A 113,791-nucleotide genomic window follows, 5' to 3' on the forward strand; every position below is an offset into this window, starting at 1 on the left:
GAAGGAAAAGATGGGGGTGGACATCACGGCCAACCCGGCGATCGCCCGGGCGATGGACCTGTCGCGCGACACCGGCCACATCAGCGCTTCCGGCCAGCCTGTCAGGGTGAAGGGCCCCGTGCCGCATATCGGCCTCGGCATGCGGCTGCCCGTGTACCGGCGCGGCATGCCGATCGGTGACGTCGCGGGCCGCCGCACCGCCTACCTGGGCTCGGTGGGCATCGGCTTTTCCGTGTCGGCGCTCGTGCAGGGCGCGATCGATGAAATGGCCGACCGCAAGGTGCGTCTCATCCTGTATTCCGATGGCAACACCGCTCCGGAGCTGCGCCGCCTGGAAATCGAGCCGGACGACCGCCTGCTGTTCAACGACACAGGGTCGATCGATGCCCCGGCGACGCTGCCGGGCAATGTCGACGATTATTTCGTGGCCGTGCTGCCGATCGACTTCAACGGTGCGCTGTGGAAAGCGCGCTTCTATACGCGCAAGGTCGACATGATCAGCGGCTTCGACCGCCACCTGCCGTGGATCGCGCTCGTCATCGGGGCGGCCGGCACGATGCTGCTGTACAGCTATGTGTTCATGCTCACGTCGCAACGCCGCAACGCGCAGGAGCAACGGCGCCTGCTCGACAGTGTGCTGGACAACGTGGATGCCCATGTCTACATGAAGGATGGCGAGCGCCGTTATATTTATGTCAATGCGCGGATGGCGCAGGTGATGGGCCGGCCGGCCGAGCAGATCGTCGGGCGCATGGACAGCGAAGTGCTGCCCAAGCGCGAAGCCACCCGGGCCTGGCTGGAAGACCGGGAGGTGCTGGCCGACGGCATCAAGCGCAGCAGCGAAGGCCAGTTCACCGATGCTCAGGGCAACGTGCGGCACCTGTGGACGGTCAAGGCCGCCGTCGACCTGGAGCGGGGACCTGCCGTGATCGCGCTGTCCACCGACGTGACCGAGCTGCATGAACTGAAGGAGGCCGCCCAGGCCGCCAGCCGCGCCAAGAGCGATTTCCTGTCGAACATGAGCCACGAGATCCGCACGCCGATGAACAGCGTGATCGGCATGGCGCACCTGGCGCTGAAATCGGTGGCCGATCCGAGACAGCGCGATTACCTGCAAAAAATCTACCACTCGGGCCAGCACCTGCTCGGCATCATCAACAACATCCTCGATTTTTCAAAGATCGAGGCCGGCAAGCTCGACCTGGAAATGCTCGACTTCCCGCTCGATGCGCTGTTCAGCAACGTGTCAAACCAGCTGGGCGAGACGGCGTCCCGCCGCGGCCTGGAAGTGGTGTGCGAGGCGTGGCCGAACGTGCCGGCGCAGTTGCGCGGCGACCCGCTGCGCCTCGAACAGGTGCTGCTCAACTTCACCAGCAACGCGATCAAGTTTTCCGAGCGCGGCACCGTGTTCCTGCGCGCCCGCGTCGTCGAGGAGCGCGACAACCGGCTGACCGTGCGCTTCGAGGTGCAGGACCAGGGCATCGGCATGACGCCGGCCCAGGTGGAGGGCTTGTTCCAGTCGTTCCACCAGGCCGACACGTCGACCACGCGCAAGTACGGCGGCACCGGCCTCGGGTTGGTGATCAGCAAGCAGCTGGCCGAGCTGATGGGTGGCAGCGTGGGCGTGGAAAGCACGCCCGGCGTGGGCAGCACGTTCTGGTTCACGGCGCAGCTGGAACGGGGGCGGAGTCGCTGCCTGCGGCCAGCGACGCGGCGCTGCAAGAAGAGCTGCTGGCGCCGCTGCGAGGCGCCGCCATCCTGCTCGTCGAAGACAATGTCTTCAGCCAGCAGGTGGGCCAGGAACTGATCGAGGATGCCGGCGCCACGGTGGTGATCGCCAACAATGGCCAGGAAGCGCTCGACCTGCTGGAGAAGGGCCATTTCGACTGCGTGCTGATGGACGTGCAGATGCCGGTGATGGATGGTTTTGAAGCGACGCGCCGGATCAGGCGCCACGCCACGCTGTCCGGCATGCTGGTGCTCGCCATGACGGCCAATGCCGGCCGCGAGGACCAGGTGCGCTGCCAGGAAGCGGGCATGGATGATTTCCTGACCAAGCCGATCGTGCCGAACCTGCTGTTCTCCACGCTGTCCAAATGGTTGAGCCAGCGCGCGGCGGGCGGGCGCACGGCCCAGGTGCGCACGGTGGTCGGAAGCGCCGCCGCAAGCGGCGCGGTGGAAACCGTGGTCAATACGGCAACGAACACGGCAACGAATACCGCAACGAACACGGCTGCAAATAACGTCGGCAGCGCATCGCCTGCCCCGCCGCCGGCCCGCCGGGTCACCGACGTGTTACCCGCGCTCGTCGCGCAGGAGCCGGCGCTGTTCGACCTGACCGTGCTGGGGCAAACGTTCGGCAACAAGGCCGACAAGATGCGCAAGTATGCGGTGATGTTCCACGGGTCGGCGCGCGACGGCCTGGCCGAGATCGAGACGGCGCTGGCCGCGCAGGACCTGAAACGCCTGGCCGAGCTGGGGCACCGCATCAAGTCGTCGGCACGCGCCGTGGGCGCCCTCGGCTTCGCCGAACTGTGCGTTGCGCTCGAGCGCGTCAAACCCGGCGACGACCCGGCGCAGGCGGCCCGCATCGTCGCCCACATGGGCCCCATGCTGGACCGGCTGCAACGTTACATCGACGTCGAACTGGAGCCGCAGCTGCGCGAGCTGGGCGGGCAGCCCGGTTGAACACGGCGTTGCCGGTCTCCGCATGGCTGGCCATGTCGGTTACGCAGCGGTCACGCATCGCTCACGCATCAGTAACGCATCGGGGATAATACCGGCTTCGACTATCAAGAACGCATCATGGCAACAGGCATCGCCCCCGGCTTACTCATTCTGCACGGCAACCAGCTCGAACAGCTGCGCGGTGCCGTCTTCCAGTGGCTGCGCAACAATCCGCTGGCGCCGCTGGAGTCGGACGTGATGCTGGTGCAGTCGAACGGCGTGGCCGAATGGCTCAAGATCGCGCTGGCCGAGGAGGTGGGCGTGTGCGCCGCCACCCGCGTGGCGCTGCCGGCGCGTTTCTTGTGGGAAGCGTACCGCGCCATGCTGGGCCGTGACCGCGTGCCCCGCACGTCCGCGTTCGACAAGGGGCCCCTCACGTGGCGGCTGATGCGGCTGCTGCCGGCCCTGCTGCGCGACGATGCCTTCGAGCCGCTGCGCCATTTCCTGAAGGGCGGCTGCCAGGAGCGCCGGCTGCAGCTGGCCGAGCGGCTGTCCGACCTGTTCGACCAGTACCAGGTGTACCGCGCCGACTGGCTCGAGGACTGGGCGGCGGGGCGTGACCAGATGTGCTGCCCGCGCGGCGTGCATTACCCGCTGCCGGAGGGCCAGCGCTGGCAGGCCGCCCTGTGGCGCGCCATCATCGCCAGCGTGCCGGAAGAAGAGCGCACGCTGGGCCGCGCCGGCGTGCACACGGAATTCATCCGTGCCGTGCAGGGCGGCGCGCAGCCGGTCTCGCGGCTGCCGCGCCGTGTCGTGCTGTTCGGCGTGTCGGCGCTGCCGTACCAGACCTTGCAGGGGCTGGCCGCGCTGGCCAGCTTCACGCAGGTGATCGTGGCGGTGCCGAACCCGTGCCGCTTCTATTGGGGCGACATCATCGACGGCCGCGACCTGCTGCGCGCCGCGCGCCGCCGCCATCCGCAGCGCAACGGCGTCGACCTCGCGCAGGTGCCAATCGAGGCGCTGCATGCGCACAGCCACCCGCTGCTGGCGAGCTGGGGCGGCAAGGGCGCGACTACATCCGCATGCTCGATGAATTCGACGAAGCCACCGCCGGGGAGGGGGCCCACCTGCGGGTGGACCTGTTCAGCGAGGGCGAGGGCGACACGCTGCTCGAACAGCTGCAGGGCGCGGTGCGCGACATGCTGCCGCTGGCCGAGCACCAGTTTCCGGTACCGGACGCGGATGATCGCTCCATCGTGTTCCACATCGCCCACAGTGTGCAGCGTGAAGTGGAAGTGCTGCACGACCGCCTGCTTGCGCTGTTCGCCGACAACCCCGGCCTGCGCCCGCGCGACATCGTGGTGATGGTGCCGGACATCGGCGTGTTCACGGCCGCCATCCACGCGGTGTTCGGGCAATACCGGAAAGGTGATCCACGCCACATCCCGTTCGAGATCGGCGACGTCAACGACCGCAGCGTCAACCCGCTGCTGGTGGCGCTGGAATGGCTGCTGCGCCTGCCGCAGCAGCGCTGCCGGCAAAGCGAGGTGCGCGACCTGCTGGACGTACCGGCCGTGTCGCGCCGCTTCGGCCTGGGCGAGGATGACCTGCCCCTGCTGGGCCGCTGGATCGAGGGTGCCCGCGTGCGCTGGGGGCTGGACCGCGAACATCGCGCGGGCCTGGGCCTTGGCCCGACCGGCGAACAGAATGCCTGGATCTTCGGCATCCGCCGCATGCTGCTTGGCTACGCCAGTGGCGCAGGCGGCGCATTCGGCGACATCGAACCCTACGGCGAAGTGGGCGGCCTCGATGCCGCGCTGGCCGGCTCGCTGGCGCAAGTGGTCGAGGCCTTGCTGGACTGGCGCGAGCGGCTGGCGCAGCCGCGCACGCCGTTCGAATGGGGCGAGCAGGCGCGTGCGCTGCTGGCCGCCTTCTTCGATGCCCGCGACGAAGCAGACAGGCTGACGATGAACGAGCTCGATGCCACGCTCAACGCCTGGCTGGAAACGTGCGATGGCGCCGGCTTCGACGAGCCGGTGCCGCTGCAGGTGCTGCGCGAGGCATGGCTGGGCGCGCTGGACGAGCCGTCGCTGGAACACCAGTTCGTGTCGGGCGGCGTCACGTTCTGCACGCTGATGCCGATGCGCGCCGTGCCGTTCCGCGTGGTCTGCCTGCTGGGCATGAACGATGGCGATTTCCCGCGCCGCGCCAGCCGCGCCGATTTCGACCTGCTGGCGCTGCCCGGCATGGCGCGCCCGGGCGACCGCTCGCGCCGCGACGACGACCGCTACCTGATGCTCGAAGCGGTGCTGGCCGCGCGCGACGTGCTGTATGTGAGCTGGTGTGGCCGCAATGCCCGCGACAACAGCGAGCAGCCGCCTTCCGTGCTGGTGGCCCAGCTGATCGATTACCTGAAGGCGGGCTGGCACCTCGACCTGGCCGAACGCACGGTCGAGCATGCGCTGCAGCCGTTTTCGCGCCGCTATTTCGAACAGGGCGGCCTGCTGACCTACGCGGCGGAATGGCGCTCGGCGCACGCGCAGGGTGACGGGGACGCCTTGTCCACCACCTTGCCGGCCGGCCTGCCGCCCCACGAACTGGACGAACGCTTCCGCCTGAAGCTGGCCGGCCTGGCGGCGTTCCTGCGCCAGCCGGTGAAATACTTCTTTGGCCAGCGGCTCGGCGTGCGCTTCGCCGACTCGGCCCTCGTCGGCGAGGACGAGGAACCGTTCGTGCTCGATGCGCTGGACCGCTATTTCCTCGAAGATGAAATGCTCGAGGACGACGGCGCCGAGGAAGAGGACGACGTGCGGGCCAGTCTCGTGGAGCGGGCGGCCCGCCTGCAGCGCGAAGGCGTGCTGCCGATCGGCGTCATCGGCGAACGCGTGCGCGACGGCCTGATCGCGGCGCTGCTGCCGGTGCGGCGCGCCTGGCTGCAACTGCGCGCCGCCTACCCGGAAGCGGCGCCGAAACTGGCGGTCGGCCTGGACCTGCACGGCGTGATCCTGGAAGACTGGATCGACGGCCTGCGCGCCGATGGCAACGCCAAGGTGTGGCTGGCGCAGATGTCGTCGAAGGCGCTCGACAAGTCCGGCCAGCCCCGTGGCGACAAGCTGGTCGGCGCCTGGCTGCGCCAGCTCGCGGCCGCGGCGCAGGGCGAGACCATCACCGGCCTGCTGGTGGCGCGCGATGCCGTGCTGTCGATGCCGCCGCTCGACGGCGCGATGGCCCGCGGCGCGCTGGCCGATCTTGTGGCGCTGTGGCGGCGCGGCATGGACGGGCCGCTGCCGGTGGCCAGCAAGACGGCACTGGCCCTCGTGTCCGGCGGCGACCCGCGCGAAACCTACGAGCACGGCTTCGACCGGCGCGGCGAAAAAGACGATCCCTGCCTGTATCGCCTGTGGCCGGAATACGGCGACCTGGACGCCGAGCCGGCCTTCGCCGCGACGGCGCACGCGCTGTACGGCCCGCTGGTCGACTGGCTGGCAACCGTGGAAGTGCAGCCGATCGAGGGAGGCGAGGCATGAGCCGCCTGCTCGACCCGATGACCTTCCCGCTGCACGGCACCCGGCTGATCGAGGCCAGCGCCGGCACGGGTAAAACGTGGACCATCGCCGCGCTGTACCTGCGCCTCGTGCTGGGCCATGGCGGCGACGATGCGTACGGGCGGCCGCTGCTGCCGGCCGACATCCTCGTCATGACGTTTACCCGCGCCGCGACGCGCGAGCTGTCGAACCGCATCCGCGAACGGCTCGTCGAGGCGGCCGGCTGCTTCCGCGGGCAGGTCGAGGATTGCGATCCCTACCTGGCGGGCCTGCTGGAAGCCTATCCGGACGAGGCGGCGCGCCAGCAGGCGGCGCACCGGCTGATGCTGGCGGCCGAAACGATGGACGAGGCGGCGATCTTCACGATCGACGCATGGTGCCAGCGCATGCTGCGCGAACACGCGTTCGACAGCGGCAGCCTGTTCGACGAGGAATTGATCACCGACGAGGCGGCGCTGTTCGAGGATGCGGCGCACGACTACTGGCGCCAGCAGGTGTACCCGCTGCGCGAACCGGCACTGGGTGCGCTGCTGGAGTGCTGGCCGGACGTGGAGCGGCTCAAGCGCGCGCTGCGCGAGCTGGTGAAACGGGCGGACGACGGCTGGCGTTCGGACGAGCCGCTGGGCGCACTGGTCGGCCGTTCGCTGCGCGAGCGCGAGCAGCAACTGGCGGCGCTGAAGGAGGGCTGGACCGAACGCCTTGCGCGCATGGAGCTGTGGCTGGAGCGTCAGAAAGCGGCAAAGCAGCTGGACGGCAAGCTGATGAAGTCGAACTGGCTGGCCGGCTGGTTCGGCAGCCTGCATGCATGGGCGGCGGATCCGGCGCTGGTCGATCCCGGCCTGTCGGTCTCCGGCTGGAAGCGGCTCGTGCCATCCGGTATCGCCGAGGCCTTCAAGGGCACCGATATTCCCGATGACTTCGCGGCGCTTGAAGCGCTGAAGGAAGCGCTGGACGCCTGCGAACCATTGGCGCACCGCCTGTACCGGCACGCCGCCGGCGTCATCGCCGCGCGCATGGCGGAGCTGAAGGCGCGCGAACGCCAGTTCGGCTTCGCCGACATGCTGGTGCGGCTGCAAAAGGCGCTGGAAGGCGAGAACGGGGCGGCGCTGCGCCAGCGCATCACCGAACAGTACCCGGTGGCGATGGTCGACGAATTCCAGGACACGGCGCCCTCGCAGTACCGCATCTTCGACCTGCTGTACCGCGTGGCCGACAATGATCCGGCGTTCGGCCTGTTCCTGATCGGCGACCCGAAGCAGTCGATCTACGGCTTTCGCGGTGCCGACATCCACAGCTACCTGGCCGCGCGCCGCGCCACCGAGGGCCGGCATTACCAGCTGGGCACGAACTACCGTTCCACGCGCGACGTGGTCGAAGCGGTGAACCGCATCTTCCTGCACGCGGAAAAAGGTGCCGGCGGCGGCGGTTTCGCGCAGGGCGCCTTCCGCTTCCGGCGCGGCACCGTCAATCCGCTGCCGTTCGATGCCGTCGACGCCAAGGGGCGTGGCGAGCGCCTGGTCGGCGTCGATGGCCAGTTGCAGGCCCTCACAGTGTCGTGCAGCGATGTGCCGGACCTGAAGGCCGACGGCTACCGGGAATTCTTCGCGCACCACTGCGCCGAGCACATCGTGCGGCTGCTGAACGATCCGGGCACCGGCTTCGATGGCGCAGAAGGATTCAAGCGGCTGGAACCGGCCGATATCGCGATCCTGGTGCGCGACAGGAAGGAAGCCAGTGCCATCCGGCGCGCGTTGCAACTGCGACGCGTGCCCAGCGTCTACCTGTCCGACAAGGATTCGGTGCTGGCGTCCGACGAGGCGCGCGACGTGCTGCGCTGGCTGGCGGCGCTGGCCAATCCGCTGGACGGCGCGCTGGCCCGGGCCGCGCTGGCGACGCGCACGGCCAACATCGGGCTGGCCGAACTGGCGCGCCTGTCGTCGGACGAGCTGGCGTGGGAAGCGCGCGTCGAGCAGCTGAAGAACCTGCACACGATCTGGCAGCGGCAGGGCGTGCTGGCGATGCTGCGCCGCTTCATCCATGAACTGGGCCTGCCGGCCGCGCTGCTGGCGCCCGGCAACGTGGGTGGCGAACGCAGCCTGACGAACCTGCTGCACCTGGCCGAGCTGCTGCAGACGGCCAGCCGCCAGCTCGATGGCGAGCAGGCACTGATCCGCTGGATGGCCGAGCAGGTCGAGGGAGAGGGCGATATGGGCGACGAGCAGGTGCTGCGGCTGGAATCGGACGCGGAACTGGTCAAGGTGGTGACCGTGCACAAGTCCAAGGGCCTGGAATACCCGCTGGTCTACCTGCCGTTCGCCGTCACGGCGCGCAAGGTCGACAAGCGCAACCGCAGCTTCTTCGAGTACACCGATGCCGATGGCGTGCGGCGCATCGACATGGCGCTGTCCGAGGCGGCGCAGGCGGCCGTGGAGGCCGCGCGCATCGAGGAAGACCTGCGGCTGCTGTACGTGGCGCTGACGCGCGCCCGCCATTTCCTGTGGCTGGGCGTGGCCGCGCTGCCGGCCCGCAAGGAAGGCAGCAATGTGCTGCATGAATCGGCGCTGGGCTACCTGCTCACCGGCGGCGCACCGCTGCCGGCGGAGAGCCTGCAGGAGCGCTGGCGGGAGCTGGCCGGCGACTGCGGCGCGATCGGCATCGCCTCGCTGTGCCATCCCGAGCGGCCGACCATGCTCGACCGGGTGGAGAAGCGGGCGCCGCTGGCCGGCGCCGCGCCTTATCGGGCGCGTTTCGAGCGCGACTGGTCGGTCGGCAGTTTCACGTCGCTGGCGCGCGGCACCCAGGCCGCGCCACGCCACGCGCTGGAGGAAACGCTGCTGGAAGGCGAGGGTGCCGATGTGGTGGCGGGCCGGGTGGACGAGGCGCCATGGCACCGGTTTCCGCGCGGTTCCGTGCCGGGCAACTTCCTGCACGAACAGCTCGAATGGCTGGCGCAGGAAGGTTTCGACTGCGTCGACGATGCCGCCTGCGAAGTGCGCATGGGCCGCCGCATCGAGCGGGCCGGCTGGGGCCACCGGGTAGACGATGCCATCGCCTGGCTGCGCGCGGCCGTGACGACGGTGCTGCCGCCGCTCGGTGCCGCGCTGCGCGACATCGGCACGCTGATGCCGGAGATGGAGTTCTGGTTTCCCAGCGAGCACCTGGCCACCGGCGCGCTCGATGCGGTGTGCCGCCGCCACCTGCTGAACGGCATCGCGCGGCCGCCGTTGCCGCAGCGCGCGCTGCACGGCATGCTGAAAGGCTTCTCGGACCTCGTGTTCGAGCACGAGGGCCGCTACTGGGTGCTGGACTACAAGTCGAACGCGCTGGGCGGCAACGACGCGGCGTACCACGCGAAGGCGCTGGCGCTGGGCATGGCCGAACACCGCTACGACGTGCAGGGGGCGATCTACCTGCTGGCGCTGCACCGGCTGCTGGCAAGCCGGCTGGGCGACGCCTACGATCCGGCCGAACAGCTGGGCGGCGCCATCTTCTTCTTCCTGCGCGGGATCGGCAACGCGGCCACGCGCGGCTGCCACGTGCTGGAACCGGACCCGCAATTGCTCGATGACCTGGACGAGCTGTTGCAACGCGCCGCGGAAAGCGAAGGATCGACCGATGACTGACCCGAAGCCGCCCGCGGCGTTGGACCTTCCGGCGCTGTTCGAGACGATCGACGCGCTGACCGAAAGCGGCAAGCTGCGGCGGCTGGCCGGGGCGTTCGCGCGCTTCGTGGCCACGCTGGGTCATGCGCCGCCACCCCTGCTGCTGGCCTGCCTGCTGCTGTCCGAACTGGAAGGGCGCGGGCACAGCTGCCTCGTGCTGGCCGACATGGCCGGCGATCCATCGCCGCAACTGGGCTGGCTCGACGGTGAGTGGGCCGCGCTGCGCGCGGCCGCCACCCGGGCCGGGAGCGCGCTGCCGAGGAACGTCAACGGCTGGCGCGTGGCGCTGCAAGGCTGCGAGCAGGTATGGCCGGTGGGCGACCTCGATTTCAACCAGCCGCTCGTGCTCGATGGCGAGCGCCTGTACCTGCGCCGCTACTGGCGCGACGAGTCGACGGTGGCCGCGTCCGTGCAGTCGCGCGCGCTGGCCGAACATGCCGTCGACACGGCCGCCGTGCGGGGCTGGCTCGACAGGCTGTTCCACCATCCCGTGCGCGAGGGCGGGCCGGACTGGCAAAAGATCGCCTGCGCCGCCGCGCTGCGTGGCCAGCTGGCCGTGATCACGGGCGGTCCCGGCACGGGGAAGACGTACACGGTGGCGCGGCTGCTGGCGCTGCTGTTCGCGACCGCGGGCGAGGGCGTGCAGGGCGTGCCGGGCGTGCAAAACCTGCGCGTGGCGCTGGCCGCGCCGACCGGCAAGGCCGCCGCGCGCCTGAAACAGTCGATCGATGCGGCGCTGGACGAGCTGGCCGGCAAGCTGGGCGCCGACCTGCCGCTGCGCGAACTGGCCGGGCGGATGGGCGGGGCGCGCACCCTGCACAGCCTGTTGGGTGCGCGCCCGGACACGCGCAGCTTCGTCCACAACGCCGGCAACCCGCTGGAAGTGGACGTGCTGATCGTCGACGAGGCATCGATGGTGCACCTGGAAATGATGGCGGCGCTGCTGGCCGCGCTGCCGCCGCACGCGCGGCTGATCCTGCTGGGCGACAAGGACCAGCTGGCGTCCGTGGAGGCGGGGGCGGTGCTGGGTGACCTGTGCGCGCAGGCCGAGAGCGGCAACTACGATGCCGCCACGTGCGACTACGTGCTGGCCGCCACCGGCGAAACGATACCCGCCGCCTTCCGCGAGCGCGACGGCGGCCCGCTGGCGCAGCGCATCGTCATGCTGCGCCAGAGCCGGCGCTTCGGCGGCCCGATCGGCAGGCTGGCCCTGGCCGTCAACCGCGGCGACGCCGATGCCGCGCGCGACGTGCTGACCGGCGACAGCGAACGCAAGCTGCGCTGGATCGAAGGTGCCCGGCCGAGCGACGTGCTGGCCCTCGCCGTGCAGGGCCGGCCGGGCGCGGGCACCGGCTACCGCGATTACCTGGAACTGGTGCGTGCCGGCCCGGGCGCCGACTACGAGCGCTGGGTACGCGACGTGCTGCACCGGTTCGAGCAGTTCCGGCTGCTGTGCGCCGTGCGCGAAGGGGAGTGGGGTGTCGGGGGCCTGAACGAGGCCATCGAAGCGAAGCTGGAGGGCGCAAAGCTGATCCGCCGGCGCGGCGAGTGGTACGTGGGCCGGCCCGTGATGGTGACCCGCAACGATTACCCGACGGGCGTCTACAACGGCGACATCGGGCTCACGCTGCCCGATCCGCAGCGGCCCGATTCGCTGCGGGTCTGGTTCCCGGATGGCGAGGCGGTGCGCAGCGTGCTGGCGACGCGGCTGCGCAACGTGGAAACGGCGTTCGCGATGACGGTCCACAAGTCGCAGGGTTCCGAATTCCTGCACACGGCCATGGTGCTGCCGCCGCAGGCGAACGCCGTGCTGGCGCGCGAACTCGTCTACACCGGCATCACCCGCGCCCGCGAGTTCTTCACGCTCGTGTCGCCGAATGCCGCCGTGCTGGCCCAGGCGATCGCCGAGCGCACGCAGCGGGCCAGCGGATTGCGGCAGGCGCTGGGCACGTGATCGTCGACCGGCGATCTCCGATGGGCAAAGCCGGGCAGCTTCGGCTACCATTGCAAGGTTTTCAACCGTGTCTTGAATGCATCTCCCCTCATCCACTACATCGATCGATATGACCTCGTCCGCACAACCAGATAACAGCCTGCCACTCGACATGATCATCTTCGGGGGCATGGGCGACCTTGCCATGCGCAAGCTGCTGCCGGCCCTGTACATGGCCCACCTGCATGGCAACCTGCCCGCCGCGACCCGCATCATTTCCACCGGTCGCCAGGATTTCAACCGCGAGGCTTACCTGGCGTTCGTCGAGGAACATTCGCGTTCGTTCATCTCGGACGGCAACTTCGCCGACGACGCATGGCGCAGCTTCCTGCAGCGCCTGGAATTCGTGCGTGTCGACGTGCAGCAGGATGACCTGTCCGCCCTGGCAAAGGTATCGCGCGAAGGCGCGATCCGGGTGTTTTACCTGTCCACCGCGCCGTCGCTGTTCACGACCATCTGCGAGAAGCTGTCCGCTGCGGGCCTCGTCGATGCGAATGCACGCGTGGTGCTGGAAAAACCGCTCGGCAGCGACCTGGCGTCGGCGGTGGACATCAACGAGGCGGTCGGCAAGCATTTCGCGGAATCGCAGATCTACCGGATCGACCACTACCTGGGCAAGGAAACCGTGCAGAACCTGATGGTGCTGCGCTTCGGGAATTCGATCCTGGAACCGCTGTGGCGCGCGCCGAACATCTCCAGCGTGCAGATCACGGTGGCCGAGGAAGTGGGCGTCGGCAGCCGTGCCGGTTTCTACGACGGCACAGGCGCCATGCGCGACATGGTGCAGAACCACCTGCTGCAACTGCTGTGCATCGTTGCCATGGAACCGCCGGCGTCGCTGGCACCCGACGCGGTGCGCGATGAAAAGCTCAAGGTACTGCGCTCGCTGCGCCGCTTCAACCTGGCCGCCATCGCGCGCGACACCGTGCGCGGCCAGTACATCCGCGGCGCCAGCGGCAACCAGGCCGTGCCGGGCTACCTGGAAGAAAAGAACGTGCCGCCGGACAGCGGCACCGAAACCTTCGTGGCCCTGCGCACCTATGTCGACACGTGGCGCTGGTCGAAGGTGCCGTTCTACCTGCGCACCGGCAAGCGCATGGAGCGCCGCTCGTCCAAGATTGTCGTGGAATTCGCCAATCCGCCATTCCCCCTGTTCCCTGAAACCCCGGGCGGTGTCGCCAACCGGCTGGTGATCGAGCTGCAGCCGGAAGAGGCGATCAAGCTGCAGGTGATGGCCAAGCAGCCGGGCAGCGGCATGCACATGCAGCAGGTGGAACTGAACCTCGACCTGCATTCCGCCTTCACGCAGCGCCGCGCCGAAGCCTATGAGCGGCTGCTGATCGACGTGGTCCGCGGCCGCCTGACCCACTTCATGCGGCGCGACGAGCTGGAAGCGGCGTGGGAATGGGCGGACCCGATCATCAACGGCTGGGGCGCGCTGAACGAAAAGCCGCGTTCCTATGCGGCCGGCACCTGGGGGCCATCCGAATCGTTCGCGCTGCTCGCGCGGGACGGCTTCAGCTGGTTCGAGTAGGCGCTGTTAGCGTAAAGTGGGCATTGCCTAGCGGTACGAAACTTTCTACGAGCCCTATTGTCGCGAGAGCTTGGCGCCATTAGCCAGACGCTACCGCAACTCGCAGCCACTGCGGCGGCGTTGTCAACGCTGCCGTATCCAGCACGCATAACCAGCCCGTGTAGTGAGCCAGGTAGCGGCTGGCTACGCCATTGAAACGCCGCAGCCACGTCTTGAAGCGGCTGTGCCAGGCATTCACGCCCTGGATGTGGATGGCGCCGCGCGCTCGGATGCCCGCCTTCACGTTGACGGCCTCGCTGATCAACAGGATGTCCGGCGCCAGTACGGGCTTCAGGTGTTCGGACAGTTGGCTGGCGCTGACCGGCCCCTGGCCGGTCACGAACTCGCAGGTCTGGCGATTGCGGTCACGTGCCACCAGAATGCAGTCGAACTCCTTGCTGATCCCGCGCTTCGACGCCGTGCCGCCGCGCTTGCGGGGCCGGCGGTCCAGGTGCCGCGAACCCTTTTACGCCACGCAGCGATAGCGTTGCAGGCCGTCGGGGTGGCCGCTGCGGTGGCATCGCGTGCCGCCGCATCTAGGACAAGGCCGCTTGCCGGCAGCCTCTTCGATGAGGCGCAGGCACTGGCCCGGTTGCACGACGTTCGCAAGGAAGTCTTTCAGAAGGGCGACCTGATCGTCGGAAAGCTGGAGCTGCGCCAGCGCCTTGAACACCACGTGGAACTCCGCTGCGCCCATCGTCCCCTCCGCGTATACATGAAGTATCTCAACAGAAGATCAGACCGTGATGTCCGAGGGAAGTTCCCTGAGTTTCCGCGAACAGCGCCTTCGAGTAAGCCGACGGAACGGAGCGCGCCGCGCGAGGCAAAGCGGTAACATATATTTCTTTAGCTGATCGACAATTTAATATTGACAACTTCTTAAAGGCACCTTAAATTAGTCGTATTGCAACGCACATTAAAGAAGACCAATATATGAAACTGCATTCCATCGCTCTCGCGGCCGTTCTGGCTGGTGCCTTCGGCGGCGCCAGCGCCGAAACCTACAACTTCGACCTGAAGGGCGGCCCGACCGTCTGGTCCACGTATCTCGTTGCTTCCCACGGCGTGGGTGAGTTCACCGACACGTTCACGTTCACGAACTACTCGGTCACGTCGAACGTCGCTACCAGCAGCCTGATCAACGTATTCAACGGTGTCAACGACATCGACTTCACCAGCGTCAAGCTGAACGGTGTCGACATGTCGTTCAAGAATAATGACTGGGTGTCGACGATCGGCTTCAACGACGTTGCCGTTAACGGCACGCTGAGCCTCGTCGTCACTGGCGTCGTCACCGGCAAGGTGGGTACCACGACCTTCTACGGCGGCAATTTCGCCGTGACCGCGGTGCCGGAACCCACGACGTACGGCATGCTGCTGGGCGGCATGGCCGTGCTGGGCTTCGCCGCACGCCGCCGCAAGCAGGGCTGATCCGTATTGCAGCAATAGAAAAAAGGGCGCTTCGGCGCCCTTTTTTGCGTGCACAGCCAACCAACAAGCGCGGCAAACCTACCAGGTGATGTGCACCGACGGGGCGCTGCGCTTCGATTCGCCGTGGAACACGGCTTCGATATTGTTGCCGTCCGGGTCGGTCACGAAGGCCGCGTAATAGCCGGGGTGGTAGGGGCGCTCGCCAGGTGCGCCGTTGTCCTTGCCGCCGCCTTCCAGCGCCGCCTTGTAAAAGGCGTCGACCATGGCGCGGTCGCGTGCCTGGAACGCCAGGTGGTGGCGCCCCGTCAGGTGGCCCTGGGCGGTCTCGCTGTCCTGTGCCGAGACAAACAGTTCGTCGACCCAGAAATAATCCTCGGCCGTGCCGCCGACCGGAATGTTCAAGACCTCGAAGATCGCCGTATAGAACCGCTGCGACGCGGGCAGGTCTTTCACGACCAGCTGGATATGATCGATCAGGCGGCCGCGGTGTACCTCTTGAGCTTCCATGCTGTGCTCCCGAGCAGTTGGTGGACTGCGCAGTATTGCAGCTTTTGCCACCGGAAGTCGCCACGCTTGCCGCGTGTGCAAACGATCAATCGGCTGAGTATTGCCCCATAAACGACCCGTGCGCGTAGGAAAATCGGCGCAAGGTCTTCATCATGGCGGCAGCCGTCATGAACCATACGAGGAGACTCCCCATGCCCCAGCGCCACGCCCGCCGATCCCTTGTCGCAGCCGCCCGGACTGCATTACCCGGCCGGTTGCGGTGGACCGTGCTGGCCGCCGCGCTGGCCGCCGGCCTGGCCCATGCCGCGCCGCGCGATCCCACCGTCTACCAGCACATCGGCGACGTGGCGAACCACCTGGCCAGCCCACCGGCCGATGCCCGGCCGATGATGCGGTGGTGGTGGTTCGGCCCCGCCGTCGAGAAGGCGCAGCTGGCCCATGAAATCGACCAGATGAAGTGGGGCGGCATCGGTGGCGTGGAGATCCAGGCCGTGTATCCGATGGCGCTGGACGATCCGTCGCGTGGCGTGAAGAACCTGCCGTTCCTGTCGGCGGAACACCTCGATGCGGTGCGCTTCGCCAACGAAAAGGGGCGTTCGGCCGGCCTGCGCGTGGACCTGACCCTGGGCAGCGGCTGGCCGTTCGGCGGACCGCACATCGGCATCGGCGATGCGATCGGCAAGATGCGCGTGGCGGCCATCGACCTGCCGGCCGGCGCCTCGGGCTACGCGCTGCCGGCCGTGACGGAGGGCGAGAAGATCGAGGCGGTATTCATCGGCGGCGGCACGGCGAAGGAATACGATGCCACGCGCCTGCGGCCCCTGAAGGAGACGGTGGCCGGCAACGGCCGCGGCGCCGTGCAGCCGGAGCCCGCGCCGCGCGTGGCGGTGTACTACATCGCCAGCCGCTCCGGCATGCAGGTCAAGCGGCCCGCGGTGGGGGGCGAAGGCTACGTGCTCGACCACATGAGCCGCCGCGCCATCGACAATCACCTGGCGAACGTGGGCGAGCCGCTGTTGAAGGCGTTCGGCGACCAGCCGCCGTATGCGATCTTCTCGGACAGCCTGGAAAGCTATGGCACCGACTGGACCGACAACTTCCTCGAGGAGTTCCAGCGCCGGCGCGGCTACGACCTGCGGCCGTACCTGCCGCTGGTGTTCTCCGGCCAGGGTGCCGATGCGCCGGCCTTGCGCCATGACTGGGCGCTGACCCAGACCGAACTGGTGGAAGACCATTACCTGAAACCGGTCACGGCATGGGCGCACCGGCATGGCACGCGGTTCCGCTCGCAGACCTATGGCGAACCGCCCGCGTCGCTGTCGAGCTTTCGCCACCAGGACCTGTTCGAAGGCGAGGGCGCCCAGTACCGGCAATTCTCGTTCACCCGGCTGGCGTCGTCCGCCGCGCACCTGTACGGCAAGCCGGTGGTGTCGGCCGAAACATGGACCTGGCTGCGCTCGCCGGCGCACACGGCAAGCCCGCTGGACATGAAGGCCGAGGCGGACCGCATGTTCGTGCAGGGGGTGACGCAGATCATCGGCCACGGCTGGCCGTATTCGCCGCCGAACGCGCCGGAGCCGGGCTACCAGCTGTATGCGGCGGCCGTGTCCAACCATCACCAGCCGTGGTACATGGTGATGCCGGAAGTGTCCTCCTATCTCGCGCGGGTCAGCTACCTGTTGCGACAGGGCGCGCCGGCCAACCAGGTGGCCGTGCTGCTGCCGAACGACGACGTGTACGCGATCAACCGGCCGGGCAAGACCTCGCTGTCCGGCGAGATGCCGAAATTCATCCAGCCGGCACTGGTGCAGCAGATCATGGACAGCGGCCACAACCTCGATTACGTCGACCCGGAAGCCGTGCTGCGCGTGGGGCTGGACCGCTACCCGGTGCTGGTGATGCCGAACGTGACGCGGCTGGCGCCCGAGGTGCTGGCGAAACTGGCCGCTTACGTGAAAGGCGGCGGCAGGATCATCGCGATCGGCGCCACGCCATCGCTGGCGCCGGGCTTCAAGGATGCGCAGCGCATCACCGCCGAGGTGAAGCGCGCTGCGGCCGCGCTGTTCGCGGCGGGCCGCAACGTGACGAGGATCGGCACGGATGCGGAACTGGGCCGCGCACTGCAAGCCGTGCTGCCGGGCGACGTGCAACTGAGCGACGCGCGCCACCGCGTCAGCTTCGTGCGCCGCAAGCTGGCCGATGCCGACATCTACTTCATCGCCAATACCAGCAACGAGCCGGTGTCCGCGAACCTGGCGTTCCGGCAACCGCGCCGCCACGCGACACGGCTCGATCCGGACAGCGGCAGGCTGGCGCAGTCGGCGCTGGCGCCGCGGCTGGAGCTGGCGCCTTATGAATCGGTGGTGTATGTGATGAGCGATGCGCCGATGCGTGGTGCCGCGCCGCAGCGCAAGACCCACGATGCCGCCGTGGTGGCCGACCTGTCGGCGGGCTGGCAGGTGCGCTTCCCGGACCGGGCGCCGGTCACGATGGACAAGCTGGTGTCGTGGACCGACAGCGAAGCCACGCGCTACTTCTCGGGGCAGGCCGTCTACGAAAGGCAGGTCACGGTCACGGCGGCGCAGCTGGACGGCAGGCGCGTGTCGCTCGACTTCGGCACGGGCACGCCGCTGCCGGACAGTGGCGTGCATGCGCACCATTCGGGCATGCGGGCCATGTACGAACCCGCATTGCGCGACGCGGCCATCGTTACCGTGAACGGCCAGCGCGCCGGCACCCTGTGGCATCCGCCATACCGGCTCGACGTGACCCCTTTCCTGAAGGCCGGCGCCAACGCGATCGAAGTAAAAGTGGCCAACCTGGGCGTGAACACGCTGGCCGGGCGCGAGCTGCCGGACTTCAAGCTGCTGCGCCTGCGTTATGGCAACCGCTTCGAACTGCAGGACACGGCGAAGATCGCGCCGCAGCCGGCAGGCTTGCTGGGCCCCGTGACGCTGGTAGGGGAGGCGGTGCGGTAATCGTCGACACCGCCTCGTTCGCGTCAGATGCCGATCACGCCGCCATCGATGCGCGTGATGGCCACGGTGGCGGAGCGCACGATACCGCCCTGCGAGACAGGCACCTTGTCGGGCCACGTCATCGCATCGATCGGGGTGTCGCGCGGCTGCTCGGTGCCGGGGTGCTGGATGTTGACGAACAGCGTGCGGCCATCGGCGGTCATCTGCGTGCCGCAGACTTCGGCGCCGTCCGGGGCGATCAGGAAACGCTTGACCTGCCCGGTGCGGGTATTCATCGCGAGCAGCATGTCGTTGCCGAGGCCCGACCAGTCGGTGCCCGCACCGGTCCAGTCGGATGCCTTCAGCGCATCGCCCGCGTCCGTGCCGATCCACAGCCGTTGCCACCCGTCGAACATCACGCTGTCCGGCGAGCTGAACGCATCGCCGTTGATCGTGCCGCGGTTGGCCGGGTCCGGCGTATCGGTGGTGCCGGTACCTGCCAGCACGACCATCTCCCAGTTGAAGCGGGTGCCCGCCACGTTGCCGCCGGCATCGCGCAGGCGGATGATGTGGCCGTGCAGGTTCTTGTCGCGCGGGTTCGTCGCATTCTTCGGCTGGGCGGCGCGCGGCGTGGCAGCCGTGTTGCCCGGTGCGGTGGCGCTGCCGCGGCCGGTGTTGTTCGACAGCGTGGCATAGACCCAGCCGCTGGCCGCGTCTGAAGCGATCCACTCGGGGCGGTCCATCTGCGTGGCACCCACCTTGTCCGCGGCGAGGCGTGCCCAGATCAGCACCGATGCCTGGTCGGCAAAACCGTTTTCCGCCGTCAGGCCGTTCTGGCCATGCACCAGCGGCAGCCATTCGCCGCTGCCATCGTCGTTGAATTTCGCCACGTGCAGCACGCCATCGTCGAGCAGGCCGCGGTTGGCGGTGCGGTTGTCCGGGTCCATCGCCTTCGTGGTGACGAACTTGTAGAGGTAGTCGAAGCCCTGGTCATCGCCCATGTAGAACGCCACGCGCCGGTCGGCGTTCACCAGGTGCGCCACGTTCTCGTGCGCGAAGCGCCCCATGGCCGTGCGCTTGACCGGCTGCCACGTGGGGTCGTATGGATCGATTTCCACGACCCAGCCGAAGCGGTTCGTTTCGTTCGGTTCCACGGCGAGGTCGAAACGCTTGTCCAGGAAGTGCCACGTATAGTCGCGCGCATAGCCGGCAACGATGTTGTAGCGGGCCCATTTCGGATCCGTGAAGCGTGCATCGTCCGCCGGCAGCTCCCGCGTGGCGAAGTAGTTCTTGTGGCTGTCCTCCTCGCAGGTGAGGTAGGTGCCCCACGGCGTGGCGCCGCTGCCGCAGTTGCCCAGCGTGCCTCGCACCTGTTCGCCGGCCGGGTCGCCGCCCGTGCGCAGCGCGGCATGGCCGCGCGCCGGGCCGCCGATGCCGATCCACGTGTCCGCGTGCACCTTCCTGGCATACGTGGAATCGCGCTGCACCTGCCACTGGCCGGCGGCGTCGCGGTACACCTCGGCGACGGAGACGCCGTGGTAAGCCTTCTGCTTGCGCACCACGTCCGGATTCACCGCCGTTTCGCCGGCCGGGTCCAGCGTGGCCGGATCCGTCGCGGCGTTCACGCCGGCAAATCGGAAGCCGCTGATCACGTTGGCGCGCGCCGCCTCGTGGTTGATCGCCAGCAGGCCGCGTTCGCTGTTCTTCGAACCGTAGGGCAGCGGGAACCAGGCCATGCCATCGTGGTTGTCGCCGAATTGCAGTTCCGCGTCGGCGCCGGTGGTATCGAAGCGGCGCGCGGCGCTGGTGCGGAACGCGGGCGCGCCCAGCTTGCTGCCGATCGGATCGCCCTGCCTCGTGACGGCCGTCCAGCGGTAGCCGGGTGGCACGATGAGGTCGTCGCCGGCCATCATCGGCGTGCGTTTCACGCTGTCGAAATTGAGCGTGTTTGCCGGCAGGGCAGGCTCGACCGGCGCTGTTGGCGTTCCTGGCGTTACCGGCGCGGAATCGTCGCCGCCACCGCAGCCGAACAGTGCGAGCGCTACCGTGCTGAGGCCGCCAGTAAGGATCGCGCGGCGCGACAGCCTGGCCGCGGCGATGTCGCCGATGTAGGGGTTGCCGGATGGGTTGGTGCCGAAGTCTTCGGCTTCGGGCAGGCGGGAGATTTTGCTCATGCGATCTGATGTAGGTAAGGCAAGGGTTGATGAAAGCGAGGAAGTCTAGGGCGCTCGCGTTACCGCTTGATGACCAGTGCATGGATCGGCATAGGGGCGGTCAGCATTGCTGACCGGTCCCCTGCCACACCACCCGGCATGCGGGTCCGCACCGGGCGGTTCGAGTAGTTGAGGTTAAGTGAGGCGTGGCATGCCGAGGCGATCAAAGTAAGCGATCGTCAGCACGTTATTTAGAGCAAATCGGCTGTTGCGCCACCAGCGGCGACTGTTCTGCGCCACCCGTAACGCCACATTGGGCGTTGCCCCGAGATTGAGCAGCTCACGATATATCGTTTTCGCTCGTTTCCATTGTTTCAGGTGGATCGCCCGCATTCGATGACGCATCCATTCATCCAGTTCACGCCAGATTCCTGGAGTTTGCGACAGTCCAAAATAGGCTTTCCATCCCAGCACGTAGGGGCGGAGTTTGTCGATTATCTCGCTGATGCTGCGGCCACCGGACCGGCGAGTAAGTTGCCTGATCCGTTGCCGAAACGTGTCTTGCGCTTTGTCCGACACAGCCCGTTTGACCGCTCCTTTCTTGGTTGCATAAAGCTCGTACCCCAGAAATTTGCGGCCTAATGCGCTAGCCACTGCACTTTTCGATTCATTGATCTTCAGGTGCAGCTTGTCGTATTGACGCTTGAGCAGGGCCATCACCCGCTCGCCAGCTTTCTCACTGCGCACATACACGTTGCAGTCATCGGCATAGCGGGCAAAGCGGTGGCCCCGGCGTTCCAGTTCGCGATCCACCTCGTCGAGAAGCACGTTGGCCAGCAGTGGAGACAGCGGCCCGCCTTGCGGCGTACCTTCCATTCGCTGGCTTACCATACCGCCATCCATGATTCCCGCGTTCAGGTAGGCGCGCACCAGCCGGATCACTCCGATGTCGTTCACGCGTTTCCGTAGGCGGTCGATCAGGATATCGTGGTTGACCCGGTCAAAGAATTTCGACAGGTCCACATCGACCACGACGCGGTAGCCTTCCTGCACATATTGCTGTGCCCTGAGCACGGCATCATGCGCACGGCGGCCGGGCCGAAACCCATGGCTGTGTTCACTAAAGGTAGGGTCGATCAGCGGTTGCAGCACTTGCAGCAGTGCCTGCTGAATCAGACGGTCGATCACGGTGGGTATCCCCAGCTCACGTTCGCTTCCATCCGGCTTCGGAATGCCCACACGCCGCACCGGCATCGGCCTGTACGTGCCTTCCAGCAGTTGTTTCTTGATGGTCGGCCAAGCGTGTTTCAGATGTTCTTGAGTCTGGCTGATATCCAGCCCATCGACACCTGCGGCTCCCTTGTTCGCCTTCACGCGCTTCCACGCGCGATGCATGTTTTCCCTCGCGAGCGCTTGCGTGAGCAAGTTTCGCCCTGTGTCTTTCGTTTTCTGCCGCGTGAACCGGGTTTCATCACTGGAAGCTTGGGACGAGGCTTCACCCCGCCTTACCGCGACCCGCTCCGCTTCTGCGGACATCTGATGCCTTACCCGATTCATCGACAAGGTGTCGGACACTCCTACTCGTTTGGCCCTTTGCCTCTCAGAAAAAAAAAGAAGCTACTACGGCCTCTGCTGACTTCTCGCTCCGTGCTGCCACGTCGCCCTTTCAGGCATGAGGCGAGATCTCCCCAGGTAAGAACGCACTCCTTCACTGCACAACCGCCAGATCTACGCCACTTCGCCTTGACCACAAGAGCTTCGCGGTTACGTGCCCGCTCGCCCTGCTCGGCAGCGCCTTATATCCGATTCTTGTCCATCGGCTCGCAGTTTCGCTCCACGCTTCCTCCCCACAGTCGGTCACCCTTCCGCAGTTGCGCTTCACTTCGCTTGCTGTGGTCAGCTTGCGGCGGGACTTTCACCCACAAGAGTGCGCCCATGCTGGGCGCACACGTGAAAAAGCCGGCACGTGGCCGGCTTGTGATGAGGGGGCGCAGGTCTTACGATGCGCGGCGCCGGCTCGGTTTTTTCTTGTCGACGGCCTTCTTGCGTCCGCTGCTCTTGTCAGCGGCCTTCTTGCGGCCATTGCTCTTGGCGGCGACATTGCGCGACTTCGCCGCAGCCTTCATCACGCGCGGCGCGGTGGAGACGCGCGGCGCATCGTTGCCCGTGATCAGGCGGCGGATGTTCATCGCATCGGCGATGCGTGCCGAGGAACCGCCGGCGTTCAGCAGCACCATCGTGGCATTCCTGCCGGCCGCCTTGATGCGCATGATCAGGCAGCGGCCCGCTTCTTCCGTGTAGCCGGTCTTCGACAGGCCGATATCCCAGCCTTTCGCACCGACGAGGCGATTGGTGTTGTGGTATTCGACCTCGCGGCCTTTGATCCGCATGATGTCGCTCTTGTCGGTCGTCATGCTCGCGATCGTGGGATAGCGTGCGGCGGCGGCGGCCATCTTGACCAGGTCTTCCGCGGTCGAGATATTGCTTGGTGACAGGCCGGTGGGCTCGGCGATGCTCGTATTCTTCATGCCCAGCGAGCGGATCTTGGCATTGACGGCTGCCTTGAACCCGGCCGGGCCGCCGGGGAAGGTGCGCGCCAGCGACGCGGCGGCGCGGTTGTCGGACGACATCAGCGCCAGGTGCAGCACGTCGGCGCGCGACAGCGTGGCGCCGACCGGCACGCGCGACGTGCTGTGCTTGAACGTGTCGACGTCGTCCTGGTCGATGCTGATCTGTTCGTTCATGTCGAGCCTGGAGTCCAGCACGACCATTGCGGTCATCAGCTTGGTCAGCGAGGCGATCGGCACGACGGTGTCGGCGTTCTTTTCGAGGATGATTTTGCCGGCGTCGTCGACGACGAGCACGGACTGCGAACCGAGCGGCACGGCCAACGCGGCTGCGGAAACGGATAGCAGCACTGCTGCTGCAATTTTCTTGATCATTGGGTTGTGCGAGGAATGGGCGTGCGAATGGAGCAATGCTTTCTAGCAATGTCCAGAAGGCCGAAAGATAGCATGCACTTGACGGCACAGTCCAGTTCATGTCAGTCGTGCGGGGCGAAACATGACAAATTTGTGACCGACAGGGCTTATTCGCCGGCGCATGGCAGCGCGCCCGCCCTGGAAGGGGCGGGCGCGCTCGGGTGCCGCTGGGCCGGTGCGGGGCGCAACGGCCCCGGCACGGCTTATTTGCTGCTTGCTTGCTTATTTGCTCGCGTAGATCTTGTCGAACTCGCCGCCGTCGTCGAAGTGGCGCTTCTGCGCCGCGCGCCAGCCGCCGAACACGTCGTCCACGGTGAACAGCTTGATCGGCTTGAACTGGGCCGCGTATTTCTTGGCCACCGCGGCCGAGCGCGGACGCAGGTAATGCTTGGCGATGATTTCCTGCCCCGCTTCCGAATACAGGAAGTTGAGGTAGGCGGTGGCCTCCTTGCGGATGCCGCGCTTGTCGACCACCTTGTCCACCACGGCGACCGGCGATTCGGCCAGGATCGACACCGATGGGTAGACGATGTCGAAATTGCTGCCCATCTCGGCGCGCACCAGGTTGACCTCGTTCTCGAACGTCACCAGCACGTCGCCGATCTGGCGTTGCGTGAACGTGGTGGTGGCCGCGCGGCCACCGCCATCGAGCACGGGCACGTTGCGGAAGATCTTCGTCACCAGGTCGCGCGCCTGCGCATCGTTGCCGCCGTTCTGCAGCACCGAGCCCCAGGCCGCCAGGTAGGTGTACCGGCCGTTGCCGGCGGTCTTGGGATTCGGGATCACGACTTGCACGCCGGGCTTGGCCAGGTCGGCCCAGTCCTTGATGCCTTTCGGGTTGCCCTTGCGGACCAGGTACACCATCGTCGAATACATCGGCGCGGCATTGTTCGGGAAACGCTTCGCCCAATCCTTCACGACGAGGCCGCGGTCGGCCAGCATGTCGATATCGTTGGCCTGGTTCATCGTCACGACAGAAGCTTCCAGGCCATCGGCCACCGAGCGCGCCTGCTTCGACGAGCCGCCGTGCGACTGCTTCACTTCGATACTCTTGCCGGATTGCTGCTTGTACTGGGCTTCGAAGACAGGATTGACGTCCTTGTACAGTTCGCGTGCCACGTCATAGGACACATTCAGCAGCGTGACGTCGGCAGCGTAGGCGGGCGCCATGCCCAGCGCCGTGGCGGCGGCGGACGCCAGCAGCAGGCGGCGCAGCACGGATGTCATGCCGAGGGTTCCAAATGCGATTTTTTTATTAGTCATGGTGTGCTCAAGTGAAAAAACAGATATGTATGGTCCGCCAGATTGCATCCGGAAAGAAACGATATTTTCGTAATTTGCTTAGATTCAGCTGGCGCGAGCGGTGCCGGCGGCTTACCGCCGACTGGTGTATAGTCCGCCTAATGAGCTGCCCGTAGCGCACCATTGGTCTCGCGTTGCAGCGAGTCGTCATCAAGCCCGCTGACATGCTTTCATCCCACGAATTCCCATGAGTTTCGAGATCCGCCTTGCCGTTCCCGCCGATGCCACTACCGTATGCCAGGTCTTGCGCCGCTCGATCGCCGAGTGCTGCGTGCTCGACCACCACGACGATCCGGGCATCCTGGCGGCATGGCTGGGCAACAAGCACCCGGCCATGGTCACGTCATGGTTTGAATCACCGACCAATTATTCGCTGGTGGCGGTGCGCGATGGCGAAGTCGTCGGCGTGTCGCTGCTGACCGGGGCCGGCAAGCTGGCGCTGTGCTACCTGGTGCCGGAAGCGCAGCGCCAGGGGGCCGGTTCGGCGCTGCTGCGGCGGATGGAAGAACAGGCGCTCGCCTCGGGCATGAAGGCGCTGTACCTGCACAGCACGGCCACGGCCGAAGGCTTCTTCGACGCCAGCGGTTACCGGCGCGACGGCAATGTGCGCTCGCCGTATGGCGTGGAAACGATCCTGTTCTGGAAACCGCTGGTGCGGGACGCGCAACCCGATGCGCGCAAGCGCTTCTGCAACTGCAATTCCGCCTAGTTCCCTAGGGACACTGCCGGGTTCCCGTCACGCCCGCCACATCACGGCCGAAGCATCGTCGGCACGCTTGACCGACAGGCCGGCCGCCATTGCCGCCTCATGCGCGCGCAGCGCCAGCAGTGCGGCTTCCAGCCCCCGTTCCTCGCATGCGCGCACCAGCGATGCCGGTGTGTGGAGGGCATAGGGGTCGACCAGCCGGTAAAATCCATCGGTCATGCCTAGCAGCACCGCGCCAGCGGGTGCCGGCACGACATGCTGGCGCGCGGCAAACGGGCCCTGTGGCTGCAGGCACAGGATCGACGGCTGCGCGCTGCCGTTCTGGTCCGCGCGCCGAGCGCGCAGCATCGGCAGCAGGCGGGCATGGCGCGCGGCGGGATCGTCGATGCCGGCCGCGCGCAGCGTCGCGATTTCCGCCCGCAGCACGGCTTCCTGCGGATTCACCCAGGGATCGAGGTCGACCACGTTCCCGTCGGGCAGTCTCATCAGCGTAATACAGTCGCCGAGGCAATAAAGGTGCAGCAGGCCGTCACGCGTGGCGCGGATCCAGGTCAGCGCGGCGATCGGCAAGGCATGGGCGGGAATGGTGGCGCCGTTTACGCGGGCGAAGAACTCGGTACGCACGCTGTCGATTGCCGCGTGCACCGCGGCGTGCTGGCCGAGGCCGGCCTGGATCGCCGGCGCCAGCGCGGCGGCAAAGCGGTGGACGAACCACACGACATCGCCACCGCCATCGATGTAGTTGCGCTCGGCAACCGGGGTAGCGCCGTCGAGCACCACCAGGTCGGTGGCGGTGGCGCTGTCAAACACGGCGACGTGGTCTTCGTTGTGGCCGGGGGTGGCACCGCCGGAGATCCGGTCGATGCGGGAGGTGGTGGCGGGGCGGTCGTTCATGGCGCCCGATTATAGCGGGCGTTAGAGTAAAAAATCACGGATGCAGCGCGCCGCTGCCAAAAGCCTTCAGTTCGCCGGCCGCGAAGGCGACCCAGCCTTCACGCGTGTCGACCGGCTGGGTGGCGATCATCGCGCGGCCATCGTCCAGGCGGTAATGCAGGTGCGTGGAGCAGTGCGCGAACAGCGTTTCGCCATTCGACAGGATGAAGTTGAACGTGCCGTGCGCGGCGATCCCGGCAGCCACTTCGGCCAGCGCTTCGCGCAGCAGGTGGGTTGCCGGCTCGCCATCCGGGAAGCGGGCGGCAAGGCGCGACAGCAGCAGGCAGAACGCCGCTTCACTGTCCGTGTCGCCCTGTGGCACGAACAGGCCGGGCACCGGGTCGAACTCCTTCAGGTCGCCATTGTGCGCGAAGCACCACGTGCGGCCCCACAGCTGGCGGGCGAACGGGTGGACGTTCTCGATCGCGATGCGGCCCTTGGTAGCCTTGCGGATATGGGCCAGGATCGTGCGGGCCCGCAGCGGGCGGCGGCGGATCCGGGCGGCCAGCGGCGAATCGATCGCGGCGCGGTGATCCGTATACAGCCGGCAGCGCTTGCCGCTGTGGAAGGCAATGCCCCAGCCATCCTTGTGCTCGTCGGTACGGCCGCCGCGTTCCGCGAACACGTCGAAGAAAGGGCCAAGTCCGGCGGGTACGCTGCTGTTCAATCCGAGGAGCTGGCACATGATGGCATGGGAAATCGTTGAAGTTGAGCCCACGATACCTGTCTACGCTTCCCGGCAAAACGAATCTTTTCCAATATGCTTATATGCTGGCGGGCTGCTTTGTGGAAATACTCTACCGCGCCAGCGAGCGGCCAGCGATATGCAGCGGCCGCATAACAATCGGCAAAACGATTCGTTCTGAAAATGCCTGGGGAGCCTTAGCCTTGTCGCACCGCATCTGCTTCAGAAAGGCTGTAATGAGTTTCCCCGTCCTGCAACAGTACCTGGCCCGGCTGGCCGATCCGGCGGCCGCGACCAAATCGTCGCTCTGGCTCGATGCCGCCGGCCGTGCCCACGGCCGCTTTTTCAATTGCACGATGACGAGTGTGTTTCATCCCGTTCGCGAACTCGACAGTGGAACGGCCGTGGCCTGCGAAGGACTGGCGCGTGGCCTGTCCGCCGAGGATGAAGGCTTGTCGCTGTGGCGCCTGCTGGAGAATGCCGCCAGCGACGATGAATCCGTGGAGCTCGACCGCCTGTGCCGCATGCTCCACGCGATCAACTTCTTCCGGCAGCCCGATGGCGAGCGCCTCGACCTGTACCTGAACGTGCATGGGCGATTGCTGTCGGCTGTCAGCAGCAACCACGGCCACGCGTTCCGGCGCATCCTCGAGGCGCTCGGCTTGCCGCTGGCGCGCATCGTGCTGCAATTGCCGCCCACGACGCCGCAGCAGGGCTGGCTGCTGGGCTACGTGGCCGACAATTACCGCCGCAATGGTTTCCGCTTCGCCGTGCACGCGGCGAATGCCCGGGAAGGACTGGCGCTGCTGGAGCGCGTGCGCCCCGATGTGATTCGCCACGATGCCCGCGACACGCGCGACCGGGAAGGATTGGCACGCCTGCTGGTGGCCGCCGCCGCGCACGGGACGCGGATCCTGTTCCATCATGCCGAAGGGCCGGGCGCCCTGGCGGCCCTGCACAGCATTGCCGCGCTGGCCGGCGTGCAGCCATTGGCGCAGGGACACGCGCTGGACATGCCGCGCGCCATCCTGCCCGGCGCACCCGTGCAGGCAGCGGCTTGAGCTTAAGCAGGGCTTAAATGTTGAGCCATAATTGATACAATTTAGGCCACACAGTTAAAGAGCTTTCTCAAGTTCGCTGGCTATCGGCTATAGTGACGCTCGCTTCCGTTTCACTGTACCAATGAGGTAGCCATGGCAACGCGCAGACACTTTCTACACAAGACACTGGGGGCAGCAGCCGCCAGCTTCATCGGGGCACCGCTGGTGGGCCTGGCACCGGCCCGCGCGCAGGACCTGCAGCCGCCCCCCGACATTTTCGACGCCCAGACACTCGACCTGGAATTCTGGATCAAGCCCCGCACGCTGACCGTGACCCGGCCGCAGAGCGGCGAGAAGGCTTCGGTGCTGTACTGGAAGGATGGCGAAGTGATCGATTCCGCCTATCAGCAACTGTGCCACCTGCTGCGCGACGTGAGCGGCAAGTCCAGTGCGCCGATGGACCCGAAGCTGCTGGAAACGCTGTGGGGCGCGCAAGCGTTCGTGGCCCGCTATGGCATCCACAGCCCGATCGAGATCCTGTCCGGCTACCGCACCGAAGCGTCGAACCAGCGCCTGCGCGAGCAGGGCATTCCCGCCGCCCGCCAGTCGCTGCACATGGTGGGCAAGGCTGCCGACATTCGCATCGCCAACCTGAACGAAGAAGTCGTCGGTGGACTCATCAAGAGCTTCCAGCAAGGCGGCGTCGGCTTCTACTACCGCGGCGGCCCCCGCGGCGGCTGGATCCACGCCGACACCGGCCTGAAACGGACGTGGAAAGGGTAAGGTGGGGGTTTCGTGGAGCACTGCTCCACGCCCACCTTACGGCCTGGCCTTGCAAGGCCAGGCCTCCGAAGCACTCACTTCAGCAAGTAGTGACGCAGCCATGCAGGGCTGCGGTTTCGCGGAGCACCGCTTCACGCGCGCTGAACGGCTCAGCCTTGCAAGGCTGAGCCTCCGAGGTGGCCCATTTCGCGGAGCAATGCTCCGCGCACGCTGAATGGCTCCGGCCCGCAAGGCCGAGCCGCCCGATCACCCGTAATAATACGGTTTCGTCTGCACCGAATCCTTCTTCTGCCGGTCCACCGCGTCCAGGTCCTGCCGGTGGTCCCACCAGATCTTCCACCCCCGCCGCTGGTCGGCTTCCACATTGGGGTGCTCTTCCTTGTAGCGGTTCAGGAATTGCTCGAATTCCGATACGTAGCGCGTGTATTTCATCTTTCCTCCTGTTCTTCGGTTACACTGCCGTGCCATACGGATACCGGATTCAACACCGAACTACCCATGCAGCACGATAACGACACAAAAGCAGACGACAAGGCGGACGATGGGGCGAAACCGCGGTTCCGGCCCGTGCCGTGGACGGCACTGGAAACCCCCGCCGATGCCGAGCTGTGGATCGCCGAGCACGACCTGGCATTGCAGGAGCACATCGGCAAGAACGAAACCGGCTATGGCGTGCGCTTCACGCTTGCCGCCGGCGGCGACATCTACATGCAGACGTCGGATGACGCCATTGTTCTCGATGTTACGCCCGATGCCGAGTGGGTGGCGCCACTGATCGCCGCCGTCGCCCAGGCGGAACCGCCAAAGGGCTCGATGTGGGTCCTGCCCGACGACAAGCTGGTGCAACTGATCCTTGGCCTGTCGACACTGGTCGACAGCACCACGCTCGTGGCCGGCCACAACTTCGGCCGCCGGCGCGCCTGGTAGATCGCGCATGCCTGCGGGCATGGCGCGCTTGCGTGCGGGCGGTGCTCGACTTGAGCAATCGTGCATGCTAGGCTGGTTCGGCGTTCTCGACAGTCGATCCCAGTTTACGAGGGTTTCATCACGATATGGACGATCCCACGGACCACAGCCCCGCAACAGTACCCGGCTCGCTGCCCATCCTTCCGCCATCGACCGGCATGCAGCCCGGCTTCCCCGCCGAGCTGACACATGAAGGCTTGCTGGCGGCACTCGGCGGCAGCAGCATGGTGCCGTCCCAGGCGGGCGGGGAGGGTGAACGTTTCGACGACCTGTACCTGCTCGCGCCCATTGGCGTGTTCCTGCTTGACCCCGATTCCACGATCCTCCAGGTCAACCTGGTCGGCGCCAGCCTGCTGGGCGTGGACCGCGCCAGCGCCGTGCGGGAACGTTTCCGCGGCTTTGTCGCACCACGTTTCACCGGCGATTTCGATGCCTTCGTCACGCGCGCGCTGGCCAGCCGCGAGCCGGTGCGCTGCGGCCTGCAGTTGCAGCGCGACCATGGCGACCGCGGCGTCCCCGTCACGCTGTTCGGCTGTGCGGTGGCGGGCGCGTTGCGGCTGACGGTCGAGCCGGCGGAAGGGCGCCTTGCCGCCATCGAGGAAAGCGAAGAACGTTTCCGCCGCATCGTGCAGACGGCGCGCGAAGGCATCTGGGAATTCGACAGCGAGGCGCGCACCACCTTCGCCAATCCCCGCATGGCCGAGCTGCTGGGTTATCAGGTCGAGGCCATGGCGGGCCGGCCGCTGCTGTCCTTCCTCGATGCGGAAGGGCGCTCGCTACTCGAGCGCAACATCGCGCGCCAGCAGGAAGGCATGCCCGGGCGGCATGAACTGAAGTTCCTGCGCGGCGATGGCAGCGAAATATGGCTGCACCTGACCGCCAACCCGCTGTTCGATGCCGACGGCGGCTTCCTGGGCGCACTGGCGCTGGCATCCGATATTTCCGAGCACCGCGAATCGACCGAACTGGCATGGCACCAGGCAAACTTCGATGCGTTGACGGGTTTGCCGAACCGGAACATGTTCCAGGAGCGCCTGCGCCACGAAATGAAGAAGGCACGCCGCGAGCGCGGTTTCCTGGCGCTGCTGTTCATCGACCTCGACCAGTTCAAGCAGATCAACGACCGCTTCGGTCACCAGCAGGGCGATGCCTTGCTGGTGCAGGCCGCCGCGCGGCTGGGCGCCTGCATGCGCGCCACGGACACGCTGGCCCGCATCGGCGGCGACGAATTCGTGGCGATCCTGCCCGGCCTCGGGCACGTGCAGGATGCCGAGCGGGTCGCGCAGGACATCATCGCCGTCCTGAACCGGCCCTTTGAACTGGCCGGCGGCGAACAGGGGCACATCTCGGGCAGCATCGGCATCGCGCTGTATCCGTCGGACGCGGCCGATGCGGAGGAATTGCTGCGCCACGCCGACCAGGCGATGTATGCAGCCAAGAATGGCGGTCGCAACCGCTACACCTATTTCACGGACGACATGCAGTCGGCCGCCCAGCAACGGGCCCGTCTGGCGGTCGACCTGCGCCGCGCCGCCGGCGAGCATGAGTTCGAGCTGTTCTACCAGCCGATCGTCAACCTGAAAACAGGCCTGGTCGAGCGTGCGGAAGCGCTGCTGCGCTGGCGCCACCCGGAGCGCGGGCTGCTCAATCCGGCCGACTTCATCGCCGGCGCGGAATCGACCGGCGTGCTGCTCGACATCGGCGACTACGCGTTCCGCCAGGCGGCGGACCAGGTGCTGGCGTGGCAGCGCGAGCTGGGCCGGCCGTTCCAGGTCAGCATCAACCTGACGTCGGCGCAGCTGCGCGACGAGGCGCACGGGTGGCTGGGTTATGTGGAAAGCCTGCGGCTGCCGCCGAAGAGCCTCGTCGTCGACGTGTCGGAGGATTTGCTGAACGAACCCGCCGGCCACGTGTTCGAGCGCCTCGGCCGGCTCCATGCGATGGGGGTGCAGGTGGCGCTGGACGATTTCGGTACCGGCCATTCGGCACTGGCGCAGTTGAACCAGTTCGACATCGATTACCTGAAGATCGACCGCAGCTTCGTGGCCGGCCTGACGGGCGATTCGGGCGACCTGGCCATGTGCGAGGCCATCATCCTGCTGGCCCACAAGCTGGGCCTGGAAGTGGTGGCCGAAGGCGTGGAAACGCAGGCACAGCTGGCGCTGCTCAAGGCAGCCGGCTGCGACCTGGCACAGGGCTATGTATTTGCACGGCCGGCGCCGGCCAGCGAAGTCCTGGCGCTGGCGCGGCAAACGCATGCGTAAAAAAAACGCGCGGCCTTTCGGTCGCGCGGGTTTTCAGATTCAGGCCACTAGCGCGCGCTGTCGCGCAAGCTGAGCAGTGAAACGACGCGGTCCCGGTTGATGCCCACCAGCGCGGAGGTGAGCGCCTGCAATGACTGGTAGCCCGGTTCGGCGGCGATCTCGGAAAACCGGGTTGCCAGGTCTTCCACGCCCGCCACTTCGATATCCGGCATCGAGCTCTGCGCCCGCAGCGTGGCGGTATTGAGTTCGACGCGCACCTTGGCCAGTGCGTTTTCCACGTGCGACAGCGCCTGCATCACCTGCTGCAGCGTGTCGCGCATCGATTCGATGTCGGCGGTATCCCAGTTCTCGGGTGCCACGGCGGGCTGTTCCGGTTCCGCCCGCAAGCGGTTCAGTTGCCCGGTCGGGAAACGGATGCCGCTGCCCTGTACGGCGATCGAATCGCGCACCGCCGGCCACTCGTTTTCGCCCGTGGAAAACACCAGGTCGCCATCGTCGTTCGACGACACGCGCACGCCGGCCGGGCCCAGGGCCTGGTCGAAGCGGGCGACGATTTCCTGGTCGGACAGGCCCGGCGACAGGTGAACGGAGCGCAGGCCCTGCGTGCCGCCCCCAACCGAAACGGCCAGCGTTTCGCGGGCACCGTTGCGCAGGTTCGCCAACGACATGCCGCGCACGGTGAAGCGCTGGCTGGACGGTTCCGCGCCGCTGAAGTTGAGCCGCGCATCGAGCGAGCCCCCCGATGCCTCGCGGCGGTTGCGCCAGGTGTCGGCGAACTGCCGCACCTGCTGCTCGAGCTGGCCATCGCGCATCTGGCGCGCGGCCAGCTTGGCGGACAGGTCGCTCTTCAGCGCACGCAATTGCGCGGCGCTTTGTTCAAGGAAATCCACCGCCTGCTGGGCGCTGGAAATATCATTCTGCAGGGGCTGGTCCCAGTTGCTCAACCCGCGCCGCAGCGGCGCGGAGGAGGGCGTGGCCGACGCCCCCGGCGACGGCCCGTTGGCCGACGTCTTTCCCTGGGCAGCGCCTGCCAGGCCGGCCTGGTCCAGCGGCGTCGTCGAACCCGACGATTCCTTGCTGACACCGGCAGTGCTGGAGCGCTGTAGGATTTGCATTGCGATGTGGTCTAGCTGAAGTTAATGAGATTAAGAATCAAAGGACACTGAACAAGGAAAGATTGCTGATCTTGCTATAAGACTGGTACGTGGCCTGTAGTGCCATATTGTAGCCTGACAGTTCGCTGGCCGCGACACCGTAATCGAGCTGCCCCAGCTCGGTCATCGCGGCCTTGTTCGACAGGCTCACGTTGGCATGGTTACTGTCAAGCGTGGCCAGCACGTTCTGCGCGCCCCCCAGCTTGGCAATCCTGCCCGACAGGTCGTCCTGCGTCGACTGTACCATCGTCATCGTCGCGGAGATCACTGACTTGAGCGGTTCGGCCGAGGAATCGGTGGTCGTGTTGCGCAGCGCGTCGATCGCCTGGTTCATCTGGTTGAGCAATGCATCGACGCCGTCGGCGTTGACATTGACCGTCTGCGTGATACCGTTGCCGACCACCACCTTCTGTTCGCCCGGATTGCCGGCATAGCTGTAGCTGGTGCCGTCGAAGGCGATGGGCGGGGTGTTGGTCATCGTACCCGAGAACAGGTACTTGCCTTCCTGGTCGCGGGTATTGGCCGCGTACAGCACGCTGTCGCGGATTGCCACGAGGCTGTCGACCATCGACTTCAGGTCGTCCGGCGTGTTGCTGCCGTCGGCCGCCCAGACCAGCAGGTCGTGCGCCTGGGTCAGGTCGCCGACCATGCCGGACAGGTAGCTTTCATTCTTCGACAGGCGGATCTTGACCGCGCCGATATTCTCGCGGTACTGGTCTATGATGGCTTCCTCGCGCGTCAGGCGCGAGATCCGCACATTGGTGATCGGGTCGTCCGACGGCAGCATGACGGCCTTGCCGGACGCCATCTGCTGGGTCAGGCGCGAAGCCATCGTCTGGTTCAGCTCGAGCGAGCGGGCGAGCGTGGCTTGGTATTGGGTGGTGGCGATGCGCATGATGCTTCCTTTAGCCGAACATCGACAGCGTGGCGTCGAACAGCGAGTTCGCCACGGCGATGACCTTCATATTGGCCTGGTACATGTTCTGGAACTCGACGAGGTTCATTGCTTCCTCGTCGCGGTTGACGCCGGACGTCGAGGCCCAGTCGTCTTCGGATTGCTGGCGGATCGTTTGCGCGGTGTTGAGCAGCGACTTGTTCTGCTGGCTGTCGATGGCCAGCTTGCCCACCAGCTGCGTGTCGGCATCGCCCAGGATCACGTTACCGAGAGAACCCAGCGCGATGGTCTGATTCTTGATGTCCACCAGCAGCTGCAGGTTGGTCGAATCGCCCGGCGTGCCGTCGGCTGACAGGGCCAGGTCGTCGGCACTGTAGCCGGCCGCGAGCGACAGGATGCCGCCGGAGCCGCCCCCGTTGACGTTGAACATCGGCTTGCCGGGATTGCCGGCACTGTCCGTGCCGGCGCCGAGCTGGTCATTGATCTTGTTCGCCAGCTGCGAGGCCATCGATTCGATCGATTTCTGCAGCGGTGCCAGGATGTTTTTTTCAAACGCGCCCAGGCCGCCCAGCGTGCCCCCCACGGTGCTATCGTCCACCCCATACACGGAGCGGGCGAACGTCACCTGCATCTGCGGCGTGCCGGTCGTCGTATCGATGCCCAGCGTGGCGGCCTGGTTGCCCACAACCAGCGGCTGGCCCGACTTCAGCGACACGGCGCGGCTGCCGTCCGGCTGTTCCAGCACTTCGATCGCGGCCAGCTGCGACAGGCTGTCGATGGCCATGTCGCGTTCGTCGATCAGCGCGGACACGTTGGTGCCCGTGGCGCTCGCAGCCGTGATGCGCGTGTTCAGCGCGGCGATGTTCTGCGTTAGCGTATTGAACTTGGGCAGTACCGCATCGCGCTGCTGCTGGACCGACAACTGCTGGTTGCGCGTGACCTGGTAGATGCTGTTGAAGCTTTCCGCCAGCGCGCCGGCCTGCGCCACCACCTGGCCGCGCAGCGGCGACGACGTGGGTTCCTCGCCGACCGCGTTGAGCGCCTTGAAGAAGTTGTCCACGCTGTATGACAGGCTCGACTTGTCGTCGCCCATCACCTGTTCCAGCTGGGTCAGGTAAGGCTGCTGCGTGGTATAGCGGCCCAGCTCGGAGTTGGCGCGCCACAGCTGCTGCGTCTTGTATGAATCGGAGATGCGCAGCAGCGCGCTCACTTCGACGCCATTGCCGGCCTGTTTCGTACCGATGCCGGGCGCGACGGCGGCCAGCAGCACGCCCTGGCGCGTGTAGCCCTTCGTCTGCATGTTGGCGACGTTCTGGCTGGAGGCGTTCAGGGCGGCCTGGGCCGCCATGGCACCCGACAATGCGTTGTTAATGATAGGCATGGGACTGATCCAATTGAAGTGGTCCGCCGGGAGGCCGGCGGACTGCGACTTTCTCTTAACTAGTCAAGGCGACGGTGCGCCCGAGCAAATTAAGTTTTCGGGGAAATTTTTTGCAACGGTGCCGTCACGGCGGGCGCCGGCGCTGGCGGCATCAGCTGCCGCAAGATCGCATCGGCAATGCCGAACGCGCGCTGGTTGGCCATCTGGTCGGCCACCATGTTGTCCGCCATGTCCAGCATGTCGCTGTTGATGGTGTCCTTGTAGATGCTGTCGTCACCCGCCAGCTCCTTGGTGGAGCTGCGCATCTGTTTCAGCATGTGGCCGATGAAGAAGCTTTCGAATTTCACGGCCGCTTCGCTGGCTTTTTTCTTGTACGCGGCGGCTGCCGGATCGGACTCGGCCGGCGCCACGGCCTGGGGCAGTGTAGAGCTGCCTTCGTTCAGGCCGAGGGCGCCGCCCGCCGGGCCCATGGCGCCGCTATTCATCGATGTCAGTCGGGGGTCCATCAGATCACCACCAGTTCGCCTTCGATCGCACCGGCCTGGTCGAGCGCCTGCAGGATCGCCATGATATCGTCCGGCGTCGCACCCAGGCTGTTGACCGTGTCGACGATGGTCTGCAGCTTGGCGCCCGGCGGCCACTGGAACATGGGGCGACCGCCCTGGTCGACGGACACGTTCGACTGCGGCGTGACGGCCGTCTGGCCACCGGCGAACGCGTTCGGCTGGCTGACCTTGGAACTTTCGGAAATCACCACCTTCAGCGAACCGTGCGTCACCGCGGCGGCTTTCACGCGCAGGCCGTCGGCGATGACGACGGTGCCGGTGCGGGAGTTGAACACCACCTTCGGGTTTTCCTGGCCGGCTTCGATCGCCAGCGCTTCGAGCTTGGCCATGAAGGCCACGCGCTGGGTCGGGTTTTCCGGCGCCACGACGGACACGCTGGTGGCATCCTCGGTGCTGGCGATGCCGCCGAACTTCTTGTTGATCGATTCGACGATGTTCGTCGCCGTCTCGAAACTGGGACGCTTCAGCGACAAACGCACGCTGCCGCTGGTCGCGAAATCGGTGGCGATCTCGCGTTCGATCATGGCGCCGTTCGGGATGCGGCCGGCGGTCGGCGTGTTGACGGTGACGGACGAGCCGCTCTTGCCGGCGGCGGACAGGCCACCCACCACCACATTGCCCTGGGCCAGCGCATAGACTTCGTTGTCGGCTGCCCGAAGGGGGGTCAGCAGCAGCGCGCCGCCGCGCAGCGATTTCGCATCGCCCAGCGACGAGACGGTAATGTCGATCGGCTGGCCGCGGCGGTAGCCGGGCGGGAAGACCGCCGACACCATCACGGCGGCCACGTTCTTGCTTTTCGCATCGGCGCCATCCGGCATCTTCACGCCGAACTGCTTGAGCATGTTGACGACCGACTGGCTGGCGAACTTCACCTGGGTCGAATCGCCGCTGCCGTTCAAGCCCACCACGAGGCCATAGCCGACGAGCGGGTTTTCCCGCACGCCCTCGATCGACACGAGGTTGCGCAGCGATTGGGCGGCCTGGGCGGGCAGCGTGGCGAAGGCGAGGGCGCCGACGGTCATCAGCGAAGCAAGAATTTTTTTCATCGGGGTCCTCAGAAAGGCATCAGGGGGCCGAGGAAGAAGCGCTGCAGCCAGCCCGGCTGGTTGGTATCGGCCAGCGTGCCCTGCGCCGAGTAGGCGATGCGCGCGTTGGCGATGCGCTGCGACGACACCTGGTTGTTGGCATCGATGTCGGCCGCGCGCAGGTAGCCGCGCAGGCGCAGGAATTCCTCGCCCTGGTTCAGGGTGACGCCTTTTTCGCCGGCCACTTTCAGCAGGCCGTTCGGCATCACTTCCTGGACGATGACGGTGATCGCGCCGGTCAGCGCGTTCTGCTGCGTGGCGGTGGCATCCCCCTGGAACGAGTGACCAGCGGACAGGTCGATGCCCGCTTTCGGGAACGTCTTGCCCAGCAGGGCAGGGGGCGTGACGGAAATGCCGGAATCCTTGCCCAGTTTCGTGCCGGCGCTCTTCGATGCCTGCGTGGTTTCCTGCAGGATCACGGTGACCACGTCGCCGACGCGGAAGGCGCGGCTGTCCGACGTCAGCGACAGGCCGGCATCGGCGGAAAACACGCCGCCAGCCGTGCCGCGCGGCGCGGCGGACCGGACCACCTGGGGCGGCTCGTCGAACGGACCGGGACGCACGGCGGGAGGGGCGAGGGAGGAAGCGCAACCGGCCAGCAGCATCGCGGCCATTGCGCACAGTTGCGCTTTGATCATCGGACTCGTTACCTTCGTGTGGGTGAAAGAAATCAGCGGGCGGCCTGGGCCAGGTACTGCAGCATGTTGTCCGCGGCGGACAGCACCTTCGTGTTCATCTCGTAGGTACGCTGGGCAGCGATCATGTCGACCATCTCTTCGACGACCTGCACGTTCGACGCTTCCAGCGCGCCCTGCTTGATCTTGCCGAACTGGGCATCGCCCGGGCGGCCTTCGGTCGCCGCGCCCGACGATGCGGTCTCGGAGAACAGGTTCTCGCCCAGTGCCTGCAGGCCGGCCGGGTTGATGAAGGTGGTCAGCGTGAGCTGGCCCAGTTCGGTGGGCTGGGTGTTGCCGGGGATCGTCGCCGTCACGGTGCCGTTCTCGCCGATGGTGATCGACGTGGCGTTGTTCGGCACGGTGATCTGCGGCACCAGCGGCAAGCCCTGTGCATTGATCAGCACGCCGTTCGCATCCAGGCCCAGCTGGCCGGCGCGGGTGAAGGCCGCCTCGCCGTTCGGGCGGCGCACCTGCAGGAAACCGTTGCCCATCACGGCCACGTCGTACTGGTTGCTCGTGATCTGGGTGCTGCCGGTGGTGAACACCTTCTGGGTGCCGACCATGTGGGTACCGTTACCCAGCTGCACGCCGGTCGGTGCCAGCGTGTTGTTGTCGGCGCGCTGTGCGCCCGGCTGGCCTTCGACCGAATAAAACAGGTCTTCGAAGACCACGCGGTCCTTCTTGAAGCCGACCGTGTTGGCATTCGCCAGGTTGTTGGCGATGGCTTGCAGCTTGGCATCCTGCGCTTGCACGCCGGTCTTGCTGATCCACATTGCTGGATTCATACGATGCTCCTGAGAGTGTTCTGTGTGCTGGGAAACTTTACCCGGTTACGGCAATCCGTACGGCAACTTTAGTGCCGCATGGAAAATTGCGTCGCACGGCAGGCGACAGATGTTGCGCGAGGGATACGCTGCGGCGGTGATTGGCCGCAGCGAGTTGCCGGCGAGTTGCCGGCATGTTGTCGGCTTGTTACCGGCTTGTTACCGGCAGGCAGCTGCTGAGCTGCCTGCTTGCGGTTACTGGCCGCTCACCAGCCGGTTGCCGGCCGTGGTCATGTCGTCCGCGGCCTTGAACAGCTTCATCTGCACCTCGAATGTGCGGTTCAGGCTCATGGTGGCGACCATTTCTTCGACGGCCGACACGTTCGAACCTTCCAGGTGGCCGGAGCGCACGGTGACGGTGTTATCGGTCATGAGCGGCTGGCCATCGCGCGCGACGATAAGGCCGGCCTCGTTCTTGGTCAGTTCGCTGCCTTCGGCGTTCACCAGTTTCAGCTTGTCGATGACCTGCATCTCGCCGCGGCCGCCCGGGCTCTGGATCGACACTGTGCCATCCTGGCCGATCTCGACCTTGCTATGGATCGGCAGCGTGATCGGACCGCCTTCACCGAGGATCGGCATGCCGTTGACGGTCATCGTGCCATCCTGGTCCAGCGTGATCGCGCCGGCGCGGGTGTAGGCTTCGCCGCTCGGGCCTTCGACAGCGAAGTAGCCGCTGCCGGAGATCGCCACGTCCATCTCGCGGCCGGTCGGGCGCAGCGTGCCCTGCTTGGTCGAGATCGCATTGGCCTGCATCGTGGCCAGGTGGCGGTCGTCGTAGCCGAAGCCGGGCGCCGCCTGGGCGGTGGCCAGTTCCAGGTTGGCCCGGAAGCCACCCGTGTCCATGTTGGCCAGGTTGTTGGCGTGTACCTGCTGGCCCCGAAGGGCCCGCTCGGCACCGCTCATCGCGGTATAGATCAGCGCATCCATGGTCGCTCAGCCTTACATTGCCTGCATCAGCGATTGCAGCATCTGGTTCTCGGTGGTGATCACCTTCGAGTTCGCCTGGTAATTGCGCTGCGAACCCATCAGGCCCACCAGTTCGGACGTGATGTCCACGTTCGAGCCTTCCAGCGTGGCGGTCGACAGGGCGCCGGCCGCGCTCGCGCCCGGATTGTCCAGGCTGACGGTGCCGACGTCGGCGCCGTTCGCGGTCCAGCTGGTGTCGTTCACGGGGATCAGCGCATCCTCGTTCGAGAACGTGGCCAGCTTGATCTGGCCGACGGCCTGCTGCTCGCCGTTCGAATACTTGGCGATGACCTTGCCGTCCGACGCCAGTTCCACGCCGACATACTGGCCGGTCGTGTAGCCGTCGGCGATGTTGACGGACGTGGTGGCTTCACCGGCCTGGAACGTGGTGCCGACGTAATCGAGCGTGATATCCAGCGGCGAGGCCGGGGCCGGGTTGAAGCCCAGCTTCAGCGTGGTCGGATCGTTCGTCATCTTGCCGTTCGCGTCGAACGTCAGCTTGACGCTGTCGCCCGCGGTCGGCACCTTGCCGTCGATCAGCGTGTGGACCGTCACGGAGTTTGCCGCGTCGTCGTCACGCACGAAGTACTGGCTCACCGTGTGGCTCTTGCCCAGGCTGTCGAACGCCAGCGTGACCTTGGTCATGTTGTAGCTGGCCGGATCCGGCGCCACGGTCGGGTCCGACGCATCGAACGCCACGGTCGGCTTCTTCCAGTCGGCCGACAGGTTGGCGGCGAAGTCGATCGCCTTGGTGGCTTTCGCCTCCAGCGTCTGGGTCGGCACCTTGATGTCGCCCGGCACGCCTTCCGATGCCACGCCCGGCGTCAGCTGGTTGCCCTGCACGCGGCGGCCGGCGCTGTCCACCAGGAAGTCCGAGCCATCCTTCGTGAAGATGCCGACACGGCTGTACACGGTCTCGCCCGACGTGGTCTTGCTGACGAAGAAGCCGCGGCCATTGATCGACGCGTCCAGCGAACGGCCGGTCGACAGCAGGCCGCCGGTCAGGCCGATGTTTTGCGTGGTCGAGCCGACCTGCACGCCGGTCGGCTGGCTGCCCGCGTACATCGACGCGAAGTTGGCGCGCTGGGCCTTGTAGCCGTAGGTGCTGGCGTTGGCGATGTTGTTGGAAATGCTGTTCAGTTGCTCGTTGACGGCCTGGATGCCGGACAGTGCGATATTGAAGCTCATGGCGGGTCCTTGTTACAGAGAGGTGATGGCGGCGCCGGCAGCGGCGACAGCGTTGGAGTTGGATTTACCGTTGAATGCGGTAATTGCGCTCGGTGCGACTTCGCCGACATTGGCGATGTTCAGCACAATGCTGCCGTTCGAGCCCAGGCGCACACTGTTCAGGCGGCCGGCGATATCGACCGGCGGGTTTTCGCCCGTAGAAGTGACGACCTGCATCTTGTAATTCCCCGCCGGCAAGCCCATCGCCGTCGGATCGATCGAGATCGGCGACGTGCCCGCGGTCAGCGGACCCAGCGCCAATTCATGCGCGACGCCATCGGTACCCGTGAGCACCAGCGTCGTCTTGCTGCTGTTCGAGCCCAGCGTGACGGCGCCGCCCACTTTCGCACCGTCCAGCTGCACGGCGGTGGCACTCGTCATCACTTCCGAACCGACCTGGGCGCCCAGGCCCAGCACCTGCATGCTTTGCAGCACGCTGGCATTGTTGCTGGTCTGCGAAGCCAGGCTCTGCAGTGCTTCCGTCTGCGACAGCTGGGTCAGCTGCTGCACGAATTGCGACGGGTCCGAAGGGGACAGCGGATCCTGGTTCTGGATCTGCGCCACCAGCAGCTTGGTGAACATCTCCTGGCTTTCGCTGGTGCCGCTCGTGCCATTGGCCTTGGGCGTGGTGCTGCCGGCCGTGGAGGCCGCCGCGCTGGCGGGATTCGTAAAAAGATTGGTTTCCATGATCAGCCTTCACCCAGTTTCAGCAAGGATTGCTGCATGCCACGGACGCGGCCCATGACTTCGACATTCGTTTCAAAGGCACGCGAGGCGGACATCATGTCCGTCATCTCGGCCACCTGGTTGACGTTCGGGTAGAACACATGGCCGTCGGCATTGGCCATGGGATTGTCCGGCTCGTACACCTTGCGTAGCGGCTCGGCGCTTTGCACCACGTCGAGCACCTGCACGCGGCTGCCGGCGGCGCCGTCCTCGTTCATCACGGCCGCGAACACGGGCTTGCGGGCGCGGTACGTATCGTTTTCGTTGCCGGAAACGGAATCGGCGTTGGCCAGGTTCGATGCCACCGTATTGAGGCGCACCGTCTGCGCCGCCATCGCGGAACCCGCGATCTGGGAAATGTCCTTGAAACTCATGAGTACTCCTGCTTGGCTGACTGAGCGGTTATCGACATGCCGCTGGCGTTCTGAATGACAAACTCACCATGACTGGTGGAAATTTTTTGCGGCGGTCGCGACGAACCGCCGGCACTGTCATTCCCGGCCGTATTTATTGACCATTGATGGCCTTGGCCAGCCCGCGCAGTTTCATGTTGATGAACGTGAGACTGGTCTGGAAGTCCGTCGCGTTCTGCGAGAAGGCCGCCTGCTCGACACCGATCTCGACGGTATTGCCGTCCGTACTCGGGTGGAAGGGCACGCGGTACAGCGGATCGCTGTCGCTGATCAGCGAAAGGCCGCCTTCGTCCTGCGAACGCAGCTGCGCCATCGATGCGGCGAAGTCGATATCCTTGGCCTGGAAGCCAGGTGTGTTTTCGTTGGCGATGTTCGATGCCAGAACGCGGGTCCGTTCCGCCCGCAGGTGAAGCGCGTCGGCGTGCACGCCGGTGGCTTCCTTGAAATTGATTCCCATTGATTCTCCCTGTGAGGCGAGCCGCCGTGCCACATGAGGCAGCCCATGTAAAATGACCGCGGTTGCATGAAACCTCGCCTGCGACCAGTCATTTGAATGAAGCTCGAATGAAGCTCGTACTGCACGTAAGCCCGTACTGCATGTTGAACCATAAGGTGTTGCCCATGCTCAACAAACGAATTGTACCCGGAATCTTCTTGCTGTTGCTCATCGGCACCATCAAGTTTTCGATGGCAGCGCCAGTGACGGCGGAGCAGCTTGCCGCGAAAGTGCAGCAGGCGGCACAGGAACAGTTGAAAAGACATGCCGGACTGGCAAACTGGATCGATCCGCAGTTCACCGTCGAGGTTGTCCGTAATGCACGGCCCATCGGTCCGTGTGCGCAGCCGCCCAGAGTGGAGCCGGCCGATGTGCGCATGCCGGCGCGCATGCGCTTCGTGGCAATCTGTCCAGATCAGGGCGGCTGGCGTTATGAATTCGTCACGCGCGCGAAGATTTCCGCCAAGGTGGCCGTTGCGGCAACTGACTTGTCGACTGGGAAAATCCTGTCTTCCGACGATGTGTTGCTGGAGCGCCACGACATCAGCGGCATGCCGGACAGTTTCTCGGATTTGACCGCCGTGCAGGACATGGCCACGCGCCGCACGATCCGCGCCGGCGACGTGTTGCGGCAGAACATGCTCGTCGCGCCCACGCTCGTCAAGCGGGGCGATGCCGTGCGCATCGTGGCGAAAAACGAGCAGATCGAGGTCAGCATGGCTGGCGAAGCGATCGATGGCGGCGGGCGCGGTGCGACGATCCGGGTGAAGAATGCCAGCGGGGTGACGATCCGTGCCCGCGTGACCGACATGGGCCAGGTCCAGCCGGCTGATTGATTTCGCAGTCGAAATATATATTTCCTTTGTAAAACAACGACTTGGAGCTGCGTCAAGGTCCGTGCCTGTTGGGGCGCTCTCCGTGGGCGTGCCTGCTAAGTTGAATGCGTATGCCGTCGTGATCGCAGCCGTGATTCCGGCATGCCAACTTACGGGGACGACCACCATGAAATCACTGATGAGTATGCTGCATCGTACGCAACCGCTGCGATGCCTCGCTGCCGCCGCCATGTGCGCCTTGGCCTTCAATGCCCACGCCGCCATTGGCGCCGCCAGCGCCGCCGACGTGACGCTGGCGGGCCAGCCTGCGGACGCGTTCGCCTATCAGGAAGGCTGGAACCCGCATGCGGGACCGCAGGGCGACACGAGCGGCTTCGGCAGCGCATTCGACGGCTTCGGCTCGGGCGACTACAGCCTGCTTGACAAATACGAGGCCGGCGGCAGTTTCACCAATGCGGGTCCGCTGACCTTCACCTTCACCGGCGACACCGGCACATCCGGCGAGTGGACCGTCACCAATACCAGCGCAACGCACAACATCACGCTCGACCTGATCTTTGCGATCCACGCCGGCAATCAGGGCGGGGCGTGGCTGTTCGACAATGAAACGATCAATGCAGGCCAGACGCTGGAAGGCACCTGGCAGATCATGTGGACCGTGGGCATGAACGGCGCGCATCCCGAATTCTCGAACCTGACACTGTTCGGGCAGGACATGGTGATGACCCCGGTGCCGGAACCGGGAACGTATGCGATGCTGCTGGCCGGACTGGGGGTGGCCGGGGTGGCAATGCGCCGGAAGCGCAAGGTTCACTGACCTGGTGATGGAGTGCCGCCGAAACCTGCTTCGGCGGTATTCGTTGGCGGCACTGCGGTCAACAGCTTTAATGGCTGACTTGACGAAAAGCAATGCCGAGCTTTTCCGCAAGTATGCCCAGCCGTCGGTCGTTGGTCCACAGGACTGTACCTGGCGTCATCAAGGTCGAGGCCAACAGCGCTATGTCGACCAAGCCACAACCCTGTCCATACAGTCCTGCGCGCTCGATGAGTTCCCGGACTTCTTCCAGTGTGGCCTGGCGAACGTACTGAAGCATTCCGATATCACGCAGCGTTTGAAGCCGAGGTGCTGGCGGCGTTCCACAGGCCAGTTCAGTAATCACCATTGGGTGAGTCAGCGCATTATCCTGCGCCAGCAAGCCAACCAGAATTTCGTTGCGATAGCGAAAATGATCGACCCATACCGATGTGTCGACAAGGACGCTGCTCATTCCGAGGAACTCGATCGCCGGGGTATCTCCGGCATGCCAGGCACTGAACCACCCAGCGCGGAAAGCCGCTTGGCTGCCTGTACTCGCACGAAGGTCTTGATGGCTTCTCGAAAGAGGTCAGCCTTGTCCATCTCCGGATCGGCCATTTCGAGAGCCTTTGCATAGAGCTCGTCGTCGATCGTCACGGTTGTTCGCATGAAGGCCTCCTGTGTCAGAAATGAACCCATTCTGCATCAATGCGGACATCACAACAAGCGAAGCAGTAAGCTGTATAGGCCGCATCGGACCCGACGGGATAGGTAGCAAGCCATCTGACCTCGGCGGTTTTCGCCAAATGCTATTGGTCTGCTCGAGATCCCATTGTTCGCGCGCTTTCGATATGCGTCAGTAACGTCGAAGCCTGGGGAGTCGTTGCTGTGAGGACGTAAAAAAAAGCGAGCAGGTCGCTCGCTTTTGATTTCTCAGGCATGCCTCAATACTCGGTACGGGCGACCCTTGCCGCCAGCTTCGACAGTTTCTGTACATAAGCCGGATCGGTGGCGTAGCCGCCACGCGCCAGGCCGCTGGCGAACGCATGGGCGTCGTTGCCCGTGTTGAGCGCCTTCTGGTAGCGCGGGTTCGAGGCCAGCAGGTTGGCATAGTCGTTGAAAGCGCTGGCCTGGTCGGGGTAGCTGCGGAATTTTTCGACCTTGCGCACCGCCGCGCCATGCTCGTATTCCGTGGTGACATTGGCCGCCACGTCGCCCTGCCACTGGCCACCGGCCTTGATGCCGAACAGGTTGTTGCTGTCGGCGGTGCCGTTGCGCAACGGTCGCTGGCCCCAGCCGGATTCGAGGGCCGCGTGGGCCGCCACGATGTCGGGCGACACGCCGAGCTTGGCCGCTGCCGCCTCGGCATGGGGGCGGATCGTTGCCAGGAAGCGTTGCTGGGCATCGCCACCGATGCCGTCGACGCCATCCACGGCCGAAGCCTCTGCACCGGCCTCGGTGCCGCCGATCGCCACGCCGGCCAGCCGGGCACGCAATGCGGCGCCATCCGCGGTCAGGGGCGTGTCCGGGCCGCTGAACGACTGGCCGCCGCCTTCAGCGATGAAGGAAGCCACGTCGGCCTGCACGGCCTGGAAGGCGCCGGAGAAGGCAACGCCGCCGCCGCCGGAAAACGCGGCGGGCAGGGTGGGGCGCGCCGACGTCATGTTGGACATGGTGGCCGCGGTGGCCTGGGTGGGCATCGTCGAGAACGTCATGTCAGGCCGGTTCGTAGGTCTGGTTTTCGCCGTGCAGCACGCGCTGCATGATCGTGAATTGTTCGGCAAGCAAGTCGCCATTGCGCCGGCCGGCTGTCTTCGCCGCCAGCACCATCCGTTCCAGCGCCTGCCAGTCGGCTTCCAGCCGGGCGCGCGGTTCCGGGCGCAGCAGTGCGAACACCTGCGCGATCGACGGGTTCGGGCCCGTCAGCCGCGCCGCGAGTTCCACGCGAAGGGCGCGCCGGGCTTCCAGCGTGTCGACCAGGTCGCCGATCTCGGCGGCGAGATGGCCCAGCTGTTCCTGATGATGCCGGATGGCCGCATCGAACTGGCGCTCCAGCAGGTCGAGCAGGACAGGATACGCCGCCATGTCGTCGGCCACGCCCTGCAGCAACTGCGTCATTGCCTCCTGGCGGCCGATCCCTTGCTTCTGCTTGCCCTTCACCGTTGCAACCACGTCACTGGCCCCCGTGGAAACGCTGGATCACGCCAGCCAGCTTGCTGGCATTGAACGGCAACTCGCCCTTGGCGAGCGCATCGCGCAACATCGCCACTTTCGCGTGGTCGAAGTCGGGCATCTCCTTCATCGCCTGCATGGCGGGCTGGAGTACGGAAGATTGCAGGGCCGAGCTTGCCGCCGGGGCGGCGGCCTTCGGTGCCTCTGCCTGGGCGGTTTCGGTGACGGTCTGCACCGGCATCACACCCGGGGTTCCACTGGAAATTCGCATACGTTGACCTCTTGGCTTGGTTTCAATCGCCATGTCCGTTACCCTCCAGCCGGCAGCATCTTGTCGCGCAGCTGCTTCAGTTCGCCCGCATCCGGCAGTTCCGTCTCGACACCGGGAGCGATGGCTTCCGTATTGCCCGGCATGCCGAACATGCCGGCAACGGCGTTGGCCTGGCTGCTCGTCAGGATCAGCAATTCGATCCGCCGGTTGATGCCGGCCGTGGCGTGCTTCGTGTCGAGCGGCGCGCGGTCGGCCATGCCGACCACCTGCAGTACGCTGTCGGACGGCATGCTGCCGGCAAGCAGCTGAGCCCGCGCGGACATGGCGCGGTTCGACGACAGGTTCCAGTTCGAGAACGCCGCATGGCTCGTATTTTCGTACTGCAACGAGTCCGTGTGACCGACGATCAGCATCTGGTTTTTCATGCGTGCAAACAAGGGTCCCATTTTACGCAAAAGCGACTGGAATTTCCCGGTTGGGATGGCGCTGCCGCGCACAAACATGCCTTGCTTGTCGGTATCATGCAACATGACACGAAGGCCATACGGCGTGATCACCGATTCCAGGTTGCTCTTCAGGCCAGCATCATGGCTCATCTGTTGCAGCGCCTTGGCCAGCATCGCCAGGTCGTCGCGCGTCTCGTAGGCCACCTTCGACGGCGCCTGTTGCGCGTTTTGCTGCGTGCTCTCGATTTCCTTGCCCTGCACGTCCGAATTGCCGGTGCGCGGCATCGGGAAGCGTTCGATCAGGCTGCCCCGCGGGCCGCCCACGGCTTCCGGCATCACGCCCTTGCCCTGGTCCGTCTTGTTGCCATCCGATTCCTGGAGGATCTGCTGCAGGCTCTCGGTATTGCGCGCGGCCATCAGCCACAACACCAGGAACAGGCACATCAGCGCCAGGCAGAAGTCCGCGAACGCCACTTTCCATGCCCCGCCGTGATCGTCGTGCGCGTGCTTGCCGCCGCTGCGCTTGACGATCGTGGTTTCATGGTGTTTCTCATGCGGCTTTAGCACGGCCACCTCCCTCGCCACTTTCCATCGCGTTGATCCAGCTTTCCAGCTGGGCAAAGCTTGGCTTCGTGTTCAGCTGCACCAGGCGGCGGCCGGCGTCGATCGCCAGCAGCGCCGGCTTGCCGGACACGTGCGTCACCAGCACCACCTTCACCGATTCCAGCGCGCCCGCTTCTTCGCCGACGAGCTGCTTGAGCATGTTGCAGATCGGGTCGATCAGGCCATAGCACAGGAAGATACCGATGAACGTACCGACCATTGCCGCGCCCACTTTCTCGGCGATCTCGCCGGACGAGGCGCCGCCGCCCACGGTACCCATCGTGATCACGATGCCCAGCACGGCCGCCAGAATGCCGAAGCCCGGCATGGCTTCGCCGATCTTGCCCAGCGACTTGGCCGGCTGCGTCAGTTCTTCGTGGATCAGTTCCAGTTCCTGCTCGAGCACGCCTTCGAGCTCGTGCGCGTTGATCTTGCCCATCGCCATCAGGCGGAAGTTGTCGACGATGAACGCCAGCAGCTTCGGCTCTTCCAGCACGGAGGGGTAGCGCTGGAAGATCGCGCTGTCCTTCGGTGCTTCCACGTGCGCGTCCAGTGCCTTCAGGCCACCCGCGGCCAGTTGCAGCAGCTCGTACATCAGCAGCAGCAGCTGGCGCTGGAATTCGGAATCGTACTTCTTGCGCACGATGATCTTTTTCAGCTGGTGCGACAGTTCGTGCAGGATGTGGCCCGGATTGCCCAGCACGAGCGCGCCCGCGCCGGCACCCGCGATCACGAGAATCTCGATCGGGTGCCAGATGGCGGCGAACGTGCCGCCCATCAGGATGTAGCCGCCGAAGACACTGCCGAAAATAATGAGAAGGCCGACAATTTGCTGCATGGTGAATTCCTTTTCTTGAGTGCCGGCGGGTCAACCCTGCAGCACGGCTTTCATCTTGGTCAGTGCAGCCTTGTTCAGCTGGCACACGCGCGCATCCGTCAGGTCGAGCACGGCGGCGATTTCCTTGTAGCTGAGCTCGAACTCGTAGTACATCTGCACCACACGCTGCTCGCGTTCGTTCAATCCGCTAAGGGCCTGTTCCAGGCTGCGCCGCACCATCAGCTGCTCTTCCGGGCTGGGCGAGCTGCCGGCGCTGCCGTCGGCGGCGCCTTCCTGCAGCAGGTCATCGAAGCTGGCCAGCGTTTCGGCACTTTCATCGAGCTGGTAAGCCATGTATTCGTCGGCCGTCACGCCCAGGCCGGCAATGGCTTCCTGCTCGGTCGGTTCGCGGCCCAGCTTTCGCGTGAGGGCACGCACGCCATCGCGCAGCTTGTGGCTTTGCTGGCGCACCGCGCGCGGCCGCCAGTCCTGCCGGCGCAGCTCGTCGAGGATCGCGCCGCGGATGCGCAGGCTGGCGAAGCTGCCGAAAGCGGCATCCGGCTCGCCGTAGCGCCGCAGCGCTTCGAGCAAGCCCATCAGGCCGATCTGTTCCATGTCGTCGCGGTCGATCGCGCCGCTCACCTGCGAGTTCAGCTGGCGCACGATCTTCTTCACCAGCGGCGCATACGACATCAGGTGCTTTTGCTCGGCCGCAGGCGACAGTGCCTGCGCGGCCGCGCGTACCTCATAGGTTTCGCCATAGCTTTCGCCGTAGCTTTCGGCATAGCCGCCGCCGTAATTCCCGGCGGAGGATTCGGTTGCTGCACATACCATAACCATATCGGCCCTTTATTCCACGATCAGCTTGCCGATCATGACTTCCTTGAACGGCTGTTCGCGCTCGTCTTTCTCGTACTCTTCCACGAACGCCTTGTTCAGCGCTTCCGCGTATTCGTCGATCGTCATTGCCTGTGCCTTGTCCATCGGCAGTGCCGACAGCGTGCGCACCGCAACGCTGCGCAGCAGAGGCAGCTGTTCCTTGGCTTCCTTTTCCGTCTTCACGGGTGCAGCCACGACAAGGTCGGCGGACAAGTAGTGCGGCACCGCCTCGTTCGGCGAACGGCGCAGCATCACGATGATCTTGTCGACCGTCAGGTATTTGACCGGTCCCGCCTCTTCCTCGTCTTCCTTCTTCTTTTTCTTGGGTTTCTTTTCCTCGTCGTGCTGGCCTTCGGCCGCGTCGGCCTTCGGTGCCAGGAACCACACGGCCGCGCCGGCGCCACCGCCGCAGACCAGTGCCACGCCGAGGATGATGATGATCAGCTTCTTGTTCATTTACCTGTTACTCCCGCTGCATCGCGAAGGTGGTGTTGGTTTCATTGCCCTCGTTCAGCGCGCGGCCGGGGCCGCGTTGTTCACGCTGTTGCTCTGCTTCCCGCTCGGGCTGGCGGCCGCGGCCTTCGCTGTCGGCCAGCGAGCGCGATGACGCTTGCGAAACCGTCACGGCCACATCGCCCTGCTGGCGTTGCGACAGATCCTGGCGCATCGAATCGCCAACGGCGTTCAGCTGGCGTACGACTTCGCTGTTGGTGGCCGACATGCTGACGTGCAGCGCACCGGCGGTCTGGCGAATCGAAATTTCGATGCTGCCCAAGTTGGGCGGCTCAAGGCGTATAACGGCTTGATCGTTCCCTTTCTGAAGGGTAACTTGTAAACGATCGCCGAGTGCCGCGCGCAGCGGCTGTTGCCACTGCTCCGGCGTACCGGCCAGCTTCACGGTATCGGCGGGTGCGGTGGCGCCGGCGAGCGGTGCCGAGGCGGCCATCACGCCGCGGAACGTTGCCTGTCCATCACTGGGCGCTTGCTGGCCGGGCTGGCCTTCCGCGCCGGACTGGGCGGTGCCATCCTGGGCGGCCTGCACGCCGGCATGGGTACCAGCGCTGGCGGCAGTGGCTGTCGCAACGGCCTGGCGCACATCGGCTGCGGCCTTCGGCGCAGCCGGCTCACCCGTGACGGGCAGGGCGCCTTGCAGCAGCCGTGCCGCCAGTGGCGTGGCGGCAACGGCCGTGGCCGCAGCCGCGCCGTTCGTGATCGCATCGGCGGCTGCCTGGCGCGCGCCGTTGGAGGCGGCCGCCAGCAGCGTGGTACCGCGCATCTGCGTGGCGTCGATAGTGGCATTCGCGGCCGCAGGCTGTGCGGCCTGGGGCAGCACGGCGAAATGCAGTACCGGCATCATGGCGGCCAGCGGTGCTTCCGTGGCCAGGTCCTCGGCGGCGAGCTCGGCATCGGTCTCCGGCTGGGCGGCCTGGGCGCCTGCCGGCTGGCCGGCGGCGTTCGCGGCCGGCGCTCCAAGGCCGGCGAAGTCGAGCAGTTGTGCGAACTGCATGGGCAGGCCCGTACCGCCAAGGGCGGCACCTTCGGTCATTGCGGACGTGCCGCCAATGTTGGCGCCTTCAGCAGCCAGTGCGGGCGCGCCGCCAACGGCGACGCCAGGCAGCGCGTTTTGCGCCGCAGCCGCGCCACCTGGCGCGGAAGGGGTAGTGATCATCATGCTCCGGTCCCGGAAAATTCATTGTCGAGGGCATAGGCAAGCCAGCCCTCCTTGTGGGTATTGATCTGTTGCAGGTGCTTGCCCAGTTTGCTGCTGGCGGTGCTCACTGCTTCGGTTGCGGCCTTGTGCTGCTGGCGCAGGGCGGCGAGGGCGGCCCGTTCTGCCGGTGTCCACTTGCCCTGGCCGGCAAGGGCCGGCAGGGTGGACGCCATCTGCGTGTTCAGCACCGCCAGCGCCTTCCAGTCCGCCGCGGCCGCCGCGGCCGCGACCTGCTGCGCCAGGCGCAGCAGTTCTTGTTCCCTAGCCATGCTTGGCCTGCACGCCGAGCCATCCCTGCCTGATGGTCGTCAGCAGGCCGACCACCTCGTCGACGATGGCCGGATCGAGGTCGATGCCGGCACGGTACAGTCGCGCCGCGCAGTAGTCGTACAGGCGGCCCAGGTTGGCGACCACTTCGCCGCCGTTGTCGAAATCCAGCGAGCTGGACAGGCCGTTGATGATTTGCGTGCACTTGTCCAGGCTGGTTGCCTTCTGCTCGTAGCGCCGCCCGGCGATATGGCCGCGGGCGCGGGCAAGCTCTTCGAGCAGGCCGTCGGTCAGCACCAGTACCAGCTCGATCGGCGAGGCACGCGCTGTCTGCGCATCCAGATTGGTGGAGTGGTATTCGCCATAGGCGTCGAGATTCATCATGTTGTGGTCACCATTGAATTTTTGACGCGCTGTCAATCGTCCTTCGAGAACATGGCGTCGAACATAGAGGTAGTGCTATCCATCTGCGCCTGCAGCGTCTGCAGCGTCGTGAACTGGTTCAGATAGCGGACGTAAGCCGTTTCATACTGCTTGTCGAGGGTAGCCTGGCGCTCGAGCAGCGAGTCCTGCAATTGCGCATTGACATCGCGACGTTTCGAGATCTGGCCGGCGGTCGTGTCGGTCCAGCCGCCCAGCAGCTTGTCCAGGTCGCCCAGCACGCCGCTTGGCGAGTTCAGGGTGTTGTTGCCCATGAGCGTGTCGAGCGCGCCCGGGTTCGCCGCCAGCGTCTTGGTCAAGCGGCCCGCATCCAGCGACAGCGTGCCGTCGCGATTGCCCGTGATGCCGAAATTGGCGAGCGACATGCCGCCGGATGCCTGGCGCAGCACGGCCTGCATGCGGGTACGCAGCGCCTGGATGCCGGCGTCGGCGTGGAAGACGCCGGCCGACGTGCCGTCGCTCACGCTGCCCGCGTCAGTCAGCGTTTTCAGTGTGCCGATGAGCTTGTTCCAGCCGTCGACGAATCCCTGCAGGTTGGCCGTGGTGGCGCTCGTGTCGGTGCCGACCGTCAGGGTGACGGGGTTTTCGCCCACGGACTGCGCCTTGGTGAAGGTCATCGACACGCCGTCGATCACGTTGTACGTGTTCGACGCCTGCTGGATCTTGGTGCCGGTGGCCTTGTCGCCCAGGTAGACGATGGCATCCTTGGCCACCACAAGGTCCTTGCGGTTGCCGGGCGTGGCCAGCGAGGTTTGCAGCGCGCCCGGGGGCAGCCCGCTGCCGTCGAGCGATACCGTGTTGGCGGCACCCGTTTCCGACGATGCCAGCACGAGCTGCTGCACGCCGCCGATCGTCATCGTCGATGCCGTCACTTTCGACGTGTTGCCGGCGGCGGAATTGATGGCCGTGGCCAGTTCCTTGATCGACAGCACGCCATCGCCGCTCGAATCGGCCTGGGTCAGGTCGACCGCGAAGGTCGTCAGGCCCACGTTGACGTTGATCGTGCCCGTTTCGCTCATGGGCGTCGTGTCGGAGATATTGCTGTACTGCGCCTGGTTGGCGGTGGCCAGTTGCTCGACATAGAACGAATAATTACCCGCGGTCGCCGACATGCCGGCCGTGGCCGTACCGACCGTCGAGCTGAACGTGGCCGACGTGGCCACCACGGTCTTTTTCGACGACATCGACGACATCGTGTTCTCAAACGTCGACATGGCCGACCGCAGCGACGCCAGGCCCTTGTCGGTGGCCGTTGCGACGTCGTTCTGGGTTGTCAGGATGGACTGGCGTGCCTGGATGGAGATCGTGGCCAGCTGCGTGGCGGTGCTTTTCGGATCGTAGGTGGGTGCGGTCGTTGCCATTTTGGTGCTCCGAGGAAATATATTAAGAGTGTACCTTGGGGAAGGGCGACAAAAGGCCGTTCCCGATGAAATTTATTTCCGTACGGATCTATTTGCGATTATTTTTGGGAACGAAGCCACACTTGCGTTGCCAGGTCATCATGCACTTTACGTTCCTGCACTGCGCCCTTGCTGGCCAGCGCCTTCTCGTTCTTCTCCAGCACCTGGCCCAGGACTTCGCATTTCACGTAAGCCTGGTTCAGCGCGCGCTGCGAGACGGCCATGTCGGCCTCATGCATGGTGAGGTCGAGCCGGTGGCTGTCCGCCATGGCCAGCACGGCCTGCTTGTAGTTGCCGCAGTTGGCGGCCAGCGCGAGCGGCAGGCTGCCGGAGGCACCGCTGGCGACGGCGAGGCTGTGCAGGCGCTCGAGGTTTTTCTTGTAGCGCTCCGCGGTGGCGGTCTTCTCGGCCTGCGCGGCCTGCAGCTTTTCCAGCTGGGTATTGCGCAGCGCAACCAGCGAAGTGAGGTTCTGGATCAGCAGACGGTCGGTCATTTCATCAGCCTTTCAAGTCCTTCGACGCAACCGGTGTAGGGTGCGTCTTCCTTGGTGCCCTGGCACAGGAAGTGTTCGATATGCGGGTTCAGCTGCACGGCGCGGTCGGTGACGGGGTCGGCGCCCGGCACATAGGCGCCCAGCGGGATCAGGTCGCGCACGCGGTCATGCTTGGCCATGGCCGCCTTCAGCGCGCGTGCCGCCAGCATGTGCTCCTGGCTGATGATGCCGTTCATGCAACGGCTAATCGACTGACCCACGTCGATCGCCGGGTAGTGGCCGCGTTCGGCCAGCGCACGCGTCAGCACGATGTGGCCATCCAGGATCGCGCGCGCCGTGTCGACGATCGGGTCCTGCTGGTCATCGCCCTCGGCCAGTACCGTGTAGATGGCGCTCATCGAACCATTCTCGTGTTCGCCATTGCCGGCCGATTCCACCAGCTGCGGCAGGTTCGAGAATACCGAGGGCGGATAACCCTTGGTGGCCGGCGGTTCACCCAGCGCGAGGGCCACTTCGCGCAGCGCCATCGCATAGCGGGTCAGCGAATCGACCAGCAGCAGCACGTTCTTGCCCTGGTCGCGGTAATGCGCCGCGATCGTATGGCACAGCTCGGTCGCCATCACGCGCATCATCGGCGATTCGTCCGCCGGCGCGATCACCAGCACGGCTTTCTTCAAGCCTTCGGCGCCCAGCGACAGGTCGATGAACTCGCGCACTTCACGCGAACGTTCGCCGATCAGGCCGACCACCACCACGTCGGCCACGGTCTGGCGCGTCATGATGCCCAGCAGCACGGATTTACCGACGCCGGAACCGGCCATCAGCCCCACGCGCTGGCCCTTGCCCAGCGTGAGCATGGAATTGATCGCGCGCACGCCTACGTCCAGCGGTTCGTGCACGGGTTTCTTGCGCAGCGGGTTGACGCGCGGCGGATGCATGTCGAGCTCGTGCTCGCCCGTCAGCCTGCCCTTGCCGTCGATCGGCTCGCCCAGGCCATTGACCATGCGGCCCAGCCAGCTGTTGCCGATCTTCAGCGTGGCCTTTTCCTGCTGGGGCAGCACGCGGGCGCCCGTCTGCAGGCCGATGGCCTTCTTGAAAGGCATCAGGTACGACACCTTGTCGCGAAAGCCGACCACCTGGGCATCGAGCCACTGGCCGTCGACGGTTTCAATGCGGGCGCGCTGGCCCGTGTGCAACGGGCAGCCGACCGCTTCGAGCAGCAGGCCGGAGGCACCGACCAGCCGGCCCGTGGGCGTGGCCATCGGTACGGCATCCAGTTCCAGCTTGCGCAGCGCGTCTGCAATCATTCTTCGGTCTCGTCTTCATCGCCGCTGTCGGCGGCCTGCAACTGTTTGTCCACCTGGTCCATCACGGCGGCCAGGCGCTGCGTACAACCGGCATCCACTTCGTTGTCGCCGGCGCGGATGCGGCATTCGCCCGCATCGAGGCTGGCATCGGCAATCAGGTTCCAGCGCTTGGCGCGCTTCGGATCCAGTTCCGACACCCGCTTCATTTCTTCGGGGTTCAGGTACACATCGATGTCGTCGCGCGTGGCCGGCATCGACGCCAGCGTTTCATCGACCAGCGCCATGATCTGCACCGGCTGCAGCGCCAGCTCGGCGCGGATCACCGACCGGGCCACCTTGGCCACCAGGTCCACCACTTCCTTGCGCTGCGCAGCGCGGTAGTCGCTGCGCAGTTTCTTCAGGCTTTTCAGCATCGCGTCGACGGGGCGGGCAAGCTCGTCGAGCGCCACCGCGGTCTCGGCGCGGCCTTCGTCGCGCCCCTGGGCGATGCCCTGCACGCGGCCGGCTTCGAAGCCTTCTTCCTGGCCGCGCTGCAGGCCGATCTCGTAGCCGTCGCGCTGGCCCTGCTCGAATCCCTCGCTGATCGATGCCTGCCAGGCGGCGGCATCGGGCGTTGCCGAGCCGTCACCGCGCGCCGCGGGCGGCGTGTGGTGCGACAGGGGCGGGAACCGGTAAGGGCGGAATTGCTTCATTCGACCACCGTTTCCGCGAACAGCTGCACCTCCACTTCGCCGGCATCGGCCAGGGCCTTGACGGTGGCCATGATTTCCGAGCGGGCCGCCTCGATGCGCGACATCGGCACGGGGCCGGCGCGGCGCATCATGTCCTCGAATGCCTGCGCCTGGCGCTTCGGCATCGTCTTCAGCACGGCGTTAAGGATCGACGGCTCGGCGCCTTTCAGCGCGATCGACCATTGCTCCAGCGGCACTTCCTCGATCAGGCGCGACAGCACGGCTTCGGTCTGCGTGGCCAGGATCAGGAAGTCGTACATCGACAGTTCGATCTGTTCCACGATCGACGGGTCATGCGCACGCAGCAGTTCCACGACCTGGGCACGGTTGCCCGGCAGGCGGTTGAGGATCTCGGCAACCTGCTTGACACCTTCGATGCTCGTGCTCTGCATGTCGAACGACCCCAGGCAGCGGTCCACCAGCTCGTCGAGCTCGGCCAGCAGGTCGCGGTCGATCTCGTCCAGGCGGGCCAGCGACAGCAGCACCAGGTCGCGGCCTTCCATCGGCAGGCCGTCGACGATCTGGCCAGCCAGCGCCGGCGGCAGGAAGGACAGGAACACGGCCTGGATACGTACGTGCTCGTTGGCGATGTAATCGGCCAGCCATTTCGGCGACGCCCACTGCAGGCGGGCCATCTTCGGGCGCAGTTCATCGCCGTAGATGTTGTTGAGCACGGTGTTGGCGATGTCGCCGCCCAGCGCCAGGTCCAGCGAGCGCTTCAGGTACTGGCGCGACGCGCCGTGCACGCCGGACTGCTGGCGGTAGTCGTCGAAGAAGGTCTGGATCGCGCCTTTCACGGCTTCGACCTTGATGCCGCTCATCCGGGACATGACTTGCGTGACTTCCAGCAGTTCCTCGCGGGACAGGCAACGCAGCACGGCCGCCGCCTGTTCCTCGCCGATCGACAGCAGCACGATGGCGGCCTGTTCGACGGGGGAGAGGGTCGCACCTTCGATCGGTGCCAGATCGTTCAGATTCGCGTTCATGTTATTGAGCTCGGCCATTTTTCTGCATCCACTGTTTGACGACTTCCGCAACACGCTCCGGCTCTTTCTCGGCCAGAACCTTCAGGTGATCGACCATCACATCGACCGGCGAACCGGCGGGCGGCAGATCATAGTTTTCCAGCAGCGGCTGGACGGCGATGCCACCAGCCTGGGCTACGGGAATCACCGCGCCGCCTGCCACGTCGGCGCTGGTACCAGCCAGTGCGGCCGGGGTACCGGCTGCCGGCAGTGCCTCCACGGTGCCCGGCAGGGCGGCGGCGTCGTTACGGCGGTCGCTGCCGCTGCGGGTGCCGATGACGGCCGGCACCGGTGCTGCCGGGGCCAGGCTGTTCGTCAGCAGCTTCAGCAGCGGACGCAGGATCAGGAAATAACCCAGCAGTGCGGCCAGCGCGTAGCTGATCCAGCCGCCGATGTCGACGATGTTGTCGCGCTCTTCCCACCACTGCACCGGTGCTGCCTTGGCCGGGAAGCGCATGGCGGACACCACCAGCGAATCGCCGCGTTCCTCGTTGATGCCCAGGCCGTTGCGCAGCACCTTGTCGATGTTGGCCAGTTCGGCAGCGCTCCAGCCCGCTTTCGGGTCGGCGGCGGCGGACTGGGCCAGCACGATCGCCACATTCTGGCGCTCCAGGCGGCCACGGGCACGCTTCGTTTGAACGATACTGCGATCGTAAGCATACTGGCGCGTGGTTGCATTCTTGCGTGCCGTGCCGTCCGGCATCTGGCCCGGTACGGCGGCGGGGGCGGCACCTTCCGCACCCGGTGCGGCTTCCGCGGCTTCGGCCGGCGGGCGGTTCGACAGCGTGCCCGGCACACCCATCGCCATGCGGTTGCGGTCCTGCTCTTCGCGCATTGCTTCGCTGGTGACTTTCGGTGCTTCGCCAAACTTCTCGACGGTTTCCTCGACCTTGTCGTTGTCGACCGAGGCGGTGACGCTGACCTTGAAGTTGTCGTCGCCAACGATCGGACCCAGCAGGCCGCGGATGTTGTTCTTGATGCCGTCCTGGATGTGCTTCTGGCCTTCGTTGCCGGCGGCATTCGCGTCGAAGCCATCGGTCAGGTCGACACGCGAGCTCAGCAGGTTACCGGCCTGGTCCACCAGGCTGACGCGGGTCGGGTCCAGGCTGGCGACCGAGCCGGATACCATGTTGACGACGGCGGCGATGTGTTCCGGCGTCAGGGTGCGGCCCGGCTTCAGGCCGATCACGACGGCGGCGGACGACTTTTCACCATCCGACGACACGAACGACGTCGACTTGGCGATCGACAGGTGCACCCGTGCCGACGCGATCGCGTCCAGCGTCATGATGCTCTGCGACAGTTCGCCTTCCAGGCCGCGGCGGAAACGCACGTCCTGCACGAACTGCGACACGCCCAGCGGATCGTTCTTGTCCATCAGTTCAAGGCCGGCCGGCAGCTGCGCGGTGACGCCTTTTGACGCCAGCAGCATGCGCACCTTGCCCAGTTCCGATTCCGGTACCAGCACCTGGCCGCTGTCGGGGTGGACGCGGTACGGGATCTGTTCGGCATCGAGCACGGTCATCATGTCGGCCGCGACGACTTTTTCGCGGGCGCCGAACACGGCCTTGTAGCCGGACTGGTCCTTCCACAGGAACATCAGCACGATGGCGGTCACGCCGACAGCCAGCATCAGCATCGGGTACAGGTTCTTGACGAGGGCCGGGGGCATGGCAGCGGCGCCATTGCCACGCAGGCGCCCAAAAGCGGACTTGAGGGTGTTGATCACGTCGGGACTTTCGCGGTGAAGGGTGGTGCGGAGAAAAGTGCTGCCGGAAACGGCGGACTACAGCGTGCCAATCAGAGTGGCAGCTTGATGAGCTCGTCGACAGCGCCCATCACTTTGTTGCGAACCTGCATCAGCATCGAGAACGAGAGGCTGGCTTCCTGGCTGGCCATCATGGCACCCACCAGGTCGTCGCTGCGGCCGGCGTCGACATCGGCCATTTTTTCACCCGCAGCCTTGTCGGCCGCGTTCACGCTGGAGACAGCGCTCATCATTGCCTGGGCGAACGAGCCACCGGCTTGCCCGGCGTCGTGGCCGGATTGTGCGCCGAACTGCATGGCGGGTGCGATCGCGCCCGCTTGTCCGGCGAGGTCGGAGGCGGCGTTCGTGAGTGCCGCGAGGTCCGCCTTGATCATGCCGCCGATATCATTTGCCATAAGCCATCTCCATTGAATACAACGTTGAACTTCGTCCAGCTACCGGTTGCAAGCTTGTCACCGCATTACTTCGGATCAATTAAACTTGCTGCCGACTTGCTTGTAGGTATCGGTCGCCAGCGCCGCAACTTGATACTCACAAAGAAAAACTTCCGATTTTTCGTGCACCGCATTCGCGGTTGAAAAAGCATGGCCGTATTAATTGGGTCACTCGGTCGTTATTGGCCAGGTACGATTGGTTGCGCTGCGTTGTTTCTCAGGTAAGAAACTTGAAATCGTGGCAAAACTCTTTAAAAATCATGCACTAAGCGCCAATCCAAAGAATGCTGGTTAATTGCTGAGTAGCAGCATTCATTGACGCCCGACAGATAGAAGCTTACCGCGTGGCAACAACACTGTAAAGAGGCGATTTCAATCGTGCGCGGTATTGTTGCATGGCAATACGCAAGGAATTCGGTTATGCTTCGGGGCCTGTACCGTACCCGCGCAGGCTTTGTGGCCATTTGCGCTACGATGTGGACGTGCAGAGGGAAAAAATAAAACCATGACCACGCTAACCACCACCGCACCGCACCAGGTACTCGATCCGAGTTTGCTGGGCCGCCCGGTCCACCGGTTGCCGCAGTTCGCCGCCCAGTTGCGCGATGACCTCATCGCCGCGCTGCGCCACCCCGCGAGCCGGCGCTACTGGGGCGGTACCGAGGTCGAGCACGTGGGCTTCTCGCAGCTCACGGGCAGCGAGCCGCGCATGCGCTGGCAGTACTTTGCGGCGGGTGAGGGCGTCATCGCGTTCGCGATCGAACGCCCCGTCCTGCTGTCGGCACTGGACCAGCGCTACGGCGCAGGCAAGGGTGCCACACCGGCCCCGGATGCCACGCAGGTGCGCGTGACCGCCACCGAGGAACGACTTGGTGTTGCGCTCGGACAACAGTTATCCCATGTGGTGGCTTCCCGTATCGCCGCTGGCGTGCCGGGCGGCCCGCCCCTGGTCGCGCCGCTGCCACCGGCCGCGCCCGCCGCCGGCGGCCAGCCCGGCAAGGGCACGTGGATCGTCACGATGAACGTGCGCGCCGGCGATCTCGCAGGCAAGGTATGGTTTGCACTGGATAAGCATTTGATATCCGACGTGCTGCATGGCCTGGTGCCCCAGCGAGAGTCGGGGCGCGGCGCGGCCGGGCAGGCGAAAAAGCCCGCGGCACCGCTGGCACAGCGGCTGCAGGTGACGCTGGCCGGGCAGCTCGTCAGCAAGGAAGTCACGCTGGGCGCGCTGTTCGACCTGCGGATCGGCGACGTGATTCCGGTCAGCCTGGACAGGGCCGACGTGATGCTCGAGGACTCGCGGCTGTACACGGCCGCGGTCACGGAGCACAAGGGAAAATTGTGCCTGACCTCTTTTGAAGACAGTGAATGACCATGATGAACGAGAACGGCAACAACGACGCATTGCTCGATGACACCGAAGAGATGATCATCGAGCCGGTGGCCGGCGAGCTGGCCGGCGACTTCACCCAGGCGCCGCGCGCCCCGCGCCGCGACCTGCCGCAGATGATGCGCAAGATCCCCGTGACGCTGACCCTGGAAGTGGGATCGGCACGGATTTCGCTGCAAGACCTGATGAACATCGGCCCGGACAGCGTGGTGGAGCTCGACGCGCTGGCCGGCGAGCCGCTGGTCATCAAGGTCAACGGCACCGCGATCGGCCGGGCCGAGGTGGTGGTGGCGGGCGAGAACTATGGCTTGAAAGTGATCGACCTGGACGGGCTCAATCTCGACATGATGACCTCATGATGCGCGACGGCGCGACAGCGGCCGGCACCTTCCCGACGCAGCCGCGCCGGCCGTTCGCAAGCAGGGTTGCACCGGGGGCGGCGCTGTTCGCCGTGGCCCTCGTGCTGCCCGCACTGGGATTCGCGCAGGAGGCGGCCGATACGCCGGACCTGCTGGCCGGCGTGGTGCCCGGCGCCCGCACCGACCTGTCGGTGAAGATGCAGATCCTCGTCGTCATGACCCTGCTGGGCCTGCTGCCCGTCATGGTCATGATGATGACGAGCTTTACCCGCTTCGTCATCGTGCTGTCGCTGCTGCGGTCCGCGCTGGGCTTGCAGCAGGGCTTGCCGAACCGGATCATCACGGGCATCGCGCTGATCCTGACCCTGCTGGTCATGAAGCCGATCGGCGACCAGGTCTGGCGCGATGCGTTCGTGCCCTATGACCAGGACCGTATCGGCCTGCAGGATGCGCTGCGTATTGCCGAGCAGCCCGTGTCCCGCTTCATGCTGGCCCAGACCAGCAAGGCCGCGCTGCGGCAGATCGCCACGCTGGCCGGCGAGCAGAACGTGAAAAACCCCATGCAGCACGGCTTCCCGGTGAAGCTGGCGGCGTTCGTGCTTTCCGAGCTGAAGACGGCGTTCCAGATCGGCTGCATGCTGTTCATTCCGTTCCTCATCATCGACCTGGTCGTGTCGTCGGTGCTGATGGCGATGGGCATGATGATGCTGTCGCCACTGGTGATCTCGCTGCCGTTCAAGCTGCTGCTGTTCGTGCTGGTCGATGGCTGGACACTGACCGTGAACACGCTGGTCACCAGTATCCAGGCGTATTAGGTATTCGACAGGACAAGCCATGCTGACTCCCGACGTGGCCGTCGACCTGGTGGTCGAGGCCCTGAACATCACGATGGTGCTGGTCCTCGTACTGGTGGTGCCCGGGCTCGCCGCGGGCCTCGTGGTGGCGCTGTTCCAGGCCGCCACGCAGATCAACGAGCAGACGCTGTCGTTCCTGCCCAAGCTGCTCATCACGCTGCTGGCGATCATCGTCACGGGGCGCTGGATGGCCGGCTACCTGATGGACTATTGCGTGTCGATCTTCACCCGCGCAGCCACGCTGGTCGGCTGACCCGCCAGGATGGAACAGGTCCTCGCCAACCTGCTGCCCATGCTGAACGCGCTGTGGTGGCCCTTCGTGCGTTCGATGGCGCTGCTGTCGGCGGCCCCGGTGCTGGGCGAGGCGATGGTGCCGGTGACGATCCGCGTGCTCCTGTCGGTGACGCTTGCCGTGATGATGCTGCCGGTGACCGGCAAGGCGCAGATCGTGGAAGACCCGTTCACGCTGGCGATGGTGGCCGCCACGCTCGAGCAGGCGATCATCGGCTTCGTGCTGGGGCTGGCTTTTTACTTCGCCATGGCCGCGATCAGCGTGCTGGGCTTTGTCGTCTCCTCGCAGGTCGGGTTCTCGATGGCGGTGATGAACGATCCGCTGAACGGTTCGTCGTCCGACGTGGTGTCCACGCTGCTGTCCATGCTGTCGATCATTGTCTTCTTTGCCATCGACGGCCACCTCGTCATCATCAGCGTGATCGGCGCCAGCTTCAAGGCCTGGCCGCCGGGTGCCGGCTACGGGCCGCTGCTGTTGCAGACGGTGGCGTGGAACGTGGCGTGGGTCTTCTCGGCGGCGATGCTGCTGGCGATCCCGGTGGTGTTCGCCACCGTCGTCGTGCAGATCGGCTTCGGCTTCCTGAACCGCGTGGCGCCGTCGCTGAACCTGTTTTCGCTGGGCTTTTCGGTGATCACGATTTTCGGCCTGCTGATGCTGGGCCAGGTGGTGCGCTTCATTCCCGACCATTACACGCGAATGACGAGCCAGGTGCTGGAAATGATCCGGCAGCAGATGACGGCGGAGGAGGCCAGGCGCAATGGCTGACACTGGCGACAAGACCGAGAAGGCCTCACAGCAGAAGCTGAAGAAGGCGCGCGATGAAGGGCAGGTCACCCGCTCGAAGGATCTCGCCACGGCGATCGGCATCCTCGTCAGCCTGCGCCTGTTCGTGTACCTGCTGCCCGATTACCTGGAACACTTCCGCACGATCTTCGCGGCCAGCTTCATCCAGATGGAAGGCGGCGACGTGCTGATGAACGCCATGTCCGACGTGTTCTACGAGGCCAGCATCCTGCTGGTCAAGATGGTGGCGCCGCTGTTCGTCGTGCCGCTGTTCATCGTGCTGTCCTCGATGCTGCCGGGCGGCTGGCTCTTCAGCACGAAGAACCTGATGCCGAAGTTTTCAAAGATGAATCCCGTGTCGAACCTGGGGCGGATGTTCAAGGGCAAGGCCCTATTCGAACTGGGGGTGTCGGTCGTCAAGGTGTCCGTCCTGATCGCCGTGCTCGTGCACATGTCCCGCTCCACGCTGAACCAGTACACGCAGCTGCAGGCGCTGCCCCTGCAGAACGCGATGGCCGATGGCGCGGCGCTGATGCTCGATGGCGTGATGTCGCTGGTGGTGATCTTCGTGCTGTTCGCCGTGATCGACGTGCCGGCGCAGGCATTCTTCTTCGCCAAGAACCAGCGCATGAGCAAGCAGGACCTGAAGGAAGAGCACAAGAGCAGCGAGGGCCGGCCCGAGGTGAAGGGCCGCATCCGCCAGCTGCAGCGGGCCATGTCGCAGCGCGCGGCGCGCAAGACGGTGCCCACGGCGGACGTGGTCGTGGTCAACCCGGAGCACTACGCGGTGGCGCTCAAGTACGACCACGCGCGCGCCGAGGCGCCGTTCGTGGTGGCCAAGGGCGTCGACGAACTGGCCCAGTACATCCGCCTGATCGCCGAGGAGCACGATATCGAGGTGCTGCGTTTGGCCCCGCTGGCCCGCGCCATCTACAATACCGCACAGGTCAACCAGCAGATTCCCGTGCCGCTGTACCAGGCGGTATCGCAGGTGCTGCATTACGTGTTCCAGATGAAGGCGTTCCGCGCAGGCGGCCAGCAGGCCCGCCCCGCGTTCCCCGACCGGATCGAGGTACCAACATCGATGAGTGAGGCTTCCAACCCATGAATTTCCTGAACTCCCTGGTGGTCGAACTGCGCCGCCACAAGTTCGCCACGCCGCTGTTCGTGATGTCCATCCTCGCGATGATCATCCTGCCGCTGCCGCCGATCCTGCTGGACGTGCTGTTCACGTTCAACATCGTGCTGTCGCTGATCGTGATCCTCGTGTCGGTGCAGGCCAAGCGCCCGCTGGACTTTTCCGTCTTCCCCACCGTGATCCTGACGACCACGATGCTGAGGCTGACGCTGAACGTGGCGTCGACCCGCGTCGTGCTGCTGCACGGCCACGAAGGCACGCATGCGGCGGGCGCGGTGGTCGAGGCGTTCGGCAACGTCGTCATTGGCGGCAATTTCGTCGTCGGCCTCGTGGTGTTCGTGATCCTCATGATCATCAACTTCGCCGTCGTCACCAAGGGCGCCGAGCGCATCGCCGAAGTGTCGGCGCGCTTCACGCTCGATGCGCTGCCCGGCAAGCAGATGGCGATCGACGCCGACCTGAACGCGGGCCTGATCAACCAGGACAAGGCCCAGCTGCGCCGCAAGGAAGTGGCGATGGAAGCGGATTTCTACGGCGCGATGGACGGCGCCTCGAAATTCGTGCGCGGCGATGCGATCGCCTCGATCCTGATCCTCATCATCAACCTGGTCGGCGGCGTGGCGATCGGCTCGATCATGCAGGGCATGAGCTTTGGCGACGCATTCCGCCAGTTCGCGCTGCTGACGATCGGCGACGGCCTCGTGGCCCAGATCCCGGCCCTGCTGCTGTCGGCCGCGGCGGCGATTATCGTCACCCGCGTGTCCGATGCGGGCGACTTCGAGGAAGAAGTCGGCACGCAGCTGCTGGCCAATCCAAGCGTGCTGTACTCGGCCGCCGGCCTGATGGTGATCATGGGCCTGGTGCCGGGCATGCCCTGGCTGCCGTTCCTGTCGTTCGGCGGCGCGCTGGCCTATGTCGGCTGGCGCATGCAGCAGCGCGCCGTGGCGGCGCCCGACACGAAGCAGCTCGAAGCCATCGAAGCCGTGCTGCGCGAGGAAAAGACGCCGGAGCTGGAATGGCAAAACCTGCCGGTGGTGCACCCGCTGCAGGTGCTGCTGGGTTACAAGCTCGTCGGCCTGGTCGACAAGGCGGCCGGCGAGGTGCTGACGAAGCGCGTGCGCGGCGTGCGGCAAAGCCTGTCCGAGGCGATGGGCCTGGTGCTGCCGCCGATCGGCGTGCGCGACGACCTGGGCTTGAAGCCTTCGCAATATTCCGTGGTGCTGGGCGGCGCCGTGATCGCCCAGGCGGAAGTGTTCCCGGACCGGCTGATGGCGATTCCATCGCCGAACCTGTATGGCCAGATCGACGGCATTCCCGGCGTGGAACCGGCCTATGGCATGCCGGTCGTGTGGATCGATCCGGGCGACAAGGCGCAGGCGCTGGGGCTGGGCTACCAGGTAGTCGAAGCGCCCAGCGCGATCGCCACGCACCTGTCGAAACTGATCCGCGAATACCTGCCGGAGCTGTTCCGGCACGATGACGTTGGCGCCGTCATCGAACGCCTGACCGCATTGGCGCCGAAGCTGGGTTCCGCGCTGGACAAGGCGATGACGCACACGCAACTGCTGCGCGTGTTCCGCGTGCTGCTGGCCGAGAACGTGTCGCTGAAGGATATCGTGCCGATAGCCACCACGTTGCTGGACAGTGCGGAAACCACCAAGGACCCGATCCTGCTGGCGGCCGAGGTGCGCTGCGCGCTGCGCCGCCAGATCGTGGCCGCCCTGTTCGGGCAACGCAAGGAGATGCTCGCCTTTAACCTGGGCGGCGAGCTGGAAAACATGCTGCTGGGTTCGCTGAACCAGGCCCGCCAGTCGGGCAAGGTGGTGCTCGACAATTACCCGATCGACCCGCACCTGCTGGCGCAGTTGCAGGTCAACATGCCGGTCGCGCGAGAACAGATGAAACAACAGGGCACGCCGCCGTTGCTGCTGGTCCTGCCCCAGATCCGGCCGCTGCTGGCGCGCTACGCCAGGCTGTTCGCCCCCGGGCTGCATGTGCTGTCCTACAACGAAGTTCCGGAAAACCGCGAAGTCTCCATCATCGGCACGGTGGGGTGACGTGGAGAAAACCGGGGACGTACCCTGGTTTCCAGGAAACTAGTTGCCTGAAAAATGGGATACGCCGGATCGCCGGACTGCCCATTTTTCGGGCAACTTTCAGCGGGCGGGCTCGTGGAAGCGTTCGCCGGCCGGTGATGGTTGCGACAGCAGCACGGCCACGTCGGCCATCGTCTTGAACACGGGTGCCGTGAGCAGCGCAACCCCCATGCGGTCAGGCTGCGCGAGGCCCGGCGCCGGCAGCTGCCGCATGAGCCGCACGCGCAGGATACGCACGCTGCACCGGGCCGCGATCGCACCGATTTCCGGCAGCAGGGCGCGGATGTACTGCATGGCGCCGGCCTGCGCCGCGCCAATTTCCAGCACGAAGCCGCCTTCTGCCGGCTCCATCTGCAATACGACCTTGCCCAGGTCCGGCAAGTGTATTTCCAGCCGCAGCGCAACGCGCGCGTGCTGGTGCGACGGGCCATCGTCTTCATCCGGGTTGCGCGTGACGACCCGCAGAACGAGCTTCTCGCCACCCCATGCATAGACAGCGAAGCGCCATGCGTCGAGTTCCGAAATCAGCTGCTGCGGCAGGCGGCCCTCGCGCAATACCTGTGGTGCCGCGTCGGACTGGAACAGGCTGGCGGGCACGTGCCGGCCGCGCGACTGGGCCGCCAGCGCGGCGCGCTGTTCGCCATAGGTGCGGATCATCGCCATCCATGAAGCGGCGAGCGCCGAAGGGTCCTGCGCATGCCAGACCATCTGGCGCGACATGAACAGCTGGTTCGGCTGCATCGACACGGCGTCGGCAAGCATTGCTTCGGCCGCCAGCGTGCGAGCCAGCGCAGCAGGCATGGCGGCCGGCCTGCCTTCGATCGCTTCGAGCAGCGCAACGGCGGCAGGCGTGGCGCCCGGGATACCCGGGTCGAACGTCGCTTGCGCGGGACCGGCGGGCGACTGCGCCGCCTGAAACGGCGGCGGCTGCTGGCCCGGCCTTTCGCGGGCTATCCGGTCATGAATCGTCAGCGTCGCGCTGGAAGGGATTACTCGGTCGATGGCCATGGCACCAGCTTATCATGAACAAAAAAAAGCCAACCGTGGTCGGTTGGCCCTGGGCGTTGCCGGCTTCCGTGTCCGGACCCGGTGCGGGTATTGCGGATTACTGCAGCAGGGACATGACCAGCGAGGACTGGCTGTTCGACTGCTTCAGCATCGCGGTGCCGGCTTGCAGCAGCATCTGGTTCGAGGTCATCGAGGCCGATTCCGTGGCGAAGTCGACGTCCATGATGCGACCGGCAGCGGCCTTGGTGTTCGTCGAGATGTTCGACAGGTTGCTGTTGACGTGGTCCAGGCGGTTCGACACGGCACCGATCTTCGAGCGCAGGGCGGAGACGGAATCGATCGCGGTGGCCAGCTTCGAGATGGTGGCGTTGGCCGAGGCGGTCAGTTCAGTACCAACGCCGCCAGGCGCGACATTGTCGGCGCTGAAGCGGGTGGAGATGCTGCCGATACCCGAGGTGGCATCCGTGGCGGTACCCAGTTCGGTGGTGAAATCGGCGTCCAGCTTTTCGGCCGAATCGGCACCGATCTGGAAGGAGATGGCCGCATTCAGCTTGCCACCGGTCGTCTTGAACAGTTCCGTGCCGCCGAACTTGGTGTTGCCGAAGATGTTCGTCAGCTCATCGGCCAGCGAGTCATACTCGCCCTGCATCGCGGTCTTGTCGGCGGCGGTCGAGGAGCCGTCGGCGGCCTGGGTTGCCAAGTCTTTCATGCGGTTCAGGATATTGGTCGTCTGGTCCAGCGCACCGTCGGCGGTCTGCAGCATGGAAATCGAGTTTTGCGTGTTGCGCATGGCGACCTGCATGCCACTGGTCTGCGTCTTCAGGCGGGTAGCGATCTGCAGGCCGGCCGCGTCGTCCATTGCCGAGTTGATACGATAGCCGGTCGACAGGCGGGTCATCGACGTCGACAGGGTCGACTGGGTGCGCGACAGCGAATTTTGTGCGGACAGGGCAGCGTTGTTGGTGTGAAGGCTCAGCATGACGATTACTCCGGTGCGGTTGGTTAGTTGTGGGCAGTTTCCTGCGCGCTTACTAGTACAAGACGACCGTTCTGCCCATTACATTAAATTCCGCATGGAAATTTATTTGAATTTTCTCGATGCCGGAAATTCTTGTCGTGGAAATGCAAAAAGCCAACCGGGTCCGGTTGGCTTTCTTGCTTGCCTGCCAGCACGTCGTGGTCGGCCAGCGGATCGAAGATTACTCCAGCACGTGGATTACTGCAGCAGGGACATGACCAGCGAGGACTGGCTGTTCGACTGCTTCAGCATCGCGGTGCCGGCTTGCAGCAGCATCTGGTTCGAGGTCATCGAAGCCGATTCGGTCGCGAAGTCGACGTCCATGATGCGACCGGCAGCGGCCTTCGTGTTCGTCGAGATGTTCGACAGGTTGCTGTTGACGTGGTCCAGGCGGTTCGACACGGCACCGATCTTCGAGCGCAGGGCGGAAACGGAATCGATCGCGGTGGCCAGCTTCGAGATCGTGGCGTTGGCCGAGGCGGTCAGTTCAGTACCAACGGCGCCAGGGGCGACATTGTTGGCGCTGAAGCGGGTGGAGACGCTGCCGATACCCGAGGTGGCATCCGTGGCGGTACCCAGTTCGGTGGTGAAATCGGCGTCCAGCTTTTCGGCCGAATCGGCACCGATCTGGAAGGAAATGGCCGCATTCAGCTTGCCACCGGTCGTCTTGAACAGTTCCGTGCCGCCGAACTTGGTGTTGCCGAAGATGTTCGTCAGCTCATCGGCCAGCGAGTCATATTCGCCTTGCATCGCGGTCTTGTCGGCGGCGGTCGAGGAGCCGTCGGCGGCCTGGGTTGCCAGATCCTTCATGCGGTTCAGGATATTGGTCGTCTGATCCAGCGCACCGTCGGCGGTCTGCAGCATGGAAATCGAGTTTTGCGTGTTGCGCATGGCGACCTGCATGCCGCTGGTCTGCGTCTTCAGGCGGGTGGCGATCTGCAGGCCGGCAGCGTCGTCCATTGCCGAATTGATACGGTAGCCGGTCGACAGGCGGGTCATCGACGTCGACAGGGTGGACTGGGTGCGCGACAGCGAATTTTGTGCGGACAGGGCAGCGTTGTTGGTGTGAAGGCTCAGCATGGCAATTACTCCGTTCGGTTTGTTGTCTGACGCAGGTTTCCTGCGTACTCATGAATACAAGACGACCGGTTTGCCCGATACATTAAATTCCGTGTGGAAATTTTTCGAGATTTTTTTACGCTGCTCGGCGTGACGTCGTGCGGCAGCGCTGGAAGATGCCTGAAATGCAAAAAGCCACCCTGGTCCGGTTGGCTTTTGCTTGGTGGACCGCCATGTGCACGGCGGTCCAGCCGGGGTGAAAACTGCGCGGGATTACTGCAGCAGGGACATGACCAGCGAGGACTGGCTGTTCGACTGCTTCAGCATCGCGGTGCCGGCTTGCAGCAGCATCTGGTTCGAGGTCATCGAAGCCGATTCGGTCGCGAAGTCGACGTCCATGATGCGGCCGGCAGCGGCCTTGGTGTTCGTCGAGATGTTCGACAGGTTGCTGTTGACGTGGTCCAGGCGGTTCGCCACGGCACCGATCTTCGAGCGCAGGGCGGAGACGGAATCGATCGCGGTGGCCAGCTTCGAGATGGTGGCGTTGGCTGCGCCGGTCAGTTCGGTACCAACGCCGCCAGGCGCGACATTGTCGGCGCTGAAACGGGTGGAGATGCTGCCGATACCCGTGGTGGCATCCGTGGCGGTACCCAGTTCGGTGGTGAAATCAGCGTCCAGTTTTTCAGCGGAATCGGCACCGATCTGGAACGAGATCGCCGCATTCAGTTTGCCACCGGTCGTTTTCATCAGCTCCGTGCCGCCGAACTTGGTGTTGCTGAAGATGTTCGTCAGCTCATCGGCCAGCGAGTCATATTCGCCCTGCATCGCGGTCTTGTCGGCGGCGGTCGAGGAGCCGTCGGCGGCTTGGGTTGCCAGGTCCTTCATGCGGTTCAGGATGTTCGACGTCTGGTCCAGCGCGCCGTCGGCGGTCTGCAGCATGGAAATCGAGTTTTGCGTGTTGCGCATGGCAACCTGCATGCCGCTGGTCTGCGTCTTCAGGCGGGTGGCGATCTGCAGGCCGGCAGCGTCGTCCATTGCCGAGTTGATACGGTAGCCGGTCGACAGGCGGGTCATCGACGTCGACAGGGTCGACTGGGTGCGCGACAGCGAGTTTTGTGCAGACAGGGCAGCGTTGTTGGTGTGAAGGCTCAGCATTTCAGTAACTCCGGTGGGGTTGGTTGTCAGAGCACTTTACTGCGCTCTCATGAGTACAAGACGACCGGTTTGCCCGTCACATTAAATTCCGCATGGAAATTGTTTGGGATTTTTTACGCAGACTGGCATGATGCCGCGCAATAGGCCGGAGGATGCCTGAAATGCAAAAGCCAACCTTGTCCGGTTGGCTTTTGCTCATAGGACCGCCAGTGTACGGCGGTCCAGCGGGAGTGCGAATACTGCGCGGGATTACTGCAGCAGGGACATGACCAGCGAGGACTGGCTGTTCGACTGCTTCAGCATCGCGGTGCCGGCCTGCAGCAGCATCTGGTTCGAGGTCATCGAAGCCGATTCGGTCGCGAAGTCGACGTCCATGATGCGACCGGCAGCGGCCTTGGTATTCGTCGAGATGTTCGACAGGTTGCTGTTGACGTGGTCCAGGCGGTTCGACACGGCACCAATCTTCGAGCGCAGGGCGGAGACGGAATCGATCGCGGTGGCCAGCTTCGAGATGGTGGCGTTGGCCGAGGCGGTCAGTTCAGTACCAACGCCGCCAGGCGCGGCGTTGTCGGCGCTGAAACGGGTGGAGATGCTGCCGATACCCGAGGTGGCATCCGTGGCGGTACCCAGTTCGGTGGTGAAATCGGCGTCCAGCTTTTCGGCCGAATCGGCACCGATCTGGAAGGAGATGGCCGCATTCAGCTTGCCACCGGTCGTCTTGAACAGTTCCGTGCCGCCGAACTTGGTGTTGCCGAAGATGTTCGTCAGCTCATCGGCCAGCGAGTCATACTCGCCCTGCATCGCGGTCTTGTCAGCGGCGGTCGAGGAGCCGTCGGCGGCCTGGGTTGCCAGGTCCTTCATGCGGTTCAGGATATTGGTCGTCTGATCCAGCGCACCGTCGGCGGTCTGCAGCATGGAAATCGAGTTTTGCGTGTTGCGCATGGCGACCTGCATGCCGCTGGTCTGCGTCTTCAGGCGGGTGGCGATCTGCAGGCCGGCCGCGTCGTCCATTGCCGAGTTGATACGGTAGCCGGTCGACAGGCGGGTCATCGACGTCGACAGGGTCGACTGGGTGCGCGACAGCGAATTTTGTGCGGACAGGGCAGCGTTGTTGGTGTGAAGGCTCAGCATGGCAATTACTCCGTTCGGTTTGTTGTCTGGTGCAGGTTTTCTGCGTGCTCATGAATACAAGACGACCGGTTTGCCCATCACATTAAATTCCACATGGAAATTTTTCGAGATTTTTTTACGCCGGCCGACGGGAGGTCGCACGATAGCGCGGGAACGATGCCGGAAATGCAAAAAGCCAACCTTGTCCGGTTGGTTTTGCTCATTGGACCGCCATGTGAATGGCGGTCCAGCGGAGGTGCGCGTTATAGCTCTGAATTACTGCGCGGGATTACTGCAGCAGGGACATGACCAGCGAGGACTGGCTGTTCGACTGCTTCAACATCGCGGTGCCGGCTTGCAGCAGCATCTGGTTCGAGGTCATCGAGGCCGATTCGGTCGCGAAGTCGACGTCCATGATGCGGCCGGCAGCGGCCTTGGTGTTCGTCGAGATGTTAGACAGGTTGCTGTTGACGTGGTCCAGGCGGTTCGCCACGGCACCGATCTTCGAGCGCAGGGCGGAGACGGAATCGATCGCGGTGGCCAGCTTCGAGATCGTGGCGTTGGCTGCGCCGGTCAGTTCTGCGCCAACGCCGCCAGGCACGGCGTTGTCGGCGCTGAAACGGGTGGAGATGCTGCCGATACCCGTGGTGGCATCCGTGGCGGTACCCAGTTCGGTGGTGAAATCGGCGTCCAGCTTTTCGGCGGAATCGGCACCGATCTGGAAGGAGATGGCCGCATTCAGTTTGCCACCGGTCGTTTTCATCAGTTCCGTGCCGCCGAACTTGGTGTTGCTGAAGATGTTCGTCAGCTCATCGGCCAGCGAGTCATATTCGCCCTGCATCGCGGTCTTGTCGGCGGCGGTCGAGGAGCCGTCGGCGGCCTGGGTTGCCAGGTCCTTCATGCGGTTCAGGATGTTCGACGTCTGGTCCAGCGCGCCGTCGGCGGTCTGCAGCATGGAGATCGAGTTTTGCGTGTTGCGCATGGCAACCTGCATGCCGCTGGTCTGCGTCTTCAGGCGGGTGGCGATCTGCAGGCCGGCAGCGTCGTCCATTGCCGAGTTGATACGGTAGCCGGTCGACAGGCGGGTCATCGACGTCGACAGGGTCGACTGGGTGCGCGACAGCGAGTTTTGTGCGGACAGGGCAGCGTTGTTGGTGTGAAGGCTCAGCATTTCAGTAACTCCGGTGGGGTTGGTTGTCAGAGCACTTTACTGCGCTCTCATGAGTACAAGACGACCGGCCCGGCGCGGACATTAAGTGCCGCACGGAAATTTTCTGACTTTATTTTGCGCTGCCATGGAAGAGGTGAAAACGTCAACGCCGGGCGACCCCGGCGTTGTGATCGGTCTTACATGTTCGGGTAGTTCGGCCCGCCGCCGCCTTCCGGCGTCACCCACACGATGTTCTGGGTGGGATCCTTGATGTCGCACGTCTTGCAGTGCACGCAGTTCTGGGCATTGATCTGCAGGCGCTCGGCGCCATCGTCGTTCTTCACGAATTCGTAGACGCCGGCCGGGCAGTAACGCTGTTCCGGGCCGGCATACTTGGCCAGGTTGACGTCGACCGGCACCGACGGATTCTTCAGCGTCAGGTGGATCGGCTGGTCCTCGGCATGGTTCGTGTTCGAGATGAAGACCGACGACAGCTTGTCGAACGTGAGCTTGCCATCCGGTTTCGGGTACACGATCGGCTGGTAGTTCGCCGCCGGCTTCAGGCAGGCGTGATCCGGCTCGTCGTGGCGCAGCGTCCAGGGCGCCTTGCCGCGGAAGACGATCTGGTCGATGCCCGTCATGATCGTGCCGAACACGAGGCCCTTGTTCAGGTACTGCTTCACATTACGCGCCACGTGCAGTTCCTCGTGCAGCCACGATTGCTCGAATGCTGCAGGGTAGGCCGCCAGTTCGTCGTGCTGGCGGTTCGCGGCCAGCGCGTCAACGAGCGCCTCGGCGGCCAGCATGCCGGACTTGATCGCGGCATGGCTGCCCTTGATGCGGCTCATGTTCAGGAAGCCGGCATCGCAGCCAAGCAGGCAGCCGCCCGGGAACACCAGCTTGGGCAGCGATTGCAGGCCGCCCGACGTGATGGCCCGCGCGCCATAGGAAATGCGCTTGCCGCCTTCGAAGAAGCCGCGGATCGCCGGGTGCGTCTTGTAGCGCTGGAATTCCTCGTAGGGCGAGATATACGGATTCGCGTAATTCAGGCCGACCACGTAGCCGACGACGACCTGGTTGTTTTCCGCGTGGTACAGGAACGAGCCGCCATACACGTCGTGCGCCAGCGGCCAGCCGGACGTGTGGATGACGAGGCCCGGCTGGTGTTTTGCCGGATCGATTTCCCACAGTTCCTTGATGCCGATGCCGTAGGCCTGCGGGTCCTTGCCCTTGTTCAGGTCATACTTGGCCATCAGCGTCTTGCCCAGGTGGCCGCGCGAACCTTCGGCGAACAGCGTGTACTTGCCGTGCAATTCCATGCCCAGCTGGAAATCCGGTCCCGGCTCGCCATCCCGCTTGACACCCATGTTGCCGGTGGCAACGCCCTTGACGGAACCATCCTCGTTGTACAGCACTTCGGCAGCCGGGAAGCCGGGGAAGATTTCCACGCCCAGGCTTTCGGCCTGCTGGCCCAGCCAGCGCACCACATTGCCAAGCGAGATTACGTAGTTGCCATGGTTTTCCAGGCACTTCGGGATCATGAAGTTCGGCGTCTTGTAGGCCTTTGTTTCGGTCAGGAACAGCACGCGGTCTTCCGTGACCGGGGTGTTCAGGGGCGCGCCCTTTTCCTTCCAGTCGGGAATCAGCTCGGTCAGTGCGCGCGGGTCCATCACGGCGCCGGACAGGATATGCGCGCCCAGTTCGCCGCCTTTTTCCAGCACGACCACGGAGATTTCCTGGTTCCTTGCCTGGGCCAGCTGCTTGATGCGGATCGCGGCGGACAGGCCGGCAGGGCCGCCGCCAACGATCACCACGTCGTATTCCATTGCTTCGCGCGGGCCGTACTGTTCAACGAGATTCGTCATAGGATTTTTATAAGAATAGGTAAACGGGAAAAATAAGCCGTAAAAATTAGAACGAGTGTGCTCTTTTTCCACCGTAAATGCAACGGCATTGTAGTAGATGTTCCCGTCTAATATTGGCTAATTGTGTAAGATACACGGCAACCGTAGCGCGTCCGGCGCACATGAAAAAGGAGGGCAAGCCGTGGGTATCGAAGTCAATTTTGAAGGCAAGATCGCGCTCGTGACAGGCGCTTCCAGCGGCCTTGGCGCGCGCTTCGCGAAAGTGCTGGCGAGCGCCGGTGCGCAGGTGGTGCTGGCTTCGCGGCGGGTCGAACGCCTGAAGGAATTGCGTGCCGAGATTGAAGCCGACGGCGGCGCGGCCCACGTGGTGGCGCTGGATGTGACGGACTATGCCAGCATCAAGTCGGCGATTGCCCACGCGGAAACGGAGGCCGGGCCGATCGATATCCTCGTCAACAACTCGGGCGTCTCGACGACGCAGCGGCTGGTCGATGTGACGCCGGAAGACTACAACTTCGTGATGGACACGAACCTGCGGGGGGCCTTCTTCGTGGCGCAGGAGGCGGCCAAGCGGATGATCGCGCGCGCGAAGGGCGATCCGAAAAAACAGCACCGCATCATCAACATCGCTTCGGTGGCTGGCCAGCGCGTGCTGCCGCAGATCGGCGTGTACTGCATGAGCAAGGCCGGCGTGATCCACATGACCAAGGCCATGGCGGTGGAATGGGGCCGCCATGGCATCAATACGAACGCGATCTGCCCCGGCTATATCTCCACCGAGATCAACGAGGATTACTTCGCCAGCGAGCAGGGGCGGCGCCTCATCGAAATGCTGCCTCGCAAACGCCCGGGCAAGCCGGAAGACCTCGACGGCCTGCTGCTGCTGCTCGCCGGCGAAGACGCCCATTTCATCAATGGCGCCGTCATCTCGGCCGATGACGGCATGACGGCGCAATAGCCCCGCTTGCGCTTTTGCTTGCGCTTTCGCCCGCTACACCTCGCGCGCCGCCATCAGTTCCACGATCCAGTCGATGAACACGCGCACCTTCCTGCTGAGGTGGCGGTTCGGCGGCCAGGCAATCCACAGCGGCATCGGATCGACGCGCCAGTCCGTAAACAGCGGCACCAGTCCGCCCGCGGCCACGTGCGGCCGCGCCATGTAATCGGGTAGCCAAAGGATGCCGAGCCCCGCCAGGCCGGCGGCGAGATAGGCGTTGCCGTCGTCGGTGCGCAGCACGTGCCGGCCCTGCATGGGGATTCTGGCGCCATCGCGGTGCATCGCATAAGGAAAACCGTTTCCGGACCAGCGGAACCCCACGATGCGGTGATGGCCGTCGCGCAGTTCGCCGGGATGCGACGGCGTGCCGGCACGCGCGAGGTAGGCAGGCGCGGCGTACACGCCCAGGCCCAGGTCCGCCACGCGCCGCGCCGTTAGCGACGTGTCGGTAAGTTCACCGCCGCGTATCACGCAATCGACGTTTTCGCCAAGGATGTCCACCTTGCGGTCGCTGGCGCCGAGATCGAGCTGGATCTCCGGATACCGTTCGTGGAAGCGGGGCAGCGCAGGGATCACGATCATGGCCGCCAGCGGGCTTGGCACGTCCACGCGCAACGGGCCGCGCGGCTCGCCGGCCGTGCCGGGCAGGCCCGCTTCCACGTCGTCGAGTTCCGCCAGGAGGCTGGCCACGCGCTCGTAGTACGCGGCACCGTCGGCCGTCACGTTCACGCGCCGCGTGGTGCGGTTCAGCAGTTTTACGCGCAACCGGGCTTCCAGCTGCTGCACCAGTTGCGTCACCGTGGCACGGCTCACGTGCAGCGTTTCGGCGGCCTTCGTGAAGCTGCCCGCCTCGACCACGCGGACAAAGGCCTTCATTGCATCGAAACGGTCCATGCTGCGCCTGTAGGGTGTGATTGTTTGGATTATACAAACAGTGCTGGGAGCGATTGCCCGTTTATCGAACGGACGGGGACCGCTACAGTGCCTCTCATCGAAACCGCAATTTTTTAGGAGAAACGAGATGACCAAGCGCGACGTGGTATTTCCCGCGGGCCGGCAGGCCCTGTATGAACAGAACCGGTATTCGCCGGCCGTGCGCTCCGATGGCTTGCTGTTCGTGTCGGGGCAGGTGGGCAGCCGGGAAGACGGCACGCCGGAACCGGAACTCGACACCCAGGTGCGGCGCGCGTTCACGAACCTGAACGCGGTGCTGGCCGCCGCCGGCTGCACGTTCGACGACGTGGTCGACGTCACCGTCTTCATCGTCGATCCGCAAACGCGCTTCGAGCGGATCTGGGAAGTGGCACGGGAATTCTGGGGCGAGGCGCCGTATCCGAACATTACGGCGGTCGGGGTGACGTGGCTGTACGGCTTCGACTTCGAAATCAAGGTGATCGCGCGCATCCCCGATTGACGGGGGCCGGCCGCGCGTCAGCGCGTGGAACCCACCAGCTTGTGCACCAGTTCCGACGACGTGGCGGCGCCGAACTTGCGCATCAGCTTTGCACGGTGCATTTCGACGGTGCGCGGCGACAGGTCGGTTTCCCGCGCAATCATCTTGCTGGTCTTGCCTTCGACGAGGAAGGCGGCGATCTCGCGTTCGCGCGGCGTGAGTTCGGCCGACACGGGGCGTTTCTCGGACACGTCCTCGAACGTCCACACGCCGGGGCCGAGCGGATCGGCGCAGTTCAGCGCGCGGCCTGTCACGTGGCACCAGAACAGCTCGCCACTGGCGCGGCGCATGATGCGTTCGTCGGAATAGCGCCCGCGCGCGTTCATGATCGGGATGATGCGGTGGCCGGTGCGCAGGAATTCATCCATCGTGGGATACAGCACGCAGAACGACTGGCCATCCAGCGTGCCCTGCGGGTAGCCGAACATCTGCGTGAGCGCGTCGTTGCTGGACTGGATGACGCGGTTCACGGAGATGCACATGCCCACCGGCGCGAACCGGAAGATGGTTTCATAATCGATCTCGTACGGTGCATTCATCGGCTGTCTCGAATATCTTTCTTGTAGTGCTCTCTTGTATCCAGCTTATACGCTGCAGGCTTGCGGCCGTATTTCTACTGTATTGTACTTTCCTTACGGGTAACCTATTCTGGAACGCCACGAAGGCGGACCGGTTCCGCCTAGCTTATCAAAAATGGAAGGGGGCACAATGAATAAAGTTTATCCGGATGCGCAGTCGGCGCTGGCCGACGTCGTGCAGGATGGGCAGACCATCGCTGTCGGCGGTTTCGGCCTGTGCGGCATTCCCGAAGCGCTGATCCTCGCGTTGCGCGATTCCGGCGTCAAGGGCCTGACGGCGATCTCGAACAATGCCGGTGTCGATGGCTTCGGTCTCGGCCAGTTGCTGGAAACGCGCCAGATCAGGAAGATGATCGCATCCTACGTAGGTGAGAACAAGGAATTCGCGCGCCAGTACCTGGCCGGCGAACTGGAACTGGAATTCACGCCGCAAGGCACGCTGGCCGAGAAGCTGCGTGCCGGCGGCGCCGGCATCCCGGCGTTCTTTACCAAGACCGGCGTGGGCACCATCGTCGCCGAGGGCAAGGAAATCCGCGAGTTCGACGGCGAGCAGTATGTGATGGAAAAGAGCCTCGTCGCCGATGTCGCGCTGGTCAAGGCCTGGAAGGCCGACAAGGCCGGCAACCTCATCTTCCGCAAGACGGCGCGCAACTTCAATCCGAACGTGGCGGCCTCCGGCAAGGTAACGATCGTGGAAGTGGAAGAACTGGTGGAGATCGGCGAGATCGATCCGGACGCCGTGCATACCCCCGGCATCTTCGTGCACCGCATCGTGCACAACCCCCATCCGGAAAAACGCATCGAACAGCGCACCGTGCGCGCCGCCTGAGGAGAAGAACATGGCATGGACTCGTGATCAAATGGCCGCGCGCGCGGCAAAGGAGCTGCAGGACGGCTTCTACGTCAACCTGGGCATCGGCCTGCCCACCCTGGTGGCGAACTACGTACCTTCCGACATCGAGGTGTTCCTGCAATCGGAAAACGGCCTGCTCGGCATCGGCCCGTTCCCGACGGACGACGAAGTCGACGCCGACCTGATCAACGCCGGCAAGCAGACCGTGACGGCACTGCCCGGCTCCGCGTATTTCAGCTCGGCCGATTCGTTCGGCATGATCCGCGGCGGCAAGATCAATCTCGCCATCCTGGGCGCGATGCAGGTGTCCGAAAAGGGCGACCTGGCAAACTGGATGATCCCCGGCAAAATGGTGAAGGGCATGGGCGGCGCGATGGACCTCGTGGCCGGCGTGAAGAAAGTGGTGGTGCTGATGGAGCACGTGGCCACCGCGAAGGATGGCACCACGTCGCACAAGCTCCTGAAGCAGTGCGACCTGCCGCTGACGGGCGTGGGCGTCGTCGACCTCGTCATCACCGACCTGGGTGTGCTGGAAGTGACCGGCACGGGCCTGAAAGTGATCGAACTCGCGCCGGATGTGACGCAGGAGCAGATCGCCGCCGCTACCGGCGTGGAACTGGACTTTTCGGCCGTCTGACCGTGCGGCGTCAGCTTCTGGAAGCCTTCCCGGCGCATGGCCGGGAAGGCTTTTTTACGGGATCAAAGTTGAGGTTTGACGGCCTTGGCACGCTCCTGCTCAAGTCGCCTTTTCTGTTCGCTCTGGGTGACTACTGCCTTGCCATTGAGTTCATCGAAGATGGATTTTGCATCGAGAATCATGACTGAATACATGGGGACCATGCCGTCAGTCTGGATGAGCCCTCTCGCGATGACCATCTTGCCGCAAGCTGGGGGGAAGCTCCGCGGTGCAGTGATGGTCGATCCGGGGACGGCTGTGCTGTCCCAGCCTATGCCTGCGCAGGGGCCTCCGATTGGCGGACCGACATACAGCTTGCCTTGGCGGTCGAATTCCTGGTGGAGGGACACGCTTCTCCCCTTCAGCATCGGATTGTTATCCGGATAGGACGAGTCGCCGAATTTTTCTTTCAGCGACGATTCCAGCACATCCTTCCGGATCCGCGAGCCTGTCGGCAATCTCTGCTCCCGTGCCAGAAAATATACTTTACCGCTGTCGCTTTGAAGGGCGACGAATCCGTCGGAAGGGCCTCCGGGATCTGTGATGCCCGTTCCTGGCATCTGATCGAGAGTTTTCGCCGTGATGCCTACCTCTTTTCCAGTAGTGTGTTTTAACGGCGAAAATTTTAGCGCGGAATTGGCGCGGCTCATGCCAGCTCTTGCCTCTGCCAGCGTACTGCCCAACGGAATGCCCGCGATGTCAGACCCCAAAGCCGGGAATGCACTGCAGAGTAACAATACAGGTAAAGTGATCTGAACAGCCTTCACGATAAGTATTCCTTTTCGTTGTTTGAGCGTATTTTCATCGGCGGTCGTGGCGGGTGTCGCGCATTGCACTATTGCTTCCTTCACGAGTCGTAGCTGCAGGCGGAACCGCCGTAACGCCAGCCATCACGTACCTATCTCGCTGAATAGCCCACGTAACCCCACAGTCTCTCGATGGCAGCAGACGGCGGAGCGGGTGAGACCAAATATATGGAAATACAGTGGAGCGGGCCAGCAATATAGCAGCCCGGCGGGGCGGGGAAGCTCACCAATTGTCACAAGCATCATGTCGTGAAAGGAAAGCTGCAAACGGTAAACGACAAACGGCCCCGCGGGGCGGGGCCGTTTGTCGTCGAACGCCAGCGGCTTACTTGAAGGGCGCCGGCACCGGCATGTCTTCGCCGTGCTTGGTCTCTTCCAGCGGCTCGTGCGGGGTGGACGGGTTGGCCAGCTCGCGCTTCAGGGTATCCATGTTCAGCTCGCCTTCCCACTTGGCCACCACCAGGGCGGCCACGCCGTTGCCGATGAAGTTCGTCAGGGCGCGGGCTTCGCTCATGAAGCGGTCGATACCGAGGATCAGCGCCATGCCGGCCACCGGGATCGTCGGCACCACGGCCAGCGTTGCGGCCAGCGTGATGAAGCCGGCGCCGGTGATGCCCGATGCACCTTTCGAGGTCAGCATCGCCACGCCGAGGATCGTCAGTTCCTGCATCAGCGTCAGCTCGGTGTTGGTAGCCTGGGCCACGAACAGGGCGGCCATCGTCATGTAGATGTTGGTACCGTCCAGGTTGAACGAGTAGCCGGTCGGGACCACGAGGCCGACGACGGGCTTCGAGGCACCCAGCTTTTCCAGCTTCTTCATCAGCGAAGGCAGCGCGCTTTCCGACGAGCTGGTGCCCAGCACGATCAGCAGTTCTTCCTTGATGTAGGCGATGAAGCGGCCGATCGAGAAGCCGGTGAACTTGGCGATCGCGCCCAGCACGATGAAGATGAACATGAAGCAGGTCAGGTAGAACGAGCCCATCAGCTTGGCCAGGGGCACCAGCGAATCCAGGCCATATTTGCCGATGGTGAACGCCATCGCGCCGAATGCGCCGATCGGGGCAACCTTCATGATGATGTTGACCATGCCGAAGACGACGGCACCCGCTTCATCGATGATGTTCAGCAGCGGCTTGCCGCGTTCACCCAGCAGCGACAGCGCAAAGCCGAACAGCACCGAGATCAGCAGCACCTGCAGGATGTCACCCTTGGCGAACGCGTCCACGACGGTGTTCGGGATGATGTGCAGCAGGAAGTCCGTGGTGGTCTGGTGGGAAGCCTTCTCCGTGTACTGGGCGATCGCCTTCGTGTCGAGCGTGGCGGGATCGGCATTGAAGCCGTCGCCGGGCCGGACGATGTTGGCCACGAACAGGCCGATCACCAGCGCGAACGTGGAGACGATCTCGAAGTAAAGCAGTGCCTTGCCGCCGACGCGGCCGATCTTCTTCACGTCCTGCATGCCGGCAATGCCGGAGACGATGGTACAGAAGATCACCGGTGCGATGATCATCTTGATCAGCTTGATGAAGCCATCGCCCAGCGGTTTCATGGCCACGGCATCGGTTGGCAGGTAAATGCCGAGCAGCACGCCAATGAAGATGGCGAACAGCACCTGTACGTACAGGATTTTATAGAACGGTTTTTTCATGATTGGAGTCTCCATTGGCTTCCCAGTGCTCCCATCATTGCAAACCATCTCAGATATCACCATTGTGATTATCCGCATTGTGGTTTCCCCTATCAGGGATAACCACAATGCGGTTACTACCTAGTTGCTATCTGCATGCCCGCTTGCCGCCACTACGCCATGGCGCACTCAATGCACGGTCGACAGCGCTTCGCGCAGTGCCGCGCCGCCGGGCGGCGGCGTGACGGGCGCCGACTTCAGCATCGGGAAGGCCCGCTGCGGCAAGCCTTCCGGCACGATCGGATCCAGCGCCAGCTGCGTCACCAGCTCGGTCCGGCCGTTGAGCTGGTACGCCAGCACGCCGTAATAGTACTTGCCCTCGTCGAGCCCGCTCCACGTCATGCCCACCGTGCCGGTGCTGCCCTTGCCGAGCACGGCCGGTGCCGAGACGCGCAGGTTGCCGGCATCCTGCCCCGGCCCGATGACCCAGCTGGACAGCGCAAAGGTGGCGCTGACGCCGTCGTGCGGCGCTTCGCTGGCCACGCAGACGGTGTACTCGCCCGGTTCCGGGTAGGTGGTTGCCGCCGAGCCGTTTCCGCTGGAGGGCACGTAGCCGACCAGCTGCCGGTGCGGATCGATGACGAACAGGTTCAGCCAGTCGCTCCAGCCCTGGCTGCCGGCCAGCGAGTCCGAACCGAACACGGCGAACCGTGCGGCCAGCGTGCCGGCCGGGATCGACACCGTTTTCGCCACCACCTGCTCGTTGCCTCCGGCCAGGCAGGCCGCCAGCGCGGCGTTCGCCTCGATCGCGCCCTGGACCGTCATCACCTCCTTGCTTGGCGGCGCCAGGCCGCTGACGTTCACCTTCAGCTTGGCGGTGGACCCGGCAGTGATCGGAATCAGCTTGCGGCCGGTGCGCTGGTCGGCGATCAGGTAGTTCGGCGCATCGATGATCATTGCGCGCGCCTGCAGCGGGCTGCGTACACGGTGCGCGCCATCGTTCCACTCCAGGTAGCCGTAGGACCAGGCCAGGTTCTCTGCCGTGGTGCGCGTCAGCGTGACCGTGAAGCTGCCCGTTTCGCCCGGTGCCAGCGTCAGTTCGGCCGGACTGACGGCAACGTCGAAGCCGTCCAGTTGCGCTTCCGCGCGGTAGGTGGCGGCGGTGGCACCGACGTTTTTCACCGTGCGCTTCAGCACTTCGCTGACCGCGACCGAAGGCGCCGTCAGTGCCGCCTGGTTCAGGTCGGTATCGGGCGTCGCGCCGACCGTCCGGCAAGTCTCGGCTGGCACGGAGATCGACTCGGTACCGCACAGGAAGCGCTGCCAGTCGAGCTGGCCGGCGTCGTAGACGAGGCCCGGATCGCTGGCGGCGGTCGGCTGCACGAAGCCGGCACCCTGGCCCCACGGCAATGTACCGGACAGGGCCCCGGTCAATTCGCCTTCGGGGGTCTGCGACGCGCTCGTCATCAGCGCCGACTTGATCGCCGCGGGAGACCAGCCGGGATGCCGCTGGCGCAGCAGCGCCGCCACGCCGGCCACGTGCGGGCTGGCCATCGACGTACCGGTATGGAAGCCGAACCGCGCCGAATCGGGGGCCGTGCCGGCCTTCACGATGCCGTCGCGGTACTGCTGGTCGCCGCGGGGCGTGATGCCGGCCAGGATCTCGAGGCCAGGCGCCGCCAGGTCGGGCTTCATGACGCCGGGTGCCACGATGTTCGGGCCGGGTGACGAGAACCGCACGACCGAAGGCGAAGGCAGCGGGTTGTCCTGGATGCCGAAGGCCGACATTTCCAGCAGCGCATCGGGATGTTCCGCCAGATGGCGCACCAGCGCTTCGCCGTCGACCGGCAGCAGGTCGACGGTCGGCACGGCGTAGTCGACATGATGCGGCGCCTCGTTGAACTGCAGCAGTACCATGCCGGCGGCGCCGGCGGCCTTCGCCACCACGCTCTTGGCCTTCGGCTCGATGGCGCCGGCTTCGCAGACCAGCACCTTGCCGGCCACCAGCTTCGGATCCACCAGGCCGTCCGGCCCGGCACCGTTAGCTTTCGCGTCCGCTTCGGAAAAGCACATCGCGCGGGCGTAGCGGTCCGCGTCCGACAACTGGTCGAACGGTTTGCTGCCCGCGTTGTGCGCGAAGATGAAGGGGGTTGGCGGCAAAGGCGCGCGGTTCAGCGATCCGCCGATCAGGATCGGACCGCCGGCAACCTTCAGTATCGCGCCGGTCACCTTGTCATGGTTGGTCGCGGCCACGGTCGCCAGCCACGGCACGGAGTGCGCCACCGCAAGATACGGCCCCTCGTTGCCCGCCGACGTGGCCACGAAAACGCCTGCGGTGGCGGCCCCCAGGAACGCCTGGTCGACTGGATCGTCGATCATCCAGGAGCCGCCGATCGAGAAGTTCAGCACGTCGACGCCATCGGCCACGGCCTGTTCGATCGCGGCCACCGAGTCGCTCGGCATGCAGTTGGTCTTCACGTCTTCCGGCCAGGCCGGCAGCGTGTGGGTCCAGCACACCTTGTAGGCGGCGATCCGGGCGCGCGGCGCCATGCCCGACGCGGCGCCCGCCGGTACGCCGTCGAGCGCCACCGCCACGCCATGGTTGCCTCCGGCGGTCGATGCCGTGTGCGTGCCGTGGCCCCGGCCCGAACCGGGGATATTGATGCCGTCGCGGGGCGAGAGGAATTCGTTCGAGTGCAGGCGCGCACCTTCCGCCAGCCTGCCCGCGCTGAACGAGCGTGCCCCGATCAGCTTGTTGTTGCAGGCGGCCACCGTGAAACCTTCGCCGGTTTCGCAGGTGCCTTGCCAGGATGCCGGCGGCGCGCCGTAGACCAGCGTGCCGGAGGCGGCGTGGGTCGGCTTGCCGTCGGCATCGACGCGGTCGGCGAACGCCGTGTGCTCGGGCCAGATGCCGGTGTCGATCACGCCGATGACGACGTCCTCGCCGGCCTTGGCGCTGCCGCCCAGCTGGCTCCACAGGCCGCCCGGCTGGTCCAGGCCGAGGAAGCTGGGGGTGTGGTGCGTGTCGAGCTTGCGCGGCTGTTCTGCGATCACGGCGCGCACGCCGGGCTGCTGCCGCATCGTGCGGGCCTCGGCTTGCGTCAGCAGCGCCGAGAAGCCGTTGTAGACCAGCTGATAGCTGTGCAGTACGCGGGCGCCACGGTATTTGGCCAGCAGCGCCTGCTGCTTCTGGCGCAGGAAACCGGTATAGCGTGCCACGCCGCTGGAGCGTGCGTCGAGCTGCTTGCCCGGCATGGCGCGCGTCGCGCCCAGACCCGCAATGCCGCCCTCGTAGCTGGCGGCAGGCTTGTCGGCGAGCTGCACGATATAGGCCCGGCGTGCCGGTTCAGCGGCCAGCGCGGACCCGGTCGCACACAGCAGCAGGGCGGGGATCAGGAAGCGGGGGCTCATGCGCGGCCTCCGTTGCGGCGGCGGCGCGCGCGGCTTGCCGTGCCCAGCAGGGCGAGGCCGCCGGCCAGCATGGCTAGTGCCGACGGCTCGGGCACGGCGCTGACGCTCAGGCTGCCGACCGCGAATTGCGAGGCGTTCAGCAGCGTGCCGTCGTTCAGGCACTCGCCGGCCGCGGTGTAGGTGCACGCGTCGATGCGCAGGCTGGTCAGGGTGGTGCCGGCAAACGCACTGTCCAGTGTCCAGTCGGCCCAGGCATGCAGTTGGGGCAGGTCGGCCGTCGCGGTGATCACCGATCCTGCCGACGTGGTGCCCCACAGGCGCAACTGGCCAATGCTGTGGGCGCCACCCTCTTCGATTTCCGGGGCGATGCCGGCGTATGTCAGCGCCGTCAGGCGAAAGGCAGTGCCGTCTTCGCGCGACAGTGTGAGCGAGCCGTCGTTCAGGCCCGCATAGTACGAAGTGTCGCCGAACGGGCAGGCCAGGAACGTGCACGCCGACCACTGCTCGGCACCGACGACGGCGCCGGCCAGGCCGGGCTCATAGCCTGGGAAGGACTGGGCGAACGCGCTGTCCGCGACCACCGCGAGGAATCCGTCGGTCGTGAAGGCGTCGCCGCCGTTGTACAGCGGGCTGTCCGCGGGCAGTGCCGGCGTGACGATATTGCTGACATTGTCGAAACCAATGGTGGCCGCCTGGGCGGCGGGCGTGGCGGATGCGGCCAGCGCGGCAGCGCAGGCCAGCAGGCCGATACCGGAGAGGATGCGCCGGCCTGGCGGCGCGGCAGTGCGGGAAGTCGATAGCTTGGTCATGGGTTATTCCTGTAAGTGGAGGAGAGCGACCGCCGCGCCACCTGAAAACCTAACAAAGTTCGGACTGATAGCGCTATCAGCGGTGCTTTAATGCTAGCGCAGATCGGGTGTAAATACGTGCCAAAGTTTTAATGGAAAATTTGGCGCGAATTCAGTTTTGTCGAGCAAAATCCGGCGCTTACTGCTAAATCGCAAGGGGATAATGTCTATGCAGATGTTGTAAAAAATTTACGATAGCGCTAGCAGGACCGCCGAAAAAGAACATTATTACGGGTGAGCAGGCGCGTGCGTGGGAAGCGCGGCCGACCGCGCTGTTGCTCCCGATTATTTCCAGTTGCCCTGCCTGCCGGGCGGTGTTTGACGTCGCGGCCGGAACCTTGTCACCAGGCTGATCCGCCGCATTGTGGTGTTCCCCTTGACGGGTAACCCACAATGCGGTTCCTGCCTGTTGATTATTGCCGTAGCTCGCCGGGTGATGGCTTACTGTCCTGTTGCCGTCGTGCCGCCGGGCCAGCGTGCTCCCTTGACGGGGCCGCGGCGCGGGTTAGCCTGCGGCGGCTGTTTCAGGATGCGGCCCGGTACCAGCGGCAGGCCCTCGGGACGCTCGGCATCGATGAACAGCTCCGTCAGCTTTTCCGTGCGGCCATCGATGATGAAGCTGGCCATGCCGAAATAGCGTTTCGTGTTGTCCAGGCCGTTCCAGGCCAGCGCCACCGTGCCGGTGCCGTCCTTGTTCAGCCGCGCCGGCAACGTCACGTGCACATTGCCCGCATCCTGGCCCGGCGCGATGATCCAGCTGGACAGGACGAACTGGATGCCGTTCGGGTCGCGCGGGCCTTCGCTCGACACGCATATCGTGTATTCGCCCGGTTCCGGATTGCTGGTGGACACCGTCGGGCTGTACATCCACGATCCCATCCCTGCCAGTTGCCGGTGCGGATCGATGACGAGCAAGGTCAGGAAGTCGATACCGTCCGGCATGCTGGAAGAATCGCTCGAGAAGGCACCGAAGCGGAAGCCCAGCGTTCCTTCCGGCACCGTGAACTTCTTGATCGCCACCCGTTCGCTGCCACCGGCCAGGCATTCGGCGAGGCCGTAGTCCGGGCCGCTTGCGCCGCGCAGGGAGAGGATGTCGCGCTGTGCCTCGACCAGGCCGCTGATCTCGACCTTCACGCGCGCACCCGAGCCGGATTGGATCGGGAACAGCTTCTTGCCGCTCGGGATCGGCTCTTGAATCCAATCCGGCGCGTTGAACGCCATCGTGTACGCCTGCAGCGGGCTGCGCACGCGGTGCGTGCCATCGCTCCACACCAGCGAACCGTATTGCCACGCGAGGTTCGGCGCGGTGGTGCGCTTGAGCGTGACGGAGAACGTGCCTTTCTCGCCTGGTGCCAGCGACAGCTGGGCGGGTGCCACGCTGACGTCGAAGCCCGGCAGGTCCGCCGTGGCCGAGTACGTCGCCGGCGCGTCGCCTACGTTGGTGACGGTGCGGGTCACCACTTCAGTGTCGCCGATCGCCGGCACTGTCAGCGCGGGCTGGTTCAGGTCCGTGTCGGCCACCCGGCCGATGCTGGCGCAGTCGCTCGCCAGGATCGAGGCCGCTTCGAGGCCGCACAGGAAGCGCTGCCAGTCGCGCGTGTCGGCGTCGTACACGAGGCCCGGATCGACCGCCAGCGCCGGCTGCATGAGACCGGCGCCCTGGCCCCACGGCAGCTTGCCGTTCCCGGTGCCCGCCTGGCCGTCGTCCTGCGTCTGATGTGCGGTCGTCATCATGGCCGACTTGATCGCCGCGGGCGACCAGTCCGGGTGTTGCTGGCGCAGCAGGGCGGCCAGGCCGGCCACGTGCGGGCTGGCCATCGACGTGCCGGTGTGGAAGCGCCAGCGCGTGTCGGCCTGCGTGGCGCCGCTGGCGGCGATGCGGTCGAACGTGGCCTGGTCGCCGCCCGGCGTGGTGCCGGCCAGGATTTCCAGGCCGGGCGCCGCCAGGTCGGGCTTCATCACGCCGGGCGCGGCGATGTTCGGGCCGCGCGAGGAGAAGCTGGTGACCATGGGCGCCGCCGCCGGGTTCTCGTGCAAGCCGAATGCCGACATCGACAGCGTGGCTTCCGGATGCGCCATCAGGTATTCGCCCAGGGCGATGCCATCTTCCAGCACCAGGTCGACGGTGGGCACAGCGTACTGCACGTAGCTGGGCCCCTTGTCGTACTCGGCCAGTACCATGGCCGCCGCGCCATAGCCTTTTACGGCCACGCTCTTGGCCAGCGGCGACGTCAGCCCACCTTCGCAGACGAGCACCTTGCCGGCCACCCGGGCCGGTTCGATCGCGGCGGCGGCGCCGGCCCCTTGCTGGGCCGCCTCTTCCGGGCTCGCGCAGGTGGCGCGGGCGCCCTGGTCTGTGCCGTTCAGTTCCTCGAACGGTACCAGGCCCGCATGGCGCGCCAGCACGAACGGCGTGGGCGGCAGCGACGCCTTGTTGAGCGAGCCGCCCACGAAGCGCGGCCCGTCCGTGACCTGCAGCTCGGCGCCGGTGCTCTTGTCGTGACTGGCCGCCGCCGTCGTCGTCACCCAGGGAACCAGGTGCGCGGCTGACATATACGGCGCACTGTTGCCCGCCGAGGCGGCGACGAATACTCCCGCGCTGGCGGCACCCAGGAACGCCTGGTCGACCGGGTCGTCCACCGTCAGGTAGCCGCCGATGGAAAAATTCAGCACGTCCACGCCGTCGGCCACCGCCTGTTCGACGGCCGCCACCGAGTCGCCCGGCATGCACGTAGCTTCCATGACATCGGGCGAGCCGGCCTGCGAAAAGCTCCAGCACACCTTGTAGGCAGCCACGCGCGCGCGGGGCGCTATCCCCGAGGCTGCGGAGACGGGAACGCCATCGAGCGTGGGTAGGGTATTGTGGTTGCCGGCAGCGGTCGATGCAGTATGCGTGCCATGGCCGAAGCCGGAGCGCGGCTCCACGGCGAGGCCGTCGCGCGGCGACCGGAACTCGCTCCAGTAGATATCGAAGCCCTGGGCCAGCAGGGCTTCGTTGTAGAAGCGCGCACCGATCAGCTTGTTGTTGCAATGGCTCGCCGTGAAGCCTTCGCCAGCCTGGCAGCTGCCTTTCCAGCGTGCCGGGGCGGGGCCGTAGGCCAGCGTGGCGGCGGGATCGGTACTGGGGCGACCTTCCGCGTCGACGCGGTCGGCGAACGCGGGATGCTCCGGCCAGATGCCGGTGTCGATGACGCCGATGATGACGTCCTCGCCCGCCTTGTCGCTGCCGCCCAGCTGGCTCCAGACGCCGCCGGGACCGTCGAGGTTCAGGTAGGCGGGCGTGTAGTGGGTGTCCAGCTTGCGCGGGGTTTCCAGCATCACGGCCAGCACGCCGCTCGTCTTGCGCAGTGCCTTCGCCTCGCTGTCGGTCAGCAGCGCGGAGAAACCGTTGTAGACCAGCTGGTAGCTGTGCAGCACCTTGGCGCCCCGGAACGCGGACAGCACGCTTGCCTGGCGCTGCTTCAGGAAGCCGGCATAGCGCGCCACGCTGGTCGAGCGCGGGTCCAGCTTGGCGCCGATGGCCGGACGCGTCGCACGCAGGCCGGCGATGGTGCCTTCATAGCTGGCGGCCGGCTTCTCGGCCAGGTGCACGATGTAGGCCCGGCGCACCGGCTTGGCCTTCTGGGCCAGGGATTCGGCAGCGGGCAGGGCGCCCAGAGCGAGGACGAGGAGGGGGAGCCAGGCGCGCTTCATGCCCGGCCTCCCAGGCGGCGCGCGGCCACCAGCAGCAGGCCAGCAGTCAGCAGCACGACCGTCGACGGTTCGGGAACGGCACTTACGTGCACGTCGTCGAGCGCGAACTGCGACAGGTTCAGCATGTCCTCCCCGTTCAGGCATTCGCTTGCGGCCGTGTACGTACATGCATCGATCGTGATGCGGGTGAAGACAGTAGCGGCGAAGGTGGAGTTCAGTGTCCACTCGCTCCAGTCGTACAGCGCGGGGAAGTCGGTCGCCGCGGTCAGCGTGCTGCCGTCCAGGCGGGTTCCGGTGATGCGCAGCTGGCCAAACGGCAGCAGTTCGTTCGCGTCACGGGGTGCAATGGCACCGAAGCTCAGCGCGGAAACGCGGAAGGCGCTCGCGTCCCCGCGGGAAAGCGTGAGCGAGCCGTCGTTCAAGCCCGCGTAGTACTGCGAAAGGGGAGGGGGGCATGCCAGCCGCGTACAGGTGTACTCGCTCTCGGCCACCGTGGCACCGGCCAGGCCAGGTTCATAGTCGGGAAAGCTCTGCACATAGTCGCTGTCCGCGACCTCGGCCAGGAAGCCGTTCGTGGAAAACGTGTCGCCGCCGAGGTAGACCGAACTATCGGCTTGCGAGCTGTGGCTAACGATCTGTTCGAAGTCGATCACGTCCGCCTGCGCGGCCGGCGCGGATAGCGCCGCCGCGCAGGCCAGCAAAGCCGGCGCGACGTGACGCCAGTCCGGACGAAGGGTGTTGCGTGAAGTTGTTTTCATTGCGTCATACCCTGTTGGTTGAAGAGGAGCCCTGGTTTACTGCGCTGCCGCCCTCTTTTGGAGAGGTTGTTGATAGCGCTATCAGGTAAAATTATGCTAACTCAAGGGTTACGACGATGCGTTGAAATATTTCAGAATTAAATTCCGTGGAAGGATATCGGGACAAAACGACGTAGGCTTGTCCCTAGTAGGAGCACTGGCGCCAAGGATCTGCGAGACTGTTGCAAAAAAGCTTCGATAGCGCTATCGACGCCTGTCGAAAATGCGGCCGCGAGGCGGCCGCAAGGATTTTATTCGGTCACTGTGCCACCCAGCCGCCATCGACGTTCCAGGCGGCGCCGCGCACTTCGTTGGCCACGTCGCTGCACAGGAATGCCGCCAGGCCGCCCAGCTGTTCGGGCGTAACGAAGTCGCCGGACGGCTGCTTGTCGGCCAGCAGCGCACGCTTGGCATCCTCGTTCGACAGGCCGTCGCGGGCGGCCAGGTCGTCGACCTGCTTCTGCACCAGCGGCGTCAGCACGAAGCCGGGGCAGATCGCGTTGACCGTGACGCCGGTCCGCGCCGTTTCCAGCGCGGTCACCTTGGTCAGGCCCACCAGGCCGTGCTTGGCCGCCACGTAGGCGGACTTGCCGGCCGAGCCCACCAGGCCATGCGCCGAGGCGAGGTTGATGATGCGGCCCCAGTTCTGCTGCCGCATCCGCGGCAGCGCCAGGCGCGAGGTGTGGAAGGCGGACGTGAGGTTGATGGCGATGATCGCATCCCATTTGTCGACCGGGAAGTCTTCGACGTTGGCCACGTACTGGATGCCGGCGTTGTTGACGAGCACGTCGATGCCGCCGAATTGTTCGGTCGCGTACGCGAACAGGGCCTCGATCTCGGCCGGCTTGCTCATGTCGGCGTTGTGGTGTACGGTCTGCACGGCGAATTCCTGTGCCGTGGAGGAGAGCAGGGTGGCGATGTCGTCGGCATTGCCGAAGCCATTGAACATGATATTGGCGCCCTGCGCCGCCAGGGCGCGCGCGATGCCCAGGCCGATGCCGGACGTCGACCCCGTCACCAGGGCCGTTTTGCCGGACAGGATCTGCCCGTTCGAAGGTGTGCTGCTCATGGTTCGCTCCATAGTTGATGGCGGCAATGCCGCAGGTTCCGGGTGCTGCTCCCGGTCCTCTTAATGCTGGCCTAAGCGCTGCGCTAAACTTGCAAGGGATTTTAGCGGCAACGCACGGTAGAATGTAGCCCAAAAACCAATATCCGGCAGGAGGCCAGGATGCCTGAACCAGCAATCAAGCCAGTGATCAAGTCGGTGCAATGCCTGTCTCCCGCGGGCTTGCACACGATGGCCTACCAGGAATGGGGAGATCCCGCCAACCCGAGGGTATTGGTGTGCGTGCATGGCGTGACCCGCGTGTCCGACGATTTCGACGACCTGGCGCGCGCGCTGGCCGGCAGCTACCGCGTGGTATGCCCCGATGTGGTGGGCCGCGGCCGCTCCGGCCGGCTGCGCAATCCGGACCTGTACCGCGTCCCGCAATATGTGAGCGACATGGTGACGCTGCTGGCCCGCGTGCTGGCCAATGTCGACGGCGGTGCGGGCGCGCAGAAGGTGGCGTGGTTCGGCACGTCGATGGGCGGGCTGATCGGCATGGGCCTGGCGGCACTGCCCGGCAGCCCGATCGATCGCCTGGTGTTGAACGACATCGGCCCCGTGCTGGACCCGGCGGCGCTGCGCCGCATCGGCGACTACATCGGCCAGGACGTGCGCTTCGCCACGTTCGAGGAAGGGGCGCGCTTCGTGCGCGACGTGTCCGCATCGTTCGGCCCGCATACCGACGCGCAGTGGGACAAGATGGCGCGCGATGTGCTGCGCCAGGATGCCGATGGCAGCTGGGTGCGGCACTACGACCTGGCGCTGGCGCAGCCGTTCCGCGCCGTCACGCCCGAATCGGTGGCCGCCGACGAGCACGTGCTATGGGCCGCGTATGACGCGATCCGCTGTCCCACGCTGCTGGTGCGCGGCGCCGGGTCGGACCTGCTGTCGCATGCGACGGCGCAGATGATGACCGAGCGGGGGCCGCGTGCCCGGCTGGTCGAGTTCGCCGGCGTGGGCCATGCGCCCACGTTCGTGCAGGCCGACCAGATCGCGGTGGCGCGCGAGTTCCTGCTGGACCTGTAGTGTTAACCCGTAAGTTTTTTAGTTGAACCTGTAGAAAAGAGAAGAAATGGAAATCAAACGACTGTATGTAGGCAAGCGCATGTCCGAAGTGGCGATCCACAACAACACCGTGTACCTGGCTGGCCAGGTTGCCGCCAGCGAACCGGACGCCGACATCAAGGGCCAGACCCGCGAAGTGCTGGCGGCGATCGACAAGCTGCTGGCCGAAGCAGGCAGCGACAAGAGCTGCATCCTGTCCACCCAGATCTTCATCAAGAACCTCGCGGACTTCGCGGACATGAACGAAGTGTGGGAAGAATGGGTCGCGCAAGGCCATACGCCGCCGCGTGCCACCGTCGAGGCGAACCTGGCCAACCCGGCCTGGCTGATCGAAATCGTCGTCGTCGCCGCCCAGCGCTGATCGGCACGGGTAGCAAGCGGGAAGCCGGCCCGGCTTCCCGTTTTTCAGGCAGCACTTTCCGCAGCAAGCAGTAAAGGTTTTTTGTCATGGTCTCCATTGCGGCGCTGAACAGCGCAACGTCCGAACAGCTGGTGCTTGGCTTGTCCAGCGACGATGGCGCGCGGGTGCTTGCCGCCCTCGATTTCGCCAGCGCGGCCTATACCGGCAAGCGCTGCACGAGCGGCCAGCCGGCCTTCGATTTCGCCGTCGGCGCGGCTTCCACGCTGGCGCTGCTCAATACCGACGCGGCCACGCGGATTGCCGCGCTGCTGTTCGAGCTTTGCCTGCTCGACCCCGCGCAGGGCATCGGCATCGAACCCAGGTTCGGCAAGGAAGTGGCCGACCTGGTCACCGGCGTGCACCAGCTGATCCGCCTGCGCGAGCTCACGCAGGGCTCGCCTTCCGCCGCGCGCGGCAAGAACGCGGCCCAGCAGGCAGTGGCGCAGATGGAAACGCTGCGCAAGATGCTGCTGGCGATGGCCAGCGACATGCGCGTGGTACTGGTGCGGCTGGCGTCGTGCTGCAGCACGCTGCGCTGGTTCGCCGACCAGAAGATCTTCAATGAAATGACGCGCGCCTATGGCCGCGAAACGCTGGACCTGTATGCGCCGCTGGCGAACCGCCTCGGCATCTGGCAGATCAAGTGGGAGCTGGAAGACCTGTCGTTCCGCTTCATCGAGCCGGAAAGCTACAAGCGCATCGCCAAGATGCTGGAAGAAAAGCGCATGATGCGCGAAAGCTTCGTCACGCACTCGATCGAGCGGCTGCAGTCGGAGCTGGCCGGCGCCGGCATCAAGGCCGAGGTGTTCGGCCGGCCGAAGCACATCTACAGCATCTGGAACAAGATGCGCGGCAAGGAGCTCGATTTCACCGAGCTGTATGACGTGCGCGCGTTCCGCGTGATCGTGGCGGACGTGAAGACGTGCTACACGGTGCTCGGCGTGGTGCACAACATCTGGACGCCGATCCCGAAGGAATTCGACGACTACATCTCGCGGCCCAAGCCGAACGGCTACCAGTCGCTGCACACGGTGGTCATGGCGGACGATGGCCGGCCGCTGGAGGTGCAGATCCGTACCCAGGAGATGCACAGCTTCGCCGAGTACGGCGTGGCCGCGCACTGGCGCTACAAGGAAGAAGGCAATTCCAGCTTCCAGGGCCAGAAGTACGATGAAAAGATCGCCTGGCTGCGCCAGCTGCTGGCGTGGAAGACCGACGTGGCCGATGCGGTCGTCGGGCAGGAGGAATTGCAGCGCGAATGGGTGGAAAAGCTGAAGGAGGCGGCGCTGGACGACCGCATCTTCGTGCTGACCCCGCAGGCACGCGTGCTTGAACTGCCGGTCGGTGCCACGCCGATCGATTTCGCCTACCACCTGCACAGCGACGTGGGCCACCGCTGCCGCGGCGCGCGCGTCGATGGCGTGATGGTGCCGCTCAATACGCAGCTGAAAAGCGGGCAGACGTGCGAGATCATCACGGCCAAGGGCGCGCCCGGCACGGCCGGCCCGTCGCGCGACTGGCTGAGCCCGGGCTATGCGGTCAGCAACCGCACGCGCGCCAAGGTGCGCGCCTGGTTCCATGCGATCGATGTGCAGGAAACGCTGTCGCACGGCCGCTCGCTGGTGGAAAAATCGCTGCAGCGCGAAGGCAAGACGGCCGTCAACCTGGAGACGCTGGCGCAAAAGCTCGGTTTCGCCAAGGTCGATGAGCTCTTCCTTGCCGTGGGCAAGGAGGAATTCAGCCTGCGGCACGTGGAGCACGCGCTGCACGACAACGCCGAGCCGACGCCGCCCGAAGACGCGGTGGTGCTGAACAAGAGCCGTGCCTCGTCGACGGAGCAGGGCGCCAAGTCGGGCGTGCTGGTGGTCGGCACCGAGGGCCTGATGACGCAACTGGCCCGGTGCTGCAAACCGGCACCGCCCGACCCGATCGTGGGCTTCGTCACGCGCGGCAAGGGGGTATCGATCCACCGTTTGTCGTGCAAGAACTTCGCCGAAATGCGGATCAAGGCGCCCGAGCGCGTGATCGTCACCGAATGGGGCGATGGCCAGCGCGAAACCGTCTACCCCGTGGACCTGTTCGTGCTGGCGGGCGACCGCCAGGGCCTGCTGCGCGATATCTCCGAAGTGTTTTCGCGCGAAAAGATCAACGTGATCGGCGTGAACACGCAAAGCGCGAAAGGCCAGGCGCGCATGACCTTCACCGCGGAAATCGGTTCGACGGCGCAGGTGCACAAGGCACTGGCCGCGATTTCGGAGGTGACCGGCGTGCTGGAGGCGCGGCGGGCCTGAAGCTGCCTTGCCCGCCATGCGCAAGAGCGCCAGCCGATACACGGCCGCGTTTCGCCTGGCGGCCTGCGCTACGGTGCGGGGAGATTGTCAGTGCCGGCTCGGAGCATGGCGGCGCGATGCCACGGCACCGGTCTTCCCGCGTGTCGGAAGCGTGCACCCGGCCTCATTCCAGACGACGCGCGAACGGTCGGCACAGCTTGTTGCCGGCTATTGCGGCCGCCCCTGCCGGCCCGCCAATTCGGCCTGCAGCGTGATGTGGTCGATGCCATGTTTTTCGATCAGCATGGCGCGGATCGCCTTCAGTGTGGCGGGCCAGTGCTGCAGGTCGTGCACTTCCACGTGGCCGATCAGCGCCGGCTGGCCCGGTGCCATGTCCCACACATGCAGGTCGTGCACCGACGCCACGCCGTCGATGCCTTCGAGGTCGTTCCCCACTTTTTCGTAGTCGATATCGTCCGGCACGCCTTCCATCAGGTGATGGCCCGATTCGCGCAGGATGCCGATGGTGGACTTCAGCAGCAGCAGCGACACCAGCAGCGACAGCAGTGGGTCGATCTGCATCCAGCCGGTGAAGTAGATGACGGCGCCGGCGGCCAGCGCGGCCACGGACCCGAGCATGTCACCCATCACGTGCACCAGTGCCGCGCGCGTGTTCATGCTTTCCTTGTCCTTCGACAGCACCAGCGCGACCAGTATGTTGACCACCAGGCCGATTGCCGCCACGCCGGCCACGGTGCCGCCCTGCACGGCCTGCGGCTGGGCGAAGCGGTGCACCGCCTCGAACACGATCCAGCCGATCACCAGCAGCATGACGAGGCCATTGACGAACGCGGCCAGCGCCTCGGCGCGGCCGAAGCCGAACGAGTAGCGCGAGGAGGGCGGGCGCTTGGCGATCAGTTGCGCCAGCAGCGCAAGGCCCAGCGACGCGGCATCGGTCAGCATGTGGCCGGCGTCGGCGATCAGTGCCAGCGAATTGGCCATGAAGCCTGCCACGACCTCGACCGCGGCAAAGGTCAGCGTCAGCCCCACGGCCCAGGCCAGGATGGCCAGGCTGCGGTCGGCCCGCTGGTGCTTGTACTTGGCGTCGCCCTTCAGGTGGGCATGCAGGTGGCTGGTGGCGGTCATTGCTCTATGGTCGAGGGTGTTACAAAAATATAGCATGCACACCGGCCGCGCATGATTGCGGCCCTGATGGCGGTGGGGTTGCCACGCCCCGGGCTGCTCCTGGGGCAATTTCATTCTGGCCCTTGTCTTATCGGCGCCACGTCACTATAATGCTCGGCATTGGGCGGTTAGTTCAGCTGGTTAGAATACTTGGTCGACATCCAAGGGGTCGGGGATTCGAATTCCTCACCGCCCACCAGAATGCGAGGGACTTGCTTCACGGCGTGATGCAAGTTCGTCAATTCAAGTTGTGCAAGGTAATAAGGTAGCAAGGCAGTACAAGCGGGCGGTTAGTTCAGCTGGTTAGAATACTTGGTCGACATCCAAGGGGTCGGGGATTCGAATTCCTCACCGCCCACCAGAACACTTCAGTAACATTCAATGTAAGAGCGAGAAAGGCAATCCGGTTATGACACCGCGAACTACAACCGCTAAGGTTTGGTGAGTGACGCTAGTCGATCGGCTTTCTTTGGCTTTTCAAATTGAAAGATAACGCGGCTAGTCCGCGTTTTTTTTCGTCCCTGTTTTCCCCTTATTTCAGTTGAGTTTTTACGGCCCCGTGCCGATTGGAGATCATGATGGTATCAGTCCGACTTCCCGATGGATCCGTGCGCCAGTTCGATGCGCCGGTCACCGTGGCCCAGGTGGCCTCCAACATCAGCACGAGCCTGGGCAAGGCCGCGCTGGCAGGCAAGGTTGACGGCAAAGTGGTCGACACCTCGTTCCTGATCGAGCAGGATGCCGACGTGGCGATCGTCACCGACAGGGATCCCGAAGGCCTGGACGTGATCCGTCACTCGACGGCCCACCTGCTGGCCTACGCCGTCAAGGAGCTGTTCCCGGATGCGCAGGTGACGATCGGCCCGACGATCGAAAACGGTTTCTACTACGACTTCTCGTACAAGCGCCCGTTCACGCCGGATGACCTGGTGGCGATCGAAAAGAAGATGGCCGAGCTGGCGAAGAAGGACGAGCCCGTCACCCGCAAGGTGCTGCCGCGCGACGAGGCCGTGGCGTACTTCAAGTCGATCGGCGAAGAATACAAGGCCGAGATCATCGCCTCGATCCCGGCGAATGAGGACGTGTCGCTGTACAGCGAAGGCAAGTTCACCGACCTGTGCCGCGGCCCGCACGTGCCGTCGACGGGCAAGCTGAAGGTCTTCAAGCTGATGAAGCTGGCTGGCGCCTACTGGCGCGGCGATTCGAAGAACGAGATGCTGCAGCGCGTGTACGGCACCGCCTGGACGAAGAAGGAAGACCAGGAGCTGTACCTTCACAACCTGGAAGAGGCGGAAAAGCGCGACCACCGCAAGCTGGGCAAGCAGCTGGACTTCTTCCACTTCCAGGATGAGGCGCCGGGCCTCGTGTTCTGGCATCCGAAAGGCTGGACCATCTGGCAACAGGTCGAGCAGTACATGCGCAAGAAATACCAGGACAACGGCTACCAGGAAGTGAAGGCGCCGCAGATCCTGGATGCCAGCCTGTGGGCCAAGACGGGCCACTGGGACAACTACCGTGAAAACATGTTCGTCACGGAATCGGAAAACCGCTCGTATGCGCTGAAGCCGATGAATTGCCCGGGTCACGTGCAGATCTTCAATTCCGACCTGCGCTCTTATCGCGACTTGCCGCTGCGCTACGGCGAATTCGGCCAGTGCCACCGCAACGAGCCGTCCGGCGCGCTGCACGGCATCATGCGCGTGCGCGGTTTCACGCAGGACGACGGCCACATCTTCTGCACGCACGAGCAGATCGAGCCGGAAGTGGTGGCATTCCACCAGCAGGCGATGGCGGTGTACGAGGACTTCGACTTCACCAATATCGAGGTGAAGCTGGCGTTGCGTCCTGATAACCGCATCGGTACCGATGAAGTGTGGAACGACGCGGAAGAGGCGCTGCGCCAGGGCCTGCGCGCCTGCGGCGTGACGTGGACGGAGCTGCCGGGCGAGGGTGCGTTCTACGGCCCGAAGATCGAATACCACCTGAAGGATTCGCTCGGTCGCCCATGGCAGGTTGGCACGATGCAGGTCGACTTCTTCATGCCCGAACGCCTCGGTGCGCAATATGTCGCCGAAGACAATACGAAAAAGACCCCGGTGATGCTGCACCGCGCGATCGTCGGGTCGATGGAGCGTTTCATCGGCATCCTGATCGAGAACTATGCCGGCGCGCTGCCGATGTGGCTGGCGCCGGTGCAGGTTGCCATCCTGAACATCTCGGACGGCCAGGCGCAATACGCCACCGAGCTGGCCGCCAAGCTGCGCAAGCTGGGCCTGCGCGTCACGGCTGATTTGCGCAACGAGAAGATCACGTATAAAATACGCGAACATTCCGTCCAAAAATTGCCTTATATCCTTGTTATCGGAGATAAGGAACGGGACGCCAATACCGTGGCCGTGCGTGCGCGGGGCAATATCGACCTGGGTGTCATGTCGATCGATGCCCTGGTTGAGCGACTCCAGCAGGATGTCGCCAACAAAGCCTGACGGGGACTGATCGTTCAATCTCCGTAACCGGCCAACATATCAAATTTTTAAAGGAAACTGCAATAGCTACTGACAAGTCGCAGCATCGCATCAATGGCGAAATCACGGCACCGGAAATGCGTCTCTCCGGTGTCAATAATGAGCCGCTGGGCATCGTGAGCCTGGCCGAAGCCTTCCGCCTGGCGGAAGAGGCGAACGTGGACCTCGTGGAAATTGCGCCGACCGCGCAGCCGCCGGTTTGCCGTCTGATGGATTACGGTAAGTTTAAGTATTCCGAGCAGAAAAAAGCGCACGAAGCCAAATTGAAGCAGAAAATCATCTCCGTGAAGGAAGTCAAATTCCGTCCCGGTACCGATGAAGGCGACTACAACATCAAGCTGCGCAATCTGATCAAGTTCCTGGAAGATGGCGACAAGACGAAGATCACCCTTCGTTTCCGCGGCCGTGAAATGGCCCACCAGGATATCGGCATGCGCATGCTGGAGCGGTTGAGGGGCGATCTGGAAGAGCATGGCCAGGTCGAGCAGTTCCCCAAGATGGAAGGCCGCCAGATGATCATGGTCATTGCCCCCAAAAAGAAAATTCCGCCGCGGTAAGCCTGCGAAGCGGGCGCATTTCGGGTCCACCGTGCTCCGCTGCGGCGGACCGACCGTACTGAAGTACGGTTCCGCGCGCTGGGCCCGAACTGCATCCCGCTGTGCAGGTTACCGGGACGGATTTTAACTATGCCTCCGGCAATGATGGTGCGCGGTTGAAAAAGTCGGTATAATTACCGGCTCGTCCAGTTGTGGCGAAAAGAATTTGCGGGATCAAATCCGCAACATGTAGTGGCCCAGCTGCCGCTGCATCAACAAGTGAAAGCAGGCACCCAAGCGCAACGTGTTGTTGCCACCTGCGATCCTGTTATTTGGAGCTGTCCGCGAGGGCAGATGTGTTATGCCAAAAATGAAGACCAAAAGCTCCGCGAAGAAGCGTTTTCGCGTGCGTCCGGGTGGTACCGTCAAATCGGGTATGGCGTTCAAGCGTCACATCCTGACCAAGAAAACCACCAAAAACAAGCGTCAGCTGCGTGGCACCCGTAACATCAATGCGTCCGACGTCACCAGCGTCCTGCGCATGATGCCGTCCGCTTAATCTCACACTCATTAAGGAGCTACTATGCCTCGAGTAAAACGTGGGGTTACCGCGCGTGCCCGTCATAAAAAAGTACTGAATCAGGCCAAGGGTTACCGCGGCCGCCGCAGCAAGGTTTACCGGATTGCCAAGCAAGCAGTGATGCGCGCTGGCCAGTATGCCTACCGCGACCGTCGTAACAAGAAGCGCGTCTTCCGCGCCCTGTGGATCACCCGTATCAACGCGGCTTCGCGCGAACACGGCCTGACCTACAGCGTCTTCATGAACGGCCTGAAGAAAGCCGCTATCGAACTGGACCGTAAAGTCCTGGCCGATATGGCTGTGATGGACAAGCCGGCGTTTGCCGCGATTGTCAACGCCGTGAAAGCAAAGATCGCTGCTGCTTAAGCATTAGCAATCGATTGTTGCGTGCTGCCCGACGGGCGGCGCGAAGAGCGGGGCACGGGATAACGACCGGTGCCCCGTTTTACATTTCCAGCATAGGAAAATCAGTCGGATGAACTCCCTCGAACAAATCGTTTCCGTTGCGCAGGCTGACTTTCTCGCCGCCGCGGATGCTGCCGCACTTGAAAACGCCAAAGCCAAGTACCTTGGCAAGACTGGCCAGATTACCGAACTGATGAAGGGCCTCGGCAAGCTTGCGCCCGAGGAAAAGAAGGCGCAAGGCGCGCTGATCAACGCCGCCAAGGGCCAGATCGAAGCCGCGCTGACGGCACGCCGCGATGCGCTGGCCGATGCCCAGTTGCAGCAGCGCCTGAATGCCGAAGCGATCGACGTGACCTTGCCCGGCCGCGGCCGCGCTCCCGGTGGCATCCACCCGGTGATGCGCACGTGGGAGCGGGTCGAGGCGATCTTCCGCTCGATCGGCTTCGACGTGGCCGGTGGCCCCGAGATCGAAACCGACTGGACCAACTTCACCGCGCTGAACAGCCCGGAAAACCACCCGGCCCGCTCGATGCAGGACACGTTCTATATCGAAGGCAACGACAGCACCGGCAAGCCGCTGCTGCTGCGCACGCATACGAGTCCGATGCAGGTGCGCTACGCGCGCAGCCACCAGCCGCCGATCAAGGTGATCGCGCCAGGCCGCACGTACCGCGTCGACAGCGACGCCACCCACTCGCCGATGTTCCACCAGGTCGAAGGCCTGTGGATCGCCGAGAACATCAGCTTTGCCGACCTGAAGGGTGTGTACCTGAACTTCGTGAAGGCGTTCTTTGAAACGGACGACCTGCAAGTGCGCTTCCGTCCTTCGTATTTCCCGTTTACCGAACCGTCGGCCGAGATCGACATCGCCTTCGGTTCCGGTCCGCTGAAAGGCCGCTGGCTGGAAGTGTCCGGCTCGGGCCAGGTGCACCCGACTGTCGTGCGCAATTTCGGGCTGGACCCGGAAAAATACATCGGCTTCGCGTTCGGCTCCGGCCTCGAGCGCCTGACGATGCTGCGCTATGGCGTCAATGACCTGCGCCTGTTCTATGAAGGCGACCTGCGCTTCCTGAAGCAATTCAATTGAGCAGTTCAATAAAAGAATACTGAAGGCTGATAATGCAATTCTCCGAAAACTGGCTCCGTACCATGGTCGATCCGAAGATGACTTCGGATGAGCTGTCCCACCTGCTGACGATGTCCGGCCTCGAAGTGGAAGAAGTGGAACCCGTCGCGCCGCCATTCACCAATGTCGTCGTCGGCCACGTGCGCGAAGTGCAGAAACACCCGAACGCGGACCGCCTGAACGTGTGCCAGGTCGACGTGGGCACGGGTACGCTGCTCAACATCGTGTGCGGCGCGCCCAATGTGCGCGAAGGCCTGAAGGTGGCATGCGCAACGGCCGGCGCCATGCTGCCGCCGGGCGCCGACGGCAAGCCGTTCGAGATCAAGGTGGGCAAGCTGCGCGGCGTCGAGTCGCAAGGCATGCTGTGCTCGGCACGTGAACTGAAATTGTCCGAAGACCACGGCGGCCTGCTGGAGTTGCCGGACGATGCGCCCGTGGGCCAGAACTTCCGCGACTACTACGCGCTGAACGACCTGAAATTCACGATCAAGCTGACGCCGAACAAGGCCGACTGCCTGTCCGTGCTGGGCGTGGCCCGCGAAGTGGCGGCATTGACGGGCGCGCCGCTGAACGCGCCCGCAAGCACTGCTACGGCCGTCACGCTCGAGGAAACGCTGCCCGTGAAGATCGGCGCGCCGGACCTGTGCGGCCGCTTTGCCGGCCGCGTCATCCGCAACCTGAACGCGAAGGCCGCCACGCCGGACTGGATGAAACAGCGCCTCGAGCGCAGCGGCCAGCGTTCGCTGTCGGCGCTGGTCGACATCTCGAACTACGTGATGCTGGAGCTGGGCCGTCCATCGCACGTGTTCGACCTGGACAAGATCCACGGCGGCCTGGAAGTACGCTGGGGTAAGCCTGGCGAATCGCTGAAGCTGCTGAACGGTAATACGGTTTCCGTCGACGAATGGGTCGGCGTGGTTGCGGACGAGCAGAACGTGGAATCGCTTGCCGGCATCATGGGCGGCGATGCCACCGCCGTCTCGCTGGACACGACCAATGTGTACGTGGAAGCGGCGTTCTGGTGGCCGAACGCCATCCAGGGCCGTGCCCGCAAGTACAACTTCTCGACCGATGCGGCCCACCGCTTCGAGCGCGGCGTGGACTACGCAACGATTCCCGAGCACCTCGAACGCATCACCGCGCTGATCGTGGAAATCTGCGGCACGCCGGAGACGAAAGTCGGCGCAATCGATGACCAGGTCGTCAACCTGCCGGAGCGCCAGCCCGTGCAACTGCGCACCGCGCGCGCCCAGAAGGTCATCGGCGTGCCGCTGACGGACGAGGTCATCGCCGACATCTTCAAGCGCCTGGCGCTGCCGCATACGGTAGAGAATGGCGTATTCTCCGTCACGGCGCCGAGCTACCGTTTCGACATCGAGATCGAGGAAGACCTGATCGAGGAAGTGGCCCGCGTCTACGGCTTCGAGAACATTCCGGCCAAGCCGCCGGTGGCCGAAAACACGATGCAGATCGCGCCGGAAAACACCCGTTCGATCTTCGCGGTGCGGCACCAGCTGGCCGACCTGGGTTACCAGGAAGTGGTCAACATGAGCTTCGTGGAAGCGCAGTGGGAGCAGGACTTCAACGGCAACGAGAATCCGATCAAGCTGCAGAACCCCATCGCCAGCCAGCTGTCCGTCATGCGTTCGTCGCTGATAGGCAGCCTGGTGGCGAACGTGCGCTACAACGTCAACCGCAAGGCGCCACGCGTGCGCGCGTTCGAAGTGGGCGCCGTGTACAAGCGCGACGCGGCCGTGCAGGACGGGCCGCTGACGGTGGCGGGTTACGACCAGCCCCAGCGGATCGGCGTCATCGCCTATGGCCCGCAGGCGGACGAGCAATGGGGCTTGCCAACGCGCGATGCCGACTTCTTCGACGTCAAGGCCGATCTGGAGGCGCTGTTCGCGCCGGCCCCGTTGCGCTTTGCCAAGCTGGAACACCCGGCGCTGCATCCGGGCCGTGCCGCCTCCGTTGCGCTGGATGGCAAGGTGATCGGCTTCATTGGCGAACTGCATCCGCGCTGGCTGCAAAAGTATGACCTGCCGAAGGCGCCTGTCGTATTCGAGGTCGATGCAGTAGCATTGCAGCAACGTGACGTGCCGGTTTATACGGAAATTTCGAAATTCCCGGGCACGACGCGCGACCTCGCACTGGTGGTTCCACACACGGTGGCGGCGCAGGATCTGCTGGATGTATTCGCGGCCGCGGTGGCGGCGAGCGAACATGCCCGCATCGTGCAAGCCATTGTTTTGTTTGATGAATACCGTGGCGTTGGCCTCGCATCGGACGAGAAATCGCTTGCTTTCCGCTTTAGCTTGCAAGATACTCAAACAACCCTGCAGGACGAAATCGTCGATGCATTGATGGGCTCGTTGGCCGATGCGGCAACGCAAAAAGCTGGCGCAAAATTACGCAAGTGAGTTGTCAATCGTTCACTGGATAATGCGCTGACTGGTGCTCTGCATGATTGCCGGCGTAGTTGCCGGCGTAGTTGCCAATGATCGTGCGGATCCTGTACTGCAGGGCTGGAAATGCCGGTTTCGGTACTGCTGTGGTAACTTAGATCGAACTTAAGTTGAGCAGTAAATACCCGTGCAACTCTTCCGTGCACTGCAGCATTCATTCAGAATAGTCAACATTCAATGCGGTTCAGTGCAGTTCAGTTCATATTAGCGGGTCCGGCAATGCCGGACTCGCGTACTTTGTAAAGGCAGGGCAGCAAAATTAACAACAACGACACCGCGATTTTGCAATCCGCGCTGGATGCCGAGTTGCACAGCGCCATGCAGGTTGCAAAAGTACGCCAGGAAGCTGAAAAAAGCTTGCCCACATTGACGAAAGCCGAATTGGCCGAACTCCTGTTCGAACAGGTCGGTTTGAACAAGCGCGAGGCAAAGGACATGGTCGAAACCTTTTTCGACGAGATTCGCAATGCGCTCGAGCGGGGCGAAGCCGTCAAACTGTCCGGTTTCGGCAATTTCCAGTTGCGCGACAAGCCGCAGCGGCCGGGTCGCAATCCAAAAACAGGGGAAGAAATCCCGATTACGGCGCGTCGCGTCGTTACCTTCCATGCCAGCCAGAAGCTCAAGGCGATGGTGGAAGAAAGTGCCGCGCTGGCACGCGCAGCCTGATAAAGGATCGGCATGAACGATCGCATCAGCAAGACCGAACTGGTCAGCTTGCCGCCGATTCCGGCCAAGCGTTACTTCACGATCGGCGAGGTTAGCGAACTGTGTGGCGTGAAACCGCACGTGCTGCGCTACTGGGAACAGGAATTCACCCAACTCAAGCCAGTCAAGCGGCGCGGCAACCGCCGCTATTATCAACACCATGAAGTGCTGCTGATCCGCCGCATCCGTGAGCTGCTCTATGAACAGGGCTTCACGATCAGTGGCGCACGCAACAAACTGGACAGCCGCGGCGTCGCCGCCCAGGAAGCGTATGATGACGATACGCCGCCGGCGCCGCCACCGCTCGACCGGGAAATGATCCGCAGCGAACTGCTCGCGATCCTGAACCTGTTGAAATAAGCACAGCGATACCGGTGGTGCCGGTCACTTTTCTTTTGCAGCCATGTCCCGATATGTAGGCGCGACATCGGGGCAGAACGTTAAATGATTGGTGTTACAATATCAACGTTATAATTCTGTTAGTTAAAAATACAGACGCTCGGCGAGCGATCCAGGGCCACTCCCAAGCCAGGGATAACGAGGGAAACAATGATACGCGTTGCCATTTGTGACGATCACCAGATAGTACGAGCAGGCTTCAAACAGATCTTTTCGCAATCCGACGAATTTTCCGTCGTGGCGGAAGGCAGTACCGGGCGTGAGGCACTCGATATCGCGCGCCGCGAAATCTGCGATGTGCTGCTGCTCGATATCGCCATGCCCGACCAGAGCGGTATCGACACGCTGCGCACGATCCGCCAGGGGCAGCCCGATTTGCCGGTGCTGATCCTGTCCGGCTACCCGGCACAGCAATATGCGCTCAACCTCTTCAAGATGGGTGCCAATGGCTACCTGAACAAGGAATGCGAGGCCGATGAACTGATCACGGCCGTGCGTACCGTGTTCCAGGGCCGCCGCTATGTCAGCTCGCAGGTTGGCGAGCTGCTGGCACAGAGCTTCGACCGCGATCCGAACACGGCGCTGCATACCGAATTGTCGGACCGCGAATTCCAGGTTTTCCTGCGCCTTGCCCGAGGTGCCACCGTGTCCGATATCGGCACGGCGCTATCGCTCAGCATCAAGACAGTGAGCACCTATCGCACCCGGATCATGGAGAAAATGGGCTTGCAGTCGAATAGTGACCTGACCTACTATGCAATGAAGAACAACCTGCTGGATTGACAGCGGTCGCATCGTGAAAACCGCCAGTGCCGATCCTCCGGGATCGGTCCTGGCGGTTTTTTTGCAAGGGTCGATCGATCTGTTGTTCCGGTGGGCAATATTCTCACCGTGTGGCATTTCCGTGAGGCATTAAAATGGTGGGCGGGCTATAATGGCCTGCCCGCCGTCTGCGCCAGCGAAGGATGCTTCAGGATGTATTTCACAGCGAAGGCAGCACCGCATTACCGGCTGCCACTCTACAAGACCGTATTGTGCGTTACGTGCGCGCTGATCCTTGTCGTCAACGGCCTGTTCCTCTTTCATAACCTCGAAGCACTGAAAAGCGCCAACGCGCAAGTGCTGCAAAGCTCGCGCGTTGCCGAGCGCCTTCAGTACCTCGACGTGCTCGTGCAGGATGCGGAAAGCAGCATGCGCGGTTACTTTATTTCCGGTAACGACGTCTATCTCGGCCCGACGCGCACCGTGCTGTCGCAGACCGAGGCCGAGGTGCGCCAGTTGCAGGGCCTGCTGGCCGACAACCCCGCCCAACTGAAAAACCTCGCCCAGTTGAACACGCTGATCCGTCGCAAGCTGTCGATGCTGAACCAGGCCGTCGAGGTCTACCACCATGGCGGGCTGGACGAGATCGTCAATATTTCCCGCTATGGCGATGAACGTGGCGGCCTCGACGAGATCCGGCTGCAGACCGTGATCATGATCCAGGAGCAGAACGAAACGCTGGAAGCGCGCAGCGCGCGCTTCTACGACGAATATCATCGGGCACTGGTGCTCGGCGTGCTGATCAACGCCATCGCGATCGTGGTGCTCGTCATGTTCTACCGCCTCGTCGGGCGCAGTTATTATCGCCAGGCCGCCGTCGAGCATGCGCTGCAGCAGTCGAACGAGAACCTCGAAGCGATGGTGGCACAGCGTACCGAGCAGTTGTCAGTGCTGTCGCGGCACCTGATCACCATCAGCGAGGATGAAAAATCGCGCCTGTCGCGCGAACTGCACGACGAAATGGGCGCCAACCTCACGTCGATCGGCATGGATATCGGTGCCGTCATGTTGCAGCTGCAGAAAACGCAACCTGAACTGGCGGCCCAGTTGAAGCGGGCACGTGGCACGCTGGTGGAGACGGTGGAGCTGAAGCGCCGCATCATCGAGGATCTGCGGCCCAGCCTGCTGGACAACCTGGGCCTGTGCGCCGCGATCGACAGCTATACCGACGATTTCTCGCGCATGACGAAACTGCCGTGTGAAACGGAGATCGGTCCGGAAATCGATGGCATCGTTCGCGAAGGCGATGCCAGCCTGTCGATCGCGCTGTTCCGCATCGTCCAGGAATCGCTGACCAACATCCGCAAGTATGCGCAGGCAAGCCGTGTGTCCGTGACGCTGATACGGACAGGCGAGGGGATCGTCCTGAGGATTATCGACGACGGCATCGGCATCGCATCGAACACATTGGCCAAACCGATGTCGCACGGCATTCTCGGCATGCGGGAACGCGCGTTGCTGCTGGGGGGCACGTTGACGATCCGCCGCGGGCGCGGCGACAAGGGCACATGCATCGAGGCGCGCATTCCGCTCAGGAATGGCGCGCCGGTGGAGGGGAGTGTGGCGCGGCCGCCGGTCAGCAGCCCGCTACGTCAACGAGCAGACGATCATATTCCGTCTTTGCCACTTTGTAGCACTCGCCCGCATAGCGTTCCAGCCCATCACGATCCAGTACAGTGATGTTGCCGCGGCGATAGGTGATCAAGCCGTCGTCCTGCAACTTGCCGGCGGCGGCCGTGATGCTTTCGCGACGCACGCCCAGCATGATCGAAATCATTTCCTGGGTCACCTTCAGTTCATTGGTCGGCGAACGGTCCAGGCGATCCAGCAGCCAGCGGCACAGCTTCTGCTCGATCGAGCTGTGGCGGCCACCGACGGCGTTCTGTGCCATCTGGGCGAACAGCGCGGTGTTGTAGCGCATCAGCAGCTGGGGCAGGGCGCCGCCCTGGTTGAACGCATCGCGCAGCGCCTGTGCCTTCAGGCGGTAGCCATAGCCGGCGCTTTGCACGACCGCCGTGCACATGGCGCGCTCGCCCGGGAACATCGACACGCCCACGACACCTTCATGGCCCACCACGGCGATTTCCGTCGTGGCACCGTCTTCCATCACGTACAGCAGCGACACGATGGCCGTCGTGGGGAAATACACGTTTTCCAGCTTGCTGCCATACTCGAACAGTTCCTTGCCAAAGGGCAGCTGAACCAGTTCGAGGTGTTCGAACAACGACTCCAGCACATCGCGCGGCAGCGCAGCCAGCAACTCATTCTGCTGGGTGCCGCTGTAGCTGATGACCGGCCGCGTGGCTTCCCGCGCGCCGCCCAGCGGCATCATGGTTTTTTCGGAAATGCCAAGTTGCGTGTTGTTCATGTCGTCCTCACGAGCTTTAGTACAGGAAATCGCGTCGGCCGCTTCACTATGGATTGCGGCTATCCGTTAGATGCCGCACGGCGCCGATCGCGTTGGTAGTACTTTAAGTTCCTATGTAGGTAACGAACATAAGACGGGCTTCCGACGAGGTGTAGGCTGGTTAGATCAACCATTGTCAGTCTAGTCCTACGGAAACGTTGTGCTTTCCATACCAAAAACCATCGGCTGGAGGCGCACGTTTCATCATCAGGCCTACTGCATCCGCCGGAGAGCAAGGCCCAGCCTCATACAGGCTGTTTTCATGGCTATCCGTACGGCAGCGAACATTGCTTGCGGCAATACACTCGCACCCATGCCTCGAACAGTCGAGCATTGCGCTGGAACGCGATGAGCGCCTCACCATGCGATGTATTCCTACAAGGACTTGAAGCGCAAGCCCGACTTCGGAGCGGAAACGTTTCGCGCCGATAGCGCCTTGCATCCACGAAGCTTCGCAGCGGATCCACAACATCGCGGGAACATTTTCAATTTCCGTATGGCAATAAGACTTTGGCCGCGCTAAACTTATCGTGAATTAATTTGCCGAGGTCCGAGATGAAAGTTGCCCAACAAGGTTTCACGCTGATGGAAGTGCTGGTCACGATCGTGATCATCGGTATCCTGTCGGCCGTGGCGCTCCCGGCCTATTCGGACCATGTCACGCGCTCGCGCACCGCCGAAGCCTTCACGGCACTCGGCGCCGCGCAGATGAACGCCGAGCAGTTCTGGAACAACGAACGCAGCTACGCCGACTTCAACCAGTCGAGCGGCTTCCCTGCGGCGACGCCCAATTTCACGTACGTCCTCAGCAACGCCACCCCCTCCACGTTCACGGTCACGGCCACCGGCCGCGCCAAGATGACGGGCTTTACCTACACGATCGACCAGAACGGCACGCGCACCACCACGGCCACGCCGGCCTGGGGCACGAGCACCGCATGCTGGATCGACAAGAAAGGCGGCCAATGCTCCAGCTGAGGGCAGGGCGGGGCTATACGCTGATCGAACTGATGGTCGGTGTCGCCATCCTGGGCAGCCTGGTTGCCGTGGGCATTCCCAACATGACGAACTGGGTCGTGGCCAACAAGGCAAAAGCGGCATCGGAGTTTTACCTGGAGGGCTTGTCGATGGCGCGCCGCCAGGCGGTGACGCACAATGCGCGCAGCCGCTTCGTGCTCACGCCCGGCAGCAATGGCCAGTTCGACTGGCAGGTGGACCTGTGCTTCCCGGCGCCCGGCAACCCATGCACGGACAACGCAGGCAACTGGTCGACGACAACGGCCGCGTCCAGTGGCGATCCGGAAGGCGCAGCGGGTTTCCGTTCCGTGTTGCGCGCGGCGGCGTCGCTGCCTTCATCGAATCTTCTCATCCCAACCGTCGCGCCCGACGGCGCGAATGCCGTGTACTACACGGAGCTGGGCTGGGTCGACACGACGATCCCGGACCGGCTGGCGCAGTTGCGCCTCGATCCGTCGGCAGCTCTGGCGGAAGACGTGCGCGCGGCGGCGGTGGCTGTCACGCTGGCCGGCATGGCATCAAAATGCGACCCGGCCGTGTCCGCGCCCGATTCGCGGGCCTGTCCGCCATGAAGCCGCGCCGTGTCCGCGCCCAGCAGGGTATCGCGCTGCTCGAAGCGCTGATCGCCGTGGTGATCCTGGCGCTCGGCCTGCTGGGCACGATCGGCCTGCAGGCGCGCTCCTACTCGGCGCTGGCCGATTCGGCGATGCGGGCCGAGGCAACGCTGGCGACCGATCGCCTGGTCGGCATCATGCACAACGACGTGGCCAACCTGGCCACTTACCAGGTCGCGCTCGGCGCCACGGCGCCGGCGGCGCTGGCACCGTGGGCCGCGGAAACGTCGACGGCGATTCCCGGCGCGCGCTACCGCGTGGCCGTGGCTGCCGAACCCCAGCGCACCCGCGTGGACATCGAAATCCGCTGGCGCCGCAAGCAGGGCGACGACGACCGCACGCACCTCGTCACGGCCTATATCCGGTGAACACGATGAGAACGAACGCAACAGCGCAAAACGGTTTTTCGCTTGTCGAGTTGATGGTCTCGGTCGTCATCGGCCTGCTGGCCGTGATGTTCGCCACCCGCCTCATGGTGGGCGGCGAGCAGAGCAAGGCCGCGTCGGTCGGCGGCTCGGATGCCATGCAGAACGGCATGCTGGCGCTGTTCTCGATCAATACCGATGCGTCACAAGCGGGCTGGGGCCTGAACGACGACCTGGTCAACGGCTGCAATACGCGCATGACCGATGCGGAAGGGTTTGCACTGGCTACGGCCGCGCGCGATGGCGCCGCGATCACGCCGCTGGCGCCCGCCGTGATCGCCGATGGCGGCACGGGTTCCGATACGCTCACCCTGTATTCCGGAACGGGCATGGCCGGCGCCGGTTCCACCAGCGTCTGGCAAAACTACATCGGCGGTACGTCGATCGGTGTCGCCAGCGTGTCGCCATTCGGCTTCAACCAGGGCGACGTGATCGTCGTCGCGCCCGAGCCCGCCGGCGGCGATTGCACGGTGGCGCAACTGTCGGCGGCACCCGCGGCCAGCGTGCTGCAGATCGCCTCCGGCACCGCGTGGCGCTATAACACCGGCAACCTTGGCGTGCTGTATAACGGCGGCCAGGCACGGGTGTTCAATCTGGGCCCGGCAAACAAACTGTCGTTCCACACGTGGTCGGTATCGAACGGTGTGTTGCAGCTGCGCGCCACCGACCTCGCCGGCACGGCTGCCCGGCCGCAGGCCGTGGTCGGCAATGTCGTGGCGCTGAAGGCGCAATATGGCTTCGACACGCGTGCCGGCAGCGCCTTCAATCCCAAGGCAGGCATGCGGGTCGGCCGCTGGAGCACCGCGATGGTCGATGCCGATGGCGATGGCAGCACCGGCGCACCGGGCGACTGGCAGCGCATCGCGGCGCTGCGCATCGCCGTCATCGCGCGCGGCGCCATGCCGGAACGGCCCGCGGCGGGGCAGACTACGTGCACCGCCACCACCGCGCCGATGACCGTGTTCGGGACCGCCGCGCCGGCCGGCGTGTCCGCCTCGCCCGTGCAGGTGGCGCTCGGCGTGCCGAACGACGCGGTCAGCTGGACCTGCTACCGTTACCGCGTGTTTGAAACGATCGTCCCGATCCGCAACGCGGGGTGGCGGCCATGATGAAAACCCGACACGCGCGCGGCCTGGCGCTACCGGTCATGCTGATCATGCTCGTCGTGATGATGGTCAGCAGCATCTACCTGCTGCGCTCGACCAACTCGACGGCGCTCACCACTTCGAACCTGGCCCAGGAGGATGCGCTGTCGAAGGCGGCCGACCTGGGCATCCACGCCGCCTACGACTGGCTGAGTACCCGGCCGGACAAGAGCGTGCTCTACAACGACATTCCCGCCGCCGGCTACGTCGCCACGACCAATCCCGGCGCGGGGCAGGGCGTGTCGAACCCCGCGTTCTGGCAGGGTTCCGTGACCGTATGGGACGCGGGCCGGCGCAACCAGGTCGAATACGTGATCCACCGCATGTGCCAGTTCCCGGGCGACTACAACACCAATAACTGCTCGCTGACGGCGGCACGGCAAACGCTGCAGGCCAGGACCCGCGCGGGCGACAGCCTGTCGTCGGATGCGCCGGCCTACCAGGGCAAGCCGCAGCTGCATTACCTGATCACCGCGCGGATCGCCGGCGCCCGCGGCGGCAATGTCATGAACCAGGCCGTCGTGATGATGGGCCCGTAGACGGTGAAGACCGCGATCGAGACTGCGAGCAAAAAAATGAGGAACGCGATGACGAATTTCCTGGCCCGCCTGGCGTTGGCCCTGCCCGTGCTGCTGGCCCAGTCCATGCTGCTGGCCAGCCCGGTGCAGGCCGCCACCACGAATATCGCCCAGGTACCGCTGCTGAACATCTCCGGCACCGGGACCGTCAAGCCGAACCTGATGCTGCTGTTCGATAACTCCGGCTCGATGGACCAGACCTATACGCCGGATTACGTAAACGACAACATCTGCCGCTCTCGCCTCACGCTGTCCACTGGCTACACCGCCTGCAATGTCGGGCATCCGCCGTTCATGAGCGCGGACTTCAACCGGCAGTACTACAACCCGCGCATCCGCTACGGTGTGCCGATCCAGTGGGATGGCACGTACTACCCGGAGATGACGGCCGCGCAAACGGCCAACTGGACCAGCGTGCCCAGCGACGGGTTCGGCCGCAGCAACACGAACCTGTACGGCGCCGGCGATACCGCGATCAACCTGCTGACCGAGTTCCCGGACCTGAAGTGGTGCAACGGCAGCGACGAGACCGATTGCCGGATCAATACCGCCACGTACACGTATCCGGACAACGCTTACTACAACCCGGCCGCCATCAGCGGGGGGCCGTATTACTACAATATCGCCGTATCCGAGTACTGCCGCGACGAGCGGCTCACTTCCTGCACATCGGTGGCCGCCGGTGCGGCCGCGCCCGCGGGCTACCCTGTGCCGGCCACGGTACGCTGGTGCAGCAACCGTGCACTGACCACCTGCCAGGCCAAGCGCGTCGGTACGTATGTGTACCCGAAATATTCATCGCCGCCCACGACCACGATCGCCCACGGCACCATCACGCTGGGCGCCACCGTGTCCACGTCGGCCATGCAGATTGCCGCCGTTACCGTCATCAATCCGGCGACGCCCGATTCGCCGACCACGATCAGCAACGGCGCCGTCAACGCGTCGAGCGGCACCAATACCGCCGCCCGGCAGCAGGCACTGGCCACCCAGGTCGCCGCGAGCATCATCGCCCGCACCGGCCTTGGCACGAATTCCTACTGGGCCTGCGTGCGCACGCCGACCGGCTCGTCCACCGTGCCGGCATGCTCGTCGATGGGCATCGCGCTCACGTCGGACAACGTCGTCGCGGTGATCCCGATCACCTGCGCCAGCAATACCAAGTCGCTGACGAACTGCAGCACGATCCGCGAAGACTCCACCCAGAACACGCGCCAGGGCTGGGGCCTCGAAGTGGATGCGCCATCGGTGCAGACCACGCCGGCCACCACCGGCCAGCCGCCCACGGCGCTGCTGCGCATCGGCGGGACCGGCAATATGCGCAACACGGGCACCATCAGCAATATCCGGCTCGGCAACACGACGATCACCGGCACGGTCTCGCTGCGCAATATGTCGCCGGCGCAGTCGGCGGTGGCGATCGTGCAGGCGATCAACGCTTCCAGTACGCGCAACACGCATCGCGCCTACCTGGGCGGCGACGCCGCCACCGGTGTCTGCGCCAATGAGCCGTCGACCACGGTATGCATCGTCCACGTGAACGCCACGGCCAATGGCGCGGCGCTGACCGGCAGCGTGGCGAACGCCAACAACGTCACGTTCAGCATGGTGAACGCCACCAGCATCGTCGAAGGCATCCCGGTCACCACCACGGCGCTGTCGTCGCTGCCCAGCGCGTTTTCGCGCGTCAACATCGTACCGGGCCGCACCTACCCGAAGGCGGCATCGCGCGGCGATTGCGTCGCCCAGGCGGCGGTGTGCACCTACGACGAGGAAATGACCAACTTCGCCAACTGGTATGCGTACTACAAGAACCGCCTGCAGATGATGAAGACGTCGGTCGGCATCGCCTTCGCCGCCATCAATGCGAACTACCGCGTAGGCTTCGTGCGGCTGTCGCAGGCCGGTGCCGGCAATGCGATCGACATGAAGCCGGCCGACTTCACCGGCACCGCCCGCAGTAACTGGTACAGCACGCTGTACAACACCACCAGCACCGGCGCCACGCCGATCCGCACCGCGATGGACAACGTGGGCCGCAT

At 64.6% G+C, this 113,791-nt stretch carries 103 protein-coding genes, 2 tRNA genes and 2 pseudogenes (2 of these 107 running past the window's edge); 48 read left to right on the top strand and 59 right to left on the bottom strand.

Annotated features, from left to right (window positions below):
* The 7 genes and pseudogenes from EWM63_RS23655 to zwf form a co-directional block, all read left to right on the top strand.
* Positions 1-1,807: the 3' portion of a CHASE domain-containing hybrid sensor histidine kinase/response regulator family protein gene (locus EWM63_RS23655; protein WP_229487472.1), read on the top strand. 458 nt of this gene lie to the left of the window's left edge; the window shows 1,807 of its 2,265 coding nt (coding positions 459-2,265); its start codon lies beyond the left edge, outside the window; it ends in the stop codon at positions 1,805-1,807.
* Positions 1,792-2,688, top strand: a complete 897-nt coding sequence (locus EWM63_RS32520) for a response regulator (protein ID WP_229487473.1) — start codon at positions 1,792-1,794, stop codon at positions 2,686-2,688. The genes EWM63_RS23655 and EWM63_RS32520 overlap by 16 nt, the downstream gene beginning before the upstream one ends.
* A gap of 117 nt (positions 2,689-2,805) precedes the next feature.
* Positions 2,806-3,681 (top strand): annotated as a pseudogene (locus EWM63_RS33175) (exodeoxyribonuclease V subunit gamma); the annotation flags it as partial.
* 68 nt (positions 3,682-3,749) lie between these two features.
* A complete protein-coding gene (gene recC, locus EWM63_RS23660) occupies positions 3,750-6,194 on the top strand; it encodes an exodeoxyribonuclease V subunit gamma (protein ID WP_443094121.1) in 2,445 nt (814 codons plus the stop codon).
* Complete coding sequence (recB, locus tag EWM63_RS23665; RefSeq protein WP_130188723.1) at positions 6,191-9,835, top strand: exodeoxyribonuclease V subunit beta; 3,645 nt, start codon at positions 6,191-6,193, stop codon at positions 9,833-9,835. Before recC ends, recB begins: the two co-directional genes overlap by 4 nt.
* Positions 9,828-11,828 (top strand): exodeoxyribonuclease V subunit alpha, encoded by a 2,001-nt coding sequence (recD, locus tag EWM63_RS23670; RefSeq protein ID WP_130188724.1) that lies wholly within the window; start codon positions 9,828-9,830, stop codon positions 11,826-11,828. The genes recB and recD overlap by 8 nt, the downstream gene beginning before the upstream one ends.
* A 109-nt stretch (positions 11,829-11,937) precedes the next feature.
* The gene (zwf, locus tag EWM63_RS23675) at positions 11,938-13,401 is read left to right on the top strand and encodes a glucose-6-phosphate dehydrogenase (protein ID WP_130188725.1); all 1,464 of its coding nucleotides are present in this window, start codon (positions 11,938-11,940) and stop codon (positions 13,399-13,401) included.
* Positions 13,402-13,552: 151 nt separating this feature from the next.
* Here the strand turns inward: zwf and EWM63_RS32525 are convergent.
* Positions 13,553-13,888 (bottom strand): annotated as a pseudogene (locus EWM63_RS32525) (IS1595 family transposase); the annotation flags it as partial.
* 18 nt (positions 13,889-13,906) lie between these two features.
* The gene (locus EWM63_RS32530; protein ID WP_229487475.1) at positions 13,907-14,137 is read right to left on the bottom strand and encodes a transposase-like zinc-binding domain-containing protein; all 231 of its coding nucleotides are present in this window, start codon (positions 14,135-14,137) and stop codon (positions 13,907-13,909) included.
* A gap of 236 nt (positions 14,138-14,373) precedes the next feature.
* Between EWM63_RS32530 and EWM63_RS23685 the strand changes: the two genes are divergently transcribed.
* The gene (locus tag EWM63_RS23685; protein WP_130188726.1) at positions 14,374-14,871 is read left to right on the top strand and encodes an FxDxF family PEP-CTERM protein; all 498 of its coding nucleotides are present in this window, start codon (positions 14,374-14,376) and stop codon (positions 14,869-14,871) included.
* Positions 14,872-14,949: 78 nt separating this feature from the next.
* On the opposite strand, the gene EWM63_RS23690 is transcribed toward EWM63_RS23685, so the two are convergent.
* On the bottom strand, positions 14,950-15,378 hold the full coding sequence (locus EWM63_RS23690) for a VOC family protein (RefSeq protein WP_130188727.1): 429 nt from the start codon (positions 15,376-15,378) through the stop codon (positions 14,950-14,952).
* A 191-nt stretch (positions 15,379-15,569) separates the two neighbouring features.
* On the opposite strand from EWM63_RS23690, the gene EWM63_RS23695 reads away from it, so the two are divergent.
* A complete protein-coding gene (locus tag EWM63_RS23695) occupies positions 15,570-18,356 on the top strand; it encodes a glycosyl hydrolase (RefSeq protein ID WP_130188728.1) in 2,787 nt (928 codons plus the stop codon).
* 23 nt (positions 18,357-18,379) lie between these two features.
* Here EWM63_RS23695 and EWM63_RS23700 read toward each other — a convergent pair whose 3' ends face one another.
* The 4 genes from EWM63_RS23700 to EWM63_RS23720 all read right to left on the bottom strand — a co-directional run bounded on the left by EWM63_RS23700 (position 18,380) and on the right by EWM63_RS23720 (position 24,732).
* A complete protein-coding gene (locus EWM63_RS23700; protein WP_130188729.1) occupies positions 18,380-20,509 on the bottom strand; it encodes a PhoX family protein in 2,130 nt (709 codons plus the stop codon).
* 174 nt (positions 20,510-20,683) lie between these two features.
* The gene (gene ltrA, locus EWM63_RS23705) at positions 20,684-22,045 is read right to left on the bottom strand and encodes a group II intron reverse transcriptase/maturase (protein WP_207221342.1); all 1,362 of its coding nucleotides are present in this window, start codon (positions 22,043-22,045) and stop codon (positions 20,684-20,686) included.
* Between the two features lie 440 nt (positions 22,046-22,485).
* Positions 22,486-23,430, bottom strand: a complete 945-nt coding sequence (locus EWM63_RS23715; RefSeq protein ID WP_130188730.1) for a serine hydrolase — start codon at positions 23,428-23,430, stop codon at positions 22,486-22,488.
* Positions 23,431-23,691: 261 nt separating this feature from the next.
* Complete coding sequence (locus tag EWM63_RS23720; protein WP_259772491.1) at positions 23,692-24,732, bottom strand: sulfate ABC transporter substrate-binding protein; 1,041 nt, start codon at positions 24,730-24,732, stop codon at positions 23,692-23,694.
* A gap of 226 nt (positions 24,733-24,958) precedes the next feature.
* On the opposite strand from EWM63_RS23720, the gene EWM63_RS23725 reads away from it, so the two are divergent.
* Complete coding sequence (locus EWM63_RS23725) at positions 24,959-25,480, top strand: GNAT family N-acetyltransferase (protein ID WP_130188731.1); 522 nt, start codon at positions 24,959-24,961, stop codon at positions 25,478-25,480.
* Between the two features lie 27 nt (positions 25,481-25,507).
* Here the strand turns inward: EWM63_RS23725 and EWM63_RS23730 are convergent, their stop codons facing one another.
* Both EWM63_RS23730 and EWM63_RS23735 read right to left on the bottom strand, forming a co-directional pair.
* Entirely contained in the window at positions 25,508-26,371 is an 864-nt protein-coding gene (locus tag EWM63_RS23730; RefSeq protein WP_130188732.1) for a hypothetical protein, read from the bottom strand.
* A 34-nt stretch (positions 26,372-26,405) separates the two neighbouring features.
* Positions 26,406-27,095, bottom strand: a complete 690-nt coding sequence (locus EWM63_RS23735; RefSeq protein ID WP_130188733.1) for a class II glutamine amidotransferase — start codon at positions 27,093-27,095, stop codon at positions 26,406-26,408.
* 236 nt (positions 27,096-27,331) lie between these two features.
* On the opposite strand from EWM63_RS23735, the gene EWM63_RS23740 reads away from it, so the two are divergent.
* Positions 27,332-28,156 carry an EAL domain-containing protein gene (locus tag EWM63_RS23740; RefSeq protein ID WP_130188734.1) on the top strand — a complete coding sequence of 275 codons (825 nt, stop codon included), beginning with the start codon at positions 27,332-27,334 and terminating at the stop codon, positions 28,154-28,156.
* A 132-nt stretch (positions 28,157-28,288) separates the two neighbouring features.
* The gene (locus EWM63_RS23745; protein ID WP_130188735.1) at positions 28,289-28,918 is read left to right on the top strand and encodes a YcbK family protein; all 630 of its coding nucleotides are present in this window, start codon (positions 28,289-28,291) and stop codon (positions 28,916-28,918) included.
* Between the two features lie 246 nt (positions 28,919-29,164).
* On the opposite strand, the gene EWM63_RS23750 is transcribed toward EWM63_RS23745, so the two are convergent.
* On the bottom strand, positions 29,165-29,350 hold the full coding sequence (locus tag EWM63_RS23750) for a DUF3460 family protein (RefSeq protein WP_130188736.1): 186 nt from the start codon (positions 29,348-29,350) through the stop codon (positions 29,165-29,167).
* 66 nt (positions 29,351-29,416) lie between these two features.
* Between EWM63_RS23750 and EWM63_RS23755 the strand changes: the two genes are divergently transcribed.
* Together EWM63_RS23755 and EWM63_RS23760 are read left to right on the top strand one after the other, a co-directional pair.
* Positions 29,417-29,845 carry a hypothetical protein gene (locus EWM63_RS23755; protein WP_130188737.1) on the top strand — a complete coding sequence of 143 codons (429 nt, stop codon included), beginning with the start codon at positions 29,417-29,419 and terminating at the stop codon, positions 29,843-29,845.
* 125 nt (positions 29,846-29,970) lie between these two features.
* The gene (locus tag EWM63_RS23760) at positions 29,971-32,148 is read left to right on the top strand and encodes a putative bifunctional diguanylate cyclase/phosphodiesterase (RefSeq protein WP_229487476.1); all 2,178 of its coding nucleotides are present in this window, start codon (positions 29,971-29,973) and stop codon (positions 32,146-32,148) included.
* A gap of 47 nt (positions 32,149-32,195) precedes the next feature.
* Here EWM63_RS23760 and EWM63_RS23765 read toward each other — a convergent pair whose 3' ends face one another.
* From EWM63_RS23765 to flgB, 12 genes are all read right to left on the bottom strand, one after another.
* Entirely contained in the window at positions 32,196-33,263 is a 1,068-nt protein-coding gene (locus EWM63_RS23765) for a hypothetical protein (protein ID WP_130188738.1), read from the bottom strand.
* Between the two features lie 37 nt (positions 33,264-33,300).
* Complete coding sequence (gene flgL, locus EWM63_RS23770; protein ID WP_130188739.1) at positions 33,301-34,197, bottom strand: flagellar hook-associated protein FlgL; 897 nt, start codon at positions 34,195-34,197, stop codon at positions 33,301-33,303.
* 10 nt (positions 34,198-34,207) lie between these two features.
* Positions 34,208-35,578: a flagellar hook-associated protein FlgK gene (gene flgK, locus EWM63_RS23775; RefSeq protein WP_130188740.1), complete on the bottom strand. Its 1,371-nt coding sequence runs from the start codon at positions 35,576-35,578 to the stop codon at positions 34,208-34,210.
* Positions 35,579-35,667: 89 nt separating this feature from the next.
* A complete protein-coding gene (locus EWM63_RS23780; protein WP_229487477.1) occupies positions 35,668-36,084 on the bottom strand; it encodes a rod-binding protein in 417 nt (138 codons plus the stop codon).
* Positions 36,084-37,190, bottom strand: a complete 1,107-nt coding sequence (locus EWM63_RS23785) for a flagellar basal body P-ring protein FlgI (protein ID WP_130188741.1) — start codon at positions 37,188-37,190, stop codon at positions 36,084-36,086. The genes EWM63_RS23780 and EWM63_RS23785 overlap by 1 nt, the downstream gene beginning before the upstream one ends.
* An 8-nt stretch (positions 37,191-37,198) precedes the next feature.
* Positions 37,199-37,867, bottom strand: a complete 669-nt coding sequence (gene flgH, locus EWM63_RS23790) for a flagellar basal body L-ring protein FlgH (RefSeq protein WP_130188742.1) — start codon at positions 37,865-37,867, stop codon at positions 37,199-37,201.
* Positions 37,868-37,899: 32 nt separating this feature from the next.
* Positions 37,900-38,691, bottom strand: coding sequence for a flagellar basal-body rod protein FlgG (gene flgG / locus EWM63_RS23795; RefSeq protein WP_207221139.1), 792 nt, complete (start codon positions 38,689-38,691; stop codon positions 37,900-37,902).
* 234 nt (positions 38,692-38,925) lie between these two features.
* Entirely contained in the window at positions 38,926-39,657 is a 732-nt protein-coding gene (locus EWM63_RS23800; protein ID WP_130188743.1) for a flagellar basal body rod protein FlgF, read from the bottom strand.
* A 12-nt stretch (positions 39,658-39,669) separates the two neighbouring features.
* Positions 39,670-40,884, bottom strand: a complete 1,215-nt coding sequence (locus EWM63_RS23805; RefSeq protein WP_130188744.1) for a flagellar hook protein FlgE — start codon at positions 40,882-40,884, stop codon at positions 39,670-39,672.
* Between the two features lie 12 nt (positions 40,885-40,896).
* A complete protein-coding gene (locus EWM63_RS23810) occupies positions 40,897-41,610 on the bottom strand; it encodes a flagellar hook capping FlgD N-terminal domain-containing protein (RefSeq protein WP_130188745.1) in 714 nt (237 codons plus the stop codon).
* Between the two features lie 2 nt (positions 41,611-41,612).
* Positions 41,613-42,023: a flagellar basal body rod protein FlgC gene (flgC, locus tag EWM63_RS23815; protein WP_130188746.1), complete on the bottom strand. Its 411-nt coding sequence runs from the start codon at positions 42,021-42,023 to the stop codon at positions 41,613-41,615.
* A gap of 133 nt (positions 42,024-42,156) precedes the next feature.
* Complete coding sequence (gene flgB, locus EWM63_RS23820; RefSeq protein ID WP_130188747.1) at positions 42,157-42,519, bottom strand: flagellar basal body rod protein FlgB; 363 nt, start codon at positions 42,517-42,519, stop codon at positions 42,157-42,159.
* A gap of 107 nt (positions 42,520-42,626) precedes the next feature.
* Between flgB and flgA the strand changes: the two genes are divergently transcribed.
* Both flgA and EWM63_RS23830 read left to right on the top strand, forming a co-directional pair.
* A complete protein-coding gene (flgA, locus tag EWM63_RS23825; protein WP_229487478.1) occupies positions 42,627-43,394 on the top strand; it encodes a flagellar basal body P-ring formation chaperone FlgA in 768 nt (255 codons plus the stop codon).
* 178 nt (positions 43,395-43,572) lie between these two features.
* On the top strand, positions 43,573-44,211 hold the full coding sequence (locus EWM63_RS23830; protein ID WP_207221140.1) for a PEPxxWA-CTERM sorting domain-containing protein: 639 nt from the start codon (positions 43,573-43,575) through the stop codon (positions 44,209-44,211).
* A 67-nt stretch (positions 44,212-44,278) separates the two neighbouring features.
* Here the strand turns inward: EWM63_RS23830 and EWM63_RS23835 are convergent, their stop codons facing one another.
* The 19 genes from EWM63_RS23835 to fliE form a co-directional block, all read right to left on the bottom strand.
* Positions 44,279-44,662, bottom strand: coding sequence for a type II toxin-antitoxin system VapC family toxin (locus EWM63_RS23835; RefSeq protein WP_130188748.1), 384 nt, complete (start codon positions 44,660-44,662; stop codon positions 44,279-44,281).
* Complete coding sequence (locus EWM63_RS23840; protein WP_130188749.1) at positions 44,659-44,859, bottom strand: type II toxin-antitoxin system VapB family antitoxin; 201 nt, start codon at positions 44,857-44,859, stop codon at positions 44,659-44,661. Before EWM63_RS23840 ends, EWM63_RS23835 begins: the two co-directional genes overlap by 4 nt.
* 275 nt (positions 44,860-45,134) lie before the next feature.
* On the bottom strand, positions 45,135-45,905 hold the full coding sequence (locus EWM63_RS23845; RefSeq protein WP_229487479.1) for a glycoside hydrolase family 73 protein: 771 nt from the start codon (positions 45,903-45,905) through the stop codon (positions 45,135-45,137).
* Position 45,906: 1 nt separating this feature from the next.
* Positions 45,907-46,308, bottom strand: a complete 402-nt coding sequence (gene flgN, locus EWM63_RS23850; RefSeq protein ID WP_130190583.1) for a flagellar export chaperone FlgN — start codon at positions 46,306-46,308, stop codon at positions 45,907-45,909.
* A 55-nt stretch (positions 46,309-46,363) separates the two neighbouring features.
* Positions 46,364-46,666, bottom strand: a complete 303-nt coding sequence (flgM, locus tag EWM63_RS23855; protein WP_130188750.1) for a flagellar biosynthesis anti-sigma factor FlgM — start codon at positions 46,664-46,666, stop codon at positions 46,364-46,366.
* Positions 46,667-46,671: 5 nt separating this feature from the next.
* Positions 46,672-47,646, bottom strand: coding sequence for a flagellar motor protein MotB (locus EWM63_RS23860; RefSeq protein ID WP_130188751.1), 975 nt, complete (start codon positions 47,644-47,646; stop codon positions 46,672-46,674).
* Positions 47,630-48,520, bottom strand: coding sequence for a flagellar motor stator protein MotA (motA, locus tag EWM63_RS23865; protein WP_130188752.1), 891 nt, complete (start codon positions 48,518-48,520; stop codon positions 47,630-47,632). The genes EWM63_RS23860 and motA overlap by 17 nt, the downstream gene beginning before the upstream one ends.
* 30 nt (positions 48,521-48,550) lie before the next feature.
* Positions 48,551-49,333 carry a FliA/WhiG family RNA polymerase sigma factor gene (locus tag EWM63_RS23870; protein WP_130188753.1) on the bottom strand — a complete coding sequence of 261 codons (783 nt, stop codon included), beginning with the start codon at positions 49,331-49,333 and terminating at the stop codon, positions 48,551-48,553.
* Positions 49,334-49,348: 15 nt separating this feature from the next.
* Positions 49,349-49,834 carry a flagellar basal body-associated FliL family protein gene (locus EWM63_RS23875; protein ID WP_130188754.1) on the bottom strand — a complete coding sequence of 162 codons (486 nt, stop codon included), beginning with the start codon at positions 49,832-49,834 and terminating at the stop codon, positions 49,349-49,351.
* Between the two features lie 7 nt (positions 49,835-49,841).
* Positions 49,842-51,050 (bottom strand): flagellar hook-length control protein FliK, encoded by a 1,209-nt coding sequence (locus EWM63_RS23880; protein WP_130188755.1) that lies wholly within the window; start codon positions 51,048-51,050, stop codon positions 49,842-49,844.
* Positions 51,047-51,358 (bottom strand): hypothetical protein, encoded by a 312-nt coding sequence (locus EWM63_RS23885; protein WP_130188756.1) that lies wholly within the window; start codon positions 51,356-51,358, stop codon positions 51,047-51,049. Before EWM63_RS23885 ends, EWM63_RS23880 begins: the two co-directional genes overlap by 4 nt.
* On the bottom strand, positions 51,351-51,740 hold the full coding sequence (gene fliS / locus EWM63_RS23890) for a flagellar export chaperone FliS (protein WP_130188757.1): 390 nt from the start codon (positions 51,738-51,740) through the stop codon (positions 51,351-51,353). Before fliS ends, EWM63_RS23885 begins: the two co-directional genes overlap by 8 nt.
* Before the next feature lie 32 nt (positions 51,741-51,772).
* Positions 51,773-53,158, bottom strand: coding sequence for a flagellar filament capping protein FliD (gene fliD / locus EWM63_RS23895; protein ID WP_130188758.1), 1,386 nt, complete (start codon positions 53,156-53,158; stop codon positions 51,773-51,775).
* Between the two features lie 98 nt (positions 53,159-53,256).
* Complete coding sequence (locus EWM63_RS23900) at positions 53,257-53,691, bottom strand: flagellar FliJ family protein (protein WP_130188759.1); 435 nt, start codon at positions 53,689-53,691, stop codon at positions 53,257-53,259.
* On the bottom strand, positions 53,688-54,998 hold the full coding sequence (fliI, locus tag EWM63_RS23905; RefSeq protein WP_130188760.1) for a flagellar protein export ATPase FliI: 1,311 nt from the start codon (positions 54,996-54,998) through the stop codon (positions 53,688-53,690). The genes EWM63_RS23900 and fliI overlap by 4 nt, the downstream gene beginning before the upstream one ends.
* Positions 54,995-55,690, bottom strand: coding sequence for a flagellar assembly protein FliH (gene fliH / locus EWM63_RS23910; protein ID WP_130188761.1), 696 nt, complete (start codon positions 55,688-55,690; stop codon positions 54,995-54,997). Before fliH ends, fliI begins: the two co-directional genes overlap by 4 nt.
* Positions 55,687-56,715, bottom strand: coding sequence for a flagellar motor switch protein FliG (locus tag EWM63_RS23915; RefSeq protein ID WP_229487481.1), 1,029 nt, complete (start codon positions 56,713-56,715; stop codon positions 55,687-55,689). The genes fliH and EWM63_RS23915 overlap by 4 nt, the downstream gene beginning before the upstream one ends.
* Before the next feature lies 1 nt (position 56,716).
* Complete coding sequence (gene fliF / locus EWM63_RS23920; RefSeq protein ID WP_130188763.1) at positions 56,717-58,483, bottom strand: flagellar basal-body MS-ring/collar protein FliF; 1,767 nt, start codon at positions 58,481-58,483, stop codon at positions 56,717-56,719.
* 71 nt (positions 58,484-58,554) lie between these two features.
* Complete coding sequence (gene fliE / locus EWM63_RS23925; protein ID WP_130188764.1) at positions 58,555-58,917, bottom strand: flagellar hook-basal body complex protein FliE; 363 nt, start codon at positions 58,915-58,917, stop codon at positions 58,555-58,557.
* Positions 58,918-59,461: 544 nt separating this feature from the next.
* Between fliE and EWM63_RS23930 the strand changes: the two genes are divergently transcribed.
* From EWM63_RS23930 to EWM63_RS23960, 7 genes are read left to right on the top strand one after another with little or no spacing between them, the layout of a single operon-like run.
* Positions 59,462-60,328 carry a FliM/FliN family flagellar motor switch protein gene (locus EWM63_RS23930; protein ID WP_130188765.1) on the top strand — a complete coding sequence of 289 codons (867 nt, stop codon included), beginning with the start codon at positions 59,462-59,464 and terminating at the stop codon, positions 60,326-60,328.
* Between the two features lie 2 nt (positions 60,329-60,330).
* Entirely contained in the window at positions 60,331-60,705 is a 375-nt protein-coding gene (locus EWM63_RS23935; RefSeq protein WP_130190584.1) for a FliM/FliN family flagellar motor switch protein, read from the top strand.
* A complete protein-coding gene (gene fliP, locus EWM63_RS23940; RefSeq protein ID WP_130190585.1) occupies positions 60,705-61,520 on the top strand; it encodes a flagellar type III secretion system pore protein FliP in 816 nt (271 codons plus the stop codon). Before EWM63_RS23935 ends, fliP begins: the two co-directional genes overlap by 1 nt.
* A 19-nt stretch (positions 61,521-61,539) precedes the next feature.
* A complete protein-coding gene (fliQ, locus tag EWM63_RS23945) occupies positions 61,540-61,812 on the top strand; it encodes a flagellar biosynthesis protein FliQ (protein WP_130188766.1) in 273 nt (90 codons plus the stop codon).
* A 9-nt stretch (positions 61,813-61,821) separates the two neighbouring features.
* Complete coding sequence (locus EWM63_RS23950) at positions 61,822-62,616, top strand: flagellar biosynthetic protein FliR (RefSeq protein WP_130188767.1); 795 nt, start codon at positions 61,822-61,824, stop codon at positions 62,614-62,616.
* A complete protein-coding gene (locus EWM63_RS23955; protein ID WP_130188768.1) occupies positions 62,609-63,742 on the top strand; it encodes an EscU/YscU/HrcU family type III secretion system export apparatus switch protein in 1,134 nt (377 codons plus the stop codon). Before EWM63_RS23950 ends, EWM63_RS23955 begins: the two co-directional genes overlap by 8 nt.
* A complete protein-coding gene (locus EWM63_RS23960; protein WP_130188769.1) occupies positions 63,739-65,829 on the top strand; it encodes a flagellar biosynthesis protein FlhA in 2,091 nt (696 codons plus the stop codon). The genes EWM63_RS23955 and EWM63_RS23960 overlap by 4 nt, the downstream gene beginning before the upstream one ends.
* Positions 65,830-65,928: 99 nt before the next feature.
* Here EWM63_RS23960 and EWM63_RS23965 read toward each other — a convergent pair whose 3' ends face one another.
* From EWM63_RS23965 to EWM63_RS23995, 7 genes are all read right to left on the bottom strand, one after another.
* The gene (locus EWM63_RS23965) at positions 65,929-66,876 is read right to left on the bottom strand and encodes a hypothetical protein (protein ID WP_130188770.1); all 948 of its coding nucleotides are present in this window, start codon (positions 66,874-66,876) and stop codon (positions 65,929-65,931) included.
* Positions 66,877-66,973: 97 nt separating this feature from the next.
* Positions 66,974-67,855, bottom strand: coding sequence for a flagellin N-terminal helical domain-containing protein (locus EWM63_RS23970; RefSeq protein WP_130188771.1), 882 nt, complete (start codon positions 67,853-67,855; stop codon positions 66,974-66,976).
* Positions 67,856-68,092: 237 nt separating this feature from the next.
* Positions 68,093-68,974, bottom strand: a complete 882-nt coding sequence (locus EWM63_RS23975) for a flagellin N-terminal helical domain-containing protein (RefSeq protein WP_130188772.1) — start codon at positions 68,972-68,974, stop codon at positions 68,093-68,095.
* 252 nt (positions 68,975-69,226) lie between these two features.
* On the bottom strand, positions 69,227-70,108 hold the full coding sequence (locus EWM63_RS23980; RefSeq protein WP_130188773.1) for a flagellin N-terminal helical domain-containing protein: 882 nt from the start codon (positions 70,106-70,108) through the stop codon (positions 69,227-69,229).
* Positions 70,109-70,357: 249 nt separating this feature from the next.
* The gene (locus EWM63_RS23985; protein WP_130188774.1) at positions 70,358-71,239 is read right to left on the bottom strand and encodes a flagellin N-terminal helical domain-containing protein; all 882 of its coding nucleotides are present in this window, start codon (positions 71,237-71,239) and stop codon (positions 70,358-70,360) included.
* A 268-nt stretch (positions 71,240-71,507) separates the two neighbouring features.
* Positions 71,508-72,389, bottom strand: a complete 882-nt coding sequence (locus EWM63_RS23990) for a flagellin N-terminal helical domain-containing protein (RefSeq protein ID WP_130188775.1) — start codon at positions 72,387-72,389, stop codon at positions 71,508-71,510.
* 176 nt (positions 72,390-72,565) lie between these two features.
* A complete protein-coding gene (locus EWM63_RS23995) occupies positions 72,566-74,194 on the bottom strand; it encodes an electron transfer flavoprotein-ubiquinone oxidoreductase (RefSeq protein ID WP_130190586.1) in 1,629 nt (542 codons plus the stop codon).
* Between the two features lie 220 nt (positions 74,195-74,414).
* Between EWM63_RS23995 and EWM63_RS24000 the strand changes: the two genes are divergently transcribed.
* A complete protein-coding gene (locus EWM63_RS24000) occupies positions 74,415-75,191 on the top strand; it encodes an SDR family oxidoreductase (protein ID WP_130188776.1) in 777 nt (258 codons plus the stop codon).
* 33 nt (positions 75,192-75,224) lie between these two features.
* Here the strand turns inward: EWM63_RS24000 and EWM63_RS24005 are convergent, their stop codons facing one another.
* A complete protein-coding gene (locus tag EWM63_RS24005; RefSeq protein WP_130188777.1) occupies positions 75,225-76,124 on the bottom strand; it encodes a LysR family transcriptional regulator in 900 nt (299 codons plus the stop codon).
* A 127-nt stretch (positions 76,125-76,251) separates the two neighbouring features.
* Between EWM63_RS24005 and EWM63_RS24010 the strand changes: the two genes are divergently transcribed.
* Entirely contained in the window at positions 76,252-76,644 is a 393-nt protein-coding gene (locus EWM63_RS24010; protein WP_130188778.1) for a RidA family protein, read from the top strand.
* A gap of 17 nt (positions 76,645-76,661) precedes the next feature.
* On the opposite strand, the gene EWM63_RS24015 is transcribed toward EWM63_RS24010, so the two are convergent.
* Complete coding sequence (locus EWM63_RS24015; RefSeq protein WP_130188779.1) at positions 76,662-77,222, bottom strand: PAS and helix-turn-helix domain-containing protein; 561 nt, start codon at positions 77,220-77,222, stop codon at positions 76,662-76,664.
* Positions 77,223-77,391: 169 nt separating this feature from the next.
* On the opposite strand from EWM63_RS24015, the gene EWM63_RS24020 reads away from it, so the two are divergent.
* Entirely contained in the window at positions 77,392-78,090 is a 699-nt protein-coding gene (locus EWM63_RS24020; RefSeq protein ID WP_130188780.1) for a CoA transferase subunit A, read from the top strand.
* 10 nt (positions 78,091-78,100) lie between these two features.
* The gene (locus EWM63_RS24025; RefSeq protein ID WP_130188781.1) at positions 78,101-78,751 is read left to right on the top strand and encodes a 3-oxoacid CoA-transferase subunit B; all 651 of its coding nucleotides are present in this window, start codon (positions 78,101-78,103) and stop codon (positions 78,749-78,751) included.
* Between the two features lie 62 nt (positions 78,752-78,813).
* Here EWM63_RS24025 and EWM63_RS24030 read toward each other — a convergent pair whose 3' ends face one another.
* The 7 genes from EWM63_RS24030 to EWM63_RS24060 all read right to left on the bottom strand — a co-directional run bounded on the left by EWM63_RS24030 (position 78,814) and on the right by EWM63_RS24060 (position 91,014).
* Positions 78,814-79,641, bottom strand: coding sequence for a hypothetical protein (locus EWM63_RS24030; protein ID WP_130188782.1), 828 nt, complete (start codon positions 79,639-79,641; stop codon positions 78,814-78,816).
* Positions 79,642-79,921: 280 nt separating this feature from the next.
* Positions 79,922-81,247, bottom strand: a complete 1,326-nt coding sequence (locus EWM63_RS24035; RefSeq protein WP_371861253.1) for a dicarboxylate/amino acid:cation symporter — start codon at positions 81,245-81,247, stop codon at positions 79,922-79,924.
* A gap of 165 nt (positions 81,248-81,412) precedes the next feature.
* On the bottom strand, positions 81,413-84,634 hold the full coding sequence (locus EWM63_RS24040; RefSeq protein ID WP_130188784.1) for a S8 family serine peptidase: 3,222 nt from the start codon (positions 84,632-84,634) through the stop codon (positions 81,413-81,415).
* Positions 84,631-85,443, bottom strand: a complete 813-nt coding sequence (locus tag EWM63_RS24045; protein WP_130188785.1) for an NF038120 family PEP-CTERM protein — start codon at positions 85,441-85,443, stop codon at positions 84,631-84,633. Before EWM63_RS24045 ends, EWM63_RS24040 begins: the two co-directional genes overlap by 4 nt.
* Positions 85,444-85,923: 480 nt before the next feature.
* On the bottom strand, positions 85,924-89,175 hold the full coding sequence (locus EWM63_RS32975) for a S8 family peptidase (protein ID WP_130188786.1): 3,252 nt from the start codon (positions 89,173-89,175) through the stop codon (positions 85,924-85,926).
* A complete protein-coding gene (locus EWM63_RS24055; RefSeq protein ID WP_130188787.1) occupies positions 89,172-89,933 on the bottom strand; it encodes an NF038120 family PEP-CTERM protein in 762 nt (253 codons plus the stop codon). Before EWM63_RS24055 ends, EWM63_RS32975 begins: the two co-directional genes overlap by 4 nt.
* A 298-nt stretch (positions 89,934-90,231) precedes the next feature.
* Positions 90,232-91,014 (bottom strand): 3-hydroxybutyrate dehydrogenase, encoded by a 783-nt coding sequence (locus EWM63_RS24060; RefSeq protein WP_130190587.1) that lies wholly within the window; start codon positions 91,012-91,014, stop codon positions 90,232-90,234.
* Positions 91,015-91,200: 186 nt separating this feature from the next.
* Between EWM63_RS24060 and EWM63_RS24065 the strand changes: the two genes are divergently transcribed.
* From EWM63_RS24065 to EWM63_RS24075, 3 genes are all read left to right on the top strand, one after another.
* Entirely contained in the window at positions 91,201-92,106 is a 906-nt protein-coding gene (locus tag EWM63_RS24065; RefSeq protein WP_130188788.1) for an alpha/beta fold hydrolase, read from the top strand.
* 46 nt (positions 92,107-92,152) lie between these two features.
* Positions 92,153-92,506, top strand: coding sequence for a RidA family protein (locus EWM63_RS24070; protein WP_130188789.1), 354 nt, complete (start codon positions 92,153-92,155; stop codon positions 92,504-92,506).
* An 86-nt stretch (positions 92,507-92,592) separates the two neighbouring features.
* Positions 92,593-94,836, top strand: a complete 2,244-nt coding sequence (locus EWM63_RS24075) for a RelA/SpoT family protein (RefSeq protein WP_130188790.1) — start codon at positions 92,593-92,595, stop codon at positions 94,834-94,836.
* A gap of 207 nt (positions 94,837-95,043) precedes the next feature.
* Here the strand turns inward: EWM63_RS24075 and EWM63_RS24080 are convergent, their stop codons facing one another.
* Entirely contained in the window at positions 95,044-95,961 is a 918-nt protein-coding gene (locus EWM63_RS24080; protein ID WP_130188791.1) for a cation diffusion facilitator family transporter, read from the bottom strand.
* A gap of 161 nt (positions 95,962-96,122) precedes the next feature.
* Between EWM63_RS24080 and EWM63_RS24085 the strand changes: the two genes are divergently transcribed.
* The 12 genes from EWM63_RS24085 to EWM63_RS24140 all read left to right on the top strand — a co-directional run bounded on the left by EWM63_RS24085 (position 96,123) and on the right by EWM63_RS24140 (position 107,243).
* Positions 96,123-96,199 (top strand) — tRNA-Val (locus tag EWM63_RS24085).
* Positions 96,200-96,284: 85 nt separating this feature from the next.
* Positions 96,285-96,361: transfer RNA gene (locus EWM63_RS24090), tRNA-Val, on the top strand.
* 217 nt (positions 96,362-96,578) lie between these two features.
* Positions 96,579-98,486 carry a threonine--tRNA ligase gene (thrS, locus tag EWM63_RS24095; protein ID WP_130190588.1) on the top strand — a complete coding sequence of 636 codons (1,908 nt, stop codon included), beginning with the start codon at positions 96,579-96,581 and terminating at the stop codon, positions 98,484-98,486.
* A 38-nt stretch (positions 98,487-98,524) separates the two neighbouring features.
* Positions 98,525-99,082, top strand: a complete 558-nt coding sequence (gene infC / locus EWM63_RS24100; protein WP_259772515.1) for a translation initiation factor IF-3 — start codon at positions 98,525-98,527, stop codon at positions 99,080-99,082.
* A gap of 340 nt (positions 99,083-99,422) precedes the next feature.
* Positions 99,423-99,620 carry a 50S ribosomal protein L35 gene (rpmI, locus tag EWM63_RS24105; RefSeq protein ID WP_057262756.1) on the top strand — a complete coding sequence of 66 codons (198 nt, stop codon included), beginning with the start codon at positions 99,423-99,425 and terminating at the stop codon, positions 99,618-99,620.
* A gap of 24 nt (positions 99,621-99,644) precedes the next feature.
* Positions 99,645-100,007: a 50S ribosomal protein L20 gene (rplT, locus tag EWM63_RS24110; RefSeq protein ID WP_130188793.1), complete on the top strand. Its 363-nt coding sequence runs from the start codon at positions 99,645-99,647 to the stop codon at positions 100,005-100,007.
* A 109-nt stretch (positions 100,008-100,116) separates the two neighbouring features.
* Positions 100,117-101,133: a phenylalanine--tRNA ligase subunit alpha gene (gene pheS, locus EWM63_RS24115; protein WP_130188794.1), complete on the top strand. Its 1,017-nt coding sequence runs from the start codon at positions 100,117-100,119 to the stop codon at positions 101,131-101,133.
* A gap of 32 nt (positions 101,134-101,165) precedes the next feature.
* Positions 101,166-103,592, top strand: coding sequence for a phenylalanine--tRNA ligase subunit beta (pheT, locus tag EWM63_RS24120; RefSeq protein WP_130188795.1), 2,427 nt, complete (start codon positions 101,166-101,168; stop codon positions 103,590-103,592).
* Positions 103,593-103,955: 363 nt separating this feature from the next.
* On the top strand, positions 103,956-104,303 hold the full coding sequence (locus EWM63_RS24125; protein ID WP_130190589.1) for an integration host factor subunit alpha: 348 nt from the start codon (positions 103,956-103,958) through the stop codon (positions 104,301-104,303).
* Positions 104,304-104,315: 12 nt separating this feature from the next.
* Complete coding sequence (locus tag EWM63_RS24130; RefSeq protein WP_130188796.1) at positions 104,316-104,702, top strand: MerR family transcriptional regulator; 387 nt, start codon at positions 104,316-104,318, stop codon at positions 104,700-104,702.
* A 189-nt stretch (positions 104,703-104,891) separates the two neighbouring features.
* A complete protein-coding gene (locus EWM63_RS24135; RefSeq protein ID WP_130188797.1) occupies positions 104,892-105,524 on the top strand; it encodes a response regulator in 633 nt (210 codons plus the stop codon).
* A gap of 192 nt (positions 105,525-105,716) precedes the next feature.
* Positions 105,717-107,243 carry a CHASE3 domain-containing protein gene (locus EWM63_RS24140; protein ID WP_130188798.1) on the top strand — a complete coding sequence of 509 codons (1,527 nt, stop codon included), beginning with the start codon at positions 105,717-105,719 and terminating at the stop codon, positions 107,241-107,243.
* On the opposite strand, the gene EWM63_RS24145 is transcribed toward EWM63_RS24140, so the two are convergent.
* Positions 107,140-107,931, bottom strand: coding sequence for a Crp/Fnr family transcriptional regulator (locus EWM63_RS24145; RefSeq protein ID WP_130188799.1), 792 nt, complete (start codon positions 107,929-107,931; stop codon positions 107,140-107,142). The two genes, EWM63_RS24140 and EWM63_RS24145, sit on opposite strands and share 104 nt — an antisense overlap.
* A gap of 594 nt (positions 107,932-108,525) precedes the next feature.
* On the opposite strand from EWM63_RS24145, the gene EWM63_RS24150 reads away from it, so the two are divergent.
* The 6 genes in view from EWM63_RS24150 to EWM63_RS24175 are tightly spaced (at most 48 nt apart) and all read left to right on the top strand, a layout consistent with a single transcriptional unit that may run on beyond the window.
* Complete coding sequence (locus EWM63_RS24150; protein ID WP_130188800.1) at positions 108,526-108,948, top strand: type IV pilin protein; 423 nt, start codon at positions 108,526-108,528, stop codon at positions 108,946-108,948.
* Complete coding sequence (locus EWM63_RS24155; RefSeq protein WP_130188801.1) at positions 108,936-109,559, top strand: pilus assembly FimT family protein; 624 nt, start codon at positions 108,936-108,938, stop codon at positions 109,557-109,559. The genes EWM63_RS24150 and EWM63_RS24155 overlap by 13 nt, the downstream gene beginning before the upstream one ends.
* Positions 109,556-109,969, top strand: a complete 414-nt coding sequence (locus EWM63_RS24160; protein WP_130188802.1) for a type IV pilus modification PilV family protein — start codon at positions 109,556-109,558, stop codon at positions 109,967-109,969. The genes EWM63_RS24155 and EWM63_RS24160 overlap by 4 nt, the downstream gene beginning before the upstream one ends.
* Before the next feature lie 5 nt (positions 109,970-109,974).
* Entirely contained in the window at positions 109,975-111,135 is a 1,161-nt protein-coding gene (locus tag EWM63_RS24165) for a PilW family protein (RefSeq protein ID WP_130188803.1), read from the top strand.
* Positions 111,132-111,710, top strand: coding sequence for a pilus assembly PilX family protein (locus EWM63_RS24170; RefSeq protein WP_130188804.1), 579 nt, complete (start codon positions 111,132-111,134; stop codon positions 111,708-111,710). Before EWM63_RS24165 ends, EWM63_RS24170 begins: the two co-directional genes overlap by 4 nt.
* A 48-nt stretch (positions 111,711-111,758) precedes the next feature.
* Positions 111,759-113,791 carry the beginning of a pilus assembly protein gene (locus EWM63_RS24175; RefSeq protein WP_229487483.1) on the top strand. The gene runs 2,581 nt beyond the window's last position, so only the first 2,033 of its 4,614 coding nucleotides appear in the window; the start codon lies at positions 111,759-111,761; the stop codon falls past the right edge of the window.

It is taken from the genome of Pseudoduganella lutea (assembly GCF_004209755.1).
GTDB classification, from domain to species: Bacteria; Pseudomonadota; Gammaproteobacteria; order Burkholderiales; family Burkholderiaceae_D; genus Rugamonas; species Rugamonas lutea.

Bases quoted from the DNA above. Each gene is read 5' to 3' on its own strand.
- recC (WP_443094121.1), top strand. From the start codon at position 3,750: ATGCTCGATGAATTCGACGAAGCCACCGCCGGGGAGGGGGCCCACCTG.
- recB (WP_130188723.1), top strand. From the start codon at position 6,191: ATGAGCCGCCTGCTCGACCCGATGACCTTCCCGCTGCACGGCACCCGG.
- recD (WP_130188724.1), top strand. From the start codon at position 9,828: ATGACTGACCCGAAGCCGCCCGCGGCGTTGGACCTTCCGGCGCTGTTC.
- zwf (WP_130188725.1), top strand. From the start codon at position 11,938: ATGACCTCGTCCGCACAACCAGATAACAGCCTGCCACTCGACATGATC.
- EWM63_RS32530 (WP_229487475.1), bottom strand. From the start codon at position 14,137: ATGGGCGCAGCGGAGTTCCACGTGGTGTTCAAGGCGCTGGCGCAGCTC.
- EWM63_RS23685 (WP_130188726.1), top strand. From the start codon at position 14,374: ATGAAACTGCATTCCATCGCTCTCGCGGCCGTTCTGGCTGGTGCCTTC.
- EWM63_RS23690 (WP_130188727.1), bottom strand. From the start codon at position 15,378: ATGGAAGCTCAAGAGGTACACCGCGGCCGCCTGATCGATCATATCCAG.
- EWM63_RS23695 (WP_130188728.1), top strand. From the start codon at position 15,570: ATGCCCCAGCGCCACGCCCGCCGATCCCTTGTCGCAGCCGCCCGGACT.
- EWM63_RS23700 (WP_130188729.1), bottom strand. From the start codon at position 20,509: ATGAGCAAAATCTCCCGCCTGCCCGAAGCCGAAGACTTCGGCACCAAC.
- ltrA (WP_207221342.1), bottom strand. From the start codon at position 22,045: ATGAATCGGGTAAGGCATCAGATGTCCGCAGAAGCGGAGCGGGTCGCG.
- EWM63_RS23715 (WP_130188730.1), bottom strand. From the start codon at position 23,430: ATGATCAAGAAAATTGCAGCAGCAGTGCTGCTATCCGTTTCCGCAGCC.
- EWM63_RS23720 (WP_259772491.1), bottom strand. From the start codon at position 24,732: ATGACTAATAAAAAAATCGCATTTGGAACCCTCGGCATGACATCCGTG.
- EWM63_RS23725 (WP_130188731.1), top strand. From the start codon at position 24,959: ATGAGTTTCGAGATCCGCCTTGCCGTTCCCGCCGATGCCACTACCGTA.
- EWM63_RS23730 (WP_130188732.1), bottom strand. From the start codon at position 26,371: ATGAACGACCGCCCCGCCACCACCTCCCGCATCGACCGGATCTCCGGC.
- EWM63_RS23735 (WP_130188733.1), bottom strand. From the start codon at position 27,095: ATGTGCCAGCTCCTCGGATTGAACAGCAGCGTACCCGCCGGACTTGGC.
- EWM63_RS23740 (WP_130188734.1), top strand. From the start codon at position 27,332: ATGAGTTTCCCCGTCCTGCAACAGTACCTGGCCCGGCTGGCCGATCCG.
- EWM63_RS23745 (WP_130188735.1), top strand. From the start codon at position 28,289: ATGGCAACGCGCAGACACTTTCTACACAAGACACTGGGGGCAGCAGCC.
- EWM63_RS23750 (WP_130188736.1), bottom strand. From the start codon at position 29,350: ATGAAATACACGCGCTACGTATCGGAATTCGAGCAATTCCTGAACCGC.
- EWM63_RS23755 (WP_130188737.1), top strand. From the start codon at position 29,417: ATGCAGCACGATAACGACACAAAAGCAGACGACAAGGCGGACGATGGG.
- EWM63_RS23760 (WP_229487476.1), top strand. From the start codon at position 29,971: ATGGACGATCCCACGGACCACAGCCCCGCAACAGTACCCGGCTCGCTG.
- EWM63_RS23765 (WP_130188738.1), bottom strand. From the start codon at position 33,263: ATGCAAATCCTACAGCGCTCCAGCACTGCCGGTGTCAGCAAGGAATCG.
- flgL (WP_130188739.1), bottom strand. From the start codon at position 34,197: ATGCGCATCGCCACCACCCAATACCAAGCCACGCTCGCCCGCTCGCTC.
- flgK (WP_130188740.1), bottom strand. From the start codon at position 35,578: ATGCCTATCATTAACAACGCATTGTCGGGTGCCATGGCGGCCCAGGCC.
- EWM63_RS23780 (WP_229487477.1), bottom strand. From the start codon at position 36,084: ATGGACCCCCGACTGACATCGATGAATAGCGGCGCCATGGGCCCGGCG.
- EWM63_RS23785 (WP_130188741.1), bottom strand. From the start codon at position 37,190: ATGAAAAAAATTCTTGCTTCGCTGATGACCGTCGGCGCCCTCGCCTTC.
- flgH (WP_130188742.1), bottom strand. From the start codon at position 37,867: ATGATCAAAGCGCAACTGTGCGCAATGGCCGCGATGCTGCTGGCCGGT.
- flgG (WP_207221139.1), bottom strand. From the start codon at position 38,691: ATGAATCCAGCAATGTGGATCAGCAAGACCGGCGTGCAAGCGCAGGAT.
- EWM63_RS23800 (WP_130188743.1), bottom strand. From the start codon at position 39,657: ATGGATGCGCTGATCTATACCGCGATGAGCGGTGCCGAGCGGGCCCTT.
- EWM63_RS23805 (WP_130188744.1), bottom strand. From the start codon at position 40,884: ATGAGCTTCAATATCGCACTGTCCGGCATCCAGGCCGTCAACGAGCAA.
- EWM63_RS23810 (WP_130188745.1), bottom strand. From the start codon at position 41,610: ATGGAAACCAATCTTTTTACGAATCCCGCCAGCGCGGCGGCCTCCACG.
- flgC (WP_130188746.1), bottom strand. From the start codon at position 42,023: ATGAGTTTCAAGGACATTTCCCAGATCGCGGGTTCCGCGATGGCGGCG.
- flgB (WP_130188747.1), bottom strand. From the start codon at position 42,519: ATGGGAATCAATTTCAAGGAAGCCACCGGCGTGCACGCCGACGCGCTT.
- flgA (WP_229487478.1), top strand. From the start codon at position 42,627: ATGAAGCTCGTACTGCACGTAAGCCCGTACTGCATGTTGAACCATAAG.
- EWM63_RS23830 (WP_207221140.1), top strand. From the start codon at position 43,573: ATGAGTATGCTGCATCGTACGCAACCGCTGCGATGCCTCGCTGCCGCC.
- EWM63_RS23835 (WP_130188748.1), bottom strand. From the start codon at position 44,662: ATGAGCAGCGTCCTTGTCGACACATCGGTATGGGTCGATCATTTTCGC.
- EWM63_RS23840 (WP_130188749.1), bottom strand. From the start codon at position 44,859: ATGCGAACAACCGTGACGATCGACGACGAGCTCTATGCAAAGGCTCTC.
- EWM63_RS23845 (WP_229487479.1), bottom strand. From the start codon at position 45,905: ATGACGTTCTCGACGATGCCCACCCAGGCCACCGCGGCCACCATGTCC.
- flgN (WP_130190583.1), bottom strand. From the start codon at position 46,308: ATGACGCAGTTGCTGCAGGGCGTGGCCGACGACATGGCGGCGTATCCT.
- flgM (WP_130188750.1), bottom strand. From the start codon at position 46,666: ATGGCGATTGAAACCAAGCCAAGAGGTCAACGTATGCGAATTTCCAGT.
- motA (WP_130188752.1), bottom strand. From the start codon at position 48,520: ATGCAGCAAATTGTCGGCCTTCTCATTATTTTCGGCAGTGTCTTCGGC.
- EWM63_RS23870 (WP_130188753.1), bottom strand. From the start codon at position 49,333: ATGGTATGTGCAGCAACCGAATCCTCCGCCGGGAATTACGGCGGCGGC.
- EWM63_RS23875 (WP_130188754.1), bottom strand. From the start codon at position 49,834: ATGAACAAGAAGCTGATCATCATCATCCTCGGCGTGGCACTGGTCTGC.
- EWM63_RS23880 (WP_130188755.1), bottom strand. From the start codon at position 51,050: ATGATGATCACTACCCCTTCCGCGCCAGGTGGCGCGGCTGCGGCGCAA.
- EWM63_RS23885 (WP_130188756.1), bottom strand. From the start codon at position 51,358: ATGGCTAGGGAACAAGAACTGCTGCGCCTGGCGCAGCAGGTCGCGGCC.
- fliS (WP_130188757.1), bottom strand. From the start codon at position 51,740: ATGATGAATCTCGACGCCTATGGCGAATACCACTCCACCAATCTGGAT.
- fliD (WP_130188758.1), bottom strand. From the start codon at position 53,158: ATGGCAACGACCGCACCCACCTACGATCCGAAAAGCACCGCCACGCAG.
- EWM63_RS23900 (WP_130188759.1), bottom strand. From the start codon at position 53,691: ATGACCGACCGTCTGCTGATCCAGAACCTCACTTCGCTGGTTGCGCTG.
- fliI (WP_130188760.1), bottom strand. From the start codon at position 54,998: ATGATTGCAGACGCGCTGCGCAAGCTGGAACTGGATGCCGTACCGATG.
- fliH (WP_130188761.1), bottom strand. From the start codon at position 55,690: ATGAAGCAATTCCGCCCTTACCGGTTCCCGCCCCTGTCGCACCACACG.
- EWM63_RS23915 (WP_229487481.1), bottom strand. From the start codon at position 56,715: ATGAACGCGAATCTGAACGATCTGGCACCGATCGAAGGTGCGACCCTC.
- fliE (WP_130188764.1), bottom strand. From the start codon at position 58,917: ATGGCAAATGATATCGGCGGCATGATCAAGGCGGACCTCGCGGCACTC.
- EWM63_RS23930 (WP_130188765.1), top strand. From the start codon at position 59,462: ATGACCACGCTAACCACCACCGCACCGCACCAGGTACTCGATCCGAGT.
- EWM63_RS23935 (WP_130190584.1), top strand. From the start codon at position 60,331: ATGATGAACGAGAACGGCAACAACGACGCATTGCTCGATGACACCGAA.
- fliP (WP_130190585.1), top strand. From the start codon at position 60,705: ATGCGCGACGGCGCGACAGCGGCCGGCACCTTCCCGACGCAGCCGCGC.
- fliQ (WP_130188766.1), top strand. From the start codon at position 61,540: ATGCTGACTCCCGACGTGGCCGTCGACCTGGTGGTCGAGGCCCTGAAC.
- EWM63_RS23950 (WP_130188767.1), top strand. From the start codon at position 61,822: ATGGAACAGGTCCTCGCCAACCTGCTGCCCATGCTGAACGCGCTGTGG.
- EWM63_RS23955 (WP_130188768.1), top strand. From the start codon at position 62,609: ATGGCTGACACTGGCGACAAGACCGAGAAGGCCTCACAGCAGAAGCTG.
- EWM63_RS23960 (WP_130188769.1), top strand. From the start codon at position 63,739: ATGAATTTCCTGAACTCCCTGGTGGTCGAACTGCGCCGCCACAAGTTC.
- EWM63_RS23965 (WP_130188770.1), bottom strand. From the start codon at position 66,876: ATGGCCATCGACCGAGTAATCCCTTCCAGCGCGACGCTGACGATTCAT.
- EWM63_RS23970 (WP_130188771.1), bottom strand. From the start codon at position 67,855: ATGCTGAGCCTTCACACCAACAACGCTGCCCTGTCCGCACAAAATTCG.
- EWM63_RS23975 (WP_130188772.1), bottom strand. From the start codon at position 68,974: ATGCTGAGCCTTCACACCAACAACGCTGCCCTGTCCGCACAAAATTCG.
- EWM63_RS23980 (WP_130188773.1), bottom strand. From the start codon at position 70,108: ATGCTGAGCCTTCACACCAACAACGCTGCCCTGTCTGCACAAAACTCG.
- EWM63_RS23985 (WP_130188774.1), bottom strand. From the start codon at position 71,239: ATGCTGAGCCTTCACACCAACAACGCTGCCCTGTCCGCACAAAATTCG.
- EWM63_RS23990 (WP_130188775.1), bottom strand. From the start codon at position 72,389: ATGCTGAGCCTTCACACCAACAACGCTGCCCTGTCCGCACAAAACTCG.
- EWM63_RS23995 (WP_130190586.1), bottom strand. From the start codon at position 74,194: ATGGAATACGACGTGGTGATCGTTGGCGGCGGCCCTGCCGGCCTGTCC.
- EWM63_RS24005 (WP_130188777.1), bottom strand. From the start codon at position 76,124: ATGGACCGTTTCGATGCAATGAAGGCCTTTGTCCGCGTGGTCGAGGCG.
- EWM63_RS24010 (WP_130188778.1), top strand. From the start codon at position 76,252: ATGACCAAGCGCGACGTGGTATTTCCCGCGGGCCGGCAGGCCCTGTAT.
- EWM63_RS24015 (WP_130188779.1), bottom strand. From the start codon at position 77,222: ATGAATGCACCGTACGAGATCGATTATGAAACCATCTTCCGGTTCGCG.
- EWM63_RS24020 (WP_130188780.1), top strand. From the start codon at position 77,392: ATGAATAAAGTTTATCCGGATGCGCAGTCGGCGCTGGCCGACGTCGTG.
- EWM63_RS24025 (WP_130188781.1), top strand. From the start codon at position 78,101: ATGGCATGGACTCGTGATCAAATGGCCGCGCGCGCGGCAAAGGAGCTG.
- EWM63_RS24040 (WP_130188784.1), bottom strand. From the start codon at position 84,634: ATGAGCCCCCGCTTCCTGATCCCCGCCCTGCTGCTGTGTGCGACCGGG.
- EWM63_RS24045 (WP_130188785.1), bottom strand. From the start codon at position 85,443: ATGACCAAGCTATCGACTTCCCGCACTGCCGCGCCGCCAGGCCGGCGC.
- EWM63_RS32975 (WP_130188786.1), bottom strand. From the start codon at position 89,175: ATGAAGCGCGCCTGGCTCCCCCTCCTCGTCCTCGCTCTGGGCGCCCTG.
- EWM63_RS24055 (WP_130188787.1), bottom strand. From the start codon at position 89,933: ATGAAAACAACTTCACGCAACACCCTTCGTCCGGACTGGCGTCACGTC.
- EWM63_RS24065 (WP_130188788.1), top strand. From the start codon at position 91,201: ATGCCTGAACCAGCAATCAAGCCAGTGATCAAGTCGGTGCAATGCCTG.
- EWM63_RS24070 (WP_130188789.1), top strand. From the start codon at position 92,153: ATGGAAATCAAACGACTGTATGTAGGCAAGCGCATGTCCGAAGTGGCG.
- EWM63_RS24075 (WP_130188790.1), top strand. From the start codon at position 92,593: ATGGTCTCCATTGCGGCGCTGAACAGCGCAACGTCCGAACAGCTGGTG.
- EWM63_RS24080 (WP_130188791.1), bottom strand. From the start codon at position 95,961: ATGACCGCCACCAGCCACCTGCATGCCCACCTGAAGGGCGACGCCAAG.
- thrS (WP_130190588.1), top strand. From the start codon at position 96,579: ATGGTATCAGTCCGACTTCCCGATGGATCCGTGCGCCAGTTCGATGCG.
- rpmI (WP_057262756.1), top strand. From the start codon at position 99,423: ATGCCAAAAATGAAGACCAAAAGCTCCGCGAAGAAGCGTTTTCGCGTG.
- rplT (WP_130188793.1), top strand. From the start codon at position 99,645: ATGCCTCGAGTAAAACGTGGGGTTACCGCGCGTGCCCGTCATAAAAAA.
- pheS (WP_130188794.1), top strand. From the start codon at position 100,117: ATGAACTCCCTCGAACAAATCGTTTCCGTTGCGCAGGCTGACTTTCTC.
- pheT (WP_130188795.1), top strand. From the start codon at position 101,166: ATGCAATTCTCCGAAAACTGGCTCCGTACCATGGTCGATCCGAAGATG.
- EWM63_RS24125 (WP_130190589.1), top strand. From the start codon at position 103,956: ATGCAGGTTGCAAAAGTACGCCAGGAAGCTGAAAAAAGCTTGCCCACA.
- EWM63_RS24130 (WP_130188796.1), top strand. From the start codon at position 104,316: ATGAACGATCGCATCAGCAAGACCGAACTGGTCAGCTTGCCGCCGATT.
- EWM63_RS24135 (WP_130188797.1), top strand. From the start codon at position 104,892: ATGATACGCGTTGCCATTTGTGACGATCACCAGATAGTACGAGCAGGC.
- EWM63_RS24140 (WP_130188798.1), top strand. From the start codon at position 105,717: ATGTATTTCACAGCGAAGGCAGCACCGCATTACCGGCTGCCACTCTAC.
- EWM63_RS24145 (WP_130188799.1), bottom strand. From the start codon at position 107,931: ATGAACAACACGCAACTTGGCATTTCCGAAAAAACCATGATGCCGCTG.
- EWM63_RS24150 (WP_130188800.1), top strand. From the start codon at position 108,526: ATGAAAGTTGCCCAACAAGGTTTCACGCTGATGGAAGTGCTGGTCACG.
- EWM63_RS24155 (WP_130188801.1), top strand. From the start codon at position 108,936: ATGCTCCAGCTGAGGGCAGGGCGGGGCTATACGCTGATCGAACTGATG.
- EWM63_RS24160 (WP_130188802.1), top strand. From the start codon at position 109,556: ATGAAGCCGCGCCGTGTCCGCGCCCAGCAGGGTATCGCGCTGCTCGAA.
- EWM63_RS24165 (WP_130188803.1), top strand. From the start codon at position 109,975: ATGAGAACGAACGCAACAGCGCAAAACGGTTTTTCGCTTGTCGAGTTG.
- EWM63_RS24170 (WP_130188804.1), top strand. From the start codon at position 111,132: ATGATGAAAACCCGACACGCGCGCGGCCTGGCGCTACCGGTCATGCTG.